The 112,069-nt window shown below is 73.0% G+C and carries 110 protein-coding genes (2 of these 110 only partly in view); 66 read left to right on the top strand and 44 right to left on the bottom strand.

Annotated elements, in window-relative coordinates:
- Nucleotides 1–43 carry the 5' portion of a TetR family transcriptional regulator gene (locus ACJ5H2_RS15885; protein ID WP_408896391.1) on the bottom strand. Its footprint begins 641 nt before the window's first position, so only the first 43 of its 684 coding nucleotides appear in the window; the start codon lies at nt 41–43; its stop codon lies beyond the left edge, outside the window.
- A gap of 61 nt (nt 44–104) precedes the next feature.
- On the opposite strand from ACJ5H2_RS15885, the gene ACJ5H2_RS15880 reads away from it, so the two are divergent.
- Nucleotides 105–989 carry an AurF N-oxygenase family protein gene (locus ACJ5H2_RS15880; RefSeq protein WP_408896390.1) on the top strand — a complete coding sequence of 295 codons (885 nt, stop codon included), beginning with the start codon at nt 105–107 and terminating at the stop codon, nt 987–989.
- On the opposite strand, the gene ACJ5H2_RS15875 is transcribed toward ACJ5H2_RS15880, so the two are convergent.
- The gene (locus ACJ5H2_RS15875) at nt 979–1,911 is read right to left on the bottom strand and encodes an NAD-dependent epimerase/dehydratase family protein (RefSeq protein WP_408896389.1); all 933 of its coding nucleotides are present in this window, start codon (nt 1,909–1,911) and stop codon (nt 979–981) included. The genes ACJ5H2_RS15880 and ACJ5H2_RS15875 overlap by 11 nt on opposite strands.
- A gap of 132 nt (nt 1,912–2,043) precedes the next feature.
- Here ACJ5H2_RS15875 and ACJ5H2_RS15870 point away from each other — a divergent pair, with 132 nt between their 5' ends.
- Nucleotides 2,044–2,751 carry a TetR/AcrR family transcriptional regulator gene (locus ACJ5H2_RS15870; protein ID WP_408896388.1) on the top strand — a complete coding sequence of 236 codons (708 nt, stop codon included), beginning with the start codon at nt 2,044–2,046 and terminating at the stop codon, nt 2,749–2,751.
- On the opposite strand, the gene ACJ5H2_RS15865 is transcribed toward ACJ5H2_RS15870, so the two are convergent.
- The 4 genes from ACJ5H2_RS15865 to ACJ5H2_RS15850 are packed head-to-tail and all read right to left on the bottom strand — an operon-like array spanning nt 2,741 to nt 5,742.
- Nucleotides 2,741–3,145 carry a type II toxin-antitoxin system PemK/MazF family toxin gene (locus ACJ5H2_RS15865; RefSeq protein WP_408896387.1) on the bottom strand — a complete coding sequence of 135 codons (405 nt, stop codon included), beginning with the start codon at nt 3,143–3,145 and terminating at the stop codon, nt 2,741–2,743. The two genes, ACJ5H2_RS15870 and ACJ5H2_RS15865, sit on opposite strands and share 11 nt — an antisense overlap.
- A complete protein-coding gene (locus tag ACJ5H2_RS15860; RefSeq protein WP_408896386.1) occupies nt 3,142–4,644 on the bottom strand; it encodes a PH domain-containing protein in 1,503 nt (500 codons plus the stop codon). Before ACJ5H2_RS15860 ends, ACJ5H2_RS15865 begins: the two co-directional genes overlap by 4 nt.
- A complete protein-coding gene (locus ACJ5H2_RS15855; protein ID WP_408896385.1) occupies nt 4,641–5,123 on the bottom strand; it encodes a PH domain-containing protein in 483 nt (160 codons plus the stop codon). The genes ACJ5H2_RS15860 and ACJ5H2_RS15855 overlap by 4 nt, the downstream gene beginning before the upstream one ends.
- A gap of 40 nt (nt 5,124–5,163) precedes the next feature.
- Complete coding sequence (locus ACJ5H2_RS15850; RefSeq protein ID WP_408896384.1) at nt 5,164–5,742, bottom strand: hypothetical protein; 579 nt, start codon at nt 5,740–5,742, stop codon at nt 5,164–5,166.
- A gap of 93 nt (nt 5,743–5,835) precedes the next feature.
- Between ACJ5H2_RS15850 and ACJ5H2_RS15845 the strand changes: the two genes are divergently transcribed.
- Entirely contained in the window at nt 5,836–7,035 is a 1,200-nt protein-coding gene (locus tag ACJ5H2_RS15845; protein ID WP_408896383.1) for an acyl-CoA dehydrogenase family protein, read from the top strand.
- Nucleotides 7,036–7,062: 27 nt separating this feature from the next.
- Here the strand turns inward: ACJ5H2_RS15845 and ACJ5H2_RS15840 are convergent, their stop codons facing one another.
- Both ACJ5H2_RS15840 and ACJ5H2_RS15835 read right to left on the bottom strand, forming a co-directional pair.
- Complete coding sequence (locus tag ACJ5H2_RS15840) at nt 7,063–7,662, bottom strand: Maf family protein (protein WP_408896382.1); 600 nt, start codon at nt 7,660–7,662, stop codon at nt 7,063–7,065.
- 26 nt (nt 7,663–7,688) lie between these two features.
- Nucleotides 7,689–8,387, bottom strand: a complete 699-nt coding sequence (locus ACJ5H2_RS15835) for an IclR family transcriptional regulator (protein WP_408896381.1) — start codon at nt 8,385–8,387, stop codon at nt 7,689–7,691.
- Between the two features lie 140 nt (nt 8,388–8,527).
- Between ACJ5H2_RS15835 and ACJ5H2_RS15830 the strand changes: the two genes are divergently transcribed.
- From ACJ5H2_RS15830 to ACJ5H2_RS15810, 5 genes are read left to right on the top strand one after another with little or no spacing between them, the layout of a single operon-like run.
- Complete coding sequence (locus tag ACJ5H2_RS15830) at nt 8,528–9,028, top strand: nuclear transport factor 2 family protein (protein WP_408896380.1); 501 nt, start codon at nt 8,528–8,530, stop codon at nt 9,026–9,028.
- Complete coding sequence (locus tag ACJ5H2_RS15825) at nt 9,025–9,852, top strand: SDR family NAD(P)-dependent oxidoreductase (RefSeq protein WP_408896379.1); 828 nt, start codon at nt 9,025–9,027, stop codon at nt 9,850–9,852. Before ACJ5H2_RS15830 ends, ACJ5H2_RS15825 begins: the two co-directional genes overlap by 4 nt.
- A complete protein-coding gene (locus ACJ5H2_RS15820) occupies nt 9,845–10,612 on the top strand; it encodes an SDR family NAD(P)-dependent oxidoreductase (RefSeq protein ID WP_408896378.1) in 768 nt (255 codons plus the stop codon). The genes ACJ5H2_RS15825 and ACJ5H2_RS15820 overlap by 8 nt, the downstream gene beginning before the upstream one ends.
- Nucleotides 10,612–12,030, top strand: a complete 1,419-nt coding sequence (locus ACJ5H2_RS15815; protein WP_408896377.1) for an FAD-dependent oxidoreductase — start codon at nt 10,612–10,614, stop codon at nt 12,028–12,030. Before ACJ5H2_RS15820 ends, ACJ5H2_RS15815 begins: the two co-directional genes overlap by 1 nt.
- Nucleotides 12,031–12,085: 55 nt before the next feature.
- Nucleotides 12,086–13,417: an MFS transporter gene (locus tag ACJ5H2_RS15810; protein ID WP_408896376.1), complete on the top strand. Its 1,332-nt coding sequence runs from the start codon at nt 12,086–12,088 to the stop codon at nt 13,415–13,417.
- A 66-nt stretch (nt 13,418–13,483) separates the two neighbouring features.
- Here the strand turns inward: ACJ5H2_RS15810 and ACJ5H2_RS15805 are convergent, their stop codons facing one another.
- From ACJ5H2_RS15805 to ACJ5H2_RS15795, 3 genes are read right to left on the bottom strand one after another with little or no spacing between them, the layout of a single operon-like run.
- Nucleotides 13,484–14,149: an IclR family transcriptional regulator gene (locus ACJ5H2_RS15805; RefSeq protein WP_408896375.1), complete on the bottom strand. Its 666-nt coding sequence runs from the start codon at nt 14,147–14,149 to the stop codon at nt 13,484–13,486.
- Nucleotides 14,150–14,190: 41 nt separating this feature from the next.
- On the bottom strand, nt 14,191–15,402 hold the full coding sequence (gene fahA / locus ACJ5H2_RS15800) for a fumarylacetoacetase (protein ID WP_408896374.1): 1,212 nt from the start codon (nt 15,400–15,402) through the stop codon (nt 14,191–14,193).
- Nucleotides 15,399–16,265: a hypothetical protein gene (locus tag ACJ5H2_RS15795; RefSeq protein WP_408896373.1), complete on the bottom strand. Its 867-nt coding sequence runs from the start codon at nt 16,263–16,265 to the stop codon at nt 15,399–15,401. The genes fahA and ACJ5H2_RS15795 overlap by 4 nt, the downstream gene beginning before the upstream one ends.
- A gap of 88 nt (nt 16,266–16,353) precedes the next feature.
- Here ACJ5H2_RS15795 and ACJ5H2_RS15790 point away from each other — a divergent pair, with 88 nt between their 5' ends.
- Entirely contained in the window at nt 16,354–17,556 is a 1,203-nt protein-coding gene (locus tag ACJ5H2_RS15790; RefSeq protein WP_408896372.1) for a homogentisate 1,2-dioxygenase, read from the top strand.
- 370 nt (nt 17,557–17,926) lie between these two features.
- Entirely contained in the window at nt 17,927–19,222 is a 1,296-nt protein-coding gene (locus tag ACJ5H2_RS15785) for an HNH endonuclease (RefSeq protein WP_408896371.1), read from the top strand.
- A gap of 43 nt (nt 19,223–19,265) precedes the next feature.
- On the opposite strand, the gene ACJ5H2_RS15780 is transcribed toward ACJ5H2_RS15785, so the two are convergent.
- The 3 genes from ACJ5H2_RS15780 to ACJ5H2_RS15770 are packed head-to-tail and all read right to left on the bottom strand — an operon-like array spanning nt 19,266 to nt 22,963.
- Complete coding sequence (locus ACJ5H2_RS15780; protein WP_408896370.1) at nt 19,266–20,312, bottom strand: DNA glycosylase AlkZ-like family protein; 1,047 nt, start codon at nt 20,310–20,312, stop codon at nt 19,266–19,268.
- Between the two features lie 5 nt (nt 20,313–20,317).
- Entirely contained in the window at nt 20,318–21,988 is a 1,671-nt protein-coding gene (locus ACJ5H2_RS15775; RefSeq protein WP_408896369.1) for a DUF885 domain-containing protein, read from the bottom strand.
- 9 nt (nt 21,989–21,997) lie between these two features.
- The gene (locus ACJ5H2_RS15770; protein ID WP_408896368.1) at nt 21,998–22,963 is read right to left on the bottom strand and encodes a helix-turn-helix transcriptional regulator; all 966 of its coding nucleotides are present in this window, start codon (nt 22,961–22,963) and stop codon (nt 21,998–22,000) included.
- A gap of 98 nt (nt 22,964–23,061) precedes the next feature.
- Between ACJ5H2_RS15770 and ACJ5H2_RS15765 the strand changes: the two genes are divergently transcribed.
- The 7 genes from ACJ5H2_RS15765 (at nt 23,062) to purE (ending at nt 28,718) form a co-directional block, all read left to right on the top strand.
- The gene (locus tag ACJ5H2_RS15765; protein WP_408896367.1) at nt 23,062–24,177 is read left to right on the top strand and encodes an epoxide hydrolase family protein; all 1,116 of its coding nucleotides are present in this window, start codon (nt 23,062–23,064) and stop codon (nt 24,175–24,177) included.
- Nucleotides 24,178–24,238: 61 nt separating this feature from the next.
- Entirely contained in the window at nt 24,239–25,066 is an 828-nt protein-coding gene (locus ACJ5H2_RS15760) for a biotin--[acetyl-CoA-carboxylase] ligase (RefSeq protein ID WP_408896366.1), read from the top strand.
- 29 nt (nt 25,067–25,095) lie between these two features.
- Nucleotides 25,096–25,617 (top strand): PH domain-containing protein, encoded by a 522-nt coding sequence (locus ACJ5H2_RS15755; protein WP_408896365.1) that lies wholly within the window; start codon nt 25,096–25,098, stop codon nt 25,615–25,617.
- Nucleotides 25,610–26,563, top strand: a complete 954-nt coding sequence (locus ACJ5H2_RS15750; RefSeq protein ID WP_408896364.1) for an adenylate/guanylate cyclase domain-containing protein — start codon at nt 25,610–25,612, stop codon at nt 26,561–26,563. The genes ACJ5H2_RS15755 and ACJ5H2_RS15750 overlap by 8 nt, the downstream gene beginning before the upstream one ends.
- Nucleotides 26,564–26,677: 114 nt before the next feature.
- Nucleotides 26,678–27,001, top strand: coding sequence for a winged helix-turn-helix domain-containing protein (locus ACJ5H2_RS15745; protein ID WP_408896363.1), 324 nt, complete (start codon nt 26,678–26,680; stop codon nt 26,999–27,001).
- 28 nt (nt 27,002–27,029) lie between these two features.
- Nucleotides 27,030–28,208, top strand: a complete 1,179-nt coding sequence (locus tag ACJ5H2_RS15740; RefSeq protein ID WP_408896362.1) for a 5-(carboxyamino)imidazole ribonucleotide synthase — start codon at nt 27,030–27,032, stop codon at nt 28,206–28,208.
- 21 nt (nt 28,209–28,229) lie between these two features.
- The gene (gene purE, locus ACJ5H2_RS15735) at nt 28,230–28,718 is read left to right on the top strand and encodes a 5-(carboxyamino)imidazole ribonucleotide mutase (RefSeq protein WP_408896361.1); all 489 of its coding nucleotides are present in this window, start codon (nt 28,230–28,232) and stop codon (nt 28,716–28,718) included.
- Between the two features lie 3 nt (nt 28,719–28,721).
- Here purE and ACJ5H2_RS15730 read toward each other — a convergent pair whose 3' ends face one another.
- Both ACJ5H2_RS15730 and ACJ5H2_RS15725 read right to left on the bottom strand, forming a co-directional pair.
- Nucleotides 28,722–29,141, bottom strand: a complete 420-nt coding sequence (locus ACJ5H2_RS15730; RefSeq protein WP_408896360.1) for a CoA-binding protein — start codon at nt 29,139–29,141, stop codon at nt 28,722–28,724.
- 47 nt (nt 29,142–29,188) lie between these two features.
- Complete coding sequence (locus ACJ5H2_RS15725) at nt 29,189–29,851, bottom strand: TetR/AcrR family transcriptional regulator (protein WP_408896359.1); 663 nt, start codon at nt 29,849–29,851, stop codon at nt 29,189–29,191.
- Nucleotides 29,852–29,940: 89 nt separating this feature from the next.
- Between ACJ5H2_RS15725 and ACJ5H2_RS15720 the strand changes: the two genes are divergently transcribed.
- From ACJ5H2_RS15720 to ACJ5H2_RS15705, 4 genes are all read left to right on the top strand, one after another.
- Nucleotides 29,941–31,092: an acyl-CoA dehydrogenase family protein gene (locus tag ACJ5H2_RS15720; protein ID WP_408899643.1), complete on the top strand. Its 1,152-nt coding sequence runs from the start codon at nt 29,941–29,943 to the stop codon at nt 31,090–31,092.
- Nucleotides 31,093–31,275: 183 nt separating this feature from the next.
- On the top strand, nt 31,276–31,800 hold the full coding sequence (locus ACJ5H2_RS15715; protein WP_408896358.1) for a hypothetical protein: 525 nt from the start codon (nt 31,276–31,278) through the stop codon (nt 31,798–31,800).
- A gap of 70 nt (nt 31,801–31,870) precedes the next feature.
- Nucleotides 31,871–32,635 carry a class E sortase gene (locus tag ACJ5H2_RS15710; RefSeq protein ID WP_408896357.1) on the top strand — a complete coding sequence of 255 codons (765 nt, stop codon included), beginning with the start codon at nt 31,871–31,873 and terminating at the stop codon, nt 32,633–32,635.
- Nucleotides 32,636–32,715: 80 nt separating this feature from the next.
- On the top strand, nt 32,716–33,288 hold the full coding sequence (locus ACJ5H2_RS15705) for an LPXTG cell wall anchor domain-containing protein (RefSeq protein ID WP_408896356.1): 573 nt from the start codon (nt 32,716–32,718) through the stop codon (nt 33,286–33,288).
- Nucleotides 33,289–33,306: 18 nt separating this feature from the next.
- Here the strand turns inward: ACJ5H2_RS15705 and ACJ5H2_RS15700 are convergent, their stop codons facing one another.
- Complete coding sequence (locus tag ACJ5H2_RS15700) at nt 33,307–34,590, bottom strand: glycoside hydrolase family 6 protein (protein ID WP_408896355.1); 1,284 nt, start codon at nt 34,588–34,590, stop codon at nt 33,307–33,309.
- Nucleotides 34,591–34,688: 98 nt separating this feature from the next.
- On the opposite strand from ACJ5H2_RS15700, the gene ACJ5H2_RS15695 reads away from it, so the two are divergent.
- Nucleotides 34,689–34,832, top strand: coding sequence for a DUF1059 domain-containing protein (locus tag ACJ5H2_RS15695; protein WP_408896354.1), 144 nt, complete (start codon nt 34,689–34,691; stop codon nt 34,830–34,832).
- An 8-nt stretch (nt 34,833–34,840) separates the two neighbouring features.
- On the opposite strand, the gene ACJ5H2_RS15690 is transcribed toward ACJ5H2_RS15695, so the two are convergent.
- Complete coding sequence (locus ACJ5H2_RS15690; RefSeq protein ID WP_408896353.1) at nt 34,841–35,704, bottom strand: crotonase/enoyl-CoA hydratase family protein; 864 nt, start codon at nt 35,702–35,704, stop codon at nt 34,841–34,843.
- 27 nt (nt 35,705–35,731) lie between these two features.
- Nucleotides 35,732–36,901 (bottom strand): LCP family protein, encoded by a 1,170-nt coding sequence (locus ACJ5H2_RS15685; RefSeq protein ID WP_408896352.1) that lies wholly within the window; start codon nt 36,899–36,901, stop codon nt 35,732–35,734.
- Between the two features lie 24 nt (nt 36,902–36,925).
- On the opposite strand from ACJ5H2_RS15685, the gene ACJ5H2_RS15680 reads away from it, so the two are divergent.
- Nucleotides 36,926–37,432 (top strand): acyl-CoA thioesterase, encoded by a 507-nt coding sequence (locus tag ACJ5H2_RS15680; protein WP_408896351.1) that lies wholly within the window; start codon nt 36,926–36,928, stop codon nt 37,430–37,432.
- Here ACJ5H2_RS15680 and ACJ5H2_RS15675 read toward each other — a convergent pair.
- Complete coding sequence (locus ACJ5H2_RS15675; protein ID WP_408896350.1) at nt 37,422–38,309, bottom strand: LysR family transcriptional regulator; 888 nt, start codon at nt 38,307–38,309, stop codon at nt 37,422–37,424. The two genes, ACJ5H2_RS15680 and ACJ5H2_RS15675, sit on opposite strands and share 11 nt — an antisense overlap.
- An 88-nt stretch (nt 38,310–38,397) precedes the next feature.
- On the opposite strand from ACJ5H2_RS15675, the gene ACJ5H2_RS15670 reads away from it, so the two are divergent.
- Together ACJ5H2_RS15670 and ACJ5H2_RS15665 are read left to right on the top strand one after the other, a co-directional pair.
- On the top strand, nt 38,398–39,417 hold the full coding sequence (locus ACJ5H2_RS15670) for a threonine/serine dehydratase (protein ID WP_408896349.1): 1,020 nt from the start codon (nt 38,398–38,400) through the stop codon (nt 39,415–39,417).
- Nucleotides 39,418–39,470: 53 nt separating this feature from the next.
- Nucleotides 39,471–40,997 carry an LCP family protein gene (locus tag ACJ5H2_RS15665; RefSeq protein ID WP_408896348.1) on the top strand — a complete coding sequence of 509 codons (1,527 nt, stop codon included), beginning with the start codon at nt 39,471–39,473 and terminating at the stop codon, nt 40,995–40,997.
- Between the two features lie 31 nt (nt 40,998–41,028).
- Here the strand turns inward: ACJ5H2_RS15665 and ACJ5H2_RS15660 are convergent, their stop codons facing one another.
- On the bottom strand, nt 41,029–41,796 hold the full coding sequence (locus ACJ5H2_RS15660) for an inositol monophosphatase family protein (RefSeq protein ID WP_408896347.1): 768 nt from the start codon (nt 41,794–41,796) through the stop codon (nt 41,029–41,031).
- Between the two features lie 63 nt (nt 41,797–41,859).
- Here ACJ5H2_RS15660 and ACJ5H2_RS15655 point away from each other — a divergent pair, with 63 nt between their 5' ends.
- The 3 genes from ACJ5H2_RS15655 to ACJ5H2_RS15645 are packed head-to-tail and all read left to right on the top strand — an operon-like array spanning nt 41,860 to nt 44,127.
- The gene (locus tag ACJ5H2_RS15655) at nt 41,860–42,252 is read left to right on the top strand and encodes a hypothetical protein (RefSeq protein WP_408896346.1); all 393 of its coding nucleotides are present in this window, start codon (nt 41,860–41,862) and stop codon (nt 42,250–42,252) included.
- A gap of 49 nt (nt 42,253–42,301) precedes the next feature.
- Nucleotides 42,302–43,210, top strand: coding sequence for a glycosyltransferase family 2 protein (locus ACJ5H2_RS15650; protein WP_408896345.1), 909 nt, complete (start codon nt 42,302–42,304; stop codon nt 43,208–43,210).
- Nucleotides 43,207–44,127 carry a glycosyltransferase family 2 protein gene (locus ACJ5H2_RS15645; RefSeq protein ID WP_408896344.1) on the top strand — a complete coding sequence of 307 codons (921 nt, stop codon included), beginning with the start codon at nt 43,207–43,209 and terminating at the stop codon, nt 44,125–44,127. The genes ACJ5H2_RS15650 and ACJ5H2_RS15645 overlap by 4 nt, the downstream gene beginning before the upstream one ends.
- Here ACJ5H2_RS15645 and ACJ5H2_RS15640 read toward each other — a convergent pair.
- Complete coding sequence (locus ACJ5H2_RS15640) at nt 44,036–45,181, bottom strand: phosphatase PAP2 family protein (protein ID WP_408896343.1); 1,146 nt, start codon at nt 45,179–45,181, stop codon at nt 44,036–44,038. The two genes, ACJ5H2_RS15645 and ACJ5H2_RS15640, sit on opposite strands and share 92 nt — an antisense overlap.
- 97 nt (nt 45,182–45,278) lie before the next feature.
- Here ACJ5H2_RS15640 and glf point away from each other — a divergent pair, with 97 nt between their 5' ends.
- From glf to ACJ5H2_RS15615, 5 genes are all read left to right on the top strand, one after another.
- Complete coding sequence (glf, locus tag ACJ5H2_RS15635) at nt 45,279–46,481, top strand: UDP-galactopyranose mutase (protein ID WP_408896342.1); 1,203 nt, start codon at nt 45,279–45,281, stop codon at nt 46,479–46,481.
- Nucleotides 46,478–48,493 (top strand): glycosyltransferase, encoded by a 2,016-nt coding sequence (locus tag ACJ5H2_RS15630; RefSeq protein WP_408896341.1) that lies wholly within the window; start codon nt 46,478–46,480, stop codon nt 48,491–48,493. Before glf ends, ACJ5H2_RS15630 begins: the two co-directional genes overlap by 4 nt.
- Nucleotides 48,490–49,377 carry an ABC transporter permease gene (locus ACJ5H2_RS15625; protein ID WP_408896340.1) on the top strand — a complete coding sequence of 296 codons (888 nt, stop codon included), beginning with the start codon at nt 48,490–48,492 and terminating at the stop codon, nt 49,375–49,377. Before ACJ5H2_RS15630 ends, ACJ5H2_RS15625 begins: the two co-directional genes overlap by 4 nt.
- Nucleotides 49,377–50,141, top strand: a complete 765-nt coding sequence (locus tag ACJ5H2_RS15620) for an ABC transporter ATP-binding protein (RefSeq protein WP_408896339.1) — start codon at nt 49,377–49,379, stop codon at nt 50,139–50,141. The genes ACJ5H2_RS15625 and ACJ5H2_RS15620 overlap by 1 nt, the downstream gene beginning before the upstream one ends.
- 463 nt (nt 50,142–50,604) lie before the next feature.
- Nucleotides 50,605–52,707, top strand: a complete 2,103-nt coding sequence (locus ACJ5H2_RS15615) for an N-acetylmuramoyl-L-alanine amidase (protein ID WP_408896338.1) — start codon at nt 50,605–50,607, stop codon at nt 52,705–52,707.
- A gap of 27 nt (nt 52,708–52,734) precedes the next feature.
- Here the strand turns inward: ACJ5H2_RS15615 and ACJ5H2_RS15610 are convergent, their stop codons facing one another.
- The gene (locus ACJ5H2_RS15610; RefSeq protein WP_408896337.1) at nt 52,735–53,463 is read right to left on the bottom strand and encodes a TIGR03089 family protein; all 729 of its coding nucleotides are present in this window, start codon (nt 53,461–53,463) and stop codon (nt 52,735–52,737) included.
- Between the two features lie 52 nt (nt 53,464–53,515).
- Between ACJ5H2_RS15610 and ACJ5H2_RS15605 the strand changes: the two genes are divergently transcribed.
- Nucleotides 53,516–54,595: a mannose-1-phosphate guanylyltransferase gene (locus ACJ5H2_RS15605; protein WP_408896336.1), complete on the top strand. Its 1,080-nt coding sequence runs from the start codon at nt 53,516–53,518 to the stop codon at nt 54,593–54,595.
- Nucleotides 54,596–54,919: 324 nt separating this feature from the next.
- Here the strand turns inward: ACJ5H2_RS15605 and ACJ5H2_RS15600 are convergent, their stop codons facing one another.
- The 3 genes from ACJ5H2_RS15600 to cofD all read right to left on the bottom strand — a co-directional run bounded on the left by ACJ5H2_RS15600 (nt 54,920) and on the right by cofD (nt 57,786).
- Nucleotides 54,920–55,702, bottom strand: coding sequence for a DUF3105 domain-containing protein (locus ACJ5H2_RS15600; protein WP_408896335.1), 783 nt, complete (start codon nt 55,700–55,702; stop codon nt 54,920–54,922).
- Nucleotides 55,703–55,771: 69 nt separating this feature from the next.
- Nucleotides 55,772–56,728 carry a coenzyme F420-0:L-glutamate ligase gene (gene cofE / locus ACJ5H2_RS15595; protein ID WP_408896334.1) on the bottom strand — a complete coding sequence of 319 codons (957 nt, stop codon included), beginning with the start codon at nt 56,726–56,728 and terminating at the stop codon, nt 55,772–55,774.
- A complete protein-coding gene (gene cofD / locus ACJ5H2_RS15590; RefSeq protein ID WP_408896333.1) occupies nt 56,728–57,786 on the bottom strand; it encodes a 2-phospho-L-lactate transferase in 1,059 nt (352 codons plus the stop codon). The genes cofE and cofD overlap by 1 nt, the downstream gene beginning before the upstream one ends.
- A 145-nt stretch (nt 57,787–57,931) precedes the next feature.
- Between cofD and ACJ5H2_RS15585 the strand changes: the two genes are divergently transcribed.
- From ACJ5H2_RS15585 to ACJ5H2_RS15575, 3 genes are read left to right on the top strand one after another with little or no spacing between them, the layout of a single operon-like run.
- A complete protein-coding gene (locus ACJ5H2_RS15585; protein WP_408896332.1) occupies nt 57,932–58,186 on the top strand; it encodes a WhiB family transcriptional regulator in 255 nt (84 codons plus the stop codon).
- A 60-nt stretch (nt 58,187–58,246) separates the two neighbouring features.
- Complete coding sequence (locus ACJ5H2_RS15580; protein ID WP_408896331.1) at nt 58,247–61,126, top strand: glycosyltransferase family 2 protein; 2,880 nt, start codon at nt 58,247–58,249, stop codon at nt 61,124–61,126.
- Entirely contained in the window at nt 61,119–62,543 is a 1,425-nt protein-coding gene (locus ACJ5H2_RS15575; RefSeq protein WP_408896330.1) for a DUF5719 family protein, read from the top strand. The genes ACJ5H2_RS15580 and ACJ5H2_RS15575 overlap by 8 nt, the downstream gene beginning before the upstream one ends.
- A gap of 15 nt (nt 62,544–62,558) precedes the next feature.
- On the opposite strand, the gene ACJ5H2_RS15570 is transcribed toward ACJ5H2_RS15575, so the two are convergent.
- Entirely contained in the window at nt 62,559–63,011 is a 453-nt protein-coding gene (locus ACJ5H2_RS15570) for a metallopeptidase family protein (protein WP_408896329.1), read from the bottom strand.
- A gap of 51 nt (nt 63,012–63,062) precedes the next feature.
- On the opposite strand from ACJ5H2_RS15570, the gene ACJ5H2_RS15565 reads away from it, so the two are divergent.
- From ACJ5H2_RS15565 to ACJ5H2_RS15540, 6 genes are all read left to right on the top strand, one after another.
- On the top strand, nt 63,063–63,437 hold the full coding sequence (locus ACJ5H2_RS15565; protein WP_408896327.1) for a DUF3499 domain-containing protein: 375 nt from the start codon (nt 63,063–63,065) through the stop codon (nt 63,435–63,437).
- 34 nt (nt 63,438–63,471) lie between these two features.
- Nucleotides 63,472–64,848, top strand: a complete 1,377-nt coding sequence (locus ACJ5H2_RS15560; RefSeq protein WP_408896325.1) for a phosphomannomutase/phosphoglucomutase — start codon at nt 63,472–63,474, stop codon at nt 64,846–64,848.
- 20 nt (nt 64,849–64,868) lie between these two features.
- Nucleotides 64,869–65,039 carry a Trm112 family protein gene (locus ACJ5H2_RS15555; protein ID WP_408899642.1) on the top strand — a complete coding sequence of 57 codons (171 nt, stop codon included), beginning with the start codon at nt 64,869–64,871 and terminating at the stop codon, nt 65,037–65,039.
- 26 nt (nt 65,040–65,065) lie between these two features.
- A complete protein-coding gene (locus ACJ5H2_RS15550) occupies nt 65,066–66,091 on the top strand; it encodes an SIS domain-containing protein (protein WP_408896324.1) in 1,026 nt (341 codons plus the stop codon).
- Nucleotides 66,092–66,194: 103 nt separating this feature from the next.
- Nucleotides 66,195–67,268, top strand: coding sequence for an acyltransferase family protein (locus ACJ5H2_RS15545; RefSeq protein ID WP_408896323.1), 1,074 nt, complete (start codon nt 66,195–66,197; stop codon nt 67,266–67,268).
- Nucleotides 67,269–67,324: 56 nt separating this feature from the next.
- Nucleotides 67,325–68,305, top strand: coding sequence for a DUF808 domain-containing protein (locus ACJ5H2_RS15540; RefSeq protein ID WP_408896322.1), 981 nt, complete (start codon nt 67,325–67,327; stop codon nt 68,303–68,305).
- A gap of 16 nt (nt 68,306–68,321) precedes the next feature.
- Here the strand turns inward: ACJ5H2_RS15540 and ACJ5H2_RS15535 are convergent, their stop codons facing one another.
- Nucleotides 68,322–68,729 carry a DUF6234 family protein gene (locus ACJ5H2_RS15535; RefSeq protein ID WP_408896321.1) on the bottom strand — a complete coding sequence of 136 codons (408 nt, stop codon included), beginning with the start codon at nt 68,727–68,729 and terminating at the stop codon, nt 68,322–68,324.
- 183 nt (nt 68,730–68,912) lie between these two features.
- On the opposite strand from ACJ5H2_RS15535, the gene ahcY reads away from it, so the two are divergent.
- From ahcY to ACJ5H2_RS15495, 8 genes are all read left to right on the top strand, one after another.
- Nucleotides 68,913–70,355, top strand: coding sequence for an adenosylhomocysteinase (gene ahcY / locus ACJ5H2_RS15530; protein WP_408896320.1), 1,443 nt, complete (start codon nt 68,913–68,915; stop codon nt 70,353–70,355).
- Nucleotides 70,356–70,519: 164 nt separating this feature from the next.
- Nucleotides 70,520–71,227: an MtrAB system response regulator MtrA gene (gene mtrA, locus ACJ5H2_RS15525; RefSeq protein WP_408896319.1), complete on the top strand. Its 708-nt coding sequence runs from the start codon at nt 70,520–70,522 to the stop codon at nt 71,225–71,227.
- Complete coding sequence (mtrB, locus tag ACJ5H2_RS15520; RefSeq protein ID WP_408896318.1) at nt 71,227–72,957, top strand: MtrAB system histidine kinase MtrB; 1,731 nt, start codon at nt 71,227–71,229, stop codon at nt 72,955–72,957. The genes mtrA and mtrB overlap by 1 nt, the downstream gene beginning before the upstream one ends.
- Entirely contained in the window at nt 72,954–74,702 is a 1,749-nt protein-coding gene (locus tag ACJ5H2_RS15515; protein ID WP_408896317.1) for an LpqB family beta-propeller domain-containing protein, read from the top strand. The genes mtrB and ACJ5H2_RS15515 overlap by 4 nt, the downstream gene beginning before the upstream one ends.
- Nucleotides 74,703–74,769: 67 nt before the next feature.
- Nucleotides 74,770–75,507, top strand: coding sequence for a ComF family protein (locus ACJ5H2_RS15510; protein ID WP_408896316.1), 738 nt, complete (start codon nt 74,770–74,772; stop codon nt 75,505–75,507).
- 544 nt (nt 75,508–76,051) lie between these two features.
- On the top strand, nt 76,052–76,690 hold the full coding sequence (gene hpf / locus ACJ5H2_RS15505) for a ribosome hibernation-promoting factor, HPF/YfiA family (protein ID WP_408896315.1): 639 nt from the start codon (nt 76,052–76,054) through the stop codon (nt 76,688–76,690).
- Nucleotides 76,691–76,808: 118 nt separating this feature from the next.
- On the top strand, nt 76,809–77,468 hold the full coding sequence (locus tag ACJ5H2_RS15500) for a response regulator (RefSeq protein WP_408896314.1): 660 nt from the start codon (nt 76,809–76,811) through the stop codon (nt 77,466–77,468).
- A 40-nt stretch (nt 77,469–77,508) separates the two neighbouring features.
- The gene (locus ACJ5H2_RS15495; protein ID WP_408896313.1) at nt 77,509–78,723 is read left to right on the top strand and encodes a winged helix-turn-helix domain-containing protein; all 1,215 of its coding nucleotides are present in this window, start codon (nt 77,509–77,511) and stop codon (nt 78,721–78,723) included.
- On the opposite strand, the gene ACJ5H2_RS15490 is transcribed toward ACJ5H2_RS15495, so the two are convergent.
- From ACJ5H2_RS15490 to ACJ5H2_RS15445, 10 genes are read right to left on the bottom strand one after another with little or no spacing between them, the layout of a single operon-like run.
- Nucleotides 78,701–80,314, bottom strand: coding sequence for a succinic semialdehyde dehydrogenase (locus tag ACJ5H2_RS15490; RefSeq protein WP_408896312.1), 1,614 nt, complete (start codon nt 80,312–80,314; stop codon nt 78,701–78,703). The genes ACJ5H2_RS15495 and ACJ5H2_RS15490 overlap by 23 nt on opposite strands.
- A complete protein-coding gene (locus ACJ5H2_RS15485; RefSeq protein WP_408896311.1) occupies nt 80,311–82,182 on the bottom strand; it encodes an AMP-dependent synthetase/ligase in 1,872 nt (623 codons plus the stop codon). The genes ACJ5H2_RS15490 and ACJ5H2_RS15485 overlap by 4 nt, the downstream gene beginning before the upstream one ends.
- Nucleotides 82,183–82,205: 23 nt before the next feature.
- On the bottom strand, nt 82,206–83,366 hold the full coding sequence (locus ACJ5H2_RS15480) for an MlaD family protein (RefSeq protein WP_408896309.1): 1,161 nt from the start codon (nt 83,364–83,366) through the stop codon (nt 82,206–82,208).
- Complete coding sequence (locus ACJ5H2_RS15475) at nt 83,363–84,364, bottom strand: MlaD family protein (protein ID WP_408896308.1); 1,002 nt, start codon at nt 84,362–84,364, stop codon at nt 83,363–83,365. Before ACJ5H2_RS15475 ends, ACJ5H2_RS15480 begins: the two co-directional genes overlap by 4 nt.
- Before the next feature lie 35 nt (nt 84,365–84,399).
- A complete protein-coding gene (locus tag ACJ5H2_RS15470; protein WP_408896307.1) occupies nt 84,400–85,527 on the bottom strand; it encodes an MCE family protein in 1,128 nt (375 codons plus the stop codon).
- Nucleotides 85,524–86,522, bottom strand: a complete 999-nt coding sequence (locus tag ACJ5H2_RS15465; protein WP_408896306.1) for an MCE family protein — start codon at nt 86,520–86,522, stop codon at nt 85,524–85,526. Before ACJ5H2_RS15465 ends, ACJ5H2_RS15470 begins: the two co-directional genes overlap by 4 nt.
- Nucleotides 86,519–87,574, bottom strand: coding sequence for an MCE family protein (locus ACJ5H2_RS15460; RefSeq protein ID WP_408896305.1), 1,056 nt, complete (start codon nt 87,572–87,574; stop codon nt 86,519–86,521). The genes ACJ5H2_RS15465 and ACJ5H2_RS15460 overlap by 4 nt, the downstream gene beginning before the upstream one ends.
- Nucleotides 87,571–88,689: an MCE family protein gene (locus ACJ5H2_RS15455; RefSeq protein WP_408896304.1), complete on the bottom strand. Its 1,119-nt coding sequence runs from the start codon at nt 88,687–88,689 to the stop codon at nt 87,571–87,573. Before ACJ5H2_RS15455 ends, ACJ5H2_RS15460 begins: the two co-directional genes overlap by 4 nt.
- Complete coding sequence (locus ACJ5H2_RS15450; protein ID WP_408896303.1) at nt 88,686–89,564, bottom strand: MlaE family ABC transporter permease; 879 nt, start codon at nt 89,562–89,564, stop codon at nt 88,686–88,688. Before ACJ5H2_RS15450 ends, ACJ5H2_RS15455 begins: the two co-directional genes overlap by 4 nt.
- The gene (locus ACJ5H2_RS15445; RefSeq protein WP_408896302.1) at nt 89,561–90,370 is read right to left on the bottom strand and encodes an MlaE family ABC transporter permease; all 810 of its coding nucleotides are present in this window, start codon (nt 90,368–90,370) and stop codon (nt 89,561–89,563) included. The genes ACJ5H2_RS15450 and ACJ5H2_RS15445 overlap by 4 nt, the downstream gene beginning before the upstream one ends.
- A gap of 148 nt (nt 90,371–90,518) precedes the next feature.
- On the opposite strand from ACJ5H2_RS15445, the gene ACJ5H2_RS15440 reads away from it, so the two are divergent.
- The 7 genes from ACJ5H2_RS15440 to rodA all read left to right on the top strand — a co-directional run bounded on the left by ACJ5H2_RS15440 (nt 90,519) and on the right by rodA (nt 97,898).
- Nucleotides 90,519–91,286, top strand: a complete 768-nt coding sequence (locus ACJ5H2_RS15440) for a MerR family transcriptional regulator (RefSeq protein WP_408896301.1) — start codon at nt 90,519–90,521, stop codon at nt 91,284–91,286.
- 24 nt (nt 91,287–91,310) lie between these two features.
- Nucleotides 91,311–91,721, top strand: a complete 411-nt coding sequence (gene ndk / locus ACJ5H2_RS15435; RefSeq protein WP_408896300.1) for a nucleoside-diphosphate kinase — start codon at nt 91,311–91,313, stop codon at nt 91,719–91,721.
- A gap of 237 nt (nt 91,722–91,958) precedes the next feature.
- Complete coding sequence (locus ACJ5H2_RS15430; protein ID WP_408896299.1) at nt 91,959–92,990, top strand: rod shape-determining protein; 1,032 nt, start codon at nt 91,959–91,961, stop codon at nt 92,988–92,990.
- A gap of 6 nt (nt 92,991–92,996) precedes the next feature.
- A complete protein-coding gene (gene mreC, locus ACJ5H2_RS15425) occupies nt 92,997–93,947 on the top strand; it encodes a rod shape-determining protein MreC (RefSeq protein WP_408896298.1) in 951 nt (316 codons plus the stop codon).
- Entirely contained in the window at nt 93,944–94,558 is a 615-nt protein-coding gene (gene mreD, locus ACJ5H2_RS15420) for a rod shape-determining protein MreD (RefSeq protein ID WP_408896297.1), read from the top strand. The genes mreC and mreD overlap by 4 nt, the downstream gene beginning before the upstream one ends.
- Nucleotides 94,555–96,684 (top strand): penicillin-binding protein 2, encoded by a 2,130-nt coding sequence (gene mrdA / locus ACJ5H2_RS15415; protein WP_408896296.1) that lies wholly within the window; start codon nt 94,555–94,557, stop codon nt 96,682–96,684. The genes mreD and mrdA overlap by 4 nt, the downstream gene beginning before the upstream one ends.
- Complete coding sequence (rodA, locus tag ACJ5H2_RS15410) at nt 96,681–97,898, top strand: rod shape-determining protein RodA (protein WP_408896295.1); 1,218 nt, start codon at nt 96,681–96,683, stop codon at nt 97,896–97,898. The genes mrdA and rodA overlap by 4 nt, the downstream gene beginning before the upstream one ends.
- Nucleotides 97,899–97,960: 62 nt before the next feature.
- On the opposite strand, the gene ACJ5H2_RS15405 is transcribed toward rodA, so the two are convergent.
- Nucleotides 97,961–99,256, bottom strand: coding sequence for an HNH endonuclease (locus ACJ5H2_RS15405; protein ID WP_408896294.1), 1,296 nt, complete (start codon nt 99,254–99,256; stop codon nt 97,961–97,963).
- 471 nt (nt 99,257–99,727) lie between these two features.
- Here ACJ5H2_RS15405 and ACJ5H2_RS15400 point away from each other — a divergent pair, with 471 nt between their 5' ends.
- From ACJ5H2_RS15400 to ACJ5H2_RS15390, 3 genes are all read left to right on the top strand, one after another.
- Nucleotides 99,728–100,273, top strand: a complete 546-nt coding sequence (locus ACJ5H2_RS15400; RefSeq protein WP_408896293.1) for a hypothetical protein — start codon at nt 99,728–99,730, stop codon at nt 100,271–100,273.
- A gap of 70 nt (nt 100,274–100,343) precedes the next feature.
- On the top strand, nt 100,344–101,081 hold the full coding sequence (locus ACJ5H2_RS15395) for a YcnI family protein (RefSeq protein ID WP_408896292.1): 738 nt from the start codon (nt 100,344–100,346) through the stop codon (nt 101,079–101,081).
- Nucleotides 101,082–101,084: 3 nt separating this feature from the next.
- Nucleotides 101,085–102,728: a copper resistance protein CopC gene (locus ACJ5H2_RS15390; RefSeq protein WP_408896291.1), complete on the top strand. Its 1,644-nt coding sequence runs from the start codon at nt 101,085–101,087 to the stop codon at nt 102,726–102,728.
- On the opposite strand, the gene ACJ5H2_RS15385 is transcribed toward ACJ5H2_RS15390, so the two are convergent.
- The 3 genes from ACJ5H2_RS15385 to ACJ5H2_RS15375 are packed head-to-tail and all read right to left on the bottom strand — an operon-like array spanning nt 102,715 to nt 105,312.
- Nucleotides 102,715–103,257: a hypothetical protein gene (locus tag ACJ5H2_RS15385; RefSeq protein ID WP_408896290.1), complete on the bottom strand. Its 543-nt coding sequence runs from the start codon at nt 103,255–103,257 to the stop codon at nt 102,715–102,717. The two genes, ACJ5H2_RS15390 and ACJ5H2_RS15385, sit on opposite strands and share 14 nt — an antisense overlap.
- Nucleotides 103,258–103,312: 55 nt before the next feature.
- Complete coding sequence (locus ACJ5H2_RS15380) at nt 103,313–104,197, bottom strand: hypothetical protein (RefSeq protein WP_408896289.1); 885 nt, start codon at nt 104,195–104,197, stop codon at nt 103,313–103,315.
- Entirely contained in the window at nt 104,194–105,312 is a 1,119-nt protein-coding gene (locus ACJ5H2_RS15375; protein ID WP_408896288.1) for a calcium:proton antiporter, read from the bottom strand. The genes ACJ5H2_RS15380 and ACJ5H2_RS15375 overlap by 4 nt, the downstream gene beginning before the upstream one ends.
- Before the next feature lie 71 nt (nt 105,313–105,383).
- Here ACJ5H2_RS15375 and ACJ5H2_RS15370 point away from each other — a divergent pair, with 71 nt between their 5' ends.
- Nucleotides 105,384–107,324 carry a TIGR03960 family B12-binding radical SAM protein gene (locus tag ACJ5H2_RS15370; protein WP_408896287.1) on the top strand — a complete coding sequence of 647 codons (1,941 nt, stop codon included), beginning with the start codon at nt 105,384–105,386 and terminating at the stop codon, nt 107,322–107,324.
- 10 nt (nt 107,325–107,334) lie between these two features.
- Here ACJ5H2_RS15370 and ACJ5H2_RS15365 read toward each other — a convergent pair whose 3' ends face one another.
- Both ACJ5H2_RS15365 and ACJ5H2_RS15360 read right to left on the bottom strand, forming a co-directional pair.
- Nucleotides 107,335–108,000: a hypothetical protein gene (locus ACJ5H2_RS15365; protein ID WP_408896286.1), complete on the bottom strand. Its 666-nt coding sequence runs from the start codon at nt 107,998–108,000 to the stop codon at nt 107,335–107,337.
- 16 nt (nt 108,001–108,016) lie between these two features.
- Entirely contained in the window at nt 108,017–108,775 is a 759-nt protein-coding gene (locus ACJ5H2_RS15360; RefSeq protein ID WP_408896285.1) for a DUF4190 domain-containing protein, read from the bottom strand.
- Nucleotides 108,776–108,870: 95 nt separating this feature from the next.
- Between ACJ5H2_RS15360 and ACJ5H2_RS15355 the strand changes: the two genes are divergently transcribed.
- The 4 genes from ACJ5H2_RS15355 to ACJ5H2_RS15340 form a co-directional block, all read left to right on the top strand.
- On the top strand, nt 108,871–109,152 hold the full coding sequence (locus tag ACJ5H2_RS15355) for a hypothetical protein (protein WP_408896284.1): 282 nt from the start codon (nt 108,871–108,873) through the stop codon (nt 109,150–109,152).
- Nucleotides 109,149–110,780, top strand: a complete 1,632-nt coding sequence (locus ACJ5H2_RS15350; protein ID WP_408896283.1) for a glycosyltransferase family 2 protein — start codon at nt 109,149–109,151, stop codon at nt 110,778–110,780. Before ACJ5H2_RS15355 ends, ACJ5H2_RS15350 begins: the two co-directional genes overlap by 4 nt.
- 56 nt (nt 110,781–110,836) lie before the next feature.
- Nucleotides 110,837–111,844 (top strand): class I SAM-dependent methyltransferase, encoded by a 1,008-nt coding sequence (locus ACJ5H2_RS15345; RefSeq protein ID WP_408896282.1) that lies wholly within the window; start codon nt 110,837–110,839, stop codon nt 111,842–111,844.
- 65 nt (nt 111,845–111,909) lie between these two features.
- Nucleotides 111,910–112,069, top strand: partial view of a glycosyltransferase family 2 protein gene (locus ACJ5H2_RS15340; protein WP_408896281.1) — the start only. 677 nt of this gene lie beyond the right edge of the window; 160 of the gene's 837 nt are visible here — the first part of the coding sequence; its start codon is at nt 111,910–111,912; its stop codon lies off the right edge, out of view.

Genomic DNA, 112,069 nt, shown 5'->3' with positions numbered 1-112,069 from the left:
CCCAGCGGGTGGTGCGTCCGTCGCTCTTGACGTGGGGGGTCATGGCGGCAAGAGTACTCTTATCTGTTACCAACGGTAATACCTAGTCCCCCGGAGGAGATGCCGTGACCGTCGTGGACGACGCCCTGTCCGAGCGCCTGCTGCGCTCGACCGCCCGCCAGTCCTACGACCCCGAGGTCGACCTCGACTGGAGCGCGCCCCCCGTCCCCGGCCTGTGGTGGATGCAGCCGGAGCGGATGTCGCTCTACGGCACTGCGATGTGGCGCCGGCTCAGCGAGGAGCAGCGGATCACCCTGTCCATGCACGAGGTGGCCAGCATCGCCAGCGTCGGCATCTGGTTCGAGATCGTGCTGATGCAGATCCTGCTGCGCGACGCGTACCGGGCCGATCCCACCTCCGCGCGCACGCAGTTCGCGCTGACCGAGGTCGGCGACGAGACCCGGCACACCGTGATGTTCGGCCGGGCGATCGGCGCGATGGGCGTGCCGGCGTACGGCCCGCGACCGACGCCGCACCGGCTGGCCCGGCTGGGCCCGCTGGCGCTGCGCGGCGCCAGTGCCTACGCCGGCATCCTCATCGGCGAGGAGCCGGTCGACCGCTGGCAGCGCGAGATGATGCGCGACGAGCGGATCCAGCCGCTGACCCGGATGGTCGCGCGGATCCATGTGACCGAGGAGGCGCGGCACGTGACCTTCGCCCGCGACGAGCTGGCCAAGGCCGTGCGCGGACTCGGTCGGACGGCCCGGCGCTGGCACCAGGCGATGACCGCCCAGGTCGCGTACGTCACCATGCGCTCCCTGGTCCACCCCGACGTGTACGCCGCCGTCGGGCTCGACCCGCAGGAGGCGCGCCGCCAGGCGCTCGGCAACGAGGCCTACCGCGAGACCATCGCCTGGATGGGCGAGAAGGTCGTGCCGGTCCTGCAGGAGAACGGCATGGTGTCCGAGCGCGACCGGAAGGTCTGGCGGGCCTCCTTCCTCATGCGCTGACGCGGGTCCGCCACCACGCGACCGTCTCGCGGATCGCGGCGTCGAACGGCGTCGCCTTGAGCCCGAGCCGCTCCTCGCTCCGGCTCGAGTCCACCACGAACGGTGCCGTGAACTGGTAGCTCATCTCGGCCAGCTCGCGGGTGTCGCGGTGCACGAGGCCGATCGTCCGCAGCAGGCCGGCGGGGAGGGTGCCGAGCCGGGGGAGCGGGGCGTCCGCTGCTGCCGCGAACGCGGTGGCCAGCTCGCGCTGGGTCAGGGCCGGGCCCGTCGGTGCGTGCAGGAACGAGCCGTGCAGCGCGGGGTCGGCCGCGGCGCGGATCATCGCGGCGGCCAGGTCGGGCACGTAGGTGAAGGAGTGCGGCTGGTCCAGGCTGCCGACGACGCGCAGGGTGCGGCCGGAGAGGATCGCCGTGGCCAGCCGCTCGCCCGCGTGGGAGGTCAGCACCCGGGGCCCGAAGAAGTCCGACGCGGCGACGCTGACGGTCGGTGTGGTCGACGCCGCCCGCGCCCGGAGGAGCTCGGCCCGGATCCCCGGCTTGCCGCCGGACGCGGTGCGGGGCAGGTCCTCGGTGATCGGGCCGGACACCGGGCCGTAGGCATAGAGGCTCTCGGGAAAGACGACGACGCAGCCCGCGCGGCCCGCCGCGTCGAGCAGGGCCCGCTCGGCGGGGATCAGCTCGGCGCGCCAGGTCGCGGCGTCGTACCGCGAGGCGTGGACGCAGTGGTGGACCGCGGCCGCGCCCTCGAGCAGGGCGTCGAGCGCGCCCGGCGCGGTGACGTCGGCGCGGCGCCGCTCGACCAAGGGGTGCTCCGGGCCGCTGCCCGAGCGGGTGACCAGGAGGACGCGCTCGCCCTGGTCGGCGAGCTGGAGGGCGACGGTGCTGCCGACGGGGCCGGCTCCGGTGACGACGTGGTGGCTCATGGGGGGTTCCTCTCTCGGATGACGTAAGCGAGAGCGGTGCTCTCTTTTTCGAGGATGCCCGCCCGCGCCCGCAAAAGCAAGAGCACTGCTCGCTTTTGCGGCAACTGTTCACATCTGTGCGATGATGCGGGCATGGCCACCACTCCGCGGGCACGCGCCCGGGCGCAGACGATGGAGGACATCACCCGGATCGGGCGCCAGCACCTCGCCCAGTACGGCGCTGCCGCCTTGTCGCTGCGCGCGGTCGCCCGCGATCTCGGGGTGGTCTCCTCGGCGGTCTACCGGTACGTGAAGAGCCGCGACGACCTGCTCACCCTGCTGGTCGTGGACGGCTACGACGAGATGGCGGACGCGGTCGCGTCGGCACTGCGTCAGCCCGCGGTGGCCGGGGGAAGCCACCGGGACCGGTTCTTGACGCTCGGCAGAGCGGTCCGGGCCTGGGCGCTCGCCGAGCCGGCCACCTATGCCCTGCTGTACGGCGCCCCCGTGCCGGGCTACCAGGCGCCGGCGGAGCGGACGACCGGGCCGGGAACGCGGGTGGCGCGCATGCTCCTCGAGATCGCCGCCGCCGCCCTCGCCGACGGCTCGCTGGCCGTCCGGGAGCCGGCCGCCCCGGTGCCGCCGACCCTGGTCGCCGGCTTCGACGACGTGCGCGAGCAGTTCGGCATCGACGTCCCGGACGAGGTCCTCGCCGTCGGCGTACTGGCGTGGGCAGGGATGTTCGGCTGCATCAGCTTCGAGGTGTTCGGTCAGTACGGTCCCGGCGCGTTCGGCGACCCGGCGGCGCTCTTCGAGCACCACCTGGCCACCCTCGCCGCGGACCTCGGGCTCAGCGGATGAAGCGCTGCCGCGCGGCGACCACCTCGGCGTAGCGCCGTGGGTCCAGGGCGGCGCCGACCCGGCGGACCTGCGCCGGGTCGAGGACGAGCAGCCGGTTGAGCCGGACCTCGCTCGGCCGGCCGCGCGGGTCCCACCCTCCCGTGCCGAGGTCCATCCAGTACCTGCCGGCGGCGGCCTCCTGGGCCTCGTCGCGGTCGTGGTCCTTGCTCGTCATCACCAGGCAGTGGAGGACCTCGCGGCCGTCGGCCGCCTCCTCGGTGCCGATCACCAGGACCGGGCGGTCCTTGCCCTGGCTCGGGTCGTCCTCGTAGGGCACCCAGGCCCAGACCACCTCACCCGGGTCCGGGCGGTCGTCCGCCACGGGCGCGTACGAGCCGTCGGGCCGGCCGCTCACGAGCGCACTCCTCGCTCGAGGAACTGGGCGACGAGCCCCGGCGTCGCGGCCTCCGCGAGCTCGATCGCGCTGGCGACGGGAACGTCGGGCACCACGATCCGCCCCCTGCCGCCGGCGGTCGTCGCGGCGAGGGTGACGAGCCCCGCGCGGCGCTGGAACCAGGTCGCCCGCTGGTTCCAGCCGATCACGTGGGACGCCGCCAGTGCGTCCCTGGCGCGCAGCACCGATCCCGAGCGCATGACGACGTGGCCGTCCACGAAGGCGTGCCCGAGCGCGGTCGCGCGGTCCCGGGCCAGCCCGAGGGCGACGGCCAGGGGAAGCACGAGGGTCACCAGCAGCGCGAGGGGCGCGCCCGCCGCGACGAGGGCGACGACCAGTGCGGCGACGGGGAGCGCGCCCACCAGGGCCCGGGTGTAGCGGCGCTGCGTTGCCGCGCGGCCGTGGGGGAGCAGCGGCCCGGTGACCGGGGCGCTGGTGCCGACGACGGCGGAGGCGACGTCGTACCCGACGGCGCGCGGCGCGGGCGGCAGCAGGACCGCCGAGCTGGACTGCGTGCCGCTCAGGCCGGTCACGATCGCGCGGACCCGCCGGCCCTGGGCCAGGCGCAGGGCTGCGGGCTCGCCGAGGGTGACCCCGGCCAGGCGGGCGACGTCGATGCTGGTCTCGCGCCGGGTGAGCAGGCCGCGCCGCACGTGCCAGGCGCCGCCGTACCGGGACACCGCGAAGCCGCCGTTGGTCACCAGGTAGCCGCCGACCGCGAGGGCGGTGACCAGGAGGACGGCACCCCCGACCACGACCGCCACGAAGGCCCGGTCGATCGCGGCGATGTCGTCCTCGCTCACCCGGATCTCGACCGACTCCGCCAGCTGGAGCACGACGCCGACGAGGGCGCCGAGGCCGACCAGTGCGGTGCCGCTGAAGGGCGCGTACCACAGCCAGCGGGCGGCGAAGCGGGCGACGACCTGCTCCGCCGCAGCCTCGGCGTCCACCGACGGCGCCGTCCCGGGCGCGGCCGAGCGGAGCAGAGCGCCGCGCAGCCGGGCGGCCTCCTCCCTCGGCAGGGCGTCCAGCTCCAGCCGCTCGTCACTGTCGTTGACGACGCTGCCGGTGCCGATCACCACCGTCGCCAGCCCGAGCACGCGGTGGATCGGCGAGGCGGTCAGGTCGACGGTGCGGACCCGGTCGACCGGCGTGGCGAGGGTGTGGCGCTGGAGCAGGCCGCGCTGGAGCTCGACCCGCCCGCCGGCGATCCGGTAGGTCGTCGTGAGATAGCGGACCACGCCGAGGCCGACCGGCAGGAAGACGCCGAAGAGCGCCCAGGGGCCGGCGCCCGAGGCGCTGCCGGCGACCAGCAGTCCGAGGAGGACCGGCAGGAACTTGGCGACCTCCTTGACCGGGTGGACCAGGAGCATCCGGGGGTCGAGCCGCTGCCACGGCACGACCCCGCCCGGAGGCACGGGAGGCGCCGGAGGCGCGGGAGGCGGGACGGGCAGGCTCACGTGGCGTCGCCCTCGACCAGGTCGGCCTTGCGGGTCAGCTCGTCGACGAGGGCGAGCGCGACCGGGCGGTCGAGGCCCTCGATCTGCAGCGGCCCCGCCGCCGAGGCCGTGGTGACGGTCACCGTCGCGAGCCCGAACAGGCGGGCGAGCGGGCCCTGGGCGAAGTCGACGGTCTGCACGCGCGACATCGGCGCGATCCTGCGCTCGCGCGCCCACCACCCACGCTGGGTGTAGACCGCGTCGGCGGAGACCTCCCAGCGGTGCACCCGATAGCGCCACTGCGGTACGACGACGGCCACCGCGGCGCACGCCAGGACCTCGACCGCGACCAGCCACCAGCGCAGCCGGTCCGGTCCCGCCAGGACCGCCGCTACCCCCAGCCCGATCGCCACCACCAGCGCCGAGACGCCGGTCTCGACGTGCCACAGGAGGCGGGCCCGGGGGCTGACCCGGTGGGCGGGATCGCGCAGCTGGCTCACGGCGGTGAGCCTACGGGGGTCGGGGTCGCGTGCCGGGCGCTCAGCCGCGGGCGATCCTCTGGGACAGGCGGAGGTCCTGGCCACGGAGGCCGCGACGCAGCCCGTCGTCGGCCGTCCACCGCTCGCCCCGCAGCTGGCCGACGCCGACGCCCGCACGGATCCACTCGGGGGAGCCGATGCACGAGGTCGGGATGGTGAGGGTGGTGACCTTGCCGCCGAGGTCCGCGACGAACCCCGGGCAGTCGATGTCCTCCATGTCCTGGGCCACGCCCTGGTAGGTCGTCCCGAAGAGCTTCATGTAGGAGGCCTCGTACGCGCCGGCGGGGGTCCGCAGCGTCACGGTGACGAAGACCTTCTTGCGCGGCAGCGCGCCACGGGTGCGGATGCGGACCGTGACGGCGTCGACGCTGTGGCTGATCCGCACGTTGCGGATGTCGGTGCGCCGCTCGCCGGGCGCGGGCCGTCCGGTCTCGGACTCCGTGCCGCCGGTGCGGACGTCGCCCGCCGGGTCGGTGTGGACCAGCTCGGCGGCGGAGGCGAGGGACGGGGCGGCGACCAGACCCGCAGTGCAGGCGAGGACCGTGGCGGCGCGGACGAGGGCGCGGGGCAGGGGGCTCATGGGCGCCATCTTGGGCCATCGGGGTGCGTCGCGGCGCAGAAACCCCGGAGCCCGTGGTTAACAAACATTAACCTCCTGGCCTAGGATGGCCCCATGACCCAGTTCGAGCTGTCGCGCGAGCACGAGGAGTTCCGCCGTACCGTCCGGGACTTCGCCGAGGCCACCATCCGCCCGCACGTGGCGGAGTGGGACAAGGCCCACCACTTCCCGACCGACGTGGTCCAGAAGATGGGGGAGCTGGGGCTCTTCGGCCTGACCGCGCCGGAGGAGTACGGCGGCGCCGGCCTCGAGGCCGCCGACGGCCCGTTCACCTCGCTGTGCCTGGCGATCGAGGAGCTGGGCCGCGTCGACCAGTCCCTCGGCGTGACGCTGGAGGCGGGGGTCGGCCTCGGCATCAACCCGATCCTCACCTACGGCACGGACGAGCAGAAGAAGACCTGGCTGCCCGACCTGGTCTCCGGCCAGCGGCTCGCCGGCTTCGGGCTCACCGAGCCGGGTGCGGGCTCCGACGCCGGCGCCACCAAGACCCGCGCCGAGCTCGACAACGGCGAGTGGGTGATCAACGGCAACAAGCAGTTCATCACGAACTCCGGCTCCGACATCACCAGCCTGGTGACCGTCACCGCCCGCACCGGTGTCACGGCGTCGGGGAAGCCGGAGATCTCCGCGATCATCGTGCCCGCGGGCACCCCGGGCTTCGTCGCCGAGCCCAGCTACGACAAGCTCGGCTGGCACATCTCCGACACGCACCCGCTCTCGTTCACCGACTGCCGGGTGCCGGAGCACAACCTGGTGGGGGAGCGGGGCCGCGGGTACGCGCAGTTCCTGGCCATCCTCGACGACGGCCGGGTCGCCATCGCCGCACTCGCCGTCGGCCTGATCCAGGCCTGCGTCGACCTGTGCGTGGAGTACTCCCTCGACCGGCAGACCATGGGCGGCCCGATCGGGCGCAAGCAGGGCGTGGCCTTCCAGATCGCCGACCTCGAGGTCATGCTGCACGCCTCCCGGATGCTCACCTATCGCGCGGCCGCGATGAAGGACGCGATGGACGGCGGGCGGGGCCCGTCGATGAGGGAGTTCAAGCAGGCGGCGTCCGTCGCGAAGCTCTACGCCAGCGAGTCCGCCGTGACCGCCACCCGGATCGCCACGCAGGTCTTCGGCGGCTACGGGTTCATGGAGGAGTACCCGGTCGCGCGCTTCTACCGCGACGCCAAGATCCTCGAGATCGGCGAGGGCACCTCCGAGGTGCAGCGGATGCTCATCGCTCGGGGCCTCGGTCTGCCCGTCGAGTAGCGAGCAGCGCCGCGTCGGCGAGCCTGGTCAGCGCGCCCAGAGCTCGGTCCACCGGTGCCCGAGCTCGCGGACCATCCCCCGCAGCAGCGGCAGGCTGACCCCGACGACGTTGTGGTGGTCGCCGTCGATGCTCGTGACGAAGGCGCCACCGAGGCCGTCGACGGTGAAGGCGCCGGCGACGTGCAGCGGCTCTCCGGTCGCGACGTACGCCGCGATCTCCTCGTCGCTCACGTCGGCGAAGTGGACCACCGTGGACGCCGTCGCGGCGACCTGGTGGCCGGTGGCGCGGTCGTGCAGGCAGTGGCCGGTGCGCAGCACGCCGGACCGGCCGCGCATGGCCTGCCAGCGCCGCACCGCCTCGTCCGCGTCCGCCGGCTTGCCGAGCGCTGCGCCGTCCAGGTCCAGCACCGAGTCGCAGCCGAGCACGAGCGCATCGGCGGGCACCTCGTCGCGTCCGGCCACCGCGCCGCACTTGAGCTCGGCCAGGCGCAGCGCGAGCTCGGCCGGCGGCAGCTCGCCGAGCTGGGACTCGTCGACGCCGGACACGACGACCACCGGGTCGAGGCCGGCGCCGCGCAGGGTCGCGAGACGGGCGGGCGAGGCGGAGGCGAGCACGAAGGTCGGCACGCCGTCACCCTAACGAGGCGCCGGGCTCAGCCCACGACACGCGCCAGCTGGACCGCGGCGTCGACCACCGCCGCGCCGAGGTCGGCGACCTCCCCGACCTCGAAGACCGAGACGCCCACGCTCATCGAGGCGCCGACGCGCGAGGCCGGGACGGGCGCAGAGACGCCGTGCACCGAGGGGACGATCTCGGAGTAGCTGACGGCGTACCCGCGGGACCGGGCGACGCGCACCTCCTCGCGCTCGCCGGGGCGGGCGGGCTGGCCGGCGAGGATCGCCATGCCCGCCGAGCCCCGGTCGATGGCATCGAGCTGGCCGGGGCGGAAGGCCACGTGCGCCGAGGCGTTGCGCGGCTCGACGACGACGAGCGCGCGGACGTGACCGGCGTCCTCCTGCACCACGAGGTGCGCGGTCGCGCTGACGCGGTCGGCCAGGTCCTCCAGCAGCGGCAGGGCCGCCGCGCGCAGGTCGCGCTCCACCGGCTCGGCGAGGGGGACCAGCCCGGTGCCGAGATGGAACCGCTTGGCCCGGTCGCGGCGGAGCAGCCGGTGCGCCTCGAGCGTGCGCAGCAGCCGGTGCGCCACCGTGCGGTGCACGCCGACGGCATCGGCGATCTCGGTGATCGTCATGCCGCCGCCGTGGGCGCTCAGCACCTCCAGCACCCGCAGGCCGGCGTGGAGGGTCTTCGACATGGACGCGTCGAGGACGACCTCGTCTGCCTCGCTCATGCGCCTCATTGTGTCCGCCTCCATCGCCGCGGCGTGCTCCGGGTCACGTCCGGGCTTGACCCCGGGACTGTGACGTGCTTAACCTCATGCCCGGTTATAGCACTAATAGTGCGAATAACGCACATCTGGAAGGAGGAGCGGTGACCGAGGTCTCGGACGAGGTGGTCGTCTCCGTGACGCGCCTCTACGCGCGGCAGTCCCGGCTCATCGACGAGGGCGACGCTCCCGGCTGGGCCGCGACCTTCGCCGACGACGGCGTCTTCGACTCGCCGTCGTACCCGGCTCCCGCCGTCGGGACCGCGGCGCTGACGGCGTTCGCGGCGGACTTCCACGCCGGGTGCGTCGCCGGCCGGACCCGGCTGCGCCATGTCGTGACGAACGTCGACGTGCTCCCCGGCCCGGACCCCGACCGGGTCCGCGCACGGGCGTACCTGCAGATCGTCGCCACCCCCGAGGGGGAGGCCAGCCGCCTGGTCCGCCTGACCACGCTCGCCGACGACCTCGTGCGCACGGACGGCGCCTGGCGGGTCGCCCACCGGCGCGTCCGCCGCGACGACACCCAGCCCCCCGACCACCCCGACCACCCCGACCACCCCGAGCAGCCCGAGCAGCCCGCCGACCAGCAAGGAGCCAGCGCATGACCCCGACCGCCACCGCCGACCACCCCGGACGCGTCCAGGGGGCACCGATGGTCGTCGACCACCCCGACCTGCGCGGCAAGGTCGCCGTCATCACCGGCGCCGGGCGCGGCATGGGTGCGCGCTTCGCGGCCGCCCTCGCCGCTCGGGGCGTGCAGGTGGTCGGCGCCGACCTCGACGCCGCCCTGATGAGCGCCACGGCGGAGGAGCTCGCCGCCGAGAACGCCGGTCTCGCCGGCGCCGGCCAGGTCGTGAGCACCGCCGTCGACGTCCGGGACCGCGACGCCCAGCAGCGCGTCGCGGAGCTCGCCGTCGAGCGCTTCGGCCGGGTCGACCTGTGGATCAACAACGCCGGGATCTTCCCGGAGGCCCCCGCCGCGGACATCCCGGTCAGCCAGATCCAGGCGACGCTCGCGATCAACGTCGAAGGAGTCCTGTACGGCGCCCAGGCGGCCGCCTCGGTCATGGCCGAGGGCGGCTCCATCGTCAACATGGCGTCGGTCGCGGCCGTGCGGGTGCGCCGCGGCCGGGCGGCGTACTGCTCGTCGAAGGCGGCGGTGGCCCACCTCACCGAGTGCCTCGCCGTCGAGTACGGCGACCTCGGCATCCGGGTCAACGCGATCGCGCCCGGCTTCGTGGACACCGAGATGACCCGCTGGGTCCAGGACGACCCGCCGGCCCTGGCCCGGGCGCTCGACAGCATCCCGCTGCACCGGCTCGGTTCGCCCGAGGAGATCGTCGGGCCGATGCTGTTCCTGCTCTCCGACAGCGCTCGCTACGTGACGGGCCACATCCTCGCGGTGGACGGCGGGTCGCGGCATGTCTGACCGCGTCGTCCTGGTCACCGGCGCCGCCGGCGGGATGGGCGCCGGCCACGCCCGGGCCCTCGCCGCCGACGGCTGGTCGGTCGTGCTGGCCGACGTGGCCGACTGCGCGCCGGTCGTCGCCGAGATCCGCGCCGCCGGGGGCACCGCGCGCGCCCACCGGCTCGACGTCACCGAGCCGGGGGAGTGGGCCGCGCTCGTGGCGACGGTCCGCGCCGAGCACGGCGCCCTGCACGGGCTGGTCAACAACGCGGGCATCTCGCGACGGCTGCGCTTCCTCGACACCGGGCACGACGTATGGCGCCAGGTGATGGCGGTCAACGTCGACGGCCCGTTCTACGGGATCCAGGCCTGCGCGCCGCTGATGCGCGACGCGGGCGGCGGGTCGGTCGTCAACATCTCCTCGATCGCCGGCCAGATCGGCTACTTCTCCCCGTCCTACTCCACCTCCAAGTGGGCCCTGCGGGGACTGACGAAGTCAGCCGCGGGCGAGCTCGCGGGATGGGGGATCCGGGTCAACTCGGTGCACCCCGGTCTGGTGGAGACGCCGCTGCTCGCGGGCTCGGACGGCTTCGTCGACTCCGCCGTGGCGAGCATCCCGTTCGGCCGGGTGGGCCGGCCCGAGGAGGTCACCGGAGTGGTCGCCTTCCTGCTGGGCGAGGCGTCGTCGTACATGACGGGGGCCGAGCTCACCGTCGACGGCGGCCTGGTCTCGAACGGGACCTACCACCGGATCCTCACCGAGATGGAGGGAGGGCTCTGATGGTGGCCGAGCAGGACTACGACGTGGTCGTCGTCGGTGGGGGCGGCGCCGGACTGGCCGCCGCCACCTCGGCGGCCGAGCGCGGCCGGAGCGTCCTCCTCCTCGAGTCCGAGGGCGAGCTCGGCGGCTCCACCCAGCTCTCCGCCGGCATGTTCACCGCCGCGGGCACGAGCGTGCAGAAGGCCCTGGGCATCGAGGACTCCGTCGAGCGCTTCTTCCAGCACTACATGGACCTCAACCAGTGGCTGCTCAAGCCCGGCCTGGTCCGCCGCTTCTGCGAGCTCACCGCGCCGACGCTCGAGTGGCTCCTCGACCTCGGCGTCGAGGTGCCCGCCCGGGTCTCGCACGACGCGCACACCCCGGGGCTCACCCGGGCCGGTGTGGAGGACGTGTGGCGCGCCCACGTCCCCAAGGACCAGGGCTACGGGCTGGTGCAGGTCCTGGACCGGGCGCGCCGCGCGCGCGGCGTCGAGGCGGTGCTGCACACCCGGGTCGAGCGCCTGCTCCTCGACGACGAGCGCGTCGCCGGAGTCGTCGCCGACGGTGTCGAGCTGCGCGCCGGCGCGGTCGTGGTCGCCTCGGGTGGCCTCGCCCAGGACGCCGCGCTCGTCGAGCGCTGGTTCCCCGACGCGCTGCGCGCCGGCGAGTCCCTGTTCGTCGTCGCCGCGCCCGGCTCGCGCGGCGACCACCTCGCCTTCGGCCGCCAGGTCGACGCCGCGGTGGCGGGCGAGGGCTGGGGACTCCTGCTCCCCACCGCGCAGTTCGTCCGCTCCCACCACTGGCAGGCGGGCTTCCCGCCCGTCTCCCGGGTCCACGTCAACGACCACGGCCGTCGGTTCATGGACGAGGACGCGTCGTACGCCGTGTCCGGGGGCCTGATCGACGCCCAGGGCGGACCGGCGTGGATGGTCTTCGACGAGGCCGCGCGCCGCGCGCTGCCGGAGGGCTATGCCGACTGGACGCCGGGCCGCGTCGAGGAGCTGGTCGGCGAGGGCGCCGTCCTGCGCGCCGACGACCTCGCGTCGCTGGCCGCGCGGATGGACGTGCCCGCGGACCGGCTCGTCGCCACCGTCGAGCGGTGGAACGACCAGCTGCCCCACGGCAGCGACCCCGACTTCCAGCGCGACCAGACGCTGGCGGCGAAGGGGGCGACCCAGCCCCCGGCCCCCATCGCGAGCCCGCCCTTCCACGCCACCCGCGTGCTTCCGGCGGAGCTCGTCTGCACCCACGCCGGCCTCGAGATCGACGCGAGCGCCGCCGTCCTGGACGAGCGGGGCCGGCCGATCCCGGGCCTGTTCGCCGCGGGGGAGGCCGGCGGCGGCGTCCTCGGCAACCGGTACGTCGGCGGCGGCAACGCCGTCGCCAACGCCCTCACCATGGGCCGCCTGGCCGGCCAGAACGCCGCCTCCGCCAGCTGAGCCCCGCTGATCTCGGCAGCAGTACCATCCCACCCATCGGATCCCTGGAGTCCCTATGTCCACCAGCATCCCCGCGGCCCGCTCGGGAGCGACCGTGAACGGCGCGACCGTCCTGCGGAAGGTGCAGCGCTCCGTGCTGCCGGCCGCCTTCCTGCTCTACATGTTCAACTACATGGACCGTGCGGCGATCGGCTACGCCCAGCTGCAGATGTCCACCGACCTCGGCATCAGCCTGGCGACCTACGGCACCATCGCCGCGATCTTCTTCGTGGCCTACACGGTGCTGGAGGTGCCCAGCAACATCATCATGAAGAAGGTCGGCGCGCGGATCTGGCTGGCCCGGATCGCCATCTCGTGGGGCATCATCACGATGCTCACCGGGTTCGTGCAGAACACCACCCAGCTCTACATCGCCCGGATCGCGCTCGGCGTCGCCGAGGCCGGCCTGTTCCCGGGCCTGCTGCTCTACATGACCTTCTGGTTCCGCTCGCAGGACCGCAGTCGCGGCATCGCCGGGTTCTCCCTGGCCCAGCCGGTCGCCCTGCTCATCGGCAGCGCGAGCGCCGGGGTCATCCTCGACCACGTCGACTGGTTCGGCCTCGCCGGCTGGCAGTGGGTGTTCATCCTCCAGGGCCTGCCGCCCGTGCTCCTCGGCGTCTGGGCCCTGGTCTACCTCGCCGACCGTCCGAGCAAGGCGCGGTGGCTCACCAAGGAGGAGTCGGACTGGCTCGAGGGTGAGATCAGCAGCGAGTACGACGTCGAGGACGACGGCCACATGGAGATCTCCCTGGACGCGGTCAAGGACCCGAAGATCCTCTACCTGGCCTTCATCAACCTGCTCTACGCCGTCGGCCTCTACGGCATGACCTTCTTCCTCCCGCAGATCGTCGCCCAGCTCAACCCCGACTACTCCTCGACCAACATCGGGCTCGTCGGCGCGATCCCCTACGTGTGCGGCGCCGTCGCGATGCTCCTGGTCGCCCGCTACTCCGACCTCCTGGGGAGCCGGAAGCCGATCGTGATGACCACCCTCGCGGTCGCCGTCACCGGCCTGGTCGTCACGATGGTGTTCAAGGAGACCCCGGCGCTCGGCATGATCGGCCTGTGTCTGCTCGCGATCGGCGTCTTCTCCTATCTCGGGCCGTTCTGGGCGCTGGCGTCCGAGGCGCTCACCCGCTCCCAGACCGCGGTCGGTCTGGCGACGATCAACGCCATCGCCGCTGCCGGCGGGTTCTTCGGGCCCTTCGTGATCGGCAAGACCGCCGCCGCGGACGACGTGATCTTCAGCCTCACCTTCCCCGCCGCCTGCATGAGCCTCGCGATCGTGCTGCTCATCTGGGTGAAGCCGGCCACGGGCACGCCCGCCGCCGTCACCGAGACGATCTGAGGGGCGCGAGGACCGCGCCGCGGCGCGAAGCCCCCGCCGGACCGGCGGGGGCTTCGTCGTCCCGGGTCAGCCCAGCGCCGCCGTGATCGTGGCGACCGCGCGGCGTACCGGCTCGACGGCGGAGGTGAGCAGGGCCGGCCGGGAGGTGACGACGTTGACCGCGGCCAGCACGTGCCAGCCGGGCAGGGGAGCGGCGATGCCGTAGGCCCCCGGGTTGAGCTCGGCCTCGGTCGTCACGTGGCCGGCCGCGCGCACGGCGGCCACCCGGGCCGGCTCGCCCGCCCGCGGCGGTCCGGACGCGAGCGCGGCGAGGCCGCCGGCGCCCCGGTCGAGGGGGTCGCGGTTGCCCAGCCGGTAGGAGAAGCGCGGCCCGTCCGTCGGCGGCTCCGCGACCACGGTGGTCACCGCGGCGTCGCCGCTGACCTCGACCAGGCTGGCCGTGGCGTCGATCTCCAGGGCCAGCTGGTGCAGCACCGGCTCGGCCACGTCGCGCAGGCGGGGGCGGCTGTGCTCGGCGAGGTCGGCGGTCGCGGGACCGACGGTGTAGCGGCCCTCCTCGTCGCGCGCCGCGAAGCCGGTGCGGTGCAGCGAAACCAGCAGCCGGTAGGTGATCGAACGGTGCAGCCCGCAGGCCGCCGCCGCCTCGGCGACGGTCAGCCCCTCGGGGTGCCGGCCCAGCTCGAGCAGCACGGCCAGGCCGCGCTCGAGGGTCTGCGAGCCGGAGTCGGACACCTGTGCACCTCTCGTGGTCCTGCTGCTGGTCGCGCCGATGGTCAGACGGTCGGCAGGATCGTCCCACGGACCTCGCCGAGGCCGATCCGCCCCCGCGCGCCGGGCGCGGTGTAGCGCAGCACCACCTCGTCGCCGTCCTCGAGGAAGGTGCGCTCCGCGCCGCCGGCGCGGAAGGGCTCGCGACCGCCCCAGGACAGCTCGAGGAAGGAGCCGCGCTGGTCCTTCTCGGGGCCGCTGATGGTGCCCGAGGCGTAGAAGTCGCCGACCCGCAACGAGGCTCCGTTGACGGTGAGGTGCGCGAGCATCTGCGCGGGGGACCAGTACATCGTGCGGTACGGCGGGCGCGCGACGACCGTGCCGTTCAGCTCGACCTCGACCTCGATGTCGTAGCCGGAGGGGCTCTCCTCCTGCAGATAGGGCAGCACCGGGACGTCCTGGCCGGGCAGCGGCACCCGGGCCGGCTCGAGCGCCGCGAGCGGCGTGACCCAGGCGCTGATCGAGGTCGCGAACGACTTGGCGAGGTTGGGGCCGAGCGGGACGTACTCCCACGCCTGGATGTCGCGCGCCGACCAGTCGTTGACGCCGGTGACGCCGAAGACGGTCTCGGCGAACTCGCCCGTGCCCACCCGGGTGCCGAGCGGCACGGAGCGGCCGACGACGAAGCCCAGCTCGGCCTCGATGTCGAGCCGGCGGCTCGGGCCGTACGTGGGCGCCGTCTCGTCGGGCGCCTTGCGCTGTCCCGCCGGCCGGCGCACGGGCGTGCCGGAGACGACGATCGAGCCGGCGCGGCCGTGGTAGCCGACCGGGAGGTGCTTCCAGTTGGGCAGCAGCGCGTCGCCGTCGGGGCGGAAGATCCGGCCGACATTGGTGGCGTGGTGCTCGGAGGCGTAGTAGTCGACGTAGTCGGCGACCGCGAACGGCAGCAGGCAGGTGACCTCGTCCACCGGGAGCAGGCGCACCCGGTTCTGGTGGGTGGGGTCGGTGAGCAGGTCGACCACCCACGCGCGGACCTCGGCCCACGTCGTCGCGCCGGCCGCGAGCAGCGGGTTGAGGGCGGGGACGTCGAGCAGGGGGGTCCACGCGGGCCGCAGCTCGCGGGCAGCCGCGCCGAGGTCGAGCACCCGGTCGCCGATGCGCACCCCGATCCGGCCGGGCCCGTCCCCGCTGCCGGTGGTGACCACGGCGTAGGGGAGGTTGTCGACGTCGTACAGGCTGCCGGCGGCGCCCTGCACCCAGGTCTGCTGGTCGGTCATCGGGGGGACTCCTCGGTGGGCTCGGGGCTGGGAACGTGGCTGGAGACGGGATCGACGAGGCCGAGGGCGACGAGGTCGGCGTAGGGCTCGGCGACGCTGCACGAGCCGTAGGACGTGAACGCCCCTCGGGCCGCGGCGGCCTCCGGGGAGGTGCGCACGGCCTCGGCGAGCCGTGCGGCGTCGCGCTCGGCGAGGGTCGCCACGAGTTGCGCGTGGCTCGCGCCGGCGATCGCCTGTCCGGTCGCGACCAGGATGTTCAGATAGCCGTGATGCTCGAATCCGGTCTCCCGGCCGGTGTGGCGCACCGCGTGGTGCAGTCCCGCCGTGCACTTGAACGCGATCCCGCGGCCGACCGCGCCGGCGATCCAGGTCGCCACCTCGTCCTCGGTCGGGAATGCGGCGGCCTCGGTGCCGCCGGTGCGGAACTTCAGGCGCAGCTGGTGCTCCGCGACGGCGTCGAGCGTCTCGGCCCAGGCGGGCTCGCTCGGGCGCGGCGCCTCGACGTACGCGGGCACGCCGGGTGCGTCGGTCGCGATCGTCGCGACCTGCTCGGCGGCGCTCCCGGCCCCGCCCAGCTTCACCTCGACGCCGGCGAGCAGCACCCCGGCGGCCTCGGCGCGGGCGCCGAGCCCGCGCAGCTCCTCGGGCGCCGGTACGACGACGGTCACCGCGATGCCCGCGGCGTCCAGGCCGCCGAGCTGGTCGAGCCGAGCGGTGTCCACGACGAGCGGGCCGACCAGCTCGGCGTACGGGCGCGCGGGGTGGGCGCGGTGGGCGCGCACGGCCTCGGGCAGCGGGGCCAGGCCCGGCGGGAAGATCGCGGCGTCGTCGACGAGGCGCTGGAAGGGCAGGGGGATGGACACGCGCTCACTGTAGCGACTACCGTTCGGAATGAGAACAGGCAATGTTCGGATATCGAACGATCGCGAGCAGAAGTCCCGGAGGGTGGCGATGGCGTACTACCGGCAGGTCGGCGAGGTCCCGCAGAAGCGGCACACCCAGTTCCGCGGCCCGGACGGCCGGCTCTACTACGAGGAGCTGATGGGCGAGGAGGGCTTCTCCTCCGACTCCTCGCTGCTCTACCACCGCGGCGTCCCGTCCGCGATCACCTCCGCGGAGCCCTGGGAGCTGCCCGACCAGGCGCGCGTGCCCAACCATCCGCTGAAGCCGCGCCACCTCAAGCTGCACGACCTCCGCACCGGCACCGACGCCGTCACCGACAGGCGGCTCGTGCTCGGCAACGCGGACGTGCGCATCTCCTATGTCGTCACCGGCGGCGCCGACGCCGGCCCGTCGCCGCTCTACCGCAACGCCATCGGGGACGAGTGCGTGTACGTCGAGTCCGGCTCCGGCACGGTCGAGACCGTCTTCGGCGTGCTGCCCTATCGAGCCGGTGACTACGTCCTCCTGCCGCGCGCCACCACCCACCGCTGGGTGCCCGCCGAGCCCTCGCGCCTCTACGCCATCGAGGCCAACAGCCACATCGCCCCGCCCAAGCGCTATCTCTCGCGCTACGGCCAGCTTCTCGAGCACGCGCCGTACTGCGAGCGCGACCTGCACGGGCCGACCGAGGTCCACCTCGCCGACCAGGGCGCCGGGGAGGGTGGCACCGACGTGGAGGTGCTGGTCAAGCATCGGGTCGGCGGCCAGGTGGTCGGCACCCGCTACACCTACGCGACGCACCCCTTCGACGTCGTCGGCTGGGACGGGTGCCTGTACCCCTACACCTTCAACATCGACGACTACATGCCGATCACCGGCAAGATCCACCAGCCCCCGCCGGTGCACCAGGTCTTCGAGGGCCACAACTTCGTGATCTGCAACTTCCTCCCGCGCAAGGTCGACTACCACCCGCTCGCCGTGCCGGTGCCCTACTACCACTCCAACGTCGACTCCGACGAGGTGATGTTCTACGTCGCCGGGGACTACGAGGCCCGCAAGGGCTCGGGCATCGGGTTGGGCTCGATCTCGCTGCACCCCGGCGGACACGCCCACGGCCCGCAGCCGCAGGCCATCGAGGCGTCCCTGGGCGCGGAGTACTTCGAGGAGTCCGCGGTCATGGTCGACACCTTCGCGCCCCTCGACCTCGGCGAGGGCGCACTCGCGTGCGAGGACCCGGAGTACGCCTGGACCTGGGCACGCGCACTCGACTGACCCCGCCCGTTGAGTCGTCGGTTCTGACCCGTCGAGTCGTCGGTTCTGACCCGGTGAGTGGTCGGTTCTGACCTGTCGAGTGGTCGGTTCTGGCCTGCGGGGGTGGTGCTGTGTGCCTTCCGGGTTTGCTGGGTGCCCGGTTGATTTTTCGATTGACGTGGTGGCGCGCCGCTGTGGTTGAGCTGGTTGGCTGGACGCCCCGTTCGGGTTTGAGGTTCTGCCCGTCTGACCCCTGTGGTTGCGGTGGTCCCGGTCCACTTTCGCCACGTCATGTTGCAGTGGGTATTCACAGCTGCCGGACGGGTTTCGCCTGTCCCCAGGCGGGTTTTCTCCCGTTCGTTGTGTCGTACGTCGGTGGGAGAATCCAGTCATGGATCTCGGGACCACGCCTCGTTCGACAGCAGAGCTGCTGTCGCGTGTGGCCGATGGTGTCCGGGCTCGTCAGCGGCTCCTGGTCGAGGAGTGGGAGGCGATCGTCGCCTGGGCCAGCAACCACGTCGTCGCGGGTCCCGAAGGTGCCGCCACGATCACGGAGGGCTATCTCGACACCGGGGTCCCGATCGCCGGCGAGGGTGCACCCCTGGTGTCGGAGTTCGGGCTGATGGAGCTGGTCGCGGTGCTCGGTCGCTCGCCGGATGGTGGGCGGGCGTACGTCGGTCGGGTGATCGAGTGCGCCTGGCGCCTGCCCCATGTGCACGACGCGGTGGTCGCCGGCCGGCTGGCGCCGTGGCGGGCCGAGCGGATCGCCGAACGCACCCACGGCCTCAACGCCGAAGCCGCTGCGTTTGTGGACCGGCAGCTGTTCGACGCCACCGGGGTCGGGTGGGCCCAGCTCGACCGGCTCATCACCGAAGCCGTGCTGCGGTTCGACCCCGCCACCGCCGAAGCCGAACGAGCCAAGGCCGCCGACGGTCGACGGTTCGACATCGACACCCACGTCGACGACCACGGCCTCGTCGCCGTGTCCGGGCTGCTTGACGCTGCGGACGGGCACGACCTCAACCTCGCGGTCGCGCGGCGTGCTGAGGTCCTCGGCCGCTTGGGTGACGAGTCCTCGTTGGATGTGCGTAGGTCGAAGGCCGCTGCCGAACTGGCTCGTGCCGACCTCGCCCTGGATCTGCTCATCCCCGACCCCGACACCGGCGAAACCGGGACCGTGGTGCCGGGGCGTCGGGTGGAGCTCAACGTCCACATCACCGACACCACCCTCACCGGAGCCAACCCGGTCGGTCGGTGGGAGCAGGGCAACTGCCCGATCAGTAGCGAGCAGATCCGGGAATGGCTGCAGGCCCATGACACGACCATCACCGTCCGCCCGGTCATCGACCTGACCGACCACGTCCCGGTCACGAGCTACGAGGTCCCTGACCGCCACAAGCGAGCCGTCGCGCTGCGCGACCACACGTGCCGCTTCCCGCACTGCACCCGCCCCGCGACCCGCTGCGATATCGACCACGCGACCCCCCATGCCCAGGGCGGGGTGACCTGCCCGTGCAACGAGGTTCCCCTCTGCCGACGCCACCATCGCGCGAAGACCCACTCGGCCTGGCACTACGACACCCCGACCCCGGGCACCTATGTGTGGACCAGCCCGAACGGCCACGCCTTCCGCGTCGACCACCGCGGCACCCACCCGGTCCACACCGCGCACCCGCCCGACGAGTAGCCACCCCGCCCCACACCCCGCAGGACCCCCGACCCGCGGGGCCTCAGGCGCGTGCGAGGTCCAGTCCCACCCAGGCCGCGAGAGCGGTGAGCTCTGCGTCGACGGCGTCACCGGTGGCCGGGTCCCAGGGGAGGTCCTCGTGCACCGCGTTGACGCGCAGCACTCCGGACTTGCGGTCGGCCTTCGCGTCGAGCTTCCCGACCAGGCGGTCCCCCACGAGGATCGGCAGCGCGAAGTAGCCCCAGCGGCGCGCTGCGGCGGGCTTGTACATCTCCAGGACGTAGGTGAAGTCGAACAGGTCCAGGGCACGCTCGCGGTCGTAGACGAGGCGGTCGAAGGGCGAGAGGAAGGCGATGCGCCCCTCGAACGGCGCCTCCACCGCGGCCATCGCGTCGGGGTCGACCCGCCACTCGCCCTCGCACCCGTCCACGGTGACGAGCTCGCCCGGCCCGGAGCGGGCCAGGCCGAGGGCGGCCAGCTCCCGCCGGTCGAGCGCCGCCCGCGCCTCGTCGTACGACGGCACGTCGAGGTCGGCGGGGTACACCCGATCCGACAGGTCGTAGACCCGCACCTTCCCGCGCCGCCCGCTGATCGCGACATCGCCCATCAGGGTCAACACCTCGAGCAGGCGGTTCACGTTCTTGTCGTTGTTCCACCCGCTCGACGCCCACCGCACCTCGCAGCTGTCGGGGATGTCGGCCGCGGTCTGCGGCCCCTCGGCCGCGATCCGGGCCAGCACGTCGGCCCGGAAGCCCTGGTTGGCGGCCAGCCAGTCGTGGACGCTCGGGTGCAGCTCCCGCGGCGCCACGGCGAGGTGCAGGCCGATGTCGTCCATCGGCCGCACGTACGACGACAGCTCGGCCAGCGAGCGCTCGGTCTCCAGTGCGAAGGTGAGGTCGGAGTGCTCGTAGTCGTCGCCCAGCCGCGACCAGAGCACCAGGTCGACACTGGGCGCGACGGCCGCGGTGGGGTCGACCTGCAGCAGGGTCAGCTCGTCGACCACCTCGGCCACCGACCCGTGGGAGCGGCGGTCGAGGAGCTGGGCGCGGACCGCGATCCGGCGGGCCTGCTGGCGGTCGAGGACGACCACGTCGCTCAGAGGCGCGCGAGCGCGGCCTGCAGCGGGTCGAGGCCGAGCCCGCCGAGGTCGAGGGCCGCGGTGTGGAAGGCCTTGAGGTCGAAGGCCCCGCCGTGGCGGGCCTGCGCGGCCGCACGGGCGTCGAGCCAGATCCGCTCGCCGACCTTGTACGACGGCGCCTGGCCCGGCCAGCCGAGATAGCGGTTGACCTCGAAGCGCAGCGAGCCGTCGTCCATGCGGGAGTGCGCGCGCATGAACTCGTAGGCGAGGTCCGCGTCCCACGTCTCGCCCGGGCGCCAGCCGAAGGGGTTGTCCGGCGGCACCGTGAGGCCCAGGTGCACGCCGATGTCGACGACCACCCGCGCGGCGCGGAAGCCCTGCATGTCGAGGAATCCGAGCCGGTCGCCGGGGTCCGCGAAGTAGCCGAGCTCGTCCATCAGCCGCTCGGCGTAGAGCGCCCACCCCTCGCCGTGCCCGCTCACCCAGCACAGCAGCCGTTGCCAGCGGTTGAGGAGGTCGGCCCGGTGCACGGCCTGCGCGCACTGCAGGTGGTGGCCCGGGACGCCCTCGTGGAAGACCGTCGTGGTCTCGCGCCAAGTCGAGAACGGCGAGTGACCGTCGGTGAAGGAGAACCACATCGTCCCCGGCCGGGAGAAGTCCTCCGACGGCGGGGTGTACCACGCGCCGCCGTCGTTGATGGGAGCCACCTTGCACTGCAGGGTGCGGATCGGCTCCGCGATGTCGAAGTGCAGTCCGTCGAAGTCGGCGAGGATCGTGTCGGACTTCTCCTGCATCCAGGCCTGGAACGCCTCCCTGCTGCCGCAGTCGCGCGCCGGGTCGGCGTCGAGGGCCGCCACGGCGTCGGCAACGGAGCCTCCGGGCACGATCCGCCCCGCGGTGGCGGCCATGTCGTCCTCGATCCGCTTGAGCTCCTCCCAGCCCCAGCGGTAGGTCTCCTCGAGGTCGACGCTCGCCCCGAGGAAGTAGCGGGAGGCCAGCGCGTAGTGGTCGCGGCCGACGCCGTCGACGTCGCGCCCCCGCGGGAGGAGGTCGGTCTCCACGAAGCGCCCGAAGTCGGCGTACGCCGCCGAGGCGCGCGCCGCCGCGGCGCTCAGCGCCTCGCGGCGCGCCGACGGTGCTGCGGCGACCACGGTGGCGAAATAGTCGCCGGCGGTGCCCTCCTGGCCGGTCCAGCCCCGCACCTGTCCGGCGACCTCGGCGTACTGCCGCTTCGCCGAGACCCGTCCCGCGGATGCCTCCTCCAGCAGGGTCGTGCGGTAGCCCTCCAACGCCGCCGGGACGGCCGACAGCCGGGCGCCGATCGCGTCCCAGTGCTCGCCGGTCTCGGTGGGCATCAGGTCGAAGACCTCGCGGACCGCGTGGATCGCGCTCGAGATCACCGAGAACTCGCTGCGCTCGACCCCGGCGTCAGCGCGCTCGACGCTGAGCCCCACCCGCTCGAGGAAGGCCGCCTTGGCGACCTCCTCGCGCTCGTCGGCCGCCGGCAGCGCGGCCACCTCGGCGAGCGCGCGCCGGTGCAGCTCCTCGGTCGCGGCGAAGCCGTCGGGGGAGAGGTCGGGCAGCGCGTCGTCGTGGCCCGGGATGCCGGCGTACGTCGCCGTGAGCGGGTCGAGCGCGGCGAGATCCTCGACGAAGCGGTCGGTGCGGGCGTCCACGAGGCGCGTCATGGCGACACCCTAGGAGGGGCTCCCGACAACGGCATCCGCATATCGCCGCGCCAGGACCCGCAGGTGGTCGACGAGCGCGGCCGGGGACTCGACGGTGAAGTCGAGCCCGAGCATGCCGATCCACACCGCGACGACCTCCAGGCTGTCACCGCCGGTGACGAGGACGCACCGCCCGTCGGGCAGCGGCTCCACGACGCCCACGGCGGGGTTGATCCGCGCCAGCACCTCCGGGGCGGGGGCGTCGATCACGAGCCGGGCGTGCACCGCCCAGCCGGTCCGCGCCACCTCGCGCACGACCAGCTCGGTCAGGTCTCCCGGCAGCGAGGCCGGGCGGAAGGTGCGGCCGCCGGGAATGCGCAGGGTGAGCCAGTCGACCCGGTACGGCGCCCACGTGCCGCTCGCCGGGGAGCGGCCGACCACGAACCACCGCCGCTGCCAGGCCACCACCCGGTAGGGCTCGATCTCGATCCGCTCCTGCTCCTCGCCGTAGAACGCGCGCAGGCCGCGATGGTCGCGGATCGCGTCCGCGATCTCGGCGAGGACCCCGGCATCGACCTCGGGATCCTCGACATTGGAGTCGGTGTTGACCGGTCCGGCCTCGGTCGCGTCCCGCAGCGCGGTGACTCGACGGCGCAGCCGGTCGGGCAGGACGTGCTCGAGCTTGGTGAGCGCACGACCGCCGCTCTCCTCGAAGCCGGCGACCCCGGTGAGGGTCCGCAGGCCGACCGCGACGGCGACCGCCTCCTCGTCGTCGAGCAGCAGCGGCGGCAGCTTCGCGCCCACGCCCAGCCGGTAGTGGCCGGTCCGGCCGCGGACCCCGTCCACGGGATAGCCCAGCTCGCGCAGCCGCGCGACGTCGTTGCGCACCGTCCGCTCGGTCACGCCGAGCTGCCGCGCCAGCTCCGGCGCGGTCCACTCCACCCGGGCCTGCAGGAGACCGAGCAGCTCGAGCACCCGTCCCGCGGTCGTCGTCATGGACCCGATTAAACCGGAAGAAACCTTTCCGCAATGGCTTCTACCGTCGGAGACACGAGGACGGGGGACCACCCCGGCCGCCACCGAGAGGCAGCACCATGAGCGAGCAGATCACCCCCTTCGTCATCGACGTGCCGCAGGCCGACCTGGACGACCTGCGCGAGCGCCTGGCCCGGACCCGCTTCGCACCGGCGGCGCCCGGCGACTCCTGGGACCGCGGCACCCCGGCGTCCTACCTCCGCGCGATGGTCGAGCGCTGGAGCTCCTTCGACTGGCGCGCGGTCGAGGCCCGGCTCAACGCCTACGACGGCTTCGTGACCGAGATCGAGGGCCAGCGCATCCACTTCCTGCACGTGCGCTCGCGGCACGCCGAGGCCACGCCGCTGCTCCTCGCCCACACCTACCCGGGTTCCCAGCTCGACTTCCTCGACATGATCGAGCCGCTCGTCGACCCCGAGGCCCACGGTGGGACGGCCGCGCAGGCGTTCCACCTCGTGATCCCGTCGATGCCGGGCTTCGGCTGGTCGACCCCGCTGGCCTCCGCCGGCTGGACGACGGCGCGGGTCGCCACGGCGTACGACACCCTGATGCGGCGGCTCTGCTACGACGCGTACGGCGTCCACGGCAGCGACATGGGTGCCATGGTGGGGCGCGAGCTCGCGGTCGCGGACCCCGAGGGCTTCCGCGGCGCGCACGTGCTGCAGCTGTTCTCCTTCCCCTCCGGGGACCCGGCGGAGTTCGCCGACTTCGGGCCGAAGGAGTACGCCGCGCTCGAGCACATGCAGTGGTTCCAGTCCGTCGGCGGCTACAACCAGATGAACGCGAGTCGCCCGCAGACCATCGCCGCCGGGCTGGCCGACTCGCCCGTCGCCGTGCTGGCCTACAGCGAGCTGCTCGAGAGCTTCGGCAACGGCACCAGCCTGGTCACCCCGGAGCAGGTCCTCGCCCAGGCGACGCTCTACTGGCTGACGAACAGCTACGGCTCGGCCGCGCAGTACTACTACGAGGAGCAGCGCTCGGGCACCGAGCCGGTGGTGAGCACCGGCCGGATCGGGGTGGCCGTGTTCCGGGACGACTTCCAGACCATCCGATCGCTCGCCGAGCGCGACAACGCGAACATCGCCTACTGGTCGGAGCACGAGCGCGGCGGCCACTTCGCCGCGATGGAGGTCCCGGCCGACGTGGTGGCCGACCTCCGGGCGTTCTTCGCCTGAGTGCGCCCGTGCCGGCACCCCGGGCTTTCGTCCGGGGGCCGGCTGCGCCAAGGTAGAGCCCGTGACTTCCGGAGCCACCCCGACCCCCACCCGTGGACCCCTGGACGGCGACCGGCTGGCCGGCGCGTTCGACCAGGCCCCCGACCTCTCCTTCGAGCTGCTGGCCGAGGCCCCCTCGACGAACGAGGTGGCGGCCGAGCGCGCCCGCGCCGGGGCGCACGAGGGCCTGGTGGTCGTCGCGGACCACCAGTCGTCGGGCCGCGGCCGCCTCGACCGCACCTGGCAGACGCCGCCCGGGACGGCCGTGACCTTCTCGCTCGTGCTGCGGCCGACGGTGCCGCCGACGGCCTGGCCGTGGCTGCCCCTCCTGGTCGGCCACAACGTCGCCAAGGCGATCACCGCCTTCGGCTACGAGGCGTCGGTCAAGTGGCCCAACGACGTCCTCCTCGCCGATGACCGCAAGGTCGCCGGCATCCTCGTCGAGCGGGTGGAGACGCCCACCGGTCCCGCCGCGATCGTCGGCGTCGGGATCAACGTCGCGATGACGGCCGAGGAGCTGCCGGTCCCCACCGCGACCAGCCTCGCCGTGGCCGGCCCCGAGGCGCCCGACCGGACGTCGGTGCTGCTCGGGGTGGTCGCCGCCGTGCGCGAGGGGTACGACGTCTGGCAGGCCGGCGGCGACCAGGGCACGGCGCGCCTCGCCACGTCGTACCGTGGCCACTGCGCGACGCTCGGACGTGACGTCCGGGTGGAGCTGCCGGGCGGTGGGGAGCTGGTCGGCCGCGCGAGCGACATCGACGACGACGGCCGCCTGGTGGTGCAGACCGCCGACGGGACCGAGCGGGTGGGAGCCGGCGACGTCATCCACGTCCGTCCCACCTCGGCCTGATCCGTCCGCTTAGGTGGGATGATCGGTCGGTGGCCATCTCGAAGAAGCTGCTCAACCCCGGCGAGCGCCTGGTCGTGAGCACCCGGCAGCATCCCAAGGCACTGTTCGCCCCGCTCCTCGCGCTCGTGGTGCTGCTCGCGATCGGCGTGTTCGCGCAGGCGCAGCTCGACGGCGACGGGTTCGAGGAGGTGCTCACCCTGATCGTGTGGGTGCTGGTCGTCCTCGGCATCCTGTGGTTCGCGGTGCGCCCGTTCCTCGTCTGGCTCACGACGGTGCACGCGTTCACCGACCGCCGGCTGATCACGCGCAACGGCATCATCACGCGCCGCGGCCACGACATCCCGCTGGCCCGGGTCAGCGACATCTCGATCGAGATCAACCTGCTGGACCGGCCCTTCGGCTGCGGCAGCCTGCTGATCGCGGACGCCTCCACCTTCGGCATGGTCCGGCTCAACGACATCCCCCACGTCGAGGCGACCCAGCGCCAGCTCAACGAGCTGCTCCACGGTCTGCACGGTGGCCCGGCGCCCCGCCGGGACGAAGGTGTCTGACTCCGGCCCCGGGCCCGCGCCGGCGGAGGACGGGCAGCTCACCGCCGCGGAGGTGGCCGAGCAGGCCGGCCTGCCGCTCGACTACACCCGGCGCCTGTTCCGCACCCTCGGCTTCGCCGAGCACGGGGACGCCCCGGCGTACTCGGGCGCCGACGTGGCGGCGATGCGGATCCTCGCCCAGAGCCCGGGGGAGGAGCCGGTGGACCTCGACGTCGCGCTCAACGTGACGCGGGGGATCGGCATCACCATGGCGCGCCTGGCCGACTGGGAGGTCGGCGAGCTGGTGCAGCACGTCGCCGACGGCGTCCCCGAGGGCGAGCAGGTGGAGGACCCCGGAGCCCAGGTCCGCGCGCGCCTCGGCGCCGGCTTCGAGGAGCTGCTCGTCTATGCGTGGCGCCGCCATCTCGCCGCCGCGATCGAGCGGATGGAGGCCGTGCGCGCCCTCGACGACGACCCGCACATGACCGACCTCAGCGTCGGCTTCGCCGACATCGTCGGCTTCACCGCGCTGTCCAACGAGGTCTCCCGCGAGCGGATCGGCGAGCTGGTCGAGGTCTTCGAGGCCCGCTGCGGCGACGTCATCGCCCGCGAGCAGGGCCGGCTGATCAAGAGCATGGGAGACGCCGTCCTCTTCGTGAACGACGACCCGATGGCGGCCTTCACCACCGCCGAGGGGATCATCAACGTGATCGGACGCGACCCGCGGATGCCCGACGTGCGGGTCGGCCTGGCCACCGGGGGCGTGGTCCTGCGGATGGGCGACGTGTTCGGGCCGCCGGTCAACCTGGCCGCCCGGCTGACCCAGGTGGCCCGCCGCAACCGGATCATCGTGGACCACGAGACGGCCGGCCTGCTGCCGGCCGACCAGGTCGACGCGCGTCCGCTTCCCGCCCGGCCGGTGCGCGGGTTCGGCGTCGTCGAGCCGGTCGCGGTGAGGCGAGCCTGACCTCCTCAGGCGGACGAACGGGCTGGTCAGAGGCCATTTCTGGCGGGCCCTCTCAAGGCAAAATTCTCGTCATTCCCCGTTCGCGGGGGCCCGCTCGTCCCTACCTTGACCCATGTGATCGAGGTGCAGGACGTCAGGGTCGACCCGTCGACCCGGCGCGCGTGGCGTGGGGACCGCGAGATCCTGTTGTCCCGCAAGGAGTTCGACCTGGTCCATGCGCTCATCGCGCGAGCCGGGTCGGTCGTCACGCGCGAGGAGCTGATGCGTGACGTGTGGGGCGTGACCTTCTGGACGTCGTCGAAGACGATCGACGTCCACCTGGGGTGGGTGCGGCGCAAACTCGGGGACGACACCCGCCAGCCCCGGCTGATCACCACGATCCGCGGGCAGGGCCTGCGCTTCGAGCTCGCGGCGGCGGCGGAGGCCGGCTCGGCGTAGCGCCCGCGCAGTGCGTAGGGTTTCGGCCGTGTCGACGACCGAACCTGCGCCCCGGATCGCCGTGATCGGCGGCGGTCAGCTCGCCCGGATGATGGCTCCTCCGGCGGTCGCCCTCGGCGTACCGCTCCGCCTGCTCGCCGAGGCCGAGGGCGTCTCCGCCGCACAGGTGATCCCCGACCAGATGGTCGGCGACTACCGCGACCTGGACACGCTGCGGGCCGTCACCGACGGCTGCTCGGTCGTCACCTTCGACCACGAGCATGTGCCGACCGAGCACCTGCGCGCCCTCGCCGCTGACGGCGTCGTCGCGCACCCCGGACCCGAGGCCCTGGTCCACGCCCAGGACAAGGTGGTCATGCGGGAGGCGATGGCCCGCCTCGACGCCCCGCAGCCGCGATGGGCGGTCGTCTCCTCCGAGGCCGAGGTCGAGGAGTTCGGCCTGCCGTGCGTCCTCAAGGTCGCGCGCGGCGGGTACGACGGCAAGGGCGTGTGGATGGTCCGGAGCCTCCAGGACGCGGCCGAGCCGCTGGCCGCGGCGCGGGCGAGCGGGGTCCGGCTGCTGGCCGAGGAGCTCGTCGACTTCCGCCGCGAGCTGTCCGCGCTCGTCGCGCGCGCCCCGAGCGGCCAGGCGGCGGCGTACCCGGTCGTCGCGACGCTCCAGGTCGACGGCGTGTGCCGCGAGGTGGTCGCGCCCGCGCCCGACCTCGACCCCGCGCTCGCGGCCGCCGCGCAGGAGCTCGCGCTGCGCATCGCCGGTGAGCTCGGCGTCACCGGCATCCTCGCCGTGGAGCTCTTCGAGGAGGTCGCCGCGGACGGAAGCAGCCGGGTGCTCGTCAACGAGCTGGCCATGCGCCCCCACAACACCGGTCACTGGACCCAGGACGGTGCCGTCACGAGCCAGTTCGAGAACCACCTGCGTGCGGCGCTCGACCTGCCGCTGGGCTCGCCCGCGCCGCGGGCGCGCTGGACGGTCATGGTCAACATCCTCGGCGGCGACGACCCCGACGTCGGCCGCCTGTACGACGGCTACCCGCACGCCCTCGCCCGGGACCCGCGGCTGCGGGTGCACCTGTACGGGAAGGAGCTGCGGCCCGGCCGCAAGGTCGGCCACGTCAACGTCTACGGCGACGATCTCGAGGACTGCCTCGAGCGCGCCCGCCACGCCGCCGCCTGGTTCCGCGGCGACCTCGGCAACGAGAGCGAGTAGCAACCCCCTAGGCTCGCGCCCATGACTGCGCGCGTGGGCATCGTGATGGGCTCGGACTCCGACTGGCCGGTGATGAAGGCCGCCGCCGAGGCGCTCCAGGAGTTCGGGATCTCCTACGAGGCCGACGTCGTCTCCGCCCATCGGATGCCGGCAGAGATGCTGGCCTACGGCCAGGACGCCGCGAGCCGCGGCCTGAGCGTGATCATCGCCGGCGCCGGGGGCGCCGCCCACCTGCCCGGCATGCTCGCCGCGGTGACGCCGCTGCCGGTGATCGGGGTGCCCGTGCCGCTGAAGTACCTCGACGGCATGGACTCGCTGCTGTCGATCGTGCAGATGCCGGCCGGCGTGCCGGTCGCGACGGTGGCGATCGGCGGGGCGCGCAACGCCGGCCTGCTCGCCGTACGGATCCTCGCGGCCACGGACCCCGCGCTGCAGAAGCAGATGCGGGACTTCCAGGCCGAGCTGAAGGCCGCCGCCGAGGCGAAGGGCGCCGTGGTCCGCGACCAGTAGGGCTCAGGCGCCGCGTCGGCGCCATTCGATCGCCGGGCAGGTGTCCATGACCATCGGCACGCCCGCGGCCCGGGTCCGCTCGAACGCCGCGTCGTCGCGGACGCCGAGCTGGAACCAGACGCCGCCGGCGCCGACCGCGACCGCCTCGTCCGCGAACCGGCCGGCGTCCTCGGAGCGGCGGAAGACGTCCACGACGTCGATAGGGAAGGGCACGTCGGCGAGCGTGGCGTAGCCCTGCTCGCCGAGCACGGTGGGCGCGGAGGGATGGATCGGCACGATCCTCTTGCCACGTCGCTGCAGCAGCGCGGCGATCTCGTACGCCGTCCGCGCCGGGTTGCCGGACAGGCCGACGATCGCCCAGGTGGTGGTGTCGTCGAGCATCCGGTCGATGACGGCGGGGTCCAGGTGCGCAGGAGTGCTCATGGTGTCCCAAGGCCGCGGGGGCGGCGGTTCTTCCCCGGCGCTCCCGGTCAGCGCCGGGTGAGGGCCGCCCGCACCTCGCGGACGACCTGCTCGACATCGCGCTCGCCGCCTGTGATCACGACCGTCGGCGGCCCCTCCGGGACCGGGCCCCGCAGGACGGCGAGGGCATGGCCGAGGGCCCGGTCGACGAGCGCCTCCGCTCTCGCCGCGTCGTCGACGTCGCCGCGCAGCCACTGGCGCAGGACGTGGTTGTGGGCGATCACGACTGACGACGCGACCAGCTCGGCCCGCAGCGGGCCGTCCGGCTCGGTGTCGAGCCAGCCGTGGACGTGGCGTGCGAAGAGCCGCACGTAGCGCTGGACGCTCGCGATCTCCCGGTCCCGGATCGCGGGGACGGAGCTGGCGAGGCGGTAGCGGAGCCGGGCCGTCTCGCCCTCGGCGAGGTAGTGGTCGAGCACGATCCCGGCGGCCTCGCGCAGGGCGACCTCGCGCCCCGCGGCCGAGGTGGTGGCCAGGCGCTCGTCGACCCGGCGCAGCAGCGCCTCGTGGTCAGGCAGGACGACGTCGTCCTTGGTGGCGAAGTGACGGAAGAAGGTGCTGCGCCCGGTCTCGGCCCGCGCCGCGATGTCGTCGACCGTCGTGGCGTCGTACCCCTGGCCCGCGAACAGCTCGAAGGCGGCGGTGACGAGGCGGGCGCGGGGGGTCGGCACGGAGCGACCCTAACTCGACGGGACGCAGTCCCGCGACTATGGTACTGAGTACCAACGAGTCCAGGAGAGCCGTCGTGAGCGACCACCCGATGTACGCCCTGTCCGAGGAGCACCAGGCCATCCGCGAGGCCGTGCGCGCGATCTGCGACGCCAAGGTCGCTCCCTACGCCGCCGAGGTCGACGAGGAGGCCCGCTACCCCCGCGAGGCGGCCGAGGCACTCCGGGCCGCGGACTTCCACGCACCCCACGTGCCCGAGCAGTACGGCGGCGCGGGCGCCGACGCGCTCGCCACCGTCCTGGTGATCGAGGAGATCGCGCGCGCCGACGTCTCCGCCTCCCTCATCCCCGCCGTCAACAAGCTCGGCTCGCTTCCGGTGATGATCGGCGGCTCGGAGGAGCTGAAGGCCAAGTACCTCGGCCGGCTCGCGGCCGGCGAGGGCTTCTCGTACTGCCTCTCCGAGCCGGACGCCGGCTCGGACGCCGCCAACCAGCGGACTCGCGCCGTCCGCGACGGCGATGCGTGGGTCCTCAACGGCACCAAGCGCTGGATCTCCAACGCGGGGGAGTCGGAGTTCTACACCGTCCTCGCGACGACCGACCCCGACGCCCGGTCGAAGGGCATCTCGGCCTTCGTCGTGGAGAAGGGCGACCCCGGTGTGTCCTTCGGGGCCCCGGAGAAGAAGCTCGGCATCAAGGGCTCGCCCACCCGCGAGGTGTACTTCGACAACGTCCGGATCCCCGGCGACCGGATCATCGGCGAGGAGGGGAAGGGCTTCGAGTACGCCATGCGCACCCTCGACCACACCCGGGTCACCATCGCAGCCCAGGCCGTCGGCGTCGCGCAGGGGGCCCTCGACTACGCCCTCGGCTACGCCCAGGAGCGGCAGCAGTTCGGCAAGGCGATCGCGGACTTCCAGGGCCTGCAGTTCCTCCTCGCCGACATGGGCATGAAGGTCGAGGCCGCCCGCCAGCTGACCTACGCGGCCGCGGGCCGGTCCGAGCGTGGCGACAGCGATCTCACCTTCTTCGGCGCGGCGGCCAAGTGCTTCGCCTCCGACGTGGCCATGGAGGTCACGACCAACGCGGTCCAGGTGCTGGGCGGCTACGGCTACACCCGCGACTACCCGGTCGAGCGGATGATGCGCGACGCCAAGATCACCCAGATCTACGAGGGCACCAACCAGGTGCAGAGGATCGTGATGGCCCGGCAGCTGCTGGCGGGGGTGCAGAGCACCCTCTGACCGGCAGAGCGGCGATGGCTCTCCAAAGCCTGGTACCAGAACCTGTGACCGCGTGTCACGTCCAACGCCCAAAGTTTCCGCGTCCGGCCCGTAACTCTTCTCACGGAGCGAGCGTTTGACCAGGAGATCCGCCGGTCCACCGCCGGCGGAGCGTGGCGTTGACCGTGCGGGAGATGGGGTCCGATGCGTCGTTACCTGGTCCTAGGCAGTGCCGTCGCGGCACTTGCCACGTTCCTGCTCGCCCTCGCGGGCGTCGCGGCGCCGGCCCTCGCCGACCCCTACACGCCCGCGGTGCCGACGACCTGCCGGGTGGACGTGCCGACGACGCTGGCGGGCGAGCGGGTGGTGGTCCGGGTCCGGGTGACGGCGGCGGGCAGCGTGCAGCCGACGGGGACGGTGACGGTCGAGGTCGACGAGTCGTTCTCGAAGAAGGTGCGCTACGACGGTGCGCCGGTCGAGGTCCTCGGCCCGCGGGTGGGTCGTGGTGAGCACCGGGCGAGCGCGACCTTCGTGCCCGACGACCCGACGCGGTTCACGGGCTGCCGGGACAGTGTGAGGTTCCAGGTCGGCGCCCAGGGCGGCGGCGCGGGTGGTGGTGCCGGGGGGCTGCCCAACACGGGCGGTCCGCACCTGGGCCTCCTCCTCGCCGGGATCGGGCTCGTCGTGACCGGTGGCGGACTCCTCGAACGGAGCCGTCGCCGGGCGTGACACCCGGCTCCGCATCGCGTTGGATGGGGTGGGGCCATCCGACGCGACGCCCCGCCGAGGAGGGATCCCCATGACCCAGACCGATCTGCCCGGCGACTCCGAGCAGGACGCCGCGCCCCGGCGGGTACGCCGGCGCCGCACGCGCCCCGCAGGCGACCCCTCCGGCCCGTCCGGCTCGTCGCGGACCGGCACCCGCAGGCGGGTCTCCTTCTGGATGGGCTGCGGCCTGATCGCCGCGGGCCTCGCCGTGCTGGGCTGGGTGGCGTGGCAGTTCTGGGGCACCAACTGGCAGTCGCAGCAGCGCCAGGGCGATGTCCGCCGGGCGCTGGCATCGGGCTGGGGCGACGGCCAGGACGTCGTCCGCACCGACTTCGGCAACGCGACGGCGATCCTGCACATCCCCAAGTTCGGCAAGGACTTCGCCGTCCCCGTGCTCGAGGGCGCGAGCGACACGGTCCTCGCGTCCGGGGTGGGGCACATGGAGGACACCGAGGCCGGCGGCGTGGGCAACTACGTGCTCGCCGGGCACCGCGTGACCCATGGCGAGCCCTTCGCCGAGCTGCCGACCCTCGAGCCGGGCGACGAGGTCGTCGTGGAGACCCGGACCGCGACCTACACCTACGTGCTCGACACCGGCGGGGAGGACCTGATCATCCCGTTCACCCAGACCTGGGTCCTCGACGAGAGGCCGGTGAACCCGAACGGCGGCACCCAGCCGCCCGACGGCGTCGGCAACCAGCTGATCACGCTGCTGACCTGCTCGGAGATCTTCCACACCGACAACCGCTCGGTCGTCTTCGGCCATTTGGTGGAGTCGTCGGTCCCCTCGGGCTGAGCACCCACTAGGGTGGGGGCTACGCACTGCCCGTCACCTTGGACGCCGGGTCGTTGCATGGGGAAGTTCAAGGAGGACACGTGCTCAAGAAGATGGCCGCGCTCTGCGCGCTCGCCGTGGCGTTCGCCGTCGTACCGTCGACGCCGGCGACGGCGGACGGCTACACGGTGAAGATCCCGACCGCCACGCACATCAAGGTGGTCGTCGCCGAGCCGGGCAAGCCGATCGTGCTGGAGGTCAGCGCGAGCGCCAACTACCCGACGCCGCCGGCGGGCAACATCGCCGTGACCGTCTCCGCGAGCGGCAGCGCCGCTCGAGGCGCGCGGGCCCTCGTCGCGAAGCCGGTCTTCTCCACGACCGTGCACTTCGTCGACAAGCCGGTCCGGGTCACCGGCCCCCGCCTGCCGAAGGGCTCCTATCTCGCCCGCGCGGCGCTCACGCCCGACGACGCGGCGCTCTTCCTGCCCTCGTCCGACAGCACCCGCTTCCGCATCGGCGCCGCCGCCGGCGGTGACGACGGCGACGACAACGGTGGCGCGCTGCCCAACACGGGCGGCCCCGACCTCCTGTGGCTGCTGCTCGGCGCCGGCCTCGTCGCCGCCGGCGCGGGCAGCATCAGCCTCGGCCGCCGGCGGGTCGCAGCCGCCGCCTGACCCTGCCCCACGGTCCGCTCAGGGAGCGGGCCAGGTGGTGCTGCGGGCCATCCCCAGGGCCCGCTGCGGGCCGTGCCAGTTGGCCTGCATGTGCAGCCAGGGCCGGCTGAACCACAAGAACCCGTCGACGTGACGCTTGGCGGCCCGGGCGGTCTCGCCGGAGAGCCCCCAGCGCGGGTCGCCGACGCGTGAGGTCGGCGGGATGCCGAGGGTCACGCAGCCGCGGCGGTCCGAGGTCGACCCGCACACCCGGGCGTTGTCGTTGACCCGGCCGTCCGCGTCCACCTCGGGCCAGGTCATGCCGTTGCCGTTCTGGGCGGTGTCGACCACGAAGTGGACGCCCTTCACCCCGCGCTCGCGCAGGATCCGCACCAGCTCGGCACCGTAGGCGACGCTCTGGGCCGTGCCGACGTAGTGGGTCGCGTTGAGCGCGAACCCGCGGGCGTCCTCGATCCCGTTGGCGAGCAGCAGGTCGGCGGCCTGGGACGCCCGCGGCACCCCCACCTGCGGCGTGCTGCTCCAGTCCGCGGCCCCGGCGTCGAGGTAGACGCTGGTGTTCGGCTGCGCCGCGAAGGCGCGGACCGCGTGCTTGATGAGGGCGCTGGTGACCGCACGGTTCGAGCACCACCAGAACGGCAGGTCCGGCTGCAGGACCACGGCGGCGTGCTGGCGACCCAGCGCCCGCGCCGCGTTGGAGATCCAGCGCCGGTAGGCGTCCTGGGCGCTCGGGGACGGAGTGCGGCCGCACACCGCGTGCTCCCACGGGTCCATCCGGAAGATCGCGAGCTGGACGAGGGTCTTGCGGTCGCCACCCGAGGCGTTCGCGACGTACTCCTCGACGACGGACCCGATCTGCTCGGGGGAGCCGCTCCAGGTGCCGAGCCACAGGGCCTTGGGGCGCAGCGCGATCCGGCCCAGCAGCTGCCTGCTCTCCCCGCCGGCCGCCTCGTAGGCGTTCCAGGTGTGCTCGAGCCGGCCCCGGTAGACGCCCCACCGGCGCTCCGCGAGGGGGTTGCGGGGGTTCTGCTGGTGGGCGGGCTGCGCGCGCTGCCACACCTCCTTGTCGCGGTGGTACGGCCGCGCGGTCCGGGTCGGGCTGGGCGGGGCGACGGGCGGCGTCGGCGTGGCCGCCGGCGCGGTCGGCGTCGGCGTCGCGACGGCCTCGCTGCTCGACGCCGCGGGCGTCGGCTCCGCGGCCGGCTCGCCCGAGCCGCCGCAGGCGGCCAGCGTCAGGAGCGCGGTCGCGGTCAGGAGGAGGGCGCGGGCACGGCGGAGGGCACGGCGGCAGGAGCTGGTCGGCATCGCCGCGAGGCTAACCCGGACGTGGGTCCGCCCAGAAGTCGCGGCGCGACCTAGACTGGAACCTGTTCCTGTTTCCCGCCCGGTCCCTGGAGGTCCCCATGCCCTCGCTGCGCTGCCCCTGCGACACCACCCTGCGCGCCGACACCGACGACGAGCTGGTCGCGAAGGTGCAGGAGCACCTCGCGGCGGAGCACCCCGGACGGGAGTACAGCCGCGAGGAGATCCTGTTCATGGCCCTGTGAGCGGCGGGTCATCCGATCCGGGGCAGCTGCGATGCCTTGCCGGTGAACGCGGGCGCGCGCTTCTCGAGGAACGCCGCGACGCCCTCCTTGCCGTCGGCCACCGACGTCCAGAACATGGCGAGGGAGTCGCTGAGGTGTGCCTCGAGGGGGTCGGCGGCCGCGCTGTTGCGGTAGAGCAGCTGCTTGGCGAGCCCGAGCGCGACCGGCGAGCGGTCGCGGACGAACGAGCGCGCCAGGTCGTAGGCCGCCGGCAGTAGGTCGTCGGGCTCGTGCAGGCTGCGCACCAGACGACCGGCGAGTGCCTGGTCGGCGGTCAGGATCTCCGCGGAGTACACCCACTCCAGCGCCTGCTGGATCCCGACGATGCGTGGGAGGAACCACGACGAGCAGGCCTCCGGCACGATCCCGAGGCGGCCGAAGACGAAGCCGATCCGCGCCTTCGTCGACGCCAGCCGGATGTCCATGGCCAGGGTCATCGTCGCGCCGATGCCCACCGCGGGCCCGTTGATCGCCGCGATGACCGGCTTCGGCAGGGCATGGATCGCCAGCGTCACCTTCCCGCCGGTGTCGCGGACGCCGTCGGCGTACGGCGGCTGGTCGTAGGCCGCGCGGAACTCCTCGGGCGTGGGGGAGAGGCTCTCGTCGAGCCCGAAGACGTTGCCCTCGGCCGAGAGGTCCATGCCGGCGCAGAACGCCCGCCCGGCGCCGGTCACGACCACGGCGCGCACCGCGTCCTCCCGCGCCTCGTTGGTGAAGACCTCGAGCAGCTCGCGCGCCATGGTGAGGTCGAAGGCGTTGAGCGCGTCGGGCCGGTGCAGCGTCAGCGTGGCGATGCCGTCGTCGTCGACGTGCCAGGTCAGGGTGTCGTACACGGTGTCCTCCGGGGAGTCGTGGGGGCGCTAGTCGTCGGCCAGGCCGGTGGCCGTGCAGAGATCCTTGGTGATCTCCTCGGTCCGGTCCTCCGCGATCCTGCCGAAGAGCCGCCGCGCCCGCTCGGCGTCCCACGTGGTGTCGGCCCGCGCGACCGGAACGGTGCACGACTTCTCCACCTTGGTCATGGCGAGCGCCCAGCGCCCGGCGTCCACGGGACCGGAGGTCTCGCCGAAGCGGAAGAAGTCCGGGACCGAGCCGTTGAGCCGCCACCAGCGGACCGGGTTGAGCACCGACCACGGGGAGAGCACCTTGTCGCCGACCGCGGCGATGACCTCGCGCTGCTGCTGGACCCGCGCCAGGTCCGAGATCGGGCTGTGCTTGCGCGCCCGCGAGTAGGCCAGCGCGGTCGCGCCGTCGACCTCCTGGCAGCCCTTCTTCACGTTCAGCCCGGAGTCCTTGTCCTTGATCCGCTTCTTCGGGCAGATCTCGATGCCGCCGACGGCGTCGACCACGCCCACCAGGCCGCCGAAGCCGATCTCGACGTACTGGTCGACGTGCAGGCCGGTCGCCTTCTCCAGCGTCTGGACGAGCAGCGGCGTGCCGCCCTTGGCGTACGCCGAGTTGACCTTGCCGACGCCGAAGCCCGGGATGTCCAGCGGCGAGTCGCGCGGGATGGACACCAGGGTGGTCGGGCCGTCGCCGGTGTGCAGGAGCAGGATCGTGTCGGTCAGCTCCGACTCCGCGTCCCCGGTGTGCAGCCGCTTGCGCTCGGCAGGGGACAGGCCCGCGCGCGAGTCGCTGCCGACCAGCAGGTAGGTCGTGCCGGGCTGCTCGGCCGGTCGGTCGCCCGAGGGCTCGAAGTCGACCTTGTCGACGCGGTTCCACGCGACGAGCGGCACGGCCACCAGGTAGACCAGCCAGAGCACGAGGGCCAGGAGCACCAGCCGCAGGTAGGTGCGCGGCCGGGACCAGCGCCCGCGCCGGGCGCCGCGGGGAGGCGCGGGCGGGGGCGGCTGTGGGCCCGCGGGACGTGGTCCCACAGGATCGGGACGGCCGGCGTACGGCTCGGCGGGGGGACGCCGCTGGACCGGGATCCTGCGGGTCGGCTCGGGGTCGGAGCCGCCCGGTGAGCCGGATCCGTAGACCCAGTCGAAGCCGTCTCCGTCGTCCCCCGACTTGTTGCCGCGCCCTGCCATGGTCCAGACGCTACCGTCAGCGGCGTGACTGAGATCGTCGCGGCACGCACGCCGTCGTACTCCCGCATCGAGCTGGCCACCCTGACCTCGCGCGCCCAGGCCAACCTGCTCGGCAACATCCACGGCGGCGAGGTGGTCAAGCTCGCCGACTCCACGGCCGGGGTCGTGGCACAGCGGCACAGCGGCGGTCCGGCGGTCACGGCGGCCCTCGACGAGATGGCCTTCCTCGAGCCGGTGCGCGTCGGCGACATCATCCGGACCTTCGGCCAGGTCAACTGGGTCGGCACCTCGTCGATGGAGATCGGCGTCCGGATCGAGACCGAGCCGTGGGACGCCGCCGGCGAGGTGCTGCACGTCGGGTCGGCCTACTTCGTCTTCGTCGCCGTCGACGGAGCCGGTCGCGGCCGCCCCGTCCCCGCGCTCGAGCCCGAGACCGAGGAGGACCGTCGCCGGCTGCGGGAGGCCGAGATCCGCCGTGCGCACCGGCTCGCCCGGCGCCGGGAGATCGAGGCGGGGCGGGTCACCCCCTGAGCGCCCCGCCGACCTCCGCGATCGCCCCGGCCACGGCGTCGACCGCCGCCGGTCGCGGGGGCGCCCCGTAGGTCGAGAGCTGGACCCGGCGATGGGCGCTCAGCGGGCTCCGTACGACGTCGCGGTGCTGGTGGGCGCGCAGGGCCAGTCCCGGGAGCACGGTCACACCGAGCCCGCTCGCGACGAGTGACTGGACCGCGACGTAGTCGTCGCTGGCGAAGGCGATCGTCGGCGTGAAGCCGGCGTCCGCGCAGAGCGAGAGCAGCTCGCGACGGCAGCGCTCGCAGCCGGTGATCCAGTCCGAGCCCGCGTACGCGTCGAGCGCGACGGGGCCCGCCGCCGGCGCGCCCGCCGCAGCGGTCACCAGGTGCAGCGGGTCGTCGAGCACCGGGACCGAGGTGACCTGCTCCGGCTCCGGCTGGTCGGGATAGGCGAAGGTCAGGGCGAGGTCGACGCGGCCGGCGCGCAGCAGCTCGTAGGCCTCGGGCGGCTCGGCCTCGACGAGGTCGAGGCGGATGCCCGGGTGGCGGCCGGCGAGCAGGGCGATGGCGTCCGGCACGAGCGTGGCGGCGCCCGACGGGAAGGCGGCGAGCCGGACCCGGCCCGACTGCAGGCTCGTCGCCGCGGCGAGCTCGGCCTCGGCACGGGCCAGCAGGCCGAGGATCTCCTCGCCGCGCCGGGCCAGGCGCTCGCCCTCCGGGGTGAGCCGGATCCCGCGGCCGACCCGCTGGAGCAGCACGCTGCCGGTCTCGGCCTCGAGCCGGCGCAGGTGGTGCGAGATCGTCGGCTGGCCGTAGTGCAGCTGGGCCGCGGCGCCCGAGACCGAGCCCGTGCGATGGACGGCGACGAGGGCCTCGAGGCGGCGCAGGTCGATCATGCTGGCAGGATAATGATCGAGAGCATCGATGGAAAGGCTCGAAAAGAACTATTGGACCGATGGGTGGTCCACCGCGGACGATGGACCCATGCCCGGCCGCCCCCTCACCGCCTCCTCGTCGGATCCCTCGTCCGACCCCGCAGCCGAGCTGACCTTCGAGGCGGTGCTCGCCGCCGCGGAGATCGTGCGGACGGAGCTGGCGCCGAGCCCGCTGCAGGCCCACCCGCTGCTCGACCGCGCCCTCGGGCGCCCCGTGCTGGTCAAGCACGAGAACGTGCTGCCCACCGGGGCCTTCAAGGTCCGTGGCGGCGTCCACCTCGCGGCACGGCTCACCGACGCCGAGCGGGCGCACGGCCTGGTGACCTGCTCCACGGGCAACCACGCCCAGTCGGTCGCGTACGGCGCCCGGCTGGCCGGCGTCCGCGCGACCGTCGTGATGCCCGCCAGCGCGCCCGCGGCCAAGCGGGACGCCGTCCGCGCCCTCGGTGCCGAGGTGGTCCTCGTGGGCGCCAGTCTCGGCGAGGCGGCCGAGCACGCCCGGGCCCGTGCCGCGCAGACGGGCGCCTCGTTCGTCTGTCCGACGGACCCGCGCATCGTGCTGGGCCATGCGACGGCCTATCTCGAGCTCTTCGGTCAGGCGGCCGACGCCGGCGCCGAGCTGAGCGCGCTCTTCGTCCCGGTCGGCAGCGGCACCGGCGCGGCGGGCGCCTGCCTCGTGCGCGACGTCCTCGCGCCGGACTGCCGCGTCGTCGGCGTGCAGTCCGCGGCGGCCCCCGCCGGCTGGCGGTCCTGGCGCAGCGGGGCGATCGAGACCGCGCCCGCGACCACACGTGCGGCCGGGCTCGCCACGACCACCGGCTATCCGCGCACCCAGGCGGTGCTGCGCGAGCGGCTCGACGAGTTCGTGCTCGTCGACGACGACGCCATCGACGACGCCGCCCGCCTGCTCGCGACCTGCGCCCACACCCTCGCCGAGGGAGCCGGCGCCGCGTCCCTGGCCGGGGCGCTCGCCCGTCGGATGGACGGCCTCGTCGCCGTCGTCTGCACCGGTGCGAACGCGTCCGCCGACGAGATCGCCCGCCTCGCCGGATCGGTCGCCGCGGCCTGAGCCGTCGGCGCGTCGTCACCCGCGTGACAGGTGGGACTGGTGATACTGGGCGGGTGCCTCAGCCCGGACCCAGCGACGCGCGCATCGCCGTCGACGAGCGAGCTGCCCGGGTGCGCTTCCGCCGGGCGTTGACGCTGATGGCGTTCACGCTCGTCGTCCCGGGCTCCGCGCAGCTGATCGCGGGCAACCGGGCCGTCGGCCTGCTCGCCGTACGGGTCTGGCTCGCCTCCCTCGGCACCCTGCTCGTCGTCGGCGTCTGGAGCTGGCTCGACAACGGCTTCGCGCTGTCCCTCGCGTTCAGCCCGACCGCCATGCTCGTCATCCGCCTCTACCTCATCCTCGGCGCCCTCGGCTGGGCCGCGCTGTTCGTCGACGCCTGGCGGATCGGCCAGCCGCTGAGCCTCCGGCTGCCGCACCGCCGTGCCGTCGTCGGCGTCAACGGGGTGCTGTGCTTCTCCGTCGCCGGCACCCTGCTCTTCGGCTCCCACCTCGCCGCCGCCCAGCGGGAGTGGCTGACGATGTTCGCCGACGGTGACCTCGGCACCGCGCACCAGGGCCGCTACAACATCCTGCTCATCGGCGGCGACTCCGGCTCGGACCGCTGGGGCCTGCGCACCGACTCGATGACGGTCGCCTCCGTCGACGCCACCACCGGTCGCACCGTGATGATCGGCCTGCCCCGCAACATGCAGAACTTCCCGTTCCGCGAGGGCAGCGTGATGGACGAGCACTTCCCCAAGGGCTTCGACTGCGACGACTGCTATCTCAACGGCGTCAGCACCTGGGTCGGCGACCACACCGAGCTCTTCCCCGACTCCGAGACGCCGGGCATCGACGCCACCGTGATGGCGGTCGAGGGCATCACCGGCCTCGACATCAACTACTGGGTGATGGTCAACATGCGCGGCTTCGAGCGCCTGGTGGACGCCTTCGGCGGGGTCACCCTCAACGTGCGCCAGCGGATCCCCGTCGGCGGCCTGGGCAAGGACGTCACCGGCTACATCGAGCCGGGGCGGCGCAAGCTCAACGGCCACGACGCCCTCTGGTACGCCCGGGCCCGTGAGGGCTCCGACGACTACTCGCGCATGGCGCGCCAGAAGTGCGTCTTCTCCGCGCTCGCCTCGCAGGTCAGCCCGAAGCAGGCACTCACCAACTTCCAGGAGATCGCACGGGCCTCCAGTGCGATGATCAAGACCGACATCCCGGGCGGCGCGCTGAGCGACTTCGTCGAGCTCGCGCTGCGTGCGCGGACCCAGAAGATCTCCTCGGTCTCCCTGGTGCCGCCGCGCATCGACACCGCGAACCCCGACATCGACCTGGTCCACCGGATGGTCGGCAAGGCGATCGACCGCGCCGAGGGCGACCTGAAGGCCGCGCGGCAGGCGGCGGACAAGGCGGCTGCCCACGCGGACGGCTCCGACCAGGCGGGTGACGCCGACCAGGCGGCCGGCTCCGGCGAGGACACGGCGCGGAGCGAGAAGTCCGGGAACGGCGCGGGAGCGGTCACCGGCGGCTCGCTCGGCTCCCGCAACGACGGCTACGTCGCCAACGAGACAGACGACGTCGCCGCCGCCTGCTGACGCCGCCCCGGTCGAGGACGCGGCGGGGGCCTCAGAGCGGCAGCGCGGCGACCACGGCGTCGTACGTCGCCCGGTCGGGGGCCGCGACCAGGCCGCCGGACAGCGCCTGCGGGCGCCACGGCGAGCCGTCGTGCTGGCCGATGACGCCGCCGGCCTCGGCCAGGATCAGGCCGCCGGGCAGGTGGTCCCACGGCATGCTGCGGCTGTAGAGCAGCGCCCGCGCGTCGCCGGCGATCAGGTGCGGGTAGTCGATGCCGCAGCAGGCCCAGGTCAGCTCCAGGGCGCCGAGGCCGTCGAGCTCGCGGCCCACCCAGGAGCGGCGCGCGGTCCGGAACGGGACGCCGTGGGGCGCGGTGGCGACGCTCAACCGCTCGCCGTTGTGCCAGGCCCCGCCGCCGCGCTCCGCGACGTACGACGCCGCGTGCTGCGGCTGCCAGATCCAGCCGCGGGTCACCTCGCCGCGCAGCACCTCGGCCACCATGACGGCGTGGTCGGGGGAGCCATGGACGAAGTTCTTGGTGCCGTCGACGGGGTCGACGGTGAAGGCGTGCTCGGCGTCGGCGAAGCGCTCCAGCAGGCCGGGATCGGCCGCCATCGCCTCCTCGCCCAGCACCAGCGCGTCCGGGTAGGCGGCCTGCAGGGCCGCCGTGATGAGCGCCTCGGACTCGTGGTCGGCGACCGTGACCAGGTCGCCGGGGTTCTTCTCCGCGACCTGCTCGTCGGCGAGCGCCCGGAAGCGGGGGTTGATCACCTCCGCGGCGACGTCCTGGAGCAGGGTCAGCACGGCGGCGGTGTCCACGGCGTCCACGGTAACGGGACCCTCGCGCGGGACGTCGGCGGCCCCGTGCTGTTGGCTAGCCCCATGCGCTTCACCGAGCACGAGCTGACCGCGGCACTCGCCGGGGCGGCCAAGGCCGTGCTGGCCGCGGACCGCCGCCTCCGCAAGCGCGGCGTCGACGTCGACACCGCCTGGGAGGAGATGGACCGCTACCAGCGGTTCAAGATCCTCGACGCCCTCGGCGACCAGGTGCTCCCGGTGCTCGTCGCCCTGCCGGACGTCGACGTCGCGCCCGGCACCCGTCCGACGTACGACGACCGGCAGGTCGCCGAGGTCGTGAGCGGCCTCGCGGGGCCCGGGCGCGGCCGGGTACGCCGCGCGGTCGAGGTCAAGGCCCGCACCGCCCTGGTCCAGGCGGCCCTCGCCGCCATCCCGCCGCGGCTCGACCCGGACGCGCTGCTGACCGACGAGTCGTGAGGTCGGCGGCGCGACAGCAGCGGCAACCCCGGCCAGTAGGGTCTGCTCCGTGCGCGTGCAGGCCGTGGTGGTGACCTTCAACCGGCTGGCGATGCTGCAGCGGCTCCTCGCGCGCCTGCTGGAGGTCCCGGGGCTCGAGCGGGTCCTCGTGGTCGACAACGCCTCGACCGACGGCACGGGGGAGTGGCTCGCCGGTCTCGGGGAGGCCCGCGTGGCCCATCGCAGCCTCGCGACCAACACCGGGGGCGCCGGCGGCTTCCACCACGGCCTGGAGTGGGCGGTGCGCGAGGGAGCGGACCTGGTGTGGCTGATGGACGACGACGGCCTGCCGGCTCCCGACTGCCTCGACCTGCTCCGCGCGCGGGTCGAGCGCGACGGGCTGGAGTTCTGCGGCCCCGCCGTCCTCGCCGAGCAGGACCCGGCGCGGCTCTGCTTCCCGATCCGCCTGCCCGGCGGCACCCGCGTCGTGCACGAGATGGCCGCCGCCGAGGCGGCTGCGACGGACGGGCTGATCGACGACGTGGTGATCCCGTTCAACGGGGTGCTGGTCATCCGGGAGCTGGTCGAGCGGATCGGGCTGCCCCGTGAGGAGTTCTTCATCTGGGGCGACGACGTGGAGTACCTGTGGCGCGCGCAGCGGGCCGGGGCCCGGATCGCCACGGTGGTCGAGGCCCACTTCCTCCACCCGGCGACCGACGACCTCGGCACGCCGATGATGTTCGGCCGCACGACCTACAACCACACGCCGAGCGAGCTCAAGCACTACTGCATGGCCCGCAACAACACGCTCAACCTGCGGGCCTACCGCGGGTGGGTGCACGTGCTGCTGTTCTGGCTCAAGACGGTGTGGTTCTACCTCTTCACCAAGCCGCAGCCGGCGCGCATCCCGCTCAGCGCCCGAGCGGCCGTCGCCGGGCTGCGCGGCGACTTCACCGGACACCGGAGATATCTACGGTGAGCACGGGGAAGCCGGGCAAGTCGGGGAGGCCCGAGCAGGTCGCGGTCGTCGTCGTCACCTACAACCGCGCCGACCTCCTCGAGCGGATGCTGGCCGGTCTCGCCGCCCTCGACCGGGCGCCGGATGCGGTGCTCGTCGTCAACAACGCCAGCACCGACCACACCCGCGAGGTGCTCGCGCGCAGCTCGCTGCCCGGGCTGGTGCCGATCCACACCACGGAGAACCTCGGCGGCGCGGGCGGCTTCCGGCTCGGCCTGCGGACCGCCCACGAGCGCGGGTACGACGTGATGTGGCTGATGGACGACGACGTGGTCCCCGCCCCCGACTGCCTGACCCGGCTGCTCGAGGCCGACGGCTCGTGCCTGATGGCGGTGCGCGAGGACCGCTCGGGAGCGCTCGTGGAGAAGGCGGCGCTGCGCTTCGACCTGCGCAACCCGCTCGCCATCCGGCCGAAGACGGCCAGCATCGACTCGACGTACCCGACGCGGGCGGCGATGCCCGCGACGGTCGAGGTCGAGAACGTCGCCTTCGAGGGCTTCCTGGTCCGCCGCGAGGTGGTCGACCGGATCGGTCTGCCGGACGCGTCCTTCTTCATCTTCTACGACGACGTGGACTTCGCGATCCGCGCCCGCCGCGCGGGCTTCGCCATCCGGGCGGTGCGGGACGCGGTGCTCGTGCGCCAGCTGGACTTCGACCAGCAGCACGACCTGGCGGGCTGGAAGGGGTACTACATGTACCGCAACCTGTTCGTCGTGCACTTCCGGTACGGCGAGAACCCGCTCGTGCGGCTCAAGCCGGTGCTGATCGCGCTCGGCGTGGTCCTGCTCAGTCCGCTGCGGGGTGGTCGGGCCGAGGCACGGAACGTGTCACGAGCGCTTCGGGATGGCTGGCGGATGCGCTCCCGCCCGGCTCGCTGACGACCGCCACGGGGTCGGGCACCAGGCGCGCCCGCAGGCCGACCCGGTTGCCGGTGGCGATGCCGGCGATCCACACCGCGAAGGCCCCGAGCGCGACACCGCCGATCACGTCGACGAAGAAGTGCCAGCCGAGGTAGACCGTCGCGAGGATCGTGAGGCCGAGGAAGACCCACGAGCTGATCCGCACCCAGCGGGGCAGGCGCACCAGCTCCACGATCAGGCAGATGGTGACCATGATGCCGACGTGCAGCGAGGCGAACGCGGCGATGGTCTGCAGCGTGCCGGCGCCGACCGGGTCGGCGAGCACGGCCACCCGGTCGCCCCACATGCTCTCCTGCAGCTTGCTGACATAGGTCTCCGGCAGGGCGGCGAAGGAGCTGCTGTCGGAGTAGATCGGCCCGACGGTGGGGAGCAGGACGTAGAGGACCGCGCCGAGTGCCCAGTCCACCGCCACCGCTGTGACATACCACTCACCGGCGCGGGTGTGCCGGGTCCAGACCAGGGCGATGGCGATCGACACGGGCACCAGCGCGATCCACACGATGTAGACGGCCGAGAAGAAGTGGGCGGCCAGACCGGTCCCGAACCAGGCGTGCAGCACCGCGGCCGGGTCGTGGCCGGCGAACAGGAAGCGGTCGAGGTCCGCGAGCGGGTCGTCGTAGATCTTCTCGTGCACGAAGGGCGCCATGCTCTTGACGTTGCGGAAGGCGGCGTAGCACAGGTACCAGGCGATGACGCCGTTGAGCGCGAACTTCCAGTGCGACAGCGGCCAGCGCTCGCGCAGCACGGTCCGGAACGCCGTGCGGGCCCGGCGCAGCCAGCCGCCGGCCGGCCGCCCCGCGGCGAGCAGGGTGCGCGGGACGACGTCGATCGCGATCGCTCCCAGCACGATCGCCGGGAAGCGGATGTAGCCCGGGATCAGGCTGTCGGGGTCCTGGATCGGGATGTCCTCGAGCAGCGAGAACACCACGGTGAGGACGGCCAGGCCGAGACCGGCGAGCCAGGCGAGGGCGAAGGAGGGAGCGCCGCGACCGGCCGTCTGGTGGGTGTACACCAGAACAGGATATTCGTCACGTCCCCCAACGGGCGAACAGGTTGCGACCGCGCGTCCGAATGGGGAACCGGTGCCGAGGTCCGTAAACTGACCGATCGTGTCTGTCACCTCGTCGAACCCCGACCTTCCCGATGTGGTCGTCGTCGGCTCCGGCTTCTTCGGCCTGACCATCGCCGAGCGCTGCGCCAACGACCTCGGCCTGAAGGTCCTGGTCATCGAGCGCCGCTCCCATCTCGGGGGCAACGCCTACAGCGAGCCCGAGCCCGAGACCGGGATCGAGGTGCACAAGTACGGCGCGCACCTGTTCCACACGAGCAACGAGCGGGTGTGGGAGTACGTCAACCGCTTCACGTCCTTCACCGGCTACCAGCACCGGGTCTACAGCACCCACGACGGCCAGGTGTACCCGCTGCCGATCAACCTCGGCACCATCAACCAGTTCTTCGACGCCGCCTACACGCCGGCCGAGGCCCGCGCTCTCATCAAGGAGCAGGCCGCCGAGCTCGGTGACAAGGAGCCGGCGAACTTCGTCGAGAAGGGCATCTCGCTGATCGGCCGCCCGCTCTACGAGGCGTTCATCGCCCACTACACGGCCAAGCAGTGGCAGACCGCGCCGGAGGAGCTCTCCGCGGACATCATCTCGCGGCTGCCGGTGCGCTACACCTACGACAACCGCTACTTCAACGACAAGTACGAGGGCCTGCCGACCGACGGCTACGCCGCCTGGCTGGCCAGGATGGCCGACCATCCCCACATCGAGGTCGTCCTCGACACCGACTTCCTCGCCGACGGGGTGGCGGAGCGGTACAAGGGCAAGGTCCCGATCGTCTACACCGGCCCCGTGGACGAGTACTTCGGCAACCGGGAGGGGCGCCTGTCCTGGCGCACCGTCGACCTGGTGCCCGAGGTCCTCGAGGTCGACGACTTCCAGGGCTGCTCGGTGATGAACTACCCCGACCCGGACGTGCCGTACACCCGGATCCACGAGTTCAAGCACTTCCACCCCGAGCGCAGCTATCCCGAGGGCAAGACGGTCATCGTCCGCGAGTACAGCCGCTTCGCCGAGGACACCGACGAGCCCTACTACCCGGTGAACACCGCGGACGACCGCGCCAAGCTGCTGAAGTACCGCGATCTCGCGGAGCGCGAGCCGATGGTCCTCTTCGGCGGCCGCCTCGGCACCTACAAGTACCTCGACATGCACATGGCGATCGCCTCGGCGCTCTCGATGTACGACAACACGCTGCGGCCGCACTTCGCGGACGGGGCCGAGCTGAAGAGCGGCGGGGTCGACGCATGAGCACCTTCGAGCCCGGGGCGGCCACGGTCCAGCGGCTGCTCCAGCGGCAGATCCTGCCGCTCGACACGGACCCCGACGTCCTCCCGCTGTACCTCGACTGCGAGGAGCCCAACCTCGACGAGGACAAGTACGTCGTCGGCGGCTCGCGTGCCGCCAAGGAGCTCAACAACGCCTCGATCCGGCAGAAGACCTCCACAGGCCGTGTCGTCCGCCCCGACCAGGTCCTGTCCCGCACGGCGGTCCTCGTCCCGTCGGGGGAGAAGGTGTCCTTCGGCACCTACTTCAACGCGTTCCCGGCCAGCTACTGGCGCCGCTGGAGCGTGGTCACGGCGGTGACGCTGACCGTCACCGTGCGCGGCTCCGGAGCGACCGTCATCGTCAACAAGTCGATGGCCAACGGGCGCCAGCAGAAGGTGGACAGCGGCGTCACCGAGGCGGAGGGGCCGACCACCCTCACCTTCGAGCTCACCCTCGGTCCGTTCATCGACGGCGGCTGGTACTGGTACGACGTCGTGGCCGGTCACGGCGACGTGACGGTGGAGTCGGCCGAGTGGACCGCCGCGGTCCCGGCCGACCGCGCCGAGCACGGCACCGTCGACCTCGCGATCACGACCATGAACCGCCCGGACTTCTGCGCCAAGCTGCTCGCCCAGCTCGGCACGCAGGAGCTGCTGCCCTATCTCGACACCGTCTTCGTGATGGAGCAGGGCACCCAGCTGGTCCGCGACAGCGAGTTCTTCCCCGGCGCCGAGGAGGGACTCGGCGGCCGGCTGCGCGTGCTCCAGCAGGGCAACCTCGGCGGGTCCGGCGGCTACGCCCGGGGTCAGCTCGAGTCGGTCCGCAAGGGCACCGCGACCTACGCGATGATGATGGACGACGACGTCGTCTGCGAGCCCGAGGGCATCATCCGCGCGGTCACCTTCGGCGACCTCGCCCGGCGTCCCACGATCGTCGGCGGCCACATGTTCAGCCTCTACGCCAAGAGCCGCCTGCACAGCTTCGGCGAGATCGTCCAGCCCTACCGCTTCTGGTGGATGTCGCCGCGGGACGGCTTCCAGGACTGGGACTTCGGCGCCCGCAACCTGCGCTCGGCGCGCTGGCTGCACAAGCGCCAGGACGTCGACTTCAACGGCTGGTTCATGTGCATGATCCCGCGCCAGGTGCTCGAGGAGATCGGCCTGTCGCTGCCGCTGTTCATCAAGTGGGACGACTCCGAGTACGGCCTGCGGGCCAAGTCCGCCGGCGTACCGACGGTCACCTTCCCGGGTGCCGCGGTCTGGCACGTCCCGTGGACGGACAAGAACGACGCACTCGACTGGCAGGCCTACTTCCACCAGCGCAACCGGTTCGTGGCCGCCCTGCTGCACTCGAACTACCCGCGCGGCGGCCGGCTCCTGCAGGAGAGCTTCGCCTTCGACCTGGCCCACCTGGTCTCCATGCAGTACTCCACGGTCGAGCTGCGTCTCCAGGCGCTCGAGGACGTCCTCGCCGGCCCGCACGGCCTGCACGCCATGCTCGGCACCCGACTGGGCGAGGTGAACGCCTTCCGCAAGCAGTTCACCGACGCCCAGCTGCACGCCGACCCCGACGACTTCCCGCCGGTGCGCCGCGAGAAGCCGCCGCGCAAGGGCAAGGACCTCAGCGACGTCCCCGGCCGGCTGTCCAAGATGGTCACCGCGGGCCTCGCGCCGATCCGCCAGCTCAAGAAGCCGCGGGAGCTCTCCCGGGAGTTCCCCGAGGTCGAGATCCGCGCGATGGACGCCAAGTGGTACCGCATCGCCAGCTTCGACTCGGCCGTCGTCTCGATGAACGACGGCACCTCCGCTGCGCTCTACCGGCGTGACCGGGAGCGCTACAAGGCGCTGGTGCGTCGTACCGTCCAGCTCCACCAGCGCTTCCGCCGCGACTGGGACGAGATCGCCGCCCAGTACCGGGCCGCTCTCGGCGACATCACCTCCCCGGAGACCTGGGAGAAGACCTTCGCCCCGTGGACCGAGGGGGAGGACCGATGACGGCCGCCGAGGTCGACGAGGCGAGCCTGCCACCGCTGCGGCCGCCGTCCGCCGACAACGGCCTGCTGGGCGTCCTGCGTCAGCGCTACCTCCTCAAGCTGCTGGTGCGCCGCGAGATCAGCGCCCGCTACCAGGGCTCCTTCCTGGGCCTGATCTGGTCCTACATCAACCCGCTGACGCAGTTCTGCATCTACTACTTCGTCGTCGGGTTCATCTTCAACCTGCACGCGGACATCCCGAACTTCGCGATCCACCTGTTCTCCGGCCTGATCGTGGTGCACTTCTTCACCGAGACCTTCGGTGCGGGCACCCGCTCCATCGCCCGCAACCGTGCTCTCGTCGTGAAGATGGCGATGCCGCGGGAGATGTTCCCCGTCGCGACCATGCTGGTCTCGCTCTACCACGTCGTCCCGCAGCTGGTGATCCTCGCGATCGCCTCGGCGCTGTCCGGATGGACGCCGGAGCCCGTCGACCTGCTCGCGCTGCTGCTCGGGCTCCTCATCTGCGGCACCCTCGGCCTGGCCGGTGCCCTCTTCTTCAGCGCCGCGAACGTCTTCTTCCGCGACTTCGGCAACATCGTCAGCGTCTTCAACAACTTCGTGCGCTGGGGCGTGCCGATGATGTACTCCTACGCGATGGTCGACGAGCGCTTCGGCCGCTTCGCCCAGTACTACCTCTACAACCCGCTCGCCGACGCCGTCCTGCTCTTCCAGCGGGCCTTCTGGGTCGGCACGGTCGAGGACCCCGAGCACAAGGCGGTCGCGGCGATGCCCGACCACCTGCTGCTCAACGGCGCGATCATCGTGGGCATCTCCCTCCTGCTGCTCGCTGCCGCCCAGTACGTGTTCAGCCGACTCGAGAACAAGATCCCGGAGCGCCTCTGATGGCCGCGTCGATCGTGGTGGAGAACGCCACCAAGCTCTTCACCCTGCGCTACCACCGCACCTTCAAGGAGGTCGCGGTCGCCAAGGCCAAGGGACGCCAGACGACCGAGACCTTCAAGGCCGTGGACGACGTCTCGTTCACCGTCGAGCAGGGCGAGTCGGTCGGCATCATGGGCCTCAACGGCTCCGGCAAGTCGACGCTGCTCAAGATGATCAACGGCGTCATGCGCCCCGACGAGGGCAGCATCCTCACCCGCGGCCGGATCGCCGGCCTGATCGCCACCGGCGCCGGCTTCCACAACCAGCTGACCGGGCGCGAGAACCTCTTCCTCAACGCCGCGATCCTCGGCATGACCGAGGCCGAGGTGCGCCGCAAGTTCGACGACATCGTGGAGTTCGCCGACCTCGGCTCCACCCTCGACGGCCCGGTCGGGCACTACTCCTCCGGCCAGAAGGCGCGCCTCGGCTTCGCCATCGCCATCCACGTCGACTCCGACATCTTCCTGGCCGACGAGGTGCTCGCCGTCGGCGACAAGCCCTTCCGCGTCAAGTGCATGAAGAAGATGCGCGAGATCCGCAACAGCGGAGACCGCACGCTCTTCTACGTCAGCCACTCACCCGAGTCCGTCATCAAGATGTGCAACCGGGTCCTCGTCCTCGAGAAGGGGCGCCTCGGCTTCGACGGCGACCCCGAGGCCGCGGTCCACTACCTGCACTACGACGAGGGCGACGACCTCGACGACGAGCTCGCCAACGACATCTAGGACTGCGCGAGCGCGTCGCTCGTTCCTCGCTCCCTACGCTCCGCCGCCCTCGCTTCCCGCGACGGCCGGCGGACGGGCGCCGCAGGTGCTGACGGCGCACCGCTCTGACCGGCGGGCGGGCGCCGCAGGGGCCGGATGGCGCACCGGTCGGCGGCGATGTCGGGGTGCCGTCGGCGTGGGTGGAAGGTGCTCGCTTCGGTGGGGGAGGGGCGCCGACGGCGGGGTCCCCGCTCCGAGCCGCCGACCGGTGCGCCGGGAGGCGCCGGAGGCGCCCGTCCGGCGACCCCGAAACAGGCTTGGATAGCCGCTCCCTCGGCCGGTTGACAAATTTCCAAGTGATCGGCGTGTCGAGTGGAAATTACATGATTGTAGTTACTCACGATCTCTTCCCAGGCGGCTGTGACGCATGTGAAAGTTGCTACTCGTGTGACAACTTCCCCGCACACACGTCTGGAGCAAAGCCATGTCGCCGTACCCCACGGAGATCCCCGAACACACGCGTCGGAGCCGGTTCGTCACCCTGTGTCAGCAGGCGCTGGCGCTCGCGGTGGTCGTCGCCGTCCTGACGCCCGCCGCGCGCACCGTCACCATGGAGGTACGGCCGGCCGAGCCCGGCGCCGGAGCCGGCGCCGTGACGCTGCAGGCGGCCACCGCCCCCGTCACCGTGCCGACCGAGGCCGTCGACCCCACGGTCTCGGAGTACGCCCTGACCGCCTCGCCCAAGGGCGTCAGCGGCCGGGTGACCCTGCGCGGCAGCGTGAAGGAGCTGCCCGAGGGTGGTGACGAGGTCACCAGCGAGCCGCTGCCCGTCGAGGGGTACGGCACCGTCGGCGTGACCTGGGCGCACGGCGCCGAGGTCGAGGAGGACGCCATCACCGTGTCCGTGCGGACCCGCACCGGCGACACCTGGAGCGACTGGACCGCCGCGGAGTACCACGACGAGCACGGCCCGGACCCGGCCAGCGCCGAGGCCCAGCGCTCGCGCCCCGGCACCGAGGCCGTCCTCGTCGGCGACGTCGACCAGGTCCAGGTGCAGGTCGAGACGACCTCGACGGCTCCGGCCGACCTCAAGGTCGCCGTGATCGACCCGGGTACGCCGACCGCCACCGCCCAGCAGTCGCCGTCCATCGACACGGCGGCCGCCGGCGAGGGCGAGGCACCGGCCCAGCGCGCCACCCAGGAGACGTCCGACGGGGCGATCGCGCTGCAGGCCGCGACCACGGGACCGCCGCAGCCGCAGATCTACTCGCGGGCCCAGTGGGGCGCCGACGAGCGGCTCCGGGACGCCAGCTCGCTGCGCTACGGCTCGATCAGCGCGGGCTTCGTGCACCACACCGTGAACGCCAACGACTACCAGCCCAGCGACGTCCCCGGCATCCTGCGCGGGATCTACGCCTACCACGTGAAGACCCGCGGCTGGAGCGACATCGGCTACAACTTCCTCGTCGACCGGTTCGGCCGGATCTGGGAGGGCCGCGCCGGCGGCGTCGACAAGCCGGTCGTGGGCGCGCACACGCTCGGGTACAACGACTACTCGTTCGCGATGTCGGCGATCGGGAACTTCGAGACCGCGCAGCCGACCCCGGAGCTGCTCAACGCGTACGGCGCCCTGTTCGCCTGGAAGCTCTCGCTCTCCGGCGTGAGCGCCTCCTCGCCGAGCCAGCGGGTCGGCAAGGGCACCTTCGCCGCGATCAGCGGCCACCGCGACGCCGGCAAGACGGCGTGCCCGGGCAAGTACCTCTATGCCCAGCTGCCGACGATCCGGGCGATGGCCGCCCAGGCGCAGCAGGGCGCGCTGCTCGGCCAGCTGAACGGCAACTACATCGGCTCGGCCAACCCCGACATCGTCGTCCGCAGCGAGAAGAAGGGCCGCCTCGTCCTGCACGACATCGACAAGGTCGGCGGGTCCTGGCGGATCGCGGCCACGGTGAAGACCAACGTCTACGCGCCCTGGGCCAAGCAGCTGCTGCGGGTGGGCGACTGGGACGGCGACGGCATCAACGACCTGATGGCCATCCGCAAGAGCGACAAGTCCGCCGTGCTCTACCGCGGTGCGGGCGGCGGCATGTTCCAGCCCGCGCAGGTGCTGCCCCGGACCTTCGGCGGCGTGAAGATGCTGGCCGCGGTCGGCGACGTCACCGGCGACAAGCTCCCGGACCTGATGGGCCAGCCCAAGGGCGGTCAGATGCAGGTCTACCCGGGCGCGGGAGCCGCCGGCTTCCAGGCCCCCGTCGCCGCGGCGGGCTCGGTGCCCGGCAAGCGGCTGCTGCCGGTGGGTCGCTGGAACAAGGACGGGGCGCCCGACGCGCTGGTCAGCAACGGGTCCGCGCTGACGCTCTACACCGGCATCCTGCCGGGTGGCTGGTCGGGGGCGAAGTCGATGAAGTCGGGGGCCTCGGGCTACGACTGGGTGATCGGTCTCGGCCCGATGGCCAGCGGCGGCAAGGTCGTCATCGTCCGCAACAAGACCACCCGCGCGGTCTACGCGCTGGAGAAGGTCAAGGCCAAGAAGCTCGGTGCGCCGGTGCTGCTGAAGAAGCGCAAGAAGTTCGACCTCGCGGGATAGCCCCGCGACCCGATCCGTCCTGGTCGCTCAGGCGGGGAAGCGGGCCGTGGCGTGCTCGGCGACGTACGTCGCCTCGAGCCGCTCCGGCTCGGCCCGAGCGACCAGGACGAGCGAGCCGCCCGCGTGGAGCGGCTCGCACAGGATCGCCGGCTCCGCCACGGGGTCGGCGACCGCGAGCAGGCGGCCGTCGCCGACCAGACCGGCGGCGGCCGCCTCGCTCCACAGCTCCGCCTGGGTCAGCAGGCGACCGGCCCGGTCGACGGCGAGGTCGTCGGCCTGGGGCGGGTCCCACGCCTGGAAGGCGTCCGGCTGGGACCAGATGTCGACGCCGATGTCGGTGACCCCCGCGGGGACGGGCTCGGCGAAGCGGACGCCGAGCGGCAGCAGGGCGCCGGCCAGGACCGCCAGGTCACCGCTGCGCGGCGCCCAGGAGGGGAGGGTGGTCGGGCCGCACACGACGGCGGCGAGGTCGGCGTCATCGGGGTCGGCGACCACCAGGCCGCAGTTCCACGCTGCGCCGAGGAAGACCGTGCCGAGCCAGTGCGGCGGCAGGTCCACGGCGATCCGGTCCCCGCGCTCGAGGCCGAGCTCGTCCACGAGCAGCGAGCTCGCCTTGGCCACCCAGTTCGCCCAGGTCGTCACCGACAGCTCGACCCGCTCGCCGCTCTCGTGGTCGTAGTAGGTCACCAGTGGCTGGCCGGGGTCGCGGCGCAGCCGCTCGGCCAGCACGGCGGGGAAGGTGGTGGGGGAGGTCACGACCCCGAGCCTAGGTCGGGGTCAGGGTGAGCGGGGCCGTAGGGTGCGGGCCATGGTCATCGACGAGATCCCGGGCTTCTGGGCCGTGGTCCCCGCCGGCGGGGCCGGTACGCGCCTGTGGCCGCTGTCGCGCTCCGGCTCCCCGAAGTTCCTCCACGACCTGACCGGCGCCGGGCAGTCGCTGCTCGAGCAGACCCAGCGCCGGCTCGCCCCGCTGGTCGGCGACCGGCTGCTCGTGGTCACCGGTGAGGCGCACCGGGCGGCCGTGCGAGAGCAGCTCACCATGCTGCCACCGGACGGGGTGATCGCGGAGCCGTCGGCCCGCGACTCGATGGCCGCCATCGGTCTCGCCGCCGCGCTCCTCGAGCGCCGCGGCGCGGAGGTGATGGGGTCGTTCGCGGCCGACCACGTGATCGCCGATCCCGACGGCTTCGCGGCCGCGGTGACCGAGGCCGTGGCCGCCGCCCGCGACGGCTGGCTGGTCACGATCGGGATCCAGCCGACCTTCGCCTCCTCGGCGTTCGGCTACATCCGTGAGGGTGAGCCGCTGCCGGGCCACCCCTCGGCCCGGATGGTGGCGGCGTTCGTGGAGAAGCCGTCGGTGTCGGTGGCCGAGGAGTACCTCGCGACCGGCGAGTACCGCTGGAACGCGGGCATGTTCGTCGTGCGCCCGACCGTCCTCCTGGACCTGCTGGCCGCGCAGGACCCCGAGTTCACCGCCACGCTGCGCGCCATCGCGGCGGAGCCGGAGCGCCTGGCCGAGCTGTGGGAGCGGCTGCCCCGCATCGCGATCGACCACGCGGTGGCCGAGCCGGCCGCGGCCGCCGGCCGGGTCGTCACCATCCCCGGCGGCTTCCGCTGGGACGACATCGGCGACTTCGACTCGCTCGCCGGCCTGCTCGGCGACGACGACGCGTGCAGCGTCCTCGGCGACCGTGCGCTCACCCAGCTGATCGGCGCCAGCGGCATCGTCGTCCCCGGCTCCGGACGCACGGTCGCGGTCGTCGGCCTCGACGACGTCGTCGTGGTCGACACCCCCGACGCCCTCCTCGTCACCACCCGCGCCCGCGCGCAGGAGGTCAAGAACGTCGTCGCCGCCCTCAAGGAGAGAGGCCGCACGGACCTGCTCTGAGTCCATGGGGCCGAGCGTGTCGGATATCGAGCCACGCTGCCGGCCACGCGGTCGAGGTCCGCTCGGTGCGAGGCCGCCTGGCGGCGGCCACCGGTTGCCAGGACAACCAGCGCACTCGGCTCGCTCGCTCTCCTTCCGTGCCGGTCATCGCGGGAAGCGAGGGCGACGGAGCGCAGGGAGCGAGGGACGAGCGACCGGAGCGGAGGAGCCGAGCTTCCGGCGAGCCGGCCGCCTGGCCGCCAGGAGACCCTGCGGTCAGCGAACCTCGACTGCGAGCGCGGCAGCGCGGCGCGAGGAACGAGCGACGCGCTCGCGCAGTCCCACTCAGTACGCGTAGGGCTCCGGCGCGTCGGTGAAGGGGTACTTGTCCATGAACTTCTCCAGGGCGGCGCCGCTCACCTCGGAGCAGTACTGCCACGCGCCGTACTGAGGCGTGTTGCCCTCGGCGTCGGGGGTGGCGTCGCGGTCGACCCGCCAGTGCGTGAAGGCGATGTGCTGGCCCTTGGGGAACGACTTGCCGGTCTCCTTGACGTCGGCCTTGGTCCAGGGGGCGACCTTGAACTTGAGCCGCTGGTTGGTGTCGTTGGCGTCCATGATCTTGGCGATGGCACGCATGGCCGAGACCTGGTCGGCGTCGTCGGCGGCGGTGGTGTCGTACCAGAGGATCGTGTAGCCGTGCTCGCTGTTGTGGATCAGCTGCTCGAGCTCGGGCCGGGAGTCGGCGGTGTAGAAGCGGTCGCCGATCGGGGCGGGGGCGACGCCGGCGACGTTCCAGTGCGCACCGAAGGCCGGCGGGGCGTCGGTGTAGTCGACCTGCTGGCCCTCCGGCACGTGCTCGCCACTGCCGGTCGCCTCCTTCTCGGTGATCTCACCGCAGACGCTGGCCGCGGCGCCGATCTCGCCGACGCTCTTGCCCTTCCACTTCTGGTCGTTGACCATGTCGCGGACCTTCGGGTAGAGCGCGGCACCGACGATCACGAGGGCGACCACGACGCACACGCCCACGATGGCCATGCCCTGACGCTTGTCGGCACGCTTCTGCTTGCGCCGGATGTCGTCGATGACTTGGCGGCGATCCGACTTCTCGGACTTGCTGGACTTGGCCACGTGCGGGGTACCTCGTCTTGGTCGTGAAGGGCATGCGTCAGCACGCTCCGTGCGGCGAACGCGGTGAGTCTACGGAGTCGCCGGTCGAAACCGCAGGTCGGTGTCCGCCGGGCCCGCCTCGATGCTCTGCCAGCCGTGGGCGAAGGCGACGATGTCGGCGGCCGCGCGCCGCTCCGGTCCCGTCCGTACGTCGGCCGGGTCGGCGACCCGCGCGACGATCCCCGCCCGGCCCAGCGCGGCGGCGAGCTCGTCCGCGGTGACGGGGCTGCCGAAGGGAGTGCGTGCCGCCGGGCGCGCGGCGACCGCCTGGATGACGGCCTCGCGGGCCCCGTAGCCGAAGAGGTCGGCGCCGTCGGCGCGGATCAGCGCGCGGGCGCCGGGGCCGTGCTCGCCGGGGGAGAGGACCAGGTCGCCGCGCCCGCGCAGGACGGCGCAGGGCCGGGCGCCGAGCTTGCCCTGGGCGAGCTCGACGGCGGCGGCGATCTCGTCGGCGACGGCGGGTGCGGTGACCGCGAGCTCGTTGCCGTGGGCGTCGACGCGGCCCGCGAAGGACTCGAGCACGGCGAGGCCGGCGGCACCGATGGCGATGTCGGTCTGGCCTTCGCGCCACGGGCGACCGGCGGTGTCGGTGACGACCACGCCCACGTTGACGCGGCGGCGCTCGGCGACCGCGGCGCGCAGCCGCCGGGCGGAGGCGTCGGGGTCCTCGGGCAGCAGGACGACCGACCCCTGCTCGACGTTCGACGCGTCGACGCCCGCGGCCGCCATGGTGAGGCCCAGTCGGTTGCGGACGATCCGGGTCGCGCCGCGCCGGGCGACGAGGCGCTCGGTCTCCGCGTCGATCCAGGCCTCACGGTCGCCCTGCACGACCCGGCCCTCGGCCTTGCTGACGACCTTGCTGGTGACCACGAGGATGTCGCCGTCGACGAGCGCGTCGGGGGCGAGTGCCGCCAGCAGTGCCCCGGCGAGGTCGTCGCCGGGACGGATCTCCGGTACGCCGTCGGGGGCGGTCACGTGCAGTGCCATCAGTCCACCAAGCCGATCGCGGCCGCGGCCATCGCCGCCGTGGCGTCGTGGTCGGTCATCATCAGCGGGACGGCGGCGCTGGCGATGCCGGCCGCCTCGAGCCGCGCCACCTGGCCGGCGTCGCGCTCGTCGACGAGCCACCCGTCGAGGACGCCGCCGGCCGACCGGGCGCCGTAGTTGAGGCCGACGCCGGCGGCGCTGACCTCGACGCCGATCGCGGTCAGCATCTGCCTGGCCATGCCGCGCACGTGGGTGTCGCCGACGATCGGCGACAGGCCGACCACCTTCGCCGGGGTGGCGCGGACGGCGTCGCGGATGCCGGGGACGCCGAGGATGGTGCCGACCGAGACGACCGGGTTCGACGGTGGCAGGACGACCAGGTCGGCCTCGGCGATGGCCTCGACCACGCCCGGCGCGGGGGCCGAGCGGTCGAGGCCGACGAAGACGACCTGCTCGGCCGGGACCTCGGCGCGCAGGCGCACCCAGTACTCCTGGAAGTGGACGACCCGGCGGCCGCTGGGGCTGTCGGCGTCGGCCACGGCGACATGGGTCTCCACGCGGTCGTCGGTCATCGGCAGCAGGGTCAGCGCGTCGCCGTACCGCGGGCTGAGCCAGCGCCGGCACAGCGCCTGGGTGACCTGGGAGAGCGGATAGCCGGCATCGAGCATCTGGGTGCGCACCAGGTGCGTCGCGATGTCGCGGTCACCGAGCCCGAACCAGGTCGGCTCGACGCCGTACGCCGCCAGCTCCTCCTTGGCGCTCCACGTCTCGGCGCGGCGGCCCCAGCCCCGGTCGAGGTCGATGCCGTCGCCCAGGGTGTACATGACGGTGTCGAGGTCCGGGCAGACCTTCAGCCCGTGGACCCACCAGTCGTCGGCGTTGTTGGCGATGACCGTGACGTGGGCGTTCGCGGCCACACCCGGTAGGGTTCCGGCGGCGATGCCGTGGAGCAGGCCCTGCAGGAACCGGGCTCCGCCCATGCCGCCCGAGAGGACGGCCAGCTTCTGCGTGGGGCGGCCTGCGGATCCACCGGCTGCCGCGTCAGGTGTCGATTCCACGGGGGACAACTGTGCCGTGCGCCGACAAGCGCAGCGTGCGCGGGGTTGCCTATAGCAGACTCGACCTTGACTGTTCGGGTATGACACGTATGTAATTCCAGAGATGTCGTTCGGGGCATCGGGTCGAGACGTAAGGGGCGAAATCGTGAGGGAACTGTTCCTGGTCGAAGCAGATTCCGACGAGCTGGGGTGGCAGGAGCGGGCGTTGTGCGCGCAGACCGACCCCGAGGCTTTCTTCCCGGAGAAGGGAGGATCGACGCGCGAGGCCAAGAAGGTCTGCCAGACCTGCGAGGTGCGTGTCGAGTGCCTCGAGGCCGCGCTGGGCAACGACGAGCGCTTCGGCATCTGGGGCGGCATGTCGGAGCGCGAGCGTCGCAAGCTGAAGAAGCGAGCCGTCTGAGCAGAGCCTGTGCACTGACGGTTCGCCCCCTTCGCACCGTCGGTCGTAGGGTCTGACCTCGTGTCGCAACAACCCGAGGTGGCTGTCCTCCTGGTCAGCCACGACGGCGCCTCCTGGCTGCCGGCGGTCCTCGACGGCCTGCTCGCGCAGAGCCCGCCCCCCACGCGCGTGGTGGCCGTCGACACCGGCAGCAAGGACGGCAGTGCCGACCTGGTCCGGGCCGCGCTCGCCGACCGGCTGCCCCTGGACCTGCGTGTCCTGCCGGGAGGGACCGGCTTCCCCGACGCGGTCGCGGACGGGCTCGCCACGCTCGCTCGGTCGCCGGGCGGACGCCCCGAGTGGGTCTGGATCCTCCATGACGACGCCAATCCCGCTCCCGGCGCGCTCGCCGCGCTGCTCGCCGCGGCCGCGGAGCGGCCCGACGCCGACATCCTCGGCCCCAAGCTGCGCGAGTGGCCGTCCCTGCGGCGCCTGCTCGAGCTCGGCGTCACCATCAGCGGGACCGGCCGGCGCGAGACCGGCCTGGAGCGTGGCGAGTACGACCAGGGCCAGCACGACGAGGTCCGCGAGGTCCTTGCCGTCAACTCCGCCGGGATGCTGGTGCGTCGCGAGGTGCTCGAGGAGCTCGGTGGGTTCGACGCGGCGCTGCCGATCTTCGGCAACGACATCGACCTCGGCTGGCGCGCCGCCGCCGCCGGGCGGACCACGATCGTCGTCCCCTCGGCCGTGGTCTTCCACGCCGAGGCGGCGCACCGCGGGATCCGTCGTACGCCGCTGACCGGGCGGCACACCCACTTCCAGGAGCGCCGCGCCGCGCTGTTCACGCTGCTCGCCAACGCGCGCGGCGCGACCCTCCCGCTGCAGGTGGTGCGCCTCGCGCTCGGCTCGGTGCTGCGGATGCTCGGTCTGTTCTGCGTGCGGGCGGTGGGGGAGGCGCTCGACGAGCTGGCCGCCCTCGTCTCGGTGCTCCGTCATCCCGGCCAGATCCGCGCGGCCCGCCGGAGCCGGCGCGCGGCGGGGACGCGAGCCCCCGACCGGGCCCGGGTGCGTCGCCTGCTCGCGCCGTGGTGGCTGCCGTACCGGCACGGGCTCGACTTCGTCGGCGACCTGGTCGCCGCGGCGACCAACCAGGCGGCGGACGTCGCCGAGCGGCGGCGGGTCGCGGCCGCGGAGCGCGACGCCGCGGTCGCACCTCCCCCCGCCCGCCATCGCGACGAGGAGGAGGAGTTCGCCGACACCGGGATCGTGGTGCGCTTCCTCACCAACCCCGTGGCGGTGGCCACGGCGGTCACGGTGCTCGCGCTGCTCGTCGGCGTGCGCGATGTCGTGGGCGGCGTCGCCGGGGGTGCGCTGTCGCCCACGCCGGCGAGCGCGGGCGACTGGTGGTCGCTGTACCTCGAGGGCCATCACGCCATCGGCTTCGGCACCGACGTGCCGGCGCCGCCGTACGTCCTGCCGCTGGCGGTGCTCGCCCTCCCGATCGGCCCGGCCCTGCTGATGTCGCTGCTGATGGCCCTCGCCGCGCCCCTCGGTCTGTGGGGTGCGTGGCGGTTCCTGCGGGTCGTGGGGCGTCTCGTGACTCCGTACGGCGCCCCGCGGTGGCTGCTCCTGTGGGGCTCGGTCAGCTGGGCGCTCGTGCCGCTGGTCGCGGGGGCCTGGGGCGGGGGCCGCTGGGGGATCGTGGTCGCCGCCGCGGTGCTGCCCTGGATGGCGCACGCCGCGCTCGGCTTCGCCGACCCCGACGCGGCCCACCGGTGGCGGGCGGGCTGGCGCACCGGCCTCGCCCTCGCGCTGCTCACCGCCGTCGCGCCGCCGACGTGGCTGTTGACGGCCGTGCTCGTGGGCGTGCTGCTCGGCTGCGCCGTACGGCTGCTGCCGGGCGAGGTGCGGGACCGCTCGGTGTGGGGCCCGCCGGTCGCGGCGCTGGCCGTACCGCTCCTGGTCCTGGTGCCCTGGTGGCTGCCGGCCCTCGTCGAGGGCGGCCTCGCGGGCACGGTGCTCGACATCGGCCGGTGGCCCACGGCGTCGACCTCCGGATGGGACCTGCTGGCGGGACGGCTGGGCGGGCTGGGCGCTCCGGCCGCCGTCGGACTGGTGCTGCCGGTCCTCGCGCTGCTCGCCCTGGTGCCGCGGGCGACGCGCATCCCCGTCATCGTGTGCTGGCTGGTCGCCGCCGTCAGCACCGTGGTCGCCGTGCCGCTGGCGCTCACCACCGTGGACGTCGCCGGTCCTGGGGAGCAGCAGCCCGGCCTCGGCGCCGTGCTGCTGGTGCTGCAGGGCGCCTGGATCACGGCGACCCTCCTCGGTGGCCTGTCGCTGCACCACCTCGGTGACCAGGCGAAGCCCGCGCAGGCGGCGCTCGCCCTCGCCGGCGCGGTCGGCGTGGTCGCGCCGCTCGTCGGTCTGGTCTGGTTCGCGGGCTGGGGGGCCGAGGAGCTTCGCGACCCGCCGGAGTCCGACGTCCCGGTGTACATGGCGCAGCGGGCGGAGCGCGCCGAGCAGGACGGCGTGCTCGTGCTGCGCGGCAGCATGGACACCGGCCTGCGCTACGACGTGCACCGCGGCGACGGGCCCACCGTGGGCGAGGACGAGATCGCCGCGCTGACCTCCGAGGACGCCGACGTGACCGCGACCATCCGCTCGCTCGTGACCGCCCCGGACCCGGACGCGGCGGCCCGCCTGTCCGACCTCGGCATCCTCTACATCGTCCAGGCCGCCCCCGCGGACGGCGCGGTCGCGGCCAGCCTGGACGCGACCTCCGGTCTCGTCCAGGCCAGCTCCGAGCGCGGCACCCGGGCGTGGCAGGTCAGCCCGGAGCCGGGACCGCTGCCCGGCGACGCCGCCTGGCTGCGCTGGCTCCTGCTGCTCGTGCAGGCCGCTTCGGTCGTCGTCCTGGTCGTGCTCGCCCTCCCGCCGCTGCGAAGGAACCGCGATGAGTGAGTCCCAGCCCGGATCCGCCGGCCGCCGCGCGTCCGTCGTACGCCGCCGGCGGGTCGACATCCTCGTGGCGCTGGCGATCGTGCTGCCCGCCGTGGTGGCGCTGTGCGTCGGCGCCATCGGCGGCCAGGAGAGCCCGGTGGCGGGTCCTCGCCCGCCGGCGACGGCCGAGCTCACCTCCGCGACCGTGGTCTGCCCGGGCGGCACCACCGCGGACGGCGCGATCCGCGTCGGTCGCACGCCCGGGGTCGCCGGCGGACCACTGTCCGTGCTCACCGCCGCGCCCGGCGATGCTGCCCTGGACCCGGCGCCCCCGCTGACCGCCGCCAGCGGGTCCACGGCAGTCGTGCCCGGCAGCGCCGGACCGGTCGTCCTCGACGGCGAGGACGCGGCGGCGCCCGGCATCACCGCGGGCCGCGACGACCCACTGGCCGCGCCGGAGTGCCGGCCTCCGTCGTACGACGAGTGGCTGGTCGGGCTCGGCGCCACCGCCCGCTATGCCACGACCCTCGAGATCGTCAACCCCGACGAGGGCGAGGCCGTGGTCGACCTCGCCCTCCAGGACGAGGGTGGCCCGGTCGAGGAGCCCGCACTGCGCGGCATCCAGGTGCCCGGGCACGGCGTGCAGCGTATCGACCTCGCCGCCTCGGCCCCGCGGCGCGAGATCACCGCCGCCCACGTGACGGTCACGCGCGGCCGGGTGACCGTCACCGCGCGTACCACTCGGGACCAGCTCGGCGCCGGTCGCGCCACGACCGACTTCCTCCCCGCGCAGCCCGACCCGGCGACCGAGAACCTGATCCTGGGCCTGCCCGCCGGCGCCGGCAACCCGACCCTCGTCGTGGCCAACCCCGGCGACGACGAGGTGCGGGCCGAGGTGCGACTGGTGACGGCCGAGTCCACCTTCACCCCCACCGGCGCGCCCGATGTCGCCGTCCCGCCCCACGCGCTGCGGGAGGTCGACCTCGGCGCCCTCCTCGCGGGCGAGAGCGCCGCCGGCGTCGTCGGCGTCGTCGTCGAGTCCGCGGACCCGGTGGTGGCCTCGGTCCGCCTGGTCTCCCGCAAGGACCTCGTCCTGCTCGCCCCGGCGGTTGCGGTCCGCGAGCCGACCGCGGCGGTGCTGCCGCCCGGGGAGAAGAGCCTGCTGCTGGGCGACGCGCTGCGCACCGGCGTCGTCCACGTGACGTCGTACGACGCCGACGGGGCCGTGCTGCGCGAGGACAAGGCGGAGGTCGCGCCCGACCGCGCCTCCGCGCTCGCCCTGCCCCCGGAGGCGGTCCTCGTCGCCGTGGAGCCGCGCAACACGCGGATCGCCGGGGTGGTCTCGATGCCGGCCGGGGGACCGCAGCCGGGGCTCGCGACGCTGCGCCTGCGGCCGGCCGAGACCCGGTCCCGGATCCCCGTCGTCGCGCCGGACTGACGGGTCCGCCCGTCGTCAGTCGTCGTCGTCCGAGGGATAGCGCGGGTCAACCTGGCTCGGCTCGATGCCGAGCAGCTCGGCGACCTGCTCGACGACGACCGTCAGTACGATCGCCTCCAGGTCGGCGCGGTCGGCCGCGCGGTGCTCGAGCGGGCGCCGGAAGACCACGAGCCGGGTCGGCGTCGTGCCCGAGCCGCGCACGAGCGACGACAGCGGCACCCGGCCCGAGTCCCAGTCGTCCGGCAGCTGCGGGGCGTCCTCGACGGCGTACTCCACGAGGCCGAGGTGGTCCGACCAGCGCTCGTCGATCGCGGTCACGACGTCGAGCATGATCCGGTCGAAGGTCTCGCGGCGGCTGCGCGGCAGCGGCGGCCGATGGCCGCTGTCCGCGAGGGGCAGGACCGCGGGCCCGCGCATGCCGCGCCCACGCCGGTCGCGGCGCCGGCGGGGCGACAAGGAGGACTCCACGATCAGCGAGCCTATCCGCCCGGCGTCGCACGGGGCGGTAGCGTCTGCGCCGTGACGGTGAGCGCTGCGCAGAGCCTGCGGACGTGTTCGCGCACGGCCTGTGGCCGGCGCGCGGTGGCCACGCTGACCTACGTGTACGCCGACTCGACGGCCGTGCTCGGCCCCCTGGCCACCTACGCCGAGCCCCACGCCTACGACCTGTGCGACGTCCACAGCGAGCGGCTCTCCGCGCCGCGCGGCTGGGAGGTCGTCCGGCTCGCGCTGGGCACCCAGCAGCAGGGGCCGAGCAACGACGACCTGCTCGCGCTCGCCGACGCCGTCCGCGAGGCGGCCCGCCCGGTGCGCCGCGAGCCCGCCGACCAGGCGCGCGAGCCCGGGCGCGAGGTGGCCCGCAAGGGCCATCTCCGGATGATCACCACCGACTGACGCCGGCCCCACGGGGGGCGCTAGGGTCGCGGTCATGGCCAGTGGCACGACGTCCCCTGACAACCTGAGCAAGGTCTTCAAGGCCTACGACGTACGCGGCATCGTGGGTGAGCAGCTCGACGAGGAGCTCGCCCGCGCCACGGGAGCGGCGTACGTCGACGTGCTGGGCGTCGACGCCCTGGTGGTCGGCTACGACATGAGGCCCAGCTCGCCGTCGCTCGCCGGTGCCTTCGCCGACGGCGCCACGTCCGCGGGCGCCGACGTGACGATGATCGGCCTGGCCTCCACCGACCAGCTGTACTTCGCCTCGGGGCACCTCGAGCTCCCCGGCGCGATGTTCACCGCGAGCCACAACCCGGCCCAGTACAACGGGATCAAGCTGTGCCGCGCCCTCGCGCAGCCGGTCGGCATGGAGAGCGGGCTCGCGGAGATCCGCGACCGGGTCGCCGCGGGCACGCCGGTGGTCGGCGCGCGGACCGGGTCCATCAGCTCCCATGACGTGCTGCAGGCCTATGCCGCCCACCTCCTCGCGCTGGCTCCGGTCGCCGGCCGCCGGCTCAAGGTGGTCGTCGACGCCGGCAACGGCATGGCCGGGCACACGGCGCCGGCCGTCTTCGGCCGGCTCGCCGGCCAGGTCGAGATGGTGCCGCTGTACTTCGAGCTCGACGGCACCTTCCCCAACCACGAGGCGAACCCGATCGAGGCCGAGAACCTGGTCGACCTGCAGAAGGCGGTCATCGCCGAGCGCGCGGACATCGGCCTGGCGTTCGACGGCGATGCGGACCGGTGCTTCCTCGTCGACGAGCGCGGCGAGCTGGTCTCGCCCTCGACGCTCACCGCCCTGATCGCCGCCCGCGAGCTCGCCAAGGAGCCCGGCGCGACGGTGATCCACAACCTGATCACCTCGCGCGCGGTGCCCGAGATCGTGACGGAGCTCGGCGGCACGCCGGTGCGCACCCGGGTGGGTCACTCCTTCATCAAGGCCACGATGGCCGAGACCGACGCCATCTTCGGCGGCGAGCACAGTGGGCACTTCTACTTCCGCGACTTCTGGCGCGCGGACTCCGGGATGCTCGCCGCGCTGCACGCCATGGCTGCCCTCGCCGAGACCGACCGACCGCTGTCCGACCTGCTCGCGGACTACGCCCGCTATCCGCTCAGCGGCGAGATCAACAGCACCGTCGCCGACCAGGCCGCGGTGCTCGCGCGGCTCGAGGAGACCTATGGCGGCCAGGACGACGTCACCATCGACAAGCTCGACGGTCTGAGCGTCAGCCATCCCGACTGGGCGTTCAACGTGCGCGCCTCGAACACCGAGCCGCTGCTGCGGCTCAATGCCGAAGGAAAGGACGAGCCCACCATGGCCCGAGTTCGCGACGAGGTCCTCGCCACCATCCGGAGCGGCAAGTGAGCGCGGCGGAGCAGGCCGGCATCTCCCCGGAGCTGCTGGCGATCATCGTGTGCCCCGCCTGCAAGGGCGAGCTCGCACTGACGCCGGCCGGTGACCTGGTGGAGCTGGTGTGCGGCGGCTGCGGCCTCGCCTATCCGGTCCGCGACGGCATCCCGGTCCTGCTGGTCGACGAGGCGCGCAAGCCGGCCTGAGCCGGGACGGAGCAGGAGGCGGTCCGATGGTCTGGTTCGACGAGTCCCGGCTGGACGACGAGGCCGCGCTGGCCGGTGCCGACCTGCGGCTGCGGACGCTGGCCGAGTCCGGTGCGCGCGTACGACGAGAGCTCGACGGCTCCGCCGAGGCGATCGCCGAGGCTGTCTCCCGGGCGGCCGAGAGCCGTCCGCGCGCGGTGATCGCCGCGGGCCCGGACTCCCGGCTGCTGCGGGCGGTCCTCGAGCCCTTCTGCCCCGTGCCGTTCGTGGCCTGGCCCTCGCCGGCCCTGCCGGGCTGGGCGGGCAGCCTGGACCTCGTCGTCGTCCTGGCGCCCGGGGGAGCCGATGCCGGGACCGCCCTCGCGGTGGCCGAGGCGGCGCGCCGCGGCTGCCAGCTCGTGGTCGCGGCCCCGCCGGACTCGGTCGTGGCCGAGCATGCGACGGGCCGGTGGACCACGCTGCTGCCGACCAGCACGGGCGACCAGCTCGCGACGGCGGTCGCGATGCTGTCCTTCCTGGACCAGGTCCATCTGGGACCCACCACCGAGCCCGAGGCCGTCGCCGAGGCGCTGGACGCCGTGGCCATCTCCTGCTCGCCGCACCGCGACATCTCGATCAACCCCGCGAAGGTGCTCGCCATCTCCCTCGCCGACGCCGCTCCACTCGTCTGGGGCGGATCGGTCCTCGCCGCGCGGGCGGCGCGCCGGATCGCGGAGTCGATCCGGCGCACGTCCGGGCGCACCGCGCTCGCCGGCGACGCCGAGCACCTCCTCCCCGTCGTGGAGGCCGCGCGCCCACGCAACGTCTTCGCCGACCCTGTCGCCGACGGCACGAGCGACCGGCGCCCGGTGCTGGTGATCCTCGACGACGGCGTCGACGACCCCGTCGTACGGCACCAGCGGCAGCGGCTCGAGGACGCCGCGCGCAACCGGGACGTCCGGATCGAGCACGTCGCGACGGAGGCGTCGGGCGACGTGGCGCGCTACGCCTCCCTCCTGCTCAGCGGCACCTACGCGGCCGAGTACCTCCGCCTGGGCCTCGTCGAGGACTGACCCACCCGCACCTGCGCACACCAGCTCTGCCCGGTCCCGGACTCTCCGGCGCGGGTTGTCAGACACGTGGTCTTCACCCGGCCGGTTCGGGTACCAAGGTGTGATGGCAACTCGGGATCCGTGGCTCGACAACGCGAAGATGGGCCTCATCGTCCTCGTCGTGGTCGGCCACATGCTCGCGCTGCTGCCGGAGGACGGTCCGGGCGGGCAGCTCTACGACTTCGTGTACCTGTGGCACATGCCCGCCTTCGTCTTCCTCTCCGGATACCTGTCCCGGGGCTTCGGGTACGGCGCGGCGCGGCTGTGGCAGCTCGTCACGATGCTGCTGGTGCCCTATGTCGTCTTCGAGGGCGCCCTCGCCTGGTTCCGGATCAACGTCGGCCACGAGCGGGTGGACCAGGTATGGACCGACCCGCACTTCCCGATGTGGTACCTCCTCGCGCTCGTCGCCTGGCGGCTGGTCACCCCGCTGTTCCGGTCGATGGGGGCCGGTCTCGCGGTCGCGGTCGCCGTCGCTCTGTGCGTGGCCGGCGGCTTCCTGCAGGGCAGCTGGATGTGGTGGATGGACGCGCCGCGGATCCTCGGCTTCCTGCCGTTCTTCGTGCTCGGGCTCAAGGCGACGCCGGAGGCGCTCGAGTGGCTGCGTGGGCGGTTCCCGGTCCTGCTCGGCGTCGTCGTCCTCGGCGTCCTGGCCGTGCTGGCTGCCCACCTGCCGGAGTGGACCGAGCGGGCCCACCTCTACTACCGGCCCTACGAGCTGCTCGAGCAGCCGGTCGCCGGCGCGATGGTGACCCGGGTGCTGCTGCTCGCCGTCGGCGCCGCGGGCGCGCTCGCCTGGCTGGCCCTCGTGCCGCGCGTCGAGGGGTGGTTCACCCGGATGGGTGCCGCGACGATGGTGGTCTACCTGTTCCACGGCTTCGCCGTGAAGGAGCTGGAGTTCCTGGGCTTCGTCGAGTGGGCGCGGGACCGCCCCTGGCTCGGTCTCGCGGCGGCCGTCGGCAGTGGTGTCGCGATCGCGCTCGTGCTGGCGGCGCCTCCCGTGCGCCGGGTGCTGACGAAGGTCGTCGACCCGTTCGACGTCGCGCACCGTCGCGTGCGCGAGGCGGTCCACCTGACCACCGTCGTCCAGCAGCAGGAGACCGTCCACCCGGCCGAGCGCGTGTCGGCGGGCCGGTAGCCTGGGCCCATGCCCCACCGCCTGTCCCTCGTCGCGGCCCGAACGGCCTTCCTGTCGTGAGCGCCGGCCTCTTCGGTCTCCTCGACGACGTCGCCGCCATCGCCAAGATGGCCGCCGCCTCGATCGACGACGTCGGCGCCGCGGCCGGCAGGGCGACGACCAAGGCGGCGGGCGTGGTCGTCGACGACACCGCGGTGACGCCCCAGTACGTCCACGGGGTGGCCGCCGAGCGCGAGCTGCCCATCGTCAAGCAGATCGCGATCGGCTCGATCCGCAACAAGCTGCTGATCATCCTGCCGGCGGCCCTGCTGCTCAGCGAGTTCCTGCCCGACCTGCTCCCGATCATCCTCATGGTGGGCGGCACCTTCCTGGCCTACGAGGGCGCGCACAAGGTGTGGCACCTGCTGGCCAAGCACGACGAGCACGACGTGCCCGCGACGGTGATCAGCCCCGAGGCCGAGCGGCAGATGGTGTCGGGCGCCATCCGCACCGACCTGATCCTGTCGGCCGAGATCATGGTCATCGCCCTCGACGAGGTCGCCGACGAGAGCTTCTGGTCGCGACTCGCGATCCTCGTCGTCGTCGCGTTCGCGATCACGGTCGCCGTCTACGGCGTCGTCGCCCTCATCGTGAAGATGGACGACACCGGGCTGCTGCTGGCGCAGCGGCGCTCCGCGTTCGCGCAGCGGCTGGGTCGGGGCCTGGTCGCCGCGATGCCGCGGCTGCTGACCGTGATCTCGCTCGTCGGCACCGTGGCGATGCTGTGGGTCGGCGGGCACATCCTGCTCGTCAACGTGCACGAGGTCGGCTGGTGGGACGCGCCGTACACCTGGGTGCACGACATCGAGCACGACATCGAGCACGCCGTCCACGGCTTCCTCGGGGGTGTCCTCGCCTGGCTGGCCAACACCGGGATCTCCGCCGTCATCGGCCTCGTCGTGGGTGCGGTCGTGGTGGTCGTGGTCTCCATGCTGCCGTTCGGCGGCGACAAGGACCCGGTGGAGCGCTACGACGAGGGCGAGTCCGCCGCGCACTGACGCTCCGCGTGCCGGGTCAGCCGCCGAGACAGTCGCCGGACCCGGAGTAGCACGGGACGTAGCCGCGGTCCGGCGGCGACGGAGCGGGCTCGCGCAGCTCCCGCAGGTCGATCGACGGCACGGCGAAGACGAGGGCCGTGGCCACCGCCGACAGCGCGACGAGGCCGTGCCACAGCAGCGCCGAGCGTGCGCGACGTCGTACCGCGAGCGCCAGGGACGCCACCACGGCGAGGCCCAGCGCCGACACCAGCAGCCGGTAGGCCAGGACCTCGCCCCCGGTCGGACCGGGGCACAGGCCGCCGAGGCAGAAGTACACGCCGAAGCCGTGCCAGGCGGTCGCGAGGGTCAGCAGGACGGCGCAGGTCGACGCCGCGACCTCGAGGAGGCCGGCGGGTCGGGGACGCTCGGTGCGGGGGCGCAGCATGGCCCCAGACTCGTGGCCGTCGGGAGCCCGCGCATGAGCACGCCGACCCATCCTCGCGATGATTCCCCGGCGCTCGTGCCGCGCTTGTAGGGTGGTCCACGTCATGCGCGGGAGATCCCGACGATGCGCAGATGCGCCGCAGGACCCAGCTGTCACACGACACTCGAACCTCGAGGATCACTCATGGACTACAAGGTTGCTGACCTGAGCCTGGCCGAGTTCGGCCGCAAGGAGATCGAGCTCGCCGAGCACGAGATGCCCGGCCTGATGGCGATGCGCGCCCGCTACGGCGCCGACCAGCCGCTCAAGGGCGCCCGGATCGCCGGCTCCCTGCACATGACCATCCAGACCGCCGTGCTGATCGAGACGCTCACCGCTCTCGGCGCCGACGTCCGCTGGGCCACCTGCAACATCTTCTCGACGCAGGACCACGCCGCCGCCGCGGTCGTCGTCGGCAAGGACGGCACCGTCGACGCTCCCGCCGGCACCCCCGTCTTCGCCTGGAAGGGCGAGACGCTGGCCGAGTACTGGGACGAGGCGGAGAAGGTCTTCGACTTCACCGACGCCGACGGCAACCGGATCGGGCCGAACATGCTGCTCGACGACGGCGGTGACATCACCCTGCTCGTGCACAAGGGCGTCGAGTTCGAGAAGGCCGGCGCCGTGCCCGGCCAGGACTCCACCGACAACGAGGAGTTCAAGGAGGTCCTCCGGGTCCTCGCGCGCTCCCTCGAGAACGACCCGCAGCGTTGGACCAACATCGCCAACGGCATCAAGGGCGTCACCGAGGAGACCACCACGGGTGTGCTCCGCCTCTACGACCGCTTCAAGGAGGGCTCGCTCCTCTTCCCGGCGATCAACGTCAACGACTCGGTCACCAAGTCGAAGTTCGACAACAAGTACGGCTGCCGCCACTCGCTCATCGACGGCATCAACCGCGGCACCGACGTGATGATCGCCGGCAAGACGGCCGTCGTGTGCGGCTACGGCGACGTCGGCAAGGGCTCCGCGGAGTCGCTGCGCGGCCAGGGCGCCCGCGTGATCATCACCGAGATCGACCCGATCTGCGCGCTCCAGGCCGCGATGGACGGCTACGAGGTCAAGCGCCTCGAGTCGGTCGTCGAGACCGCTGACATCTTCATCACCACGACGGGCAACTTCGACATCATCCGCGTCGAGCACTTCGAGAAGATGAAGCACCAGGCGATCGTCGGCAACATCGGCCACTTCGACAACGAGATCGACATGGCCGGCCTCGCGAAGATCCCCGGCATCGTCAAGGACGAGATCAAGCCCCAGGTCCACCAGTGGATCTTCCCCGACGGCAAGAAGGTCATCGTCCTCTCCGAGGGCCGCCTGCTGAACCTCGGCAACGCGACCGGCCACCCGTCGTTCGTGATGTCGAACTCCTTCACCAACCAGGTCCTCGCGCAGATCGAGCTCTTCACCAAGCTCGACGAGTACCCCATCGGCGTCTACGTGCTGCCCAAGCACCTCGACGAGGAGGTCGCCCGCCTGCACCTCGACGCCATCGGCGTCGAGCTCACCGAGCTCACCCAGGCGCAGGCCGACTACCTCGGCGTCCCCGTCGGCGGACCGTTCAAGTCGGAGCACTACCGCTACTGAGTTGGTCGGCGCGAGCGCGTCGCAGGTCGTGCGTGCCGCACGGTCCTCGCTGGGCGTCCGGCTGCTGGGCGGCCGGACCTTCACCGGCTGACGCTCGTCGCTCACGGGCCTCGCATCCACCTGGGTGCGGGGCCCGTGGCGTCTGCCCGCCTAAGATTGCGCGCGTGACTCCGCCCGCCAGCGCGCCGTACCCGACCAAGGGACGCGTCCTCGTCGTCGACGACGACGCGCCGCTGGCGGAGATGCTGGGCATCGTGCTGGGGCAGGAGGGCTTCGAGAGCCGGGTCTGCCCGCGCGGCGACCAGGCGCTGGCGGCCTTCCGCGACTACCGGCCCGACCTGGTGCTGCTCGACCTGATGCTGCCGGGCAAGGACGGCATCGACGTGTGCAAGGAGATCCGCGCCGAGTCCGGTGTGCCGATCGTCATGCTCACGGCCAAGGGCGACACCGTCGACGTGGTCGTCGGGCTCGAGTCCGGGGCCGACGACTACGTCGTCAAGCCGTTCAAGCCCAAGGAGCTCGTCGCGCGGATCCGGGCCCGGGTCCGCCGCACCGAGACGGTGCCGCAGGAGACCCTCGCGATCCGGGACGTCGAGATCGACGTCGCCGGGCACGCCGTCACGCGCGGCGGCCAGGAGATCTCGCTGACCCCGCTCGAGTTCGACCTGCTGCTGTGCCTGGCCCGCAAGCCCGGGCAGGTGTTCACCCGCCAGGTCCTGCTCGAGGAGGTGTGGGGCTACCAGCACGCCGCCGACACGCGCCTCGTCAACGTCCACGTGCAGCGGCTGCGCTCCAAGGTCGAGCACGATCCCGAGCACCCCGAGATCGTGCTGACGGTGCGCGGAGTCGGCTACAAGGCCGGATCCGCGTAGTGACCACCAGGCCCGCGGGGGCCGGGATCGGCCGGCGGGTGCTCGACGGCCTGCGCGCGTGCTGGGCATGGGTCGCGCCCCGGCTGCGGCGGGGCCTGACCTTCTGGCGCCGCTCGATCCAGGCCCGGGTCGTGGTCAGCACGGTGGTCCTGTCCGCGGTCGTCATCAGCGGCGTCGGATGGATCCTGCTCCAGCAGACGCGCGACGGCCTGCTGCGCCACCGGGTGGAGCTCGTCCTGGGGGAGGTCGACGCCGAGGTCACCGACGCGGAGGTCCGGCTCGAGGCGGCGTCGGGCCGTGAGGTCAATGCCAGCGGACAGCAGCAGCGCGACCTGGTCGACCCGATCATCGAGCGCGGCGACAGCCGCGGGTACGCCGTCGTGCTGGCCGGACCCGAGGGCGCCGACCGACCGCTGCGGACCGGCGGCGGCGAGTACACCAGCGGTCTGGACCTGGTCAGCATCCCCGCCTCCCTCGAGGAGCACTTCGACGCGCCGAGCCGCGCCACGGCGTGGACCTACACCGAGATCGTCCGGACCCGCGGCACCGGCGCCGACGCCCGGACCACCCGCGAGCCGGGCATCGTCGTGGGCTCGCAGGTCCAGCTGCCCTCGGACGGGCAGACCTACACGCTCTACTTCCTCTTCCCGCTCACCGAGGAGCAGGAGACGCTCAGCCTCGTCACGCGCGCCCTCCTGACCGCCGCCGGCCTGCTCCTCGCGCTCGTCGCCGGGCTGACCTGGCTGGTGACCCGACAGGTGGTGAGCCCGATCCGGATGGCCCGCCGGGTGGCCGAGCGGCTCGCCGCCGGACGCCTCCAGGAGCGGCTGCAGGTCAGCGGAGAGGACGACATCGCCCGGCTGGCGTACTCCTTCAACCAGATGGCCACCAGCCTCCAGCGCCAGATCCGCCAGCTGGAGGAGCTGAGCTGGGTGCAGCGCCGCTTCGTCTCCGACGTCTCGCACGAGCTGCGTACGCCGCTCACCACCGTCCGGATGGCCTCCGACGTGCTGCACGACGCCCGGGCCGCTTTCGACCCGGCCACGGCGCGCTCCGCCGAGCTGATGCAGGCCGAGCTCGACCGCTTCGAGAACCTGCTCGTCGACCTGCTCGAGATCAGCCGCTTCGACGCCGGCGCGGCGGTCCTGGCGACGGAGAACGTCAACCTCGGCGACCTGGTCCGGCGGGTCGTCGACGCCGCGCGCCCGCTGGCCGACCAGCGGGGGATCCGGGTCCGCGTGGAGGAGCCCACCGAGGCGGTGCGCGCCGACGTCGACGTCCGCCGGATCGAGCGGATCGTGCGCAACCTCGTGACCAACGCCATCGACCACGCGATGGCCGACGACCCCACCGAGGCCGTGCTGGTGCGCCTCGCCTCCGACGACGAGTCGGCGGCGATCACGGTGCGCGACCACGGCGTGGGCCTCGCGCCGGGGGAGGCCTCGATGGTGTTCAACCGCTTCTGGCGCTCCGACCCGGCCCGCACCCGCACCAGCGGAGGCACCGGCCTGGGGCTCGCGATCGCCCAGGAGGACGCGCACCTGCACGGCGGCTGGCTCCAGGCCTGGGGCCGGACCGGGCAGGGTGCCCAGTTCCGGCTCACCGTGCCCCGCCACGCCGGTGGGACGCTGCGGCACAGCCCGCTGCCGCTCGTGCCCGACGACGCCGCGTCGAGCGACGCGGCGGTTGTGGTCGGCGACGTCGTCCCCGCACCCCAGGAGGAGCGATGACCCACCCTGTCGCCCGTCGCGGGCTCGTGGCCGTCCTGGCCGTCCTGGCGCTCGCACTGTCCGGATGCGTCGCGCTGCCGACGTCGGGACCGGTCGTCCAGACCCGCGGCACCGACCACGCCGACACCCGGCGCGCCAGCGACATCGACGCCCGCCCGCCCGACCCCGGAGCGTCCCGTACCGAGGTCGTCGCCGGCTTCCTCGACGCGATGACCGCCTGGCCCGTGCAGACCAGCGTCGCCAAGGAGTACCTCACCGACGAGGCCGCGGCGGGCTGGGACCCCGAGCAGGAGACCATCATCTACAGCGACTCGCTCCCCGTGCGCGAGCAGGCGGGGACCGTCTCGGTCCAGCTCGCCTCCGCCGACCGGCTCGACGCGGTCGGCGCATGGCGGGGCGCGGCGACCGCCGAGGAGCTCTCCTTGGACTTCCGGGTCACCATCGAGGACGGCGAGTACCGCATCGCCGACCCGATCGACGCGCTCGTCGTACCCGCCTCGTGGTTCCGCCAGCGCTACCGGCAGGTCTCGCTCTACTACTTCGACCCCCTCGCCCAGATCCTGGTCCCGGAGCCGGTCTTCGTGCCCGAGGGCGACCAGCTCGCCACCAGCCTGGTCTCGGGCCTGCTCACCGGACCGCCGCCGCTCGCGCAGGGGGTCGTCCGCTCCTTCCTGCCGGCGGGGCTCAGCGTCGGCCTCTCGGTGCCGGTCGACGACGACGGCATCGCCGACATCGCGCTCGTCGGGGAGGGGGCGGTCACCTCGCCCAAGGAGGCCGAGCTGATGCTGGCCCAGCTGGCCTGGACGCTGCGGCAGGACCCGTCCGTCACCGCACTGCGCGTGAGTGTCGACGGCGCGGACCTCCCGCTGCCCGACGGGGTCTCGGAGTACTCCGTGGACGCGGCCGCCAGCTACGGCCCGGCCGGACCGGGCGGCGGCAGGGCGCTCCACGGGCTGGCGCAGGGACGCCTGGTCGGCGGCACCGTCGACGGCGAGCTGGAGCCGGTGACGGGGGCCTTCGGCGACGAGGGCGCAGGGCTCGTCGCGGTCGCGGTCACACCGGACAGCGAGTGGGCCGCGGCGGTCGACCTCGGCGGCCGGCGGGTACGCCGGGCGCCCGTGCGCGAGACGACCTCCCAGCCGACGCCGCAGACCCTCCTCACCGGTGGCGCCTACGCCCGTCCGACGTGGGACAACGCGGGCCGGCTCTGGGTCCTGGAGCGTCGCGGCGCCGACGCCGTCGTGTGGCTCGTCGAGGACGACCGGGTGCGCCCCGTCCGCGTGCCCGGCATCACGGGCACGCGTGCCCGCGAGCTCGTCGTGAGCCGCGACGGCACCCGCCTGGTCGGCGTCGTGCGCACCCCGGACGGGGACCGGGTGGTAGGCGCTCGGGTCATGGTCGGCACCGACGGCGAGGTGCGCGCCCGCCGGCCCTTCGTCGTGCGCCCGCCCGAGGGCAGCCGGGTCGCCGACCTCGCCTGGGCCGGCCCGATCCGGGTCGCGCTGCTCACGAGGACCGCTCCGGACAGTCCCTTCGAGGTCGACGTGGTCGCGGCCGACGGAGCCACGGTGGGCGTCGAGCCGCTGTCCACCATCGTCACGGGCAAGGTCCTCGGCCTCGCCGCCTCGCCCGTCGAGGACGCGCCGATGTTCGCGGTGTACGCCGACCGCTACGTCGACCTGGTCCGCCAGGAGAGCCACGACGCCGGCCCCGCCGGGCTGACGCAGCTCGACTACGCGGGCTGACGCGCACGGTCCACAGGCCGCGGACGCCCGCTTGCCGCGCCCCGGCCGCCCTGCTGAGGTGGGGGCGATGGGAACGCTGCCCCTCCTCGGCGACGGCTTCGTCGACCTGGTCCTCGGCTCTCGCTGCGTCGGATGCGAGCGACCGGGGCGGCCGCTGTGCCCGGACTGCCGCGCGACCCAGCCGGCGGAGGCCGCGCCCCGGTGGCCGACGCCCTGTCCGGCCGGCCTCGTGCCGCCGTACGCGGTCGGGGAGTACGACGGCCTGCTGCGCGCGCTCGTCCTGGCTCACAAGGAGCGCCGTGTGCTCGCGCTCGCCGCGCCGTTGGGGGCCCTCCTCGCCGTCTCGGTCCGGACCGCCGCCGCCGAGGCCGGCCGGCACGGCCCGATCGTGCTGGTGCCGGTGCCCTCCCGCGCGGCGAGCGTGCGCCAGCGGGGACAGGACCCCACCCTCGCCATGACCCGGGCAGCGAGCCGCGCCCTCGGTGGCCACGCGCGCACGGCCCGTCTGCTCCGGCTCCGCCCCGGCGTCGTCGACCAGTCCGGGCTCGACGCCACCGCCCGAGCCGCCAACCTCGCCGGGTCGATGACCGTGCCCGCGGTCCTCGTACGACGCCTCGCCCGGCGCTGCCCGCACGCCCACGTCGTCGTCTGCGACGACGTCCTCACGACCGGCGCGACCCTGCGCGAGGCACAGCGGGCGCTCGAGGCCGCCGGGGTGCCGGTGCTCGCCGCCGCGGTCGTCGCCGCCACCCGCCGGCGCTCTCTGGGCGGCCGCGACGTGACCCGCCAGGTGCGCGGGACCTGAACTTGCGGCCAAGCCTTTCGTCCTCACCACTCACGGACTAACGTCTGGTCATGGAGTCCGCCCGGGTCCGTGGTTGCGTCGCCCAGGCCGGGCGCGAGCCCGACCGGGAGCGGCAAGCCGAGGCCAGTCGCAGGCGAAACGGTCCACGTAAGCCGGCCCCCGGGCCGGTGATCACGGTGCGGCTTAGTCGTAAGTCCTGCCTCGGACCGGACGTCAGATGCGTCCGTCTCCGGGAGAAGGCCGGTAGTGGCAACAAGCTGCGGAAGCCTCAGCAGGCGGGTGTGGGGACGAAGACCAGGTCGGCCGGGCGGGCTCCGCTGGCTCGTCGGCGCGAGCGTGTCGCGCGGGCGACACGCTGCCGCGCCGCGGTCGAGGTTCGCTGGGGTCCAGGTCTCCTGGCGGCCAGACGCTGCGAGCTGCTTGTCGGCGCGAGCCCCTCAAGACTTCTCTCCCCATGGCTGGTCGAGCATCGCGCCAGCACCCCTACGTCCTGCCCCGTGCGGCAGGAGAGCCCATCACGCCGAAATTCCCTTGGAGGTAACTGATGGATGTTGTGGTCACCGGACGGCACTGCGAGATCTCGGACCGGTTCCGGGCGCACGCCGCTGAGAAGCTCACGAAGCTGGAGAAGCACGATCACCGGATCATCCGGGTGCACGTGGAGGTGGACTGCGAGCCCAACCCGCGCCAGCACGACCAGGCGGTCCATGTGGAGCTGACGGCCTTCTCCAAGGGACCGGTCATCCGGGCGGAGGCCGCGGCGGACGACAAGATGGCCGCGCTCGACCTGGCGCTGGACAAGATGGCGGCCCAGATGCGCAAGGCCGCCGACCGGCGGCGGGTGCACCGCGGGCGTCGTACCCCCGTCTCCGTGGGCAAGGCGCTCTCCGGGGTGACCGCGACCGTGGTCGAGGAGGCCGAGGACGATGTCGCGATCGAGCGCCAGGTCGGCCCCATCACGGTCACCGGCGACGGACCGCTCGTGGTGCGCGAGAAGACCCACCCCGCCAGCCCGATGACCCTCGACCAGGCGCTCTACGAGATGGAGCTGGTCGGCCACGACTTCTACCTCTTCGTGGACAAGGAGAGCGAGCGTCCGGCCGTCGTCTACCGGCGCCGCGGCTACGACTACGGGGTCATCTCCTTGGACCTCGGCGCGGACACCGGAGGCGCCGAAGGCTGAGGCGGGGGAGACGGGGTACCGGTGCTGAGCCGAACTGGACCCGCACCCACACCGGAGGTCATGCCATGATGCCCAGGTGGCGGACGGGACTTCCCCGGCGACCGCGGCGGGGCAGCCCGTGAGCGAGCCGGTACGTGTGGTGGTGGTCGACGACCAGGAGCTGTTCCGGCGTGGGCTGACGATGCTGCTCGGCATCGAGGACGGCATCGAGGTCGTCGGCGAGGCCAGCAACGGCGTCGACGGGGTCGCGCTCGCGATCAGCAGCGTCCCGGACGTCGTCCTGCTGGACGTGCGCATGCCCCAGCAGTCGGGCATCGAGGCCTGCGTCGCCATCAAGGAGGCCGTCCCGATGACGAAGATCATCATGCTGACGATGTCCGACGACGAGGCCGACCTCTACGAGGCCGTCAAGAGCGGTGCCTCGGGCTACCTCCTCAAGGACTCCTCCATCGAGGAGGTGGCCCAGGGCATCCGCGTGGTCGCCGACGGCCAGTCGCTGATCAGCCCGTCGATGGCCGCCAAGCTCATCGACGAGTTCAAGACGATGTCCAAGCCCGAGCGCACCGCCGGCCCGGCCCTCAAGCTCACCGACCGTGAGCTCGAGGTGCTGCGGTTCGTGGCCCGGGGACTCAGCAACCGCGACGTCGCTGCGCAGCTGGCGATCAGCGAGAACACCGTGAAGAACCACGTCCGCAACATCCTCGAGAAGCTGCAGCTCCACTCGCGGATGGAGGCCGTCATGTACGCCGTGCGGGCCAAGCTGGTCGAGCTGGACTAGCCCTGCCGACGGTGTCGGCGGGCCTGCCTAGGCTCGGGGCGTGAGCAGCACCCAGTCCCTCTCACGCGCCCAGGCTCGCCGGATCGCGCTGGCGGCGCAGGGCTTCCTCGACCCGGCGCACGCCGTGCCGACCCTGCGCACGTTCGACCGCACGCTTGCGCGCACCGGCGTCCTCCAGGTCGACAGCGTCAACGTGCTGCAACGCGCGCACTTCATGCCGCTCTACTCCCGGATGGGTCCCTACGACGTCGACCTGCTGCGGCGGGCGGCGAGCGGGCGCAGCCGCCGGGTGGTGGAGTACTGGGCGCACGTCCAGGCCTTCATGCCCGTCGAGCTCTGGCCGGCGATGCGGCACCGGATGGACGACTACCGCGCCCGGCGCGGCAAGTGGTTCACCGTCGAGGAGGGCGACGGGCTCGAGGCGGCACTCCTCGCCGAGATCGCCGACCGGGGCGCCAGCACCGCCCGCGAGCTGGACGACGGGCTGCCGCGAGCGAAGGACCACTGGGGCTGGAACTGGTCACGCACCCGGCGGATGCTCGACCACCTCTACATGACCGGCGAGCTGGCGATCGCCGGGCGGAACAGCCAGTTCGAGATCCGCTACGACCTGCCCGAGCGGGTCCTGCCGGCGACGGTCCTGGCTGCTGCGCCCCTCACCGCCGCGGAGGCCCACGTCGAGCTCGTCCGTCGTGCCGCGCGCTCCCATGGCGTCGCGTCCGCCCAGTGCCTGGCCGACTACTACCGGATCCGGGTCGGCGAGGCACGCACGGCGATCGCCGAGCTCGTCGCGGCCGGCGAGCTCGAGCCGGTCACGGTCGAGGGCTGGCGGCGCCCGGCGTACCTGCACCGCGAGGCCCGGCTGCCGCGGCGGGTGGCTGCCCGCGCGCTGCTGAGCCCCTTCGACCCGGTCGTGTGGGAGCGAGACCGGGCGGAGGCGCTGTTCGACTTCTTCTACCGGATCGAGATCTACACGCCGGCCGCGCGGCGGGTGCACGGCTACTACGTGCTGCCCTTCCTCCTCGGCGACCGGATCGTCGGGCGGGTCGACCTCAAGGCGGACCGGCTCACGGGCCGCCTGCTCGTGCAGTCCGCCTGGTCCGAGCCGCACGCCCCGGCCGAGACCGCCGCCGAGCTCGCCCTCGAGCTCGAGCGGCTCGCCGGCTGGCTGGGGCTGACGCAGGTCGAGGTCGCCTCGAAGGGCGACCTCGCGCCTGCACTCCTCGCGGAGGTCAGCGCACCCGCAGCCTCCTGAGCAGGCGCAGCTGGGCGTTGCCGAGGCCCACGAACCTCTCCAGCGCCATGCCGGGCGGCGGCCCGAGCGGCATCAGCCGTTGGGTGGCCACCGTCTGCGACTCGGTGTACTTCCGGATGCCCTCGGCCCCGTGGCGTCGGCCGAGGCCGCTGTCGCCCATGCCCCCCATCCCGGCCTCGATCGACCCGGCGGCCGCGGCGGCCCCGTCGTTGACGTTGACCGAGCCCGCCCGGATCCGGGTGGCGAGCCGCTCCGCGGCGGCGGTGTCGCGCGACCAGATGCTCGCGGAGAGCCCGTAGCGCCCCTCGTTCGCCTTGGCGACGGCGTCCTCGTCGGTGGCGACCGGGTACAGCGAGATCACCGGTCCGAAGGTCTCCTCCAGGCACACCGGCATGTCCGCGGTGACGCCCTCGAGCACGGTCGGCTCGTGGACCAGGGGGCCGAGGTCGGGGCGTGCCCGGCCACCGGTCAGCACCGTGGCGCCCGCCGCCACGGCCGACGCGATGTGCGAGGTCACCGCCTCCAGCTGCGCCGGCGAGGCCAGGGACCCGACGTCGACGGTGTAGTCGTAGGTCTGCCCCAGCCGCAGCGCCTCCGTGGCGGCCACGAGGGCCGAGCGGAACTCGTCGTACACGTCCTCGTGCACGATCACCCGCTCGATGTGGATGCACATCTGCCCGGTGTTGGCGAAGGCCGCGGCGACACACCCGGCGGCGGCCTTCGGTACGTCGGCGTCGGCGAGGACCACGAGCGGGTTCTTGCCGCCGAGCTCCAAGGACGCGGCGATGAGCATCTCGCCCGCTCGGCGCCCCACCCGCCGGCCCGTCTGCGTGGACCCGGTGAAGCAGAGGTGGTCCACCCCGGTGCCGGGGGCGTCCGGCGCGCCGATGAGCGCGTCCCCGACCACCGACCCGGGACCGACGACGACGTGCCAGATGTCGCGGGGCAGCCCGGCCTCGGCCAGCAGCGCCCGGGTCCACAACAACGTCAGCGGCGTCTGCGAGTCGGCCTTGCTGACGACGCCGTTGCCCGCCAGGAGGGCGGGCAGGACGTCCCCGACCGCCAGGTAGAGCGGGTAGTTCCACGGCGAGATCACCCCGACCACGCCCTTCGGGACCCGGACCTCGCGGACCTTGGTCAGCCCGGGGATCGCGCCGCGGACCTTGTGGTCGACGAGGTAGCGGTGGCCGTGTCGGGCGTAGTGCCGGGCGATGGTGGCGACCTGGAGGATCTCCTGCCAGGCGCTGAACCTGGCCTTGCCCATCTCCCACTGGATCAGGTCGATGACCTCGTCCTGCCGCTCCAGGAGCAGGTCGTGGAAGCGCAGTACGACCTGGGCGCGGGTGCCCCACGGCAGCAGCGCCCAGCGGTGCTGGGCCTGGCGCGCACTGGCGACGGCATCGACGACGTCGTGGGCGCTGGAGACGGGCACCTCCGCGGTCGGCCGTCCGTCGTACGGCGCCACGGCGGTGCTGCTCGCCGTGCCGGCCGGGTCCCGGAAGACCCAGCGGCACCACTGCGCGATCCGCTCGTCGGTGACCCACCCCGGCCGGGCGGTGAGGGCCGGGGCAGGTGCGGCGAGCGTGCTCATGCGTAGAGCCTCTCCAGGACGTCGGCGTACTTGGCGTGGACGACGCGGCGCTTGAGCTTGAGCGTCGGGGTGAGCTCCTCGGACTCGGCGGTCCACTCGACCGGCAGCAGCTCCCAGGCCTTGACCTGCTCGGGCCGGGACAGCCGCTCGTTGGCGGCGTCGACCGCCTGCTGGGCGACCGCGAGCATCGCGGGGTGCTGAGCGAGCTCGGCGAGCGAGATGCCGGAGGGGATCCCCAGCTGGGCGGCGACCAGGGGAGCGATCTCGGCGTCGAGCGTGAGCACGGCGACGACGTACGGGCGACCCTCCCCGAACACCAGCGCGTGGCCGACGATCGGGCTCTCCTTGAGGTAGTTCTCGATGTTGGACGGCGCGATGTTCTTGCCGGACGAGGTGATGATCATCTCCTTCTTCCGGTCGACCACCTTGAGGAAGCCGTCGTCGTCCAGCTCGCCGATGTCGCCCGTGTGGACCCAGCCGTCGGCGTCGATCAGCGCGGCCGTCGCGTCCTCCTGCCGGTAGTAGCCCTGCGAGGCGACCGGGCCGCGGGCCAGGATCTCGCCGTCCTCCGCGAGGGTGATCTCGATGCCTGGCAGCGCTCGTCCCACCGTGCCGAGCCGGAACTGCTCCGGCCCGCAGGCGGTCACGGCGGCACAGGTCTCGGTCATCCCGTAGACGTCGTAGATGCGCATGCCCAGGCCGGCGAAGAAGCGCGCGACCTCCAGCGGCATCGGCGCCGCCGCCGAGGCCGCCCACTCGCAGCGGTCCAGGCCGAGGAGCGCCCGCAGGAGCGACAGCAGCCCGGCGTCGGCCGCCTGGAAGCGAGCCTCGAGCTCGGCGGACACCGTCCCGCCGGACTGCTGCGCCTCGACGTACTCCAGGCCGACGGCGAGGGCGCCCTCCACCTGGGCCTTGCGCTCCGGGTCGGTCTCGGCCGCGAGCTTGGCCGCGATGCCGGTCTTGATCTTCTCCCAGACCCGCGGCACCCCGAAGAAGCGCGTGGGACGCACCTCGCCGAGGGCCCCCAGGAGCAGCGCGGGGTCGGCGACCAGGTGGATATGGGCGCCGTTGACCTGAGGGATGTACATCCCGAGCGTCCGCTCGGCGATGTGGGCGAACGGCAGGTAGGAGATGAACTCGTTGTGCTGGGTCGGTGCGGCGACCCGCAGCGAGCAGGCGCACTCGTAGAGCACCGCATGGTGGGTCAGCACGACGCCCTTGGGGTTCCCGGTCGTGCCCGAGGTGTAGAGGATCGTCAGCGGGTCGTCCGGCGAGATCCCGGCCGTGCGGGCCTCGAGCTCCGCGCCGTGGGCGGTGCGCCAGTCGGCCCCGGCGGCGAGGAAGGCGTCCCAGGTGTGGAAGCGCTCGTCCTGCGCGGGCGGCTCGGCGTCGACCACGACGACGGCCCGGATCGAGGTGCTCTCCGCCAGCGCCCGCTCCCAGCGCGCGAGGTGGTCGGTGCTCTCGAGAACGACGACCGTGGGCTCGGCGTGCCCGGCGACGTAGGCGACCTGGTCGGGGGAGAGCGTGTTGTAGACCGACATCGAGACCGCTGCCGCGTGCACGGCGCCGAGGTCGGCGACGACGTGCTCGATCCGGTTGCTCGCCATCAGCGCCACCCGGTCGCCGGGCGCGACGCCGACGGACATCAGGGCGCCGGCGACGTCGAGCGCCCGCTCGCGCAGCTCGGTCCACGAGACCGTGCGCCAGCCGGGCGCGTAGCCGGCCGAGAGATCGATGCCCACCTTGTCGGAGTACGCCGGGGCCTCGCCCTCGGCGTCGACGGTGCGGGCAAGGGCGGCAGGCAGGGTCAGGCCGGCGATCTCCTCCTCGATCTCGGCGCGGACCGCCAGGGTGTCGGTGCTCATCGGGTCTTCCTCTCGGGTGGGGGTCACTGCTGGGGTACGTTCGCGGAGCCGCGGCCCTGGGTCCCGGCGGGCGGGTCGGTGCACCGCACGTGGGTCACGGGGGTCCGGCGGTCGAGGTCCTGGATGTCGCGCTGGACCGACCGGTCGTAGACGCAGTTCTTCAGCACGCGCGGGACGAGGAGCACGCGGCCGCTCCCGTCGCGGGTGCTGCCGGCCATGACGTCCGCCTGCAGCGGCACCCAGTCCAGCCAGTGGTGCAGACCGCGCAGGTGGCGGGCGGCCATGTCGGTGAGCGGCACGCCCTTGGCGAGCAGCCGGCGCAGCTGCGGCGACAGGTCGTGCCAGAAGCGCTGCAGGCGGGGGACCAGGTCGATGGCGGTGCTGACCGTACGACGGATGTCCGGGGCCGAGCCGGCGATGGCGGCCGTGATCCGCTCGAGGTCACGCGAGACCTGGCGGACCTCGGGATCCAGGTCGTGCAGGGTCGCCAGCGGGCGCTCGGCCTCGACGAGCAGCTCCGTCAGCCGGGGCTCGAGACGTCGCAGCATCGCGAAGGCGGTCTCGAACTCGATCGCGAGGGCGCGCAGGTCGACGTCCTCGTCGCTGTTGCCGAAGATCGCCGCGGTCTCGTCGGCGATGGTGCGGATGTCGGCGAGGTCCAGGCTGCCCATGAGCGACTGCGCGTGGGCCAGCACGTCGGGCACCGTCACCGGCACGCTGAGGTCGGCCACCGGCACCGTGGCGCCGTCGGCCAGGAAGGGGCCTCCAGCCGTCCTCGGCAGCACGTCGAGGTACTGCTCGCCCACGGCGGAGAGGTTGTGGACCTCCATCGCCGAGTCCACGGGGATGTCCACGTCCGCGTCGATCTCGAGCTCGGCGACGGCGCCCACGCCGGGCGCGTCCCCGAGCCGGACGGCGCTCACCTCCCCGATCCGCTGGCCGCGGTAGGTGACCACGGATCCCTCGTGGAGGCCCGCGGCCTGGGGCAGCTCGACACGGAGGCGCCGTGGGTCGTGGAAGAGCGACCCGCCGACCACCGTGTCGGCGACGTACAGCACGCCGAGCACGAGGATCACCAGGATCAGCGCCTGCGCGGTGCGGATCCGGCGTCGCCACATGCCGGCGCTGGAGACCCGCTCCGCCGCCCGGCGCGCCTTGTCGCTGAGCTCGACGCCCGGCCTCACTGCTGGCCTCCTCGGCGCGTCGGCGCACCGGGGATCGGACCGCCCTCGCCGCCGACGACGTGCACGAGGGCGTCGAGGTCCAGCAGGAAGGTCAGGTCGAAGTTCGCGTAGTCGCCGGGCGCGGCCTCGTCGCTGCCCGACGCGAACGCGATCAGGCCCTCCATCACCCCTTCGACGTCGCTCCTCCGGTCGAGCAGCGTCCGGACCACCGGACGCATGTCGTCGAGCTGGGCGAGGAGGTCCGCCCGGACCGCGCGGGTCAGCGGGGTGGCGACGACGTCGAAGCGGCTCAGCGACTCCATGGCGAGGACGAGGTCGTCGCGCTGCCGGTCCAGGGCCCGCACCAGGTCGGTCACGTCGGTCAGGGAGGAGGTGATCGCGGGCAGGTCGCGGGCGACGCGGGTCGTGAGCCGGTCGAGCGCCGCGGTGAGCCGGTCGAGCCGGGGCCACTGGCCGTTGAGGTCGGTCACGGCGACGTCGAGCCGGGCCAGCAGGCTCTGCACGCTCTCCGTGTTGTGGCTCAGGGCCACGTTGAGCTGGTCGATGATCGTCGAGATGTCCGCGAAGCTGCCGCCGGTCACCACGGTCGAGAGCGCGGAGAGCAGGTCGGTCACGTCGGGCGCCGTACCGGTGACGGTCGCCGGGAGCACCGCGCCCTCCGGCAGGACCTTCCCCTCCGCGCCCGGGAACACCTGGACGAACGCGGTGCCCATGGGCGAGGTCAGCCGGATCTCTGCGGTCGTCGTGTCGCGCAGCCGCACGGACGTCGACAGGGCGAGCTCGACCTCGGCCACGTAGTCGCCCGCCTCGATCGCGCTCACCTGGCCGACGGTCGCCCCGTCGAGCTTGACGGGGGCGTCGACCGGGAGGTTCAGGGCGTCGGCGAACTCGACGGTCAGCGGGTACGTCGGGCCGTCGACGAGCCCGGGCAGGGGGACGCTCTCCAGGCTGAGCCCGCAGGCGGCCGTCGTCGAGGCCAGGCCTACGAGCGTCGCCATGGCCGCCGCGAGGCGCCGGGAGGCAGGGACGCGGGTCACGGGAACCCCCCGGGGAGGCCGTCGTAGAGGCCGTCGAGGATCGGGTCCAGCAGGCCCGTCCCGGACGGGTTGAAGATCAGCCGGCACACGTCCGAGCCCACCTGGCCGGCGAGCGCCTGGCCGAACACCTGGCAGGTGTGGTCGCGGAAGGCGGCGGCGAAGGGACCGACACCGAAGGAGAACTGCACCCGCAGGCGGCCGAGGTCCCAGTCGTAGGCGCGCGCGAAGTTCTCCGCCATCGTCGGCATCGTGTCGAACGCCTCCTCCAGCGAGTCCTGGTGGCTCTGCACGGTGGCGACCACCTGCGCGAGCCCGGCCAGGTCGTCGCCGATCACGGCGCCGTTGTCGCGCAGGAAGCGGTTCATCAGCCGGGTCAGCTCGTCGAGGCTGCCGAGGGTCGCGGCCAGCTCGTCGGACTGGTCGGCGACCAGGGCCGTCGTGTCGGCCGTGGCGCGGGTGAAGCCGCGGATGGTCGCGTCGCGCTCGGCGAGGACGTCGACGAGCGCGCCGAGGTTGGCGGTGACCGCGGTCAGGTCCTCGTCCTTCGCGTTGAGCATCGCCAGCGCGTCCCGGCTCTCCGAGAGGGCACGGCGCAGGTGCGCACCGTTGCCCTCCAGCGTCGCGGCCGCCGTGTCCAACGCCTCGCCGATGCCCGCATGGCCGCCGTCCTCGGCGGCGTTGAGCGCCACCACCAGGTCGTCGATCGCCGCGGCGACCGCGTCGACGTTGGCGGGCGAGCGGGTGTGGGTCGCGGCGATGTGCGCGCCCGGACGCAGCCGCGGTCCGCCGGCGTAGGCGGGCCCGAGCTCGACGAACCGGTCGGTCACCAGCGAGCCCTGAAGGATCTGCGCTCCGGCGTCGCGGGGGAGCTCGGTGCCGCGTTCGAGGTGCATGACGACGCGCATCGTCGTGCCGTGGGGCTCCACGGCCACGATCTCGCCGACCGGCACGCCGAGATAGGTCACGTCGTTGCCGACGTAGACCCCGGTGGTGTCGGCGAAGTCGGCGGTCACGACCATGGCGTCGTCGTCGCCGCCGAGCCACCCGCCGAGGCGCACGCCGCCGAGGACCACCGCCACGAGCAGCACGCCCGTGCCGACCAGGAGCAGTCGGCGGCTGCTCATCGGCAGTCCTCCGCGACGACGAGGGCGCACACGAGGTCGTCGGGGAAGATCGCCCACGGTGCGTTGACGCCGAGCCAGGGGCCGTCGCCGGTGGCGTTGGTGAACACCCGCATCGTCGGACCCGCCAGCCGCATCGTCTCCTCGAGGTCGGCCGTGTGCTCCTCGAACACGCGCAGCACCGTGCGCAGGTCGCGCAGCATCGGTCGCAGGTGCGGTGCCGTCGTCCGCACCAGCCTCGTCATCCCGATGACGAAGCGGTGGGCGTCGTCCAGCAGGGCGCGCAACGTCTCGCGTCGCTCCTGCACCATCAGCATGACCTTGGCGCCGTTGCCCATGATGTCGTCCAGCTGCTCGGTCTGGGACAGGACAAGGTCGGTCACCGCCCGGGTGGAGGAGAGCAGGTCGTCGAGCTGCTGCTCGCGCCGGTTCGCGATGGCGGAGACTCCCGCGATGCCGTCCAGGGCGTCACGCAGCCGGCTGGGCTCGACGGCCAGGTCGGTGGCGAGGGTGTCGATCGCGCCCTGGATCCGCGCGAGGTCGAGTGCCTGGACCTGCGGTGTGCTCTCGAGCCAGAACTCCTCGATCGTGTACGGGTCGACCGCGCGCTCCACGGGGATCGTGCCCCCGTCCGCCAGAACCTCGCCCGCCCCCGGCGTCAGCGCCAGGAAGCGCTCGCCGAGGATGGAGAGGAGCTTCACCTGCACCGTGCTGTCCGCGGTGATGCCGAGCTCCGCGGGAGACCGGTCCAGGGAGAACGCGACGTCGACCTGGTCGCGCTCGGCCTCGACCGTGCGCACCTGGCCCACGGTGAGACCGGCCACGCGGACGTCGTCGCCGGCGGAGAGGCCGGCGGCGTGGCGCAGGCGGACGTGGTAGTCGGGGGCGGCGGCCAGGACGGTGCGCAGGCCCAGCAGCACGAGCCCGGCGAGTGCCCCCACGACCGCGAGGCGGACCGGCCAGGGAAGCCGCCGCCAGGGCGGGGTCCGGGTCCTCATCGGCACCTCGCGGTGTGCCGGTCGCCGGCGACGCCGAGGTCGACGGCCAGGGGGAGGCCCTTGATCCGAGCGACGTTCGTGCAGACGTAGACGTTGAGATAGCTCCCGTAGCCGAGGGTGCGCAGGTAGACCTGCAGCTGCTGGGGGAGCGCCGCGCCCGTCCGGGCGAGGAGGTCCTCGCGCTGCGCGAGCCAGCGCAGCCATGGCTGGCTGAGCGTCGAGACCTCCTCGAGACCTGGGCGGGCGTCCTCGACCAGCTGGGCTGTGGTGTCGGTGAGCCGGGCGATCGAGTCGAGGCTGGCGGCGATGCGGTCCCGGTCCTTCGCGAGGCCGGTCGTCAAGGAGTCCACGCCCTCGAGGAGTGCGCTGATCTCCTCGCGGTGCTCCTCGGTCGTCCTCAGCACCAGGTTCACGTTGTCGACGACCTGGGCGAGGGTGGCGTCGCGGTCGACCAGCCCGCCGGTGAGCTCCGCGGTCTGGTCGAGCAGGTGCTCCAGCGTGGGGCCCTGACCCTGCAGCACCTGCACGATGTTGGTCGCGAGCTGGTTGACGGCCGCCGGCTCGAGCAGGTCGAAGACCGGCTTGAAGGCGTTGAACATCGCGGTCAGGTCGAGCGCCGTGCGTGTGCGGCTCTCGGGGATGGTGGCGCCGTCGCGCAGCCGTGCGGCCTCGCCATCGCCGCCGGGACGACCGATGGCGACGTAGCGCTGGCCCATCAGGTTGAGGTAGTCGATGGACACGACGACGTCGTCGTGGAGGCGCTGGTCGGCGTCGACGGCGAGGGTGACCACGGCCATTCCGCGCTCGTCGCCCGTCCCCACGCGCGTGCCCGTGACCCGGCCGATCCGCACGCCCGCCATCCGCACGTCGTCCCCGACGCGCAGCCCGGTCGCGTCCCGGAAGAGCGCCGTCACCTCGATCGCGTCCCCCCGATGGGCGTGGGAGAGGGTGCCCGCGACCGTCGCGGTCAGCACCAGCGCGAGGGCGGTGAAGGCCACCACCCCGGCCAGCGGGCCCTTCACCCGGGCGAGGTCGCGCAGCTGCCGGCTCATCGCGAGCCTCCCGCGCACGGTCCGGCCAGTCCGCGGTACGCGGGACAGTCGCCCCCGTCGTACGCGTCGACGAGAGCGGGGGAGATGACGCCCTCCATCTGGATGTTGCCGCCCTTCACCGCGGCGGCGCCGTTGCGCAGGAGGGGCGGGACCTTCTCCAGCAGCCTCGCGAAGGCCGGGTGCCGCTCGGCGAACGCCTCGAGGGTCGCGGCGGTCGCGTTGAGCAGGCGCGCGACGTCGCCGCCGTGGGCCCGCAGGAACGCGGTGACCCCGTCCTCGCCGTCGAGCGTGTGGGGCACCGCCTGCAGCAGCGCCGCGGTCTCCTCCTGCCGCGCGGCCAGGGTCCGCGCCAGTGGGCGGCTGTTCTCGAGCGCCTGCACCAGCGCGGGCTCGATGTCGGCGGCCAGGTCGAGGTCGGCGGTGAGCAGGTCCAGGTCCCGTCGCAGCTGCGGCTGCAGGTCGGTCCATCGGGCGAGGAGGGCGTCGCCCTCGCGGACCATCCGACCCAGGTCGGCTCCCCGGCCGTCGAGCGCTGCGGCCAGCTGCGACAGCGCGACGTCCCACTGCGCCGGGTCGATCGCGGCGAGCAGCCGTTGGGTCGCGGTGAAGGTGTCCATCAGGCGCAGGGTCGGCGCGGACGTGTCGGCGGGCACGACGTCACCGTCGGTGAGATGGGCGTCGGCGGCGAGGTGCGTCGGGGCAGCGGCCGTCGCGGCGGGGACCAGGTCGACGTACTCGTTGCCGAAGAGCGTGCCGGGCAGGACCCGGGCGGCGACCGCGGCCGGGATCAGGCCGGCGTGCTCGCGCTGCACGAGCACCTCGGCACTGGGCCCGTCCCACCCGGCCGCGCCCCGCTCGGCGGTCGGGCGGACCTCGACCACCCGCCCCACACGGAGCCCGTTGAACTTCACGTCGGAGTTGATGCCGAGCGTGTCGCCGACGGTCGGGAGCTGGACGGTGAGCCGGACGTCGCCGCTGAGCACGCCGAGGGTCTTCAGGCCGAGGATGCCGAGGACGAGCGCGAGCAGCAGGCCGCCGACGAGCCCGACCGCGGCCAGGCGCAGGCGCAGGACCCCGGCATCGAGCCGGGTGTGCGGGAACAGCAGCTCGCTCATCCGGAGATCTGCACCTGCTGGTCGGCGCCCCAGAGGATGAGCGTGAGGATGATGTCGACGACCGTGAGCGCGATGATGCTCGACCGGATCGCCCGGCCGGTGGCGCGGCCGACGCCCTCCGGGCCGCCGGACGCGGTGAAGCCGTGGTAGCAGTGGATGAGGGTGACCACGGTCGTCAGGACCACGACCTTGATCCCCGAGTACACCACGTCGATGGGCGCGACGAAGGTCTGGAAGTAGTGGTCGTAGGTGCCTGCGGACTGGCCGTAGAAGGTGGTCACCATCAGGTCGGTCGCGACATAGGTGCCGACCAGGCCGACAAGGTAGAGCGGGAGCACCACGATCCAGGCGGCCACCAGCCGCGTGCTCACGAGGTAGGGGATCGGGTGGATCGCCATCGACTCCAGGGCGTCGATCTCCTCGCTGATCCGCATCGCACCGAGTCGTGAGGTGAAGCCGCACCCGATGCGCGCGGCGAAGCCGAGAGCGGCGACCATGGGGGCCAGCTCGCGGGTGTTGGCGTAGCCTGAGATGAAGCCGGTCAGCGGGGCCAGCCCGATCACGTCGAGCCCCTGGTAGCCCTCGAGCCCGACCTCCGTGCCGGTCAGCGTCGACAGCAGGAGGACGACGCCGACGACACCGCCGCCGACGATGAAGATGCCCGAGCCCAGGGTGACCTCGGCCAGGATGCGGGCGACCTCGCCGCGGTAGCGGGTCACGGCCAGGGGGAGGGCCGCGACCGCGCGCCAGGCCAGCACGAGCTGGAGCCCGATCCCCGCGAGCGGTCGCGTCACCGTCCGGTCGACGACCTCGAGCGGGTCGATCCCACGTGGCGCGGCGGAGGGCACCGCCGCCCGGGCCTGCGTCGGCGTCATCCGATCGGCCCTCCGGCGAAGGTGCTGTGGACCTGGGAGATCGCGAAGTTGGCGGCGAACAGGAGGATGAAGTTGGTGACGACCGAGCTGGTGACCGCCTCGCCCACGCCGGTGGGGCCCCGCTGCGCGCCGAGTCCCTTGTACGAAGCCACGACGGCGCAGATCACCGCGAAGATCGCGGCCTTGGTGAGGGAGAGCCACAGGTCGGAGAGCTGCGCGAGCGTCGTCACCGATGCCAGGTAGCTGCCCGGAGGGAGGTCCTGGAGCACGACGCTGATCGACAGCGTCGTGAGGATCGTGAAGAACATGACCACGCCGTTGAGGAGGATCGCGACGATCACGATCGCGACCATGCGGGGCACGACCAGCCGCTCCACCACGGGCAGCCCCATCACCTCCATGGCGTCGATCTCCTCGCGGATGCGACGGGCACCGAGGTCGGCGCAGATCGCGGAGCCGGCGACGCCGGAGAGCATCAGGGCCGTGATGATCGGCGAGGCCTGGCGCACCACCGCGAGCGTGTTGCCCGCACCGGTGAACGACACGGCGCCGACCTCCTGGGCCAGCACGCCGACCTGCAGCGCGAGGATGATCCCGAACGGGATGGACACGGCGAGCGCCGGCAGCGTGCAGACCCGGATCGCGTACCAGGTCTGCACCACGCTCTCCGCGACCGGGAAGCGCCCACCCGCGATCGACGAGGCGCCGGCCGCGAACACCTTCCGGGCGAAGCGCACCATCGCGAGCGCCTCGGCCACGGGCCGGGCCAGGGCCGGGAGGGGCCGCGGTGCGGTGTGGACCGGCATGGGCCTCCCCTCGACGAACGTGCCCGGGAGCGGGCACGATGACAGTAGAACTGTTACAGACGTACTGTCCACGCCGATGTGATCCACGTCAACCCCTGCCGACCGGCGCGCGTTGCATGCATCAAATGACAGTCGTACTGTGACAGTCATGAGCACTGCAGCGCGGGTCGACTCGGCGCCCGAGGCCGAGGACGGCGGGTCCTTGCGCACCATCGACGAGCTGGCCGCGGCCGCCGGGCTGACCGTGCGGACCACGCGCTACTACGCCAGCCTCGGCCTGCTGCCGCCGCCGGCCCGCCGCGGCCGCATGGCGTGGTACGACGACACGCACCTGGCCCGCCTGGAGATGATCCGGGCGCTCCAGGGACACGGCTTCACGCTGCAGGCGATCGAGAGATATCTCGCCTCGCTCCCGGCCGACGCGGGGGTCGAGGACCTCGCCGTGCAGCGGGCGATGCTCACGTCGTGGACGGTGGGGGAGCCGCAGGAGCTGACCCGGCGTCAGCTCGACCAGCACGCCGGCCGCAAGCTCACCGACGAGGAGGTGACGCTGATCGAGGAGTTCGGCCTGCTGCGCCGGGCCGCGGACGATCGCGGCACGGTGCGCTACACGCCGGTCCACGGCTTCGACGTGGCCGTCGAGCTGCTGCAGGTCGACATCCCGGTCGCCGGCATGCGGGCGGCCGGCGACGCCATCGAGCGGCACATGACCGCCCTCGCCGAGGAGCTGACCGCGGTGCTGCACGACGAGGTCGTCGAGCCGTGGCGCCGGGAGCGCGCGCACCACTCGCGCGAGGACGCCGAGCAGCTCGAGGCGACGATCAGCACCCTGCGCAGGCTGACCCTCGACGCCATCGTGCGCGGCTTCCAGCGCTCCGCCAACAAGGTCATCGCCCGGTCGCTGGACCGACGCTGAGGACGATGGCCTAGGGTCGCGCACGTGACCCAACGCACTCTCGTCCTCCTCAAGCCCGACGCGGTCCGCCGCGGCCTGGTCGGCACCGTGCTGGCGCGCTTCGAGGCCAAGGGGCTGAGCATCGTCGCCATGGAGCACCGCCACATCGACGCCGAGATGGCCGATGCCCACTACGCCGAGCACGTCGAGCGCGACTTCTACCCGCCGCTGCGCGCCTTCGTGACCAGCGGCCCGCTCGTGGCCCTCGTGCTCGAGGGCGACGAGGCGATCGAGGTCGTCCGCGCGCTCAACGGCGCCACCGACGGACGCAAGGCCGCTCCCGGCACCATCCGCGGTGACCTGTCGCTGTCCAACCGGGAGAACCTGGTCCACGGCTCGGACTCGCCGGAGTCCGCGGCGCGCGAGATCGCGCTCTGGTTCCCGGGCCTGGCCTGACGGGCCGGCCGGCCCTGCCCCTCGGGCGGCCGGTGCTACTGAGACGCGCCGCGCCGCTCCGGCGAGCCTGCGCGATGGCACGCTCCTCGTTCCTTACGCTCGCAAGCGGAGGCTGACGGATCGTGCGCTCGCCGGCCTCCCCGGCGTACTTCTCCGCCAGGGGGAGCGGGCCGGCTTCCCCGACGCGCGCGGACGGACCTGTCGCTCGACCGGTCCGGTGACGTCTTGCGAGGAAGCGTGAGGGCGAACTCCATCATCGGCCGCGACATGGCCGTCGACCTCGGCACCGCCAACACGCTCGTCTACGTCCGCCGCCGCGGCGTCCTCCTCGACGAGCCGAGCGTGGTCGCCCTCGACGACAGCACCGGCGAGGTGATCGCGGTCGGCCACCAGGCCAAGCAGATGCTGGGCCGGACGCCGGACAGCATCACCGCCCTGCGCCCGCTGCGCGACGGGGTGATCGCCGACTTCGAGGCGACCGAGCAGATGCTGCGCCACTTCATCGCGCGCGTGCACAACAGGCGCTCGTTCGCCAAGCCCCGCATGGTCATCTGCGTCCCGAGCTCGATCACGCCGGTCGAGCAGCGCGCGGTCAAGGAGGCCGGCTACCAGGCCGGCGCCCGCCGCGTGTACGTCGTCGAGGAGCCCATGGCCGCGGCCATCGGCGCGGGCCTGCCCGTGCACGAGGCGACCGGGAACATGATCGTCGACGTCGGCGGGGGGACGACGGAGGTCGCCGTGATCTCCCTCGGCGGCATCGTCACCTCCCTGTCGATCCGCACGGCCGGCGACGACCTCGACGCAGCCATCGTCGCGTGGATGAAGAAGGAGCACGGCGTCATGCTCGGCGAGCGCACCGCCGAGGACGTGAAGATCACGCTCGGCTCGGCGTTCCCGCGTCCGGGCGAGCCGCACGGCGAGGTCCGCGGCCGCGATCTCGTCACCGGCCTGCCGCGCACGGTCGAGGTCAGCAGCGCGGACATCCGGCACGCGCTGGAGGAGCCACTGCACGCCATCGTCGACGCCGTCCGGGTCACGCTGGACCAGACCCCGCCCGAGCTGGCCGGGGACATCATGGACCGCGGCATCGTGCTGACCGGCGGGGGCGCGCTGCTGCGCGGCCTCGACGAGCGCATCCGCCACGAGACGGGCATGCCCGTCCACGTCGCCGAGGACCCGCTGGTCTCGGTGGCGATGGGTGCGGGCCGCTGCGTCGAGGAGTTCGAGGCCCTCCAGCAGGTGCTCGTCACCAACCAGCGGCGGTTCTGAGCGACCATGGCCCTCGACACCCGACCGCCCACCAGCCGGCCGAGCGCCGTACGCCGCACCGGCGCCTCGCGCGACCCCGAGCGCGACGCGGGCCGCCCGCCCCGCTCGCTCGTCGTCGCTCTCGTCCTGGCCTGCGCGGCGCTCATGGTCGTCGACAAGGCCGGCGGGGACGGCTCGCCCGTCGACCCGGTCCGCCGTGTGGTCGGCGAGGTGGTCGGCCCGGTCCAGGCGGGCGTCTCCACGGTGGTGCGGCCCCTGGTGGACCTTCCGGACGCCCTGCGCACCAACGGCTCCCTGCGCGAGGACGTCGCGCGGCTGGAGGCCGAGAACGCCGACCTGAGCGGTCGGCTGGCGAAGGCCGGCTACGACGAGCACCGCCTCGCACAGCTCGAGGGGCTGCGGGCCATGGCGGGCGACGTCGGCTACGCGCTGGTGCCTGCCCGGGTGATCGCGATCGGACCCGCGCAGTCGTTCTCCAGCACGGTCACCCTCGACGCCGGCTCCGACGCCGGCCTGCGCCCGGACATGACCGTGGTCGCCGGCGAGGGCCTGGTCGGCCGGATCACCGCCGTGACCGCGCACACCGCCACCGTCCTGCTCATCGTCGACGACACCTCCTCGGTCGGCGGCCGGATCGGCGACAACATGGAGCTGGGCTTCGTCCACGGCCGCGGCAGCCTCGGCACCGACGACCGGCTCGAGATGGAGCTGGCCGACCGCAAGGTCGTGCCGAAGGTCGGGCAGCAGATCGTCACCTGGGGAAGCGAGGGCGGCTCGCCGTACATCGCGGGCGTCCCGATCGGCACCGTCGGCAAGGTCTACGAGTCCCTGCGCGAGACCGCCTACCGGGCCGTCATCACTCCGGGCGTCGACTTCACCGCCCTCGACCTGGTCGGCGTCGTGGTGCCCTCCGGCACCCCGGGCCGCGTCATCGAGGCCGACGGGAGCCTCCGGTGAACCGCCGCGGCCGCCTCACCGCCGTGCTGCTCGCGGTCCTGGTGGCGCTGCTGCTCCAGGTCACCGTGCTCCCGCACTTCGCGTGGGACGTCGGCGGGCTCGGCGTCGTTCCCGACCTGGTGCTGCTGGCGGTCGTCGCGACCGCTCTCGCCACGGACGCCCGCTTCGCCACGCTCACCGGCTTCTGGGCCGGGCTGCTCCTCGACATCGCGCCACCGGCGGACCACGTCGCCGGACGCTGGGCGCTGGCGCTGATGGCCGTGGGGTACGTCGTCGGCCGGCTGGTCCACGACCACGCCGGGGACGCGGCGGCCGGAAGCCGCTTCGCCCGGGAGGGCGTGCGCCGTCCGCCCCTGTTCCTCGCGCTCGCCGCGGCCGCCGGCGGCTCCTTCGTCGGCACGTCGCTCTTCGCGCTCACGGGGGTGCTGCTGCGCGACTCCGGCGCCAGCGTCGGCGACCTGCTGCCGGTCGCGCTGGTGGCGCTGGTCCTCGACGTGGTGGCCGCGCTGGTGGTCCTCCCGGCAGCGCTGTGGCTGTTCGGCCGCACCACGGGCGACGCCGTGCCGCGCCCCGCGGCGCGCCCGACCCAGCGGATGCGGGCCCGGACGTGAGCGCCGGGGCGTCCCACCGCAGCCGGCTCCGGCTGATCGTCATCCAGACCCTCGTCTTCTCGCTGCTCGGCACGCTCGGCGTGCGGCTCTACTACCTGCAGGTCGTCTCCGGCGAGCGCTACCAGGGAAAGGCGGCGTCGCAGTCGGTGCGCGAGATCGTGGTCCAGCCGCAGCGCGGCCTGATCGTCGACGCGATGGGCCGCCCACTGGTGACCAACCGGCTCTCCTGGGTGGTCTCGATGGACCGCACCCTGCTGGGCAAGATGTCGCCCGGCGACCGCGCCGAGCTGGTGCGCCGCACCAGCGACGCGATCGGCCTCGACGTCGCCGCGATCGAGGCCAAGCTGCTCCTGTGCGGCGACGCGGGCGCCGTGGCCGGCGAGTGCTGGAACGGCTCGCCCTACCAGCCGGTGCCCGTAGCGCTCGACGTGAAGGAGGGCGCGGCACTGCGGATCCTCGAGCAGCCGGAGGACTTCCCCGGTGTGGTCGTGGACCAGCAGAGCGTGCGGCAGTACCCCTCGCCGTACGGCATCAACGCGGCGCACGTGCTGGGCTATCTCAGCCCGATCACCAAGGACGAGCTGGAGTCGGCGGAGGACGCGGGGGACAGCTCGGTCAACGGCGCCTCCGTGGTCGGCCGCGCCGGCGTCGAGAAGGAGTACGACGAGTGGCTGCGCGGGCAGCCGGGCTACGACCAGGTGGCCGTCGACTCCAAGGGCCGGGTCCGCGACGACGTGTCGGGGCTCGAGGCGCAGCCCGGGGACACGCTCGTCACCTCGATCGACGCGAAGGTGCAGAGCGTGGTCGAGGAGCAGCTCGCGGCGATGATCGCCAAGCAGCGCAGCACCCGCGACCCCGTCACCAAGCGCAACTTCGAGGCCGACTCCGGTGCCGCCGTGGTGATGGAGGCGAAGACCGGGCGGATCGTCGCGATGGCCAGCCAGCCGACGTACGACCCGTCGCTGTGGGTCGGCGGCATCACCGACAAGCAGCTCGAGCGGCTCTACTCCGAGGCAGCGGGCACGCCCCTGCTGGCGCGCGCCTTCCAGGGCCAGTTCGCCCCGGGCTCGACCTGGAAGCCGTTCATGACCGTCGGGGCGCTCACGCACGGGTACTCGCCCGCCACGGTCCTGGGCTGCCCGTCGGCGGTGCAGATCGGCAACCGTGCGTTCCACAACCACGAGTCGTCGGCGTACGGCTCGATCACGTTCGCCCGCGCGCTCGAGGTCTCCTGCAACACCTTCTTCTTCCAGGTGGGCATGAAGTTCTGGCAGACGCTGGGCTCGGATCCCGACGACGTGGACGCCAAGGACCCGCTCGTGGAGCAGGCGGAGCGGTTCGGCTTCGGCGAGCGCACCGGCGTCGACCTGCCGGGCGAGGCCTCGGGCCGCGTGGCCGACCGGAAGTGGAAGCGCGCCTACTACGAGTCGATGAAGGACTACTACTGCGGCATCGCCGACAAGCCGCAGGACGACAAGACCTCCGACTTCGTCTACAAGTTCGCGCGCGAGTTCTGCGTCGAGGGCTGGAAGTACCGGCTCCCGGACGCCGCCAACTTCGCCATCGGCCAGGGCGACACCATCGTCACGCCGCTCCAGCTGGCCCGCGGATACGCCGCGATCGCCAACGGCGGCACGTTGTGGGAGCCCCGGGTCGGCAAGGCCATCGTCGCCCCGGACGGCGAGGTGATCCGGGAGATCGAGCCGAAGCGGGAGCGCAAGCTGAAGATCCCCGCCTCGGTGCTGAGGTACGTCGACGAGGCCCTCCAGGGGGTCGCCACCCGCGGCACCATGAACTGGAAGCTCCAGGGCTTCCCGCTCGACCGGGTGAGGATCCGTGCCAAGACCGGCTCCGCGGAGGTCTACGGCAAGCAGTCGACCGGCTGGGTCGCGTCGTACTCCGAGGACTACGTGGTCGTCATGATGATGAGCCAGGGCGGCACCGGGTCCGGCTCCACCGGTGACGGCATCCGCGCCATCTGGGAGGCGCTCTACGGCGTCGAGGGTGACCAGGTGAAGCCGGACAAGGCCGCCATCCCCGGCGTCACGCCGCCGGCCCAGCTGCCGACCTTCGGTGAGGACGGCTCGATCCTGCCCCCCGCCCGGGCGAAGGGGGAGGACCGATGAGCAACCGGATCCAGGCCAGCACCCGCCGTACGACGGCCTCGCGCCGGGTCGGGCGGCTGCAGTGGGGCGATCTCGACCTGGCTCTCCTCGGCGCCGTGCTCGCGCTCTCGCTGCTCGGCTGCCTGCTGATCTGGTCGGCGACCCTCGAGCGGGACGACCTGACCGGCGGTGACACCCGGGCCTTCGTGGTGAAGCAGGTCGTCAACGTGGTGATCGGCCTCGGCCTGATGGCGCTCGTGGTCGCGACCGACCACCGATGGGTGCGTATCCTCGCGCCGGTCGGCTACCTGCTCGCCGTGGTGGGCCTGGTCCTGGTGCTCGTGATGGGCACCACGGTCAACGGGTCGCGCTCCTGGTTGATGATCGGCGGGCTGTCCCTGCAGCCCTCGGAGCTGGCGAAGCTCGCGGTCGTCGTCGGCATGGCCCTCGTCGTCGCCGAGCGGAGCGAGGGCCGCTGGCGGGACCGGGTCGGCACGGGCGACGTGCTCCTCATGCTGCTGGTCGCCGGCATACCCGCCGTGCTCATCCTGGCCCAGCCGGACCTCGGCACCATGCTCGTGCTCACCGCGACCGTCTTCGGCGTCATCGCCGCCTCGGGCGCGCACCGTCGCTGGCTGGGCGTCCTGGCAGGTGGCGGGACTCTCGCCGCCGTACTCGCCGTCTCCAGCGGGATGCTCAAGGAGTACCAGGTCGACCGCTTCCTCGCGTTCACCAACCCCGCCCTCGACCCTCGCGGAGCGGGGTACAACGTGGAGCAGGCCCGGATCGCCGTGGGCAACGGCGGCCTCTTCGGACAGGGACTGTTCCAGGGCTCGCAGACCCAGTCCGGCTTCGTGCCGGAGCAGCACACGGACTTCGTGTTCACCGTCGCTGGCGAGGAGCTCGGCCTGGCCGGGGCGGCGCTGGTCGTCGTCCTCCTGGGCGTCGTGCTCTGGCGCGCCCTGCGCATCGCCACCCGCACCGACGACGTCTTCGGCCGGATCGCCGCGGCCGGCATCGCCTGCTGGTTCGGCTTCCAGGCCTTCCAGAACATCGGCATGTGCCTCGGCATCATGCCCGTGACCGGCGTCCCGCTGCCGTTCGTGTCCTACGGCGGCTCGTCGATGTTCGCGGGCATGCTCGCCGTCGGCCTGCTGCAGAACATCCACCTGCGGGCGCTGTCGGCGCCGGCGTCGAGGCTGGCGCCGATGGAGCGGGTGCTGGTGCGCGGCTAGCGCTGCCCACGTGCTGATGTCCCCGCGCGAGGGGGGTTCGCGCGGGGTGTGGGGCGGGGTGGCTACTCGTCGGGCGGGTCTGCGGTGTGAATCGGGTGGGTGCCGCGGTGGTCGACGCGGAAGGCGTGGCCGTTCGGGCTGGTCCACACATAGGTGCCCGGGGTCGGGGTGTCGTAGCGCCAGGCTGAGTGGGTCTTGGCGCGGTGGTGGCGTCGGCAGAGGGGGACCTCGTTGCAGGGGCAGGTCACCCCGCCGCGGCCGTGCGGGACGGCATGGTCCACATCGCACTTGGTGGCGGGGCGCGTGCAGTGCGGGAAGCGGCAGGTGTGATCCCTGAGGGCGACGGCTCGCTTGTGGCGGTCGGGGACCTCGTAGCTCGTGACCGGGATGTACTCGGCCAGGTCGATGACGGGGCGGACGGTGATGGTGGTGTCGTGGGCCTGCAGCCATTCCCGGATCTGCTCGGAGGAGATCGGGCAGCCGCCCTGTTCCCACCGACCGACCGGGTTGTCTCCGGTGAGGGTGGTGTCGGTGATGTGGACGTTGAGCTCGACCTTCCGCCCGGGCACGGTCGCGACGACCTCGCCGGTGTCGGGGTCAGGGATGAGGAGATCGAGGGCGAGGTCGGCACGAGCGAGCTCCGCGGCGGCCTTGGAGCGGCGTACGTCGAGCGAGGACTGGTCGCCGAGCCGGCCGAGGACCTCGGCACGGCGTGCGACCGCGAGGTTGAGGTCGTGCCCGTCCGCAGCGTCCAACAGTCCGGACACCGTCACGAGGCCGTGGTCGTCGACGTGGGGGTCGATGTCGAACCGTCGACCGTCGGCGGCCTTGGCTCGTTCGGCTTCGGCGGTGGCGGGGTCGAACCGCAGCACGGCTTCGGTGATGAGCCGGTCGAGCTGGGCCCAGCCGACACCGGTGGCGTCGAACAGCTGCCGGTCCACAAAGGCAGCGGCTTCGGAGTTGAGGCCGTGGGTGCGTTCGGCGATCCGCTCCGCGCGCCACGGCGCCAGACGCCCGGCGACCACCGCGTCGTACACGTGCGGTAGGCGCCAGGCGCACTCGATCACCCGCCCGACGTACGCCCGCCCTCCATCGGGTGAGCGGCCGAGCACCGCGATCAGCTCCATGAGCGCGAACTCCGACACCAACGGTGCACCCTCGCCGGCGATCGGAACCCCGGTGTCGAGGTAGCCCTCCGTGATCGTCGCCGCACCCTCCGGACCGGTCACGACGTGGCGGCTGGCCCACTCCACGATCCCGACCCACTCCCGGACAACCAGGGCTTCACGGTCCTGGACACCCGCACGCAGCTCGGACAGCAGCACTGCTGTCGAACGAGCCGTGGTCCCGAGATCCATGACTGGATTCTCCCACCGACCTACGACACAACGAACGGGAGAAAACCCGCCTGGGGACAGGCGAAACCCGTCCGGCAGGGTGTGAACAACCACTGCACCATGACGTGACGAAAGTCGGACCGACACGACCGCAACCACAGGGGTCAGACGGGCAGAGACCTGACGCCCAAATGCGGCGTTCAGCCAACCAGCTCAACCACAGCGGCGCGCAACCACGCCAATCGAAAAATCAGACCTGGCACCCAGCAAACCCGGAAGGCACACAACACCCAACCCGCGGGTCAGAACCGACCACTCGACGGGTCAGAACCGACGACTCGACGGGTCAGAACCGACGACTCGACGGGTTAGAACCGACGACTCAACCCCCACCTCGGGGCAGCGTCGCCCGCAGCCCCCGCGACGTAGGGGCACGGCGTCCAGCCAGCCACCCCGCCGGGGCATCGACCACGCATCCGGCAAGATGGTGCCGTGCTGACCGCCCGCCGAGCCCCGCGCCGCCGCGTGGCGATCTCGGCGGCGCTGGGCGGTGCGGAGAGCGTCACGGCGCTCGTCCTGGCGCACGGTGCGGCGGGAGGCGAGGTGCCGTCGGCCTGGTGGCTCGCGGCCTTCGGTCTGCTCGTGTACGCCGCCGGTGGCCTCGTGCTCCGCCACCGGGCGAGCATCCGCGTGGTGCTGCCCGCGCTGCTCGCGGCGCAGGTGGTCGGTCACGGCTGGCTGGTGGCGCTGTCCCCGGCGGGCCATCCCGGCCATGAGCACGCGACGTCGGCCTTCCTCGGCCTGACGCCGGGCATGGTCGCCGCGCACCTCGCCGCCGCCGCGGTGACCGGCCTCATGTGGGGGCTGCGGCGCCGTGCGGTCGAGGTGCTGCTGCGCTGGACCGACCCGGGCGTCGTACCGCTGCCGGGCCCGCGCGCGCTGCGTCCCAGCGCGCCGCGTCCGACGCGGAGCGGCCGCGAGCACCGTGCCCTCGCGCCGACCCGCGGGCCTCCGGCCAGCGCCCTCGCGATCGCCTGACTCCCCAGCCGGAGGCAGGCCGTTCGCGCTGCCGTCCGTCACGAGTCAACCGATCCGAAAGAGACATTCCATGCAGATCCGTCGCTTCACCCTGCCCACTCTCGGCGCCAGCGCCGCACTGGGCACCTCCCTGGGCATCGTCGCCCTGACCGCCAGCGCGGCGAGCGCGCACGTCACGGTCACGCCGAACACCACCGCCGCCGGCGACTACGCCGTCCTCACCTTCAGCGTGGGTCACGGCTGCGAGGGCTCGCCGACGACGAAGCTCGCCATCCAGATGCCCGAGGAGATCCCGCAGGTCACTCCCACGGTCAACCCCGGCTGGACGATCGAGAAGGTGAGCGAGGAGCTCGCCGAGCCGGCCACCGACGCCCATGGGAACGAGATCACCGAGCGGGTCGCCGAGGTCGTCTACACGGCCAAGACGCCGCTCCAGGACGGCTACCGGGACACGGTCGAGCTGTCCGTCCAGCTGCCCGACGCCGCGGGGGAGACCCTTGCCTTCCCGGTGATCCAGACCTGCCAGCAGGGCGAGACCGGCTGGACCGAGACCGCCGCCGAGGGACAGGACCCCGAGGAGCTCGAGAGCCCGGCTCCGGTCCTCACCGTCACCGAGGCGACCGGCGAGGACGGCCATGGCGCGTCCGAGGAGAAGGCCGACGGTGCGAGCGCGTCCGCGGACGACGCCAGTGCCGACGCGGACGACGACGGTGATGGCAACGGGCTCGCCGTCGGCGGCCTCGTCGCCGGTGTCGCCGGCCTCGCGCTCGGGGGTCTCGCCCTCGCCCGCAGCGGCAAGCGGGCCTGAGCCGTGCGGCGTGTGCCGGCGTACCTGCTCGCCGTCCTGGTCGCCGCCCTGGCGGTGGTCGGGCCGGCGGGTCCGGCGTCGGCGCACGCCACCCTCGTCAGCACCGACCCCGCCGAGGGGTCGGTGCTGCCCGAGGCGCCGGGCGAGGTGACCTTCACCTTCGACGAGCCCGTGCAGCTCGTGCCCGACGGCCTCCTCGCCTTCGACGCCGAAGGCCGGCGCGTCGACGTCGAGCCCTCCGCCAAGGGGGTCGACGTCACCGGCGAGCTCCCGGGCGACCTCGACGACGGGACGTACGTGGTCACCTGGCGCGTCGTCTCGGCCGACGGCCACCCCATCGCCGGCTCCCTCACCTTCCACGTGGGTGCGCCCAGCCCGAAGGTGGTCCCGCCCCAGACTGGTCCGGCCGATCCCGGGGCGGTGCCGCTCGTGCAGGGTGTCGTCCACGGCGTCGACTACGCCGCGCTGCTGCTCACGGGCGGGCTCGTGGTCTTCGTCGGGTGGACGGCGCGGGGAGTGCGCCTGTCCGACGAGGTACGACGGCGCCTGGTCCGCGTGCTGCGCGGCAGCGCGCTCGTGGCGGTGGCCGCGGCGGCGCTCGCCGTCCCGCTCGCGGGTGCCTACCAGCTGGGCTCCGGTCTGGGCGGCGTGCTCGACCCCGCGTCCCTCGACCCGGGCCTGGTGCAGGACGACCTGCAGGTGCTGGGGCTCCAGGCCCTCGGCCTGGGCATCGCCTGGCGGGCCGCGAGTGCGGGCCGGTCGTCACTGGCGGCCGACCTGGCGACGGCACTGGCCGTGTGGTCGCCGGCCCTCGTGGGACACACCCGCGCCTACGAGCCCACCCTGCTGCTCGTCGTGACCGACGCGCTCCACCTCAGTGCCGGTGCGGTGTGGCTGGGTGGCCTCGCGGGCCTCGCGCTGGCGCTTCCGTCGTTGGCGGGGCGGCCGAAGGACGCCGCGCGCCTGCTGACCCGGTTCTCGACCGTGGGGGCAGGCCTGCTGGCGGCTCTCGCGCTGACGGGAGTCCTCCTCGGGTGGCGGATCGCCGGGTCGTGGGAGCGCCTGTTCGGGGAGACCTGGGGGCGGCTGCTGCTGGTGAAGGTGGCGGTGGTGCTGGCGGTCGTCGCGGTCGCGGCGTTCAACCGCTTCCGGCTGGTGCCGCGGGTGGCGGGCGACGGCGGGCACGACCAGCGGCGAGCCGCGGCCGGGCTGGTCCGCCGTACCGTGCTCGCGGAGGCGTTCCTGCTCGTCGCCGTGCTCGCGATCACCGGCTTCCTCACGCAGAAGCCACCCGGTGGCGAGGCGCCCGGCCAGGCCCAGACGGCGGACACCGGGGTGGTGACGGGTGTCGCCGACGACGACCTCAAGGTGCTGGCCGTCCTCGACCCCGGGCCGGGCCTGCAGCGGAGGCTGATCGTGCAGGTGCAGGACCTCGCGGGCGACCCCCTCGACCTGCACGCCGCACCGGCCGTGGCGCTGCGCTCGGACAGCGTCGACCTCGGCGAGGTGCCGGTCGTGCCGAGCGGCGCGGGGACCTACGTCGCGGACGTCGTCTTCCCGCACACCGGCGCCTGGAAGCTGCAGGTGAGCATCCGGGTCGACTCGTTCACCAGCCCCGTGACGACCGTCGACCTCACGGTGCGCTGACGGCGCCCCAGGCGGTGAACCGCAGCTCGAGGCCGGGATCGGCGCGCACCTTGACCGGGCGGTCCTGCTCGTCGAGCCAGACGTCGACGTCGAGGGAGTCGGGCAGCAGCGTCGCCACCCCGTCGGGGAGGGCGATCCCGGCGAGTGCCGCGGCGGGGTCGAGGGTCGTCTCGTAGTGCTCGGCGGCCACCCCGTCGACCTGCTCGCTGCCGACGTGGACGAGACCCTCGGGCAGGGCGAGCCCCTCGACGGCGCGGGCGATGACGCTGGTGTCGTCGATGGTGAGCTCCCGCGGCGGGACGCCCGCGAAGGTCGCAGTCACCGTCACGCTGCCCGCGGAGCGCAGGGCGTCGGCGACCTCGCCCAGTACGACGTCCGCCGCGCGGGTCCCGCTCGGCGCCGGTGTGCCGGCGCCGGGGGCGTCGGCGCTGGGCGTCTCGGCGGGGGAGGAGGCCCCTGCCGAGGCGGCGCGGCGCGCGTCGCCTCCACCGTCGTCGCTGCACCCGGCGAGCAGCAGCGCGGCGCTCATCAGGACAGCGAGCGGTCCTCCACGACGAGGCGACATCGGTGTCATGGCGGTCTCCTCAGACTCCGGGGGCGATGACCGGTGCGGTCACCGCGAGCTGGTGCAGCAGCCCGTCGACGCGTACCTGCAGGAACAGGCGGTAGTCGCCGGGCTCGGTGAAGACGGTGTGGAAGGTGAGCACCGTGCCGTCCGCCTCGACCTCGGGCGCGCCGTACGGGTGCACGTGGACGAAGCCGCGCGAGTCGGCGGCGAAGCCGGTCAGGTGCGCGCTGGCGCCGAGGTAGCTGCCGAGGGTGACGGGCTCGCCGTTCGTGTCGGTGACCCGCAGCCGCAGCCGGCCGTTGGGTCCGACCTCCGCGTCGGCGAGCAGACGGGCGCGCACGACGCCGTCGTCGCCCACGCGGGCGGCCTCGCCCCGTGGCACGTCGACGGGGGTCCAGTCGCCCTCCACCGACAGCGTGGTGCCGAGCACGAGCGGTCGCGAGGCGCCCGCGGGGATGAACTCCGCCACCACCCGCCAGCGCCCGGGCGAGCCGAGGTCGACCCGCGCGGTCCAGGTGCCGTCGTCGGCCAGCTGTGGGTGCAGGTGGCGGAACTCGGCCAGGTCGTCGCGCACGACGTACAGGTGCAGGAGCTTGGTCTGCTCCTCGGTGTAGTCCGTCAACGGGGCCCCGGCCGGGTCGAGGATCCGGAAGGACACGTCGCCGGTGCCGTCCGGGCCGGGCAGGCGCACGCCGACCATCCGGTAGCCCTCCACCTCCGCGGCCGTGCCGTCGCCGACGGGGTTCCCGACCGGCTGGGCGCCCGTCCCGCCGTCCTCGGCGGGCTTGAGGACGATGCGGTCGGGCTCGGCGTCGGCCGGGTCGTCGCCCGAGCACCCGGCGAGCGAGAGGACGAGGAGCGGCGCGGCCAGCGCGGCGAGCAGGGCACGGCGCCGGCTCACGGGGCCACCGTCAGCAGCAGGAAGGCCGCGAAGAGCAGCAGGTGGACGATGCCGTTGAGCGGCTTGGCGCGACCGGGGACGACGGTGAGGATCCCGACCGTGGCGGACATCGCGAGGAGCACCAGCTGCAGCGGCTCCAGGCCGAGCGCGAGCTCGCCCTCCAGCCAGATGGAGGCCACGGCGATCGCCGGGATGGTCAGCCCGATCGACGCCATCGCCGAGCCGTAGGCGAGGTTGAGGCTGATCTGCACGCGCTCCCGGGCGGCTGCGCGGACGGCGGCGATGGTCTCGGGCAGCAGCACCAGCATCGCGATCACGACGCCGACCACGGCATGCGGGAAGCCGAACCAGTCGACGGCGTCCTCGATCGAGTACGACTCGACCTTCGCGAGCCCGACGACCGTGACCAGCGAGAGCACGAGCAGCAGCAGGCTGCGCCGGGTCTCGCTCGCGCTCGGCGGGTCCGCGTGGTCGTCGCCGTCGGCGTCGTTGGTCGCCGTCCAGCCGCCGGGCGTCGACGTCGTCCCGGGCAGGAAGAAGTCGCGATGGCGGACCGTCTGCGTGAACACGAACGAGCCGTAGAGGACCAGCGAGGCGAGGGCGGCGAAGGTCAGCTGCTCGCCGGTCAGCATCGGTCCGGACTCGCTCACCGTGAACGTCGGGACGACGAGGGTCAGGCCGGCGAGGGTGATCACCGTGGCGAGGGCGGAGCCGGTGCCCTCGGGGTTGAAGACCGCCAGGTGGTGCCGGACCGCGCCGACGACGAGCGCGAGGCCGACGATGCCGTTGACGGTGATCATGACCGCCGCGAACACCGTGTCGCGGGCCAGTGTCGAGGTCTCGCCGCTGCCGGAGACCATCAGCATCACGATCAGGCCGACCTCGATGACGGTCACCGCGACCGCGAGGAGCAGGGAGCCGAAGGGCTCGCCGACCTTGTGCGCCACCACCTCGGCGTGGTGGACCGCGGCGAGCACGGCGCCGACCAGGGCCACCCCGATCAGGCTGGCCGCGAGCGGGCCCGGGTGGGTGCCCCAGCTGATCGCGAGCACGACCGCCGCCAGCGGCGGCGTGAACACCGTCCACCCGAGACGTCCTGAGGTGGAGGCACTCATGGGCCCAACCCTACGGGGAGCGCCCAGCGACGATGACGCTCGGACCGGGGTGCCCTCGTAGAATCGGGGACATGTCCGTCGAGTCCGTCTTCCCCCGGCTGGAGCCGCACCTGCTCTCGGTGTCCAAGCCGATCCAGTACGTCGGCGGCGAGCTCAACATGGTCTCCAAGGACTGGGACGCCGCCGAGGTCCGCTGGGTGCTGATGTACCCCGACGCCTACGAGGTCGGCCTGCCCAACCAGGGCGTCCAGATCCTCTACGAGGTGCTCAACGAGCGGGAGTGGATCCTCGCCGAGCGCACCTACGCGGTGTGGCCGGACATGGAGAGGGTGCTGCGCGAGCAGCAGATCCCGCAGTTCACCGTCGACAACCACCGTCCGGTCGGGGCCTTCGACCTGTTCGGCGTGAGCTTCTCCACCGAGCTCGGCTACACCAACCTGCTCACCGCCCTCGACCTCGCCGGCATCCCGCTGCACGCGGTCGACCGCGACGAGTCGCATCCCGTCGTCATCGCCGGCGGGCACGCCGCCTTCAACCCCGAGCCGATCGCGGACTTCGTCGACGCCGCCGTGCTGGGCGACGGCGAGGAGGTCGTGCTCAAGATCTCCGAGGTCGTGCGCGAGTGGAAGGGCGAGGGGCGTCCCGGCGGACGGCTCGAGCTGCTGCGCCGGCTGGCCGTGTCCGGCTCGGTGTACGTGCCGCGCTTCTACGACGTGTCGTACGACGACAGCGGCGCCATCGCGGCCGTCGTACCGAACCACCCGGAGGCGCCGGACCGGGTCCGCAAGCACACCCTGATGGACCTCGACCAGTGGCCCTACCCGCGCAACCCGCTGGTGCCCCTGGCCGAGACGGTGCACGAGCGGTTCAGTGTCGAGATCTTCCGCGGCTGCACCCGCGGCTGCCGGTTCTGCCAGGCCGGGATGATCACCCGCCCGGTGCGGGAGCGGTCCATCGAGACCATCGGCGCGATGGTGGAGAACGGCATCCGCAAGACCGGCTTCGAGGAGGTCGGGCTGCTCTCGCTCAGCTCGGCCGACCACACCGAGATCGGCGACGTCGCCTCCGGTCTGGCCGACCGCTACGAGGGCTCGAACGTCTCCCTCTCGCTGCCGTCCACCCGTGTCGACGCCTTCAACATCACCCTGGCCAACGAGTTCTCCCGCAACGGCCGTCGCTCCGGGCTGACCTTCGCGCCCGAGGGTGGCAGCGAGCGGATGCGCAAGGTCATCAACAAGATGGTCACCGAGGACGACCTGATCCGCACGGTCGCGACGGCGTACTCCCACGGCTGGCGCCAGGTGAAGCTCTACTTCATGTGCGGCCTCCCGACGGAGACCGACGAGGACGTGCTGCAGATCGCCGAGCTCGCCAAGCGGGTGATCGCCACGGGCCGGGAGGTCTCGGGGCGCAACGACATCCGCTGCACGGTCTCGATCGGCGGCTTCGTGCCCAAGCCGCACACCCCGTTCCAGTGGGCGGCCCAGCTCGACGTCGAGACGACGGACGAGCGGCTGCGGCTGCTGCGGGACACGGTGCGCGCGGACAAGAAGTACGGCCGGGCGATCGGCTTCCGCTACCACGACGGCCAGCCCGGCATCATCGAGGGACTGCTCTCCCGCGGTGACCGCCGCGTCGGCCGGATCATCGAGCAGGTCTGGCGCGACGGCGGCCGCTTCGACGGCTGGTCGGAGCATTTCTCCTACGAGCGCTGGGTGGCCTCGGCGGAGCGCGCGCTCGCCGGCACGGGCGTCGACCTCGACTGGTACACCACGCGCGAGCGCGGGTACGACGAGGTGCTGCCCTGGGACCACCTCGACTCCGGTCTCGACAAGGACTGGCTGTGGGCCGACTGGGAGGACGCGCTGGCCGTCGCCGACGGGTCCTCCGACGTCGAGGTCGAGGACTGCCGCTGGACGCCGTGCTACGACTGCGGCGTGTGCCCGGAGATGGGGACCGAGATCCAGATCGGGCCCACCGGGCAGCGGCTGCTGCCGCTCAGCGTAGTCTGAGCGGCACCGCTCACGCCGACTCCTGCTCCGCGCGGTCGGCGAGGCGCCCGGTCAGGTCCTCGCCGTCGCTGCGCTCGACGTAGCAGAAGAAGGCGTCGCCGCTCTCGGGCTCGTCCTCGTCGAAGGAGTCCGTCTCGACGCGGACGTCGTAGTCGCCCGACCGGATGGCCGCGGCGTAGTCGGGGGCGAGGCCCGGCAGCCCGTGGCAGAACTCGGCCACGGAGACGTCGTCGAAGACGCCGAGCAGGTCGGCGTCGAAGGTGCCGGTCCAGATCACCTCGCCGGCGTGCGGGTCGACGCACGAGGCTTTGATGGGGTCGCCGAGGAAGTCGACGTCGATGCACTGGCCGACCCGCGCCTCGTCCTCCCAGACGGTCCGGCTGCCCATGACGCCCGCGAAGACGACGAAGCCGATGGCGGCGAGCAGCACGAGCAGCCCGACCACCAGCCCCGTGACGGCAGCCCACCGGCCCGACCGGCGCACACCGCTGGTGCGGACGATGCCGGCGATGCCGAGCCCGATCCCCACCGGGGCCGCGCAGCAGGTCAGCGAGCAGACGAGAGCGGCGATCGAGAGCCCGTCGTAGGGCGCCCGTACGGCGCCGGGCACGCTGGCGCCGTACGGGTTCGGTCCGGGCTGGTACGGCGGGTAGTCGCCGCCGTAGGGGTTCGTCATCGGGTCGACCGACCGGTCAGAGGATCGGCTCGGTGAGCTCGTCCTCGCCCTCGACGTAGCAGACGAGGTGGTCGCCGACGCCGATGTCCTCGGGGTCCTCGATGACCGCCTTGTACTGCAGCCCGCTGACCTCGTTGAGCTTGGCCATGTCCTCGTCGCTCACGAGCGAGGCGCAGAAGCCGGCCATGTCGCCCTTCACGGTGTCCACGTTCTCGTCGGTGACCTCGGTGGTGCCGACGATCTCGCCGTCGTGCTCCTCGGAGCACTTCTTCTCCCGCATGATGACGGCGTCACCCTCCTCGTCGATGTCGACGCACTGGCCGACCTCCGCGTCGTCGAGCGGCACGAGGGACTCGGCGAAGATGAAGACGGCGGCGCCGACGACCGCGGAGGTGATCGACATGAGCAGACCGATCACGATGCCGGCGATCGCGAGGCCGCGGCCCTTGCGCTGTCCGCCCTTGGTGCGCGAGAGGCCGACGAAGCCGAGGATCACCCCGACCGGCGCCAGGCAGCACAGCAGGCTGGTGACGAGCGCCGCGATCGAGATCCCGTCCGTCTTCGGGGGCATCGGGTCCGAGCCGCCCGGGAAGGATCCGGGCGGGCCGTAGCCGCTACCGGCTCCCGAGGCGTACGGCGACGGCGGCGCGGGCGGCGCGGGGGGCTGGCCGTAGGGGCTCTGGCCCGTGGGGGGCTGGCCGTACGGGTTCGCGCCGGAGGGGTTCTGGCCGGAGGGGTTCTGGCCGGAGGGGTTCTGACCGTAGGGATCGCTCACCGGCGACACCCTAGTGGCCCGGTCGCCAGCGGGGTGACCGATTGCGCCTGCGGTACTGTTCTGCGGCACCAGCGAACCCCCTTCGTGAGGACGAGATGACCGACCAGCACGGGCCGGAAGCGTGGCGCGAGCGCGTGTTCGCGGCCGACCAGGAGCTGCTCGCCCGCCACGCCGAGCTGGTGGCGGTCGACAACGTGATCGGACTCGAGGCCACGGTCGCGCGTCTGCAGCACGACCTCAAGAGGTCGCGGGCCCGGGTCAAGGAGCTGCAGGACGTGGTGCGCGCCCGGGACGAGGAGATCGCGGCGCTGCGGTCCTCGCGCACCTGGCGTGCGGGTCGTGCGCTCGTGCGCCCGTTCTCGAGGCTGCGAGGATGACGACGACGCCCCACTTCTCCGTCGTCACACCGGTCCAGGACCATGCGCCAGCCCTGCTCGTCGCGACCGTGGAGTCGGTCCTGGCCCAGACCTTCGAGGACTGGGAGCTGCTGCTGGTCGACGACGCCTCCACGAGCCCCGAGACGCTACGCACGCTGCGTGCCCTGGCCGAGCGCGACCGCCGTGTCACGGTGGTGGAGCGATCCAGTGACGGCTCCACCGTGGCCGCGACCAACGACGGGATCGCCGAGGCCGAAGGCGCCTTCCTCGCCTTCCTCGACCACGGCGACCTCCTCGCTCCGGACGCGCTCGCGGCCAACGCCCGGCGTATCGCGGAGCACGACGACGTCGACTACCTCTACTCGGACGAGGACCGGATCCGGGAGACGGGGCGCTTCGCCGACCCCTTCCACAAGCCCGACTGGTCTCCCGAGCGGCTGCGCAGCCAGAACTACTGCAACCACCTCTCGGTCGTGCGCACGTCGCTCGTGCGGGAGCTGGGGGGTCTCCGGACGGGCTTCGAGGGTGCGCAGGACCACGACCTCGTGCTGCGCGTGACGGAGCGGGCACGCCGCATCGTGCACATCCCGAAGGTCCTCTACCACTGGCGGATGGTGCCCGGCCCGGCCGCGGGGGAGCGGACCGCGCAGCCGTACGCCCTGGAGGCGGGACGCAAGGCGGTCCAGGAGCATCTCGACCGGGTGGGGATCGCGGGCGCCGTGGAGGTGGTCGGCCCGGGCCGGTACCGCACCCGCCGGGTCCTTCCGCCGCAGCGGCGCGTCAGCATCGTGATCCCGACCCGGGGCTCGTCCTCGTATGTGTGGGGTCGCCGTGAGCCTCTCGTGACCCGCGCCGTGAGCTCTGCGCTCGCGGCCACACGCCACGACAACCTCGAGATTGTCGTGGTGTACGACGCCGACACGCCCGAGCCGGTCCTCGCACGGCTCCACGACCTCGTCGGCGACCGGTTGGTCCTCGTCCCCTACGACGAGCCCTTCAACTACAGCCACAAGGTGAACCTCGGCGTGCTCGCCTCGACGGGCGACCGCCTGCTCATCCTCAACGACGACGTCCAGGTCCGCAGCGAGCAGTGGGTCGAGGAGCTCATCGCTCCGCTGGAGCAGCCGGACGTCGGCATGACCGGGGCGCGTCTCCTCTACTCGAGCACCGCCGTGCAGCACGTCGGCCTGGCCTTCTCCCACGGTCGCTACATCCATCCGTACAAGAAGAGCCCCGCCGACGTACTCGGTGGCTGGGCGATGACGCCGGTCGTCGACCGCGAGGTCAGCGGTGTCACGGGCGCATGCGTCGGCCTCCGGCGCGAGGTCTACCTCGAGGTCGGCGGTCACACCGAGCTGCTGCGCGAGGACTACAACGACGTCGACCTCAGCTACAAGCTGTCCGCAGCCGGCTACCGGATCCTCTATCTGGCCCACTGCGAGCTCTTCCACTTCGAGTCGCAGACCCGAGACGCGATCCCCAACCCCGACGACACCCGGTTCATGCGGCGTCGATGGGGCGTCCCGTGGCGCGACCGCTACACGCCCGTCTACCCCAACCTGCCCCGGCCAGAGGATCGTGACATCGCCTTGACCAGACCTGTGCCCACCGTCGGTGGCCGACCATGACGACGGCCGGAGATGCCCCCACGAACGAGGGTCCGCGCCGACGGTCGGCCGAACGCGTGGCTGGACGGGTCTTGCGGCGGATCGCCGATGAGGGCGCCCGCTCGTCGAGCACGCTCGCCAAGATCGCGGGGCGTCCGCTCCGGCGCCTCCTCGACGCGCAGGATGCGCGGCTCGAGCTCGTGGCCCGTGGGCTCGTGGAGATCGGCGGGATCGTCGACCAGGACCGACGCCATGCCCAGGAGCGTCTCCGTGCGCTCAAGACCCGGATCAAAGACCTCGAGCGGCGCGTTGACGCGGTGGCGACCGCCCACGACCGGATCGACGAGCTGGCTCGCCGCCTCGACGTCACCGATGGCGCGGTCGCGCGGTTGGACACCGAGCAGCAGGCGACGCCGTTCGTCGCTCCCGGGACCCGCGTCCGTGCGGTGCTCGACGGCGGCAGGGAGGTCCTCGCGCTCGGAGCCGACCGTGAGGCGGCATATGCGGACTTCGAGGACACCTACCGGGGGAGCGAGGCGTTCGTGCGGGAGCGCCTCGCGTCGTACGTCTCGATCGTCGGCGACGGGCCGGTCCTCGACCTGGGGTGCGGCAGAGGCGAGTTCCTCGAGCTGATGGAGGCCGCGGCCGTTCCGGCCCGCGGCATCGACCTCGACGAGAGCATGGCGGCCCGGGCACGGGCGAAGGGTCTCGACGTGGTCACGGGTGACGGTCTGGCCGCCCTCCGCGACACGGAACCGGGCACGCTCGGCGCCGTCACGTCGTTCCAGGTCATCGAGCACATCCCCGTCTCCGCGGTCCGCGAGCTGTTCCTCGGCGCGGCGGCCGCGTTGCGGCCCGGCGGAGTGCTGGTCGCCGAGACCGTCAACCCCCACTCGCCCGCGGCGCTGAAGACCTTCTGGCTGGACCTCACCCATGTCCGGCCGTTGTTCCCCGAGTCGCTGCTCTTCCTGGCCCGGGAGACCGGTTTCGACGAGGCATGGATCCACCTGCCCCAGGGCTCGGGGGATCTCGACCGTGACCTGCGTCTCTGCGGCGAGTACGCGCTGGTCGCCCGCAAGGGCTGAGGACCCGCCACGCGGAGTTTTGGGCAGATTTGCCCGCATCGGCGCCGACACCTACCGTGACGGTCGTGCCGTCGGTGTCCATCGTCATCCCTGCCTTTCGGAACGCCCGGTTCATCGACGAGACGGTCGACTCCGCCCTCGCGCAGACCTATGAGGACCTCGAAGTCGTCATCGCGGACCACAGCTCGGACGACGGCACCTGGGAACTGCTCCAGCGCTATGCCG

Origin of the sequence: Nocardioides pymetrozini (genome assembly GCF_046058985.1) — a bacterium.
GTDB lineage: Bacteria > Actinomycetota > Actinomycetes > Propionibacteriales > Nocardioidaceae > Nocardioides.
Note: the sequence above shows the minus strand (reverse complement) of the source record. Positions and strands in the feature narration are given on the sequence as shown.

Coding starts and splice junctions, on each gene's coding strand:
- ACJ5H2_RS15875 (WP_408896389.1), bottom strand. CDS start 1,911: ATGAGCCACCACGTCGTCACCGGAGCCGGCCCCGTCGGCAGCACCGTC.
- ACJ5H2_RS15870 (WP_408896388.1), top strand. CDS start 2,044: ATGGCCACCACTCCGCGGGCACGCGCCCGGGCGCAGACGATGGAGGAC.
- ACJ5H2_RS15850 (WP_408896384.1), bottom strand. CDS start 5,742: ATGAGCCCCCTGCCCCGCGCCCTCGTCCGCGCCGCCACGGTCCTCGCC.
- ACJ5H2_RS15845 (WP_408896383.1), top strand. CDS start 5,836: ATGACCCAGTTCGAGCTGTCGCGCGAGCACGAGGAGTTCCGCCGTACC.
- ACJ5H2_RS15835 (WP_408896381.1), bottom strand. CDS start 8,387: ATGAGCGAGGCAGACGAGGTCGTCCTCGACGCGTCCATGTCGAAGACC.
- ACJ5H2_RS15825 (WP_408896379.1), top strand. CDS start 9,025: ATGACCCCGACCGCCACCGCCGACCACCCCGGACGCGTCCAGGGGGCA.
- ACJ5H2_RS15820 (WP_408896378.1), top strand. CDS start 9,845: ATGTCTGACCGCGTCGTCCTGGTCACCGGCGCCGCCGGCGGGATGGGC.
- ACJ5H2_RS15815 (WP_408896377.1), top strand. CDS start 10,612: ATGGTGGCCGAGCAGGACTACGACGTGGTCGTCGTCGGTGGGGGCGGC.
- ACJ5H2_RS15810 (WP_408896376.1), top strand. CDS start 12,086: ATGTCCACCAGCATCCCCGCGGCCCGCTCGGGAGCGACCGTGAACGGC.
- fahA (WP_408896374.1), bottom strand. CDS start 15,402: ATGACCGACCAGCAGACCTGGGTGCAGGGCGCCGCCGGCAGCCTGTAC.
- ACJ5H2_RS15790 (WP_408896372.1), top strand. CDS start 16,354: ATGGCGTACTACCGGCAGGTCGGCGAGGTCCCGCAGAAGCGGCACACC.
- ACJ5H2_RS15785 (WP_408896371.1), top strand. CDS start 17,927: ATGGATCTCGGGACCACGCCTCGTTCGACAGCAGAGCTGCTGTCGCGT.
- ACJ5H2_RS15775 (WP_408896369.1), bottom strand. CDS start 21,988: ATGACGCGCCTCGTGGACGCCCGCACCGACCGCTTCGTCGAGGATCTC.
- ACJ5H2_RS15770 (WP_408896368.1), bottom strand. CDS start 22,963: ATGACGACGACCGCGGGACGGGTGCTCGAGCTGCTCGGTCTCCTGCAG.
- ACJ5H2_RS15765 (WP_408896367.1), top strand. CDS start 23,062: ATGAGCGAGCAGATCACCCCCTTCGTCATCGACGTGCCGCAGGCCGAC.
- purE (WP_408896361.1), top strand. CDS start 28,230: ATGACTGCGCGCGTGGGCATCGTGATGGGCTCGGACTCCGACTGGCCG.
- ACJ5H2_RS15730 (WP_408896360.1), bottom strand. CDS start 29,141: ATGAGCACTCCTGCGCACCTGGACCCCGCCGTCATCGACCGGATGCTC.
- ACJ5H2_RS15720 (WP_408899643.1), top strand. CDS start 29,941: ATGTACGCCCTGTCCGAGGAGCACCAGGCCATCCGCGAGGCCGTGCGC.
- ACJ5H2_RS15715 (WP_408896358.1), top strand. CDS start 31,276: ATGCGTCGTTACCTGGTCCTAGGCAGTGCCGTCGCGGCACTTGCCACG.
- ACJ5H2_RS15710 (WP_408896357.1), top strand. CDS start 31,871: ATGACCCAGACCGATCTGCCCGGCGACTCCGAGCAGGACGCCGCGCCC.
- ACJ5H2_RS15700 (WP_408896355.1), bottom strand. CDS start 34,590: ATGCCGACCAGCTCCTGCCGCCGTGCCCTCCGCCGTGCCCGCGCCCTC.
- ACJ5H2_RS15695 (WP_408896354.1), top strand. CDS start 34,689: ATGCCCTCGCTGCGCTGCCCCTGCGACACCACCCTGCGCGCCGACACC.
- ACJ5H2_RS15685 (WP_408896352.1), bottom strand. CDS start 36,901: ATGGCAGGGCGCGGCAACAAGTCGGGGGACGACGGAGACGGCTTCGAC.
- ACJ5H2_RS15675 (WP_408896350.1), bottom strand. CDS start 38,309: ATGATCGACCTGCGCCGCCTCGAGGCCCTCGTCGCCGTCCATCGCACG.
- ACJ5H2_RS15670 (WP_408896349.1), top strand. CDS start 38,398: ATGCCCGGCCGCCCCCTCACCGCCTCCTCGTCGGATCCCTCGTCCGAC.
- ACJ5H2_RS15655 (WP_408896346.1), top strand. CDS start 41,860: ATGCGCTTCACCGAGCACGAGCTGACCGCGGCACTCGCCGGGGCGGCC.
- ACJ5H2_RS15630 (WP_408896341.1), top strand. CDS start 46,478: ATGAGCACCTTCGAGCCCGGGGCGGCCACGGTCCAGCGGCTGCTCCAG.
- ACJ5H2_RS15625 (WP_408896340.1), top strand. CDS start 48,490: ATGACGGCCGCCGAGGTCGACGAGGCGAGCCTGCCACCGCTGCGGCCG.
- ACJ5H2_RS15620 (WP_408896339.1), top strand. CDS start 49,377: ATGGCCGCGTCGATCGTGGTGGAGAACGCCACCAAGCTCTTCACCCTG.
- ACJ5H2_RS15615 (WP_408896338.1), top strand. CDS start 50,605: ATGTCGCCGTACCCCACGGAGATCCCCGAACACACGCGTCGGAGCCGG.
- ACJ5H2_RS15605 (WP_408896336.1), top strand. CDS start 53,516: ATGGTCATCGACGAGATCCCGGGCTTCTGGGCCGTGGTCCCCGCCGGC.
- cofE (WP_408896334.1), bottom strand. CDS start 56,728: ATGGCACTGCACGTGACCGCCCCCGACGGCGTACCGGAGATCCGTCCC.
- ACJ5H2_RS15575 (WP_408896330.1), top strand. CDS start 61,119: ATGAGTGAGTCCCAGCCCGGATCCGCCGGCCGCCGCGCGTCCGTCGTA.
- ACJ5H2_RS15560 (WP_408896325.1), top strand. CDS start 63,472: ATGGCCAGTGGCACGACGTCCCCTGACAACCTGAGCAAGGTCTTCAAG.
- ACJ5H2_RS15550 (WP_408896324.1), top strand. CDS start 65,066: ATGGTCTGGTTCGACGAGTCCCGGCTGGACGACGAGGCCGCGCTGGCC.
- ACJ5H2_RS15545 (WP_408896323.1), top strand. CDS start 66,195: ATGGCAACTCGGGATCCGTGGCTCGACAACGCGAAGATGGGCCTCATC.
- ACJ5H2_RS15535 (WP_408896321.1), bottom strand. CDS start 68,729: ATGCTGCGCCCCCGCACCGAGCGTCCCCGACCCGCCGGCCTCCTCGAG.
- ahcY (WP_408896320.1), top strand. CDS start 68,913: ATGGACTACAAGGTTGCTGACCTGAGCCTGGCCGAGTTCGGCCGCAAG.
- ACJ5H2_RS15515 (WP_408896317.1), top strand. CDS start 72,954: ATGACCCACCCTGTCGCCCGTCGCGGGCTCGTGGCCGTCCTGGCCGTC.
- ACJ5H2_RS15510 (WP_408896316.1), top strand. CDS start 74,770: ATGGGAACGCTGCCCCTCCTCGGCGACGGCTTCGTCGACCTGGTCCTC.
- hpf (WP_408896315.1), top strand. CDS start 76,052: ATGGATGTTGTGGTCACCGGACGGCACTGCGAGATCTCGGACCGGTTC.
- ACJ5H2_RS15490 (WP_408896312.1), bottom strand. CDS start 80,314: ATGAGCACGCTCGCCGCACCTGCCCCGGCCCTCACCGCCCGGCCGGGG.
- ACJ5H2_RS15485 (WP_408896311.1), bottom strand. CDS start 82,182: ATGAGCACCGACACCCTGGCGGTCCGCGCCGAGATCGAGGAGGAGATC.
- ACJ5H2_RS15475 (WP_408896308.1), bottom strand. CDS start 84,364: ATGGCGACGCTCGTAGGCCTGGCCTCGACGACGGCCGCCTGCGGGCTC.
- ACJ5H2_RS15470 (WP_408896307.1), bottom strand. CDS start 85,527: ATGAGCAGCCGCCGACTGCTCCTGGTCGGCACGGGCGTGCTGCTCGTG.
- ACJ5H2_RS15465 (WP_408896306.1), bottom strand. CDS start 86,522: ATGAGGACCCGGACCCCGCCCTGGCGGCGGCTTCCCTGGCCGGTCCGC.
- ACJ5H2_RS15460 (WP_408896305.1), bottom strand. CDS start 87,574: ATGAGCCGGCAGCTGCGCGACCTCGCCCGGGTGAAGGGCCCGCTGGCC.
- ACJ5H2_RS15455 (WP_408896304.1), bottom strand. CDS start 88,689: ATGAGCGAGCTGCTGTTCCCGCACACCCGGCTCGATGCCGGGGTCCTG.
- ACJ5H2_RS15450 (WP_408896303.1), bottom strand. CDS start 89,564: ATGACGCCGACGCAGGCCCGGGCGGCGGTGCCCTCCGCCGCGCCACGT.
- ACJ5H2_RS15445 (WP_408896302.1), bottom strand. CDS start 90,370: ATGCCGGTCCACACCGCACCGCGGCCCCTCCCGGCCCTGGCCCGGCCC.
- ACJ5H2_RS15440 (WP_408896301.1), top strand. CDS start 90,519: ATGAGCACTGCAGCGCGGGTCGACTCGGCGCCCGAGGCCGAGGACGGC.
- mreC (WP_408896298.1), top strand. CDS start 92,997: ATGGCCCTCGACACCCGACCGCCCACCAGCCGGCCGAGCGCCGTACGC.
- rodA (WP_408896295.1), top strand. CDS start 96,681: ATGAGCAACCGGATCCAGGCCAGCACCCGCCGTACGACGGCCTCGCGC.
- ACJ5H2_RS15405 (WP_408896294.1), bottom strand. CDS start 99,256: ATGGATCTCGGGACCACGGCTCGTTCGACAGCAGTGCTGCTGTCCGAG.
- ACJ5H2_RS15395 (WP_408896292.1), top strand. CDS start 100,344: ATGCAGATCCGTCGCTTCACCCTGCCCACTCTCGGCGCCAGCGCCGCA.
- ACJ5H2_RS15385 (WP_408896290.1), bottom strand. CDS start 103,257: ATGAGCGCCGCGCTGCTGCTCGCCGGGTGCAGCGACGACGGTGGAGGC.
- ACJ5H2_RS15375 (WP_408896288.1), bottom strand. CDS start 105,312: ATGAGTGCCTCCACCTCAGGACGTCTCGGGTGGACGGTGTTCACGCCG.
- ACJ5H2_RS15370 (WP_408896287.1), top strand. CDS start 105,384: ATGTCCGTCGAGTCCGTCTTCCCCCGGCTGGAGCCGCACCTGCTCTCG.
- ACJ5H2_RS15365 (WP_408896286.1), bottom strand. CDS start 108,000: ATGACGAACCCCTACGGCGGCGACTACCCGCCGTACCAGCCCGGACCG.
- ACJ5H2_RS15355 (WP_408896284.1), top strand. CDS start 108,871: ATGACCGACCAGCACGGGCCGGAAGCGTGGCGCGAGCGCGTGTTCGCG.
- ACJ5H2_RS15350 (WP_408896283.1), top strand. CDS start 109,149: ATGACGACGACGCCCCACTTCTCCGTCGTCACACCGGTCCAGGACCAT.